The following is a 115,343-nucleotide window of genomic DNA, read 5'->3' on the forward strand; positions in this document are numbered from 1 at the left end:
TTAAAGAAGCTTTTTTGCCCTCATCAGTTGATTCATCATATTTTGCCTTTTGCTCATCTGTATAAGATGCAATTACTCTGTCATATTCTTTTTGAATTTGTTCCTCAGTAATATACTTATCCCCAATTTTTACCATAGCTCCTCTTGGCGCTTTAGCACAAGCAGTAAAAAGCATAGCTGAAAGTACTATTACACTTGCAAATTTTATTAATCTATTTTTCATACTTCTCTCCTTTTTGACTAATATTTTAATCTTTTGATATTATACATCATTTTTTTAATAATGTCAAAGTTTTTTTAACAATTTTGCTTTAAAAATAGCAAATTTTCAACAAAATCAATACTTTCTTCTAATTTTTTCTTATCATAATTATAAATCAATTCAGCATCTTCATTAAAATTAAACTCTATTTTTCTAAATAATGAATCAGAAATTCTGCCGATTAACTCTAAAATACCTCTATCTGTCTGTCCAAACTTAAATACAACTGATTTTTCTCTCTCAATTATTTTAATAAAATTCAACTCTGTAGAAATACTTTTCAAATATGACACATTCATAACATTTAATACTGTTTTTGGAACATCTCCAAATCTGTCAGTTAACTCAGCATAGATTTCATTAAAATCTTCTTTCGATGTTATTCCTGCAATTTTTCTATACATATCGATTTTTTGATTACTGTCTCCTATATAATTTGAAGGAATATATGCATCAACTGAAAGTTCTATTGTTGTTTGATTTTTAATTTGTAATTTTTCTCCCTTAACAGTTTTTATACTTTCTTCAAGCATTCTTACATACATTTCATAACCAATTGTTTCTATATGTCCGGATTGACATTCACCCAAGATATTTCCTGCCCCTCTAAGTTCTAAATCTCTCATAGCTATTTTAAAACCTGAACCAAATTCAGAAAAATCTCTTATAGCCATAAGTCTTTTTTCTGAAATTTCAGTTAAAACTTTATCCTTTTCATAAGTGAAATATGCATAAGCTCTTCTAGTTGATCGTCCTATTCTTCCCTTTAACTGATAAAGTTGAGATAATCCCATTTTATCAGCATCATATATAATCATAGTATTACAATTTTTTATATCCATACCTGTTTCAATAATTGTAGTACATAATAATATATCATATTCTCCTTCTTGAAAATCATACATAATATTTTCTAACTCTTTGTTGGATAATTTACTATGTGCCATTGCAATTCTTGCATCAGGAACAAGCTTTGACAATTCAACATACATCTTATCCATATCTTTAATTCTATTATATACAAAATAGACTTGTCCACCCCTATCTATTTCTTTATAAATAGCTTCACGAATTACAGAATCATTATATTCTAAAACAAATGTAGCGATTGTTACTCTTTCCTCAGGTGCATCATCTAAAATACTCATATCCCTAATTCCAACTAAACTCATTTGCATAGTTCTTGGAATAGGTGTTGCAGATAGTGATAAGACATCAATATTTTCTTTAATTTTTTTTAATGATTCTTTATGTTTAACACCAAATCTTTGTTCTTCATCTATTATTAGAAGTCCTAAATCTTTAAATTCTAAATTCTTTGATAATAATTTATGTGTACCTATTAGTAAATTCACTTTCCCGTTTTTTACATTTTTTAAAATTTCTTTTTGTTTTATAGGACTTCTAAATCTGCTGAGCATTTCTATTTCAACAGGAAAATCTCCAATTCTTTCAATGGCAGTATTATAATGCTGTTGAGCAAGTATTGTAGTAGGAACTAAAAATGCAACCTGTTTATCATCCATCATAGCTTTAAAAGCTGCTCTTAAAGCTACTTCAGTCTTGCCGTAACCTACATCTCCACAAAGCAATCTATCCATAGGTTTAAATTGCTCCATATCTCTCTTGATTTCATTAATTGCCCTAAGCTGTGAATATGTTTCTTCATAAATAAAACTGTCTTCAAATTCTTTTTGCCATGTTGTATCTTCTGAAAATGCAAATCCTCTTATTTTATCCCTTTTCGCATATAGTTGAACTAAATCTATTGCAATTTCATCTAAAACTTTTTTAGCACGAGTTTTTGTTTTAACCCAATCATTAGAGCCCAATCTATTTAATTTTGGTCTATATCCGTCTTTTCCGATATATTTTTGAATTAAATTCATTTGATCTGTCGGAATATATAATTTATCATTTCCTTTATATAAAATTAAGATGTGATCCTTTACAATACCATCAACTTCTATCTGTTGAATTCCTCTATATTCTCCAATTCCATGATTTTCATGAACAACAAAATCTCCGACATTTAAGTCAGTGTAATCTAGTAAGGTATCTTTACTTTTCTTTTTTACTTTTTTAGAAGTCTTTTTTACAGTACCATAAATTTCTTTATGTGTTAAAAAAAGAACTTTTTGAATAGGATATTCAAATCCAGATTCTAAATTTAATGTAGAAATCCCTAAAATAGAGCTTTTTAATTCAAATTCTAATCCTTGAAATATATTTGAATTTATATTCTCAGCAAATAAAATTTCCTTTAGGTTATTCGCTTTTTCAAATGAACCGGCAAAAATTACAATTTTATATCCTCTCTGCAATTTATATTTCAAACTCTGAAATAGCATATCAAATTTTCTATTGAATATTTCAGACTCAATAGTTTTTAAATTTACTATACTTTTAGGATTTATTATTTTTGTTCTTTTCAAAAGTTGTGTAAAATTTATTACGCTAAATTCTTTAATTCTTCTTAAGATATTTTCAAAAGGAATTAAAATATCCTTATGAGAATCTAAAATCTCTGCGTTTTCAATAGAAAAAAGTACATTTTCATGAAATAAATTTTCTATTTCCAAATTTCTGTCATAAATTTTTAAAATATCTTCTGTGCAAACTATAGAATCTTGATCCAAATAATCTAAAAGTGTCGAATAACTACCTTTTCTTATATAAGGTGAAATTAAATCCATATTTGAAATATGATAATTTTCCTTTAAATCATTATAAATTTGATAAAATTTTTCTGTTGCTTTTTCAATATCTTTTCCAAATAATTTTAACTTTTGTAACTTCTCAATATCTTTATTCAAACCGTTTAAAATATTTTCAACATCTGCTTTTGATAATACCATTTCTTTTGCAGGTATTATTTCTACCTTCTGCAACTTTTCAACTGATCTTTGACTGTTTATGTCAAAAACACGTATAGAATCAACATCATCTCCAAATAACTCTATTCTTATTGGATTTTTAAAATTTACAGGAAATATATCAAAAATAGATCCTCTTATTGAAAATTGTCCCTTTGCTTCAACAAAATCAACTCTATCATAATGCATTTTAATTAAATTTTCTGTTAATTCTTTAAGATTTACTTCCGAATTTTCGTTAATGTAAATATAATGTGATTTAAAAAAATTTGGTGTACTTATCTTCTTTGACAAAGCACCTGCAGTTGTAATTATTATGAATTTTTCTTTAGAAATAAGTCTATTCATTATCTCTATTCTAATATTTTCAAGATTTGTTTCTAAACTATTTATATTGTGAAATCTTATCTCAAAATTAGGATAAACTACAACTTTATCCCCTACTAAATTTTTTAATTCATCACAAAGTTCGTTAGCTCTATTATCATTTTCGACCAATAAAACTAAATTTTTATTTGGCAAATCGTTGAAAATAGAATACACTAAATGGAACAAACTCTCTTTTATAAGTCCATTACAATAAATAGGAACATTATTTGATTTTAAATTTGAAATCATATCCAAGTATGATTCATTATTCTTTAAAAAATCAATTAAAAAATTCATAAATAACCCCTTGTTCACAAAAAATATAGAGGAATATTATTCCTCTATACACATTCCATTAAATTTACACATTGCTTTGTCAACATCACTTTTTATTATTTCCTCAACTGCATCTGCGGAAATTTCTAATACTTTTTTCAAAATTTTCTCCTCTGAAGATGAAAATTTACTTAAAACAAAATCTTTTAAATCCATATAATCCGGACATTTTCCAACACTTACCCTTATTCTAGGAAAATTTTCTGTTTCCAAATGATAAATTATTGATCTTAAGCCATTATGTGTCCCAGCACTTCCCTTTTTTTTAATTCTAACAGTACCAAAGGGAATATCTATATCGTCTAATATAACTATAATATTTTCCGGCTTTATTTTGAAATAATTTACTGCATCTATAACTGCTTCTCCGGACAAATTCATATAAGTAAGTGGTTTTAAAAAAATACATTTTTTACCAAACATATTTATTTGACCGAAAAAAGATTTAAATTTTTCTTTATTCATATTGATACTATACTTTTCAGCTAATATATCAACAACTCCATAGCCTACATTATGTCTGGTTCCAACATAATTTTTGCCTGGGTTTCCAAGACCAACTATTAAATATACATTATCTTCCATCAAATAGCATACTCACCGGTCTGTTGTTATTTATTCTATCAATAGCCTTTGCAAAATATTGTGCAACCGATACAACTTCAATTTTTCCGCCTAAATTCTTTTCTTGAGGAATAGTATCTGTTACAACACATTTTTCAACTTTTGAATTAGCAATATTTTCAATTGCTTTCCCCGAAAATACTCCATGACTTGCAGTAATATAAACTTTCTTTGCTCCCTTTGCTATTAATGCATTTGCAGCATTTGTAATAGTTCCTGCAGTATCTATAATATCATCAACTATTATACAAGTTTTTCCTTCAATATCGCCTATAACATTCATTACTTCTGAAACATTTGGACGTGGTCTTCTCTTTTCCAAAATTGCTATAGGTAAATCTAAATAATTAGAGAAATTTCTAGCTCTTGTAACTCCACCTAAATCAGGAGAAACTACAACCATATCATTTTTATCTTCATCTTTTAATTCATCCTTGAAGAAATCTGCTAGTGGTTTAATAGCAGAAAGATGATCTACAGGAATATCAAAATATCCTTGAATTTGTCCCGCATGTAAATCCATAGTTATAACTCTATCAGCACCTGATTTTTCAATCAAATTAGCAACCAACTTTGCAGTTATCGGTTCTCTGGCTTTTGTCTTTCTGTCTTGTCTTGCATATCCATAATAAGGGATAACAACATTAATTCTTCCTGCTGAAGCTCTTTTAAAAGCATCAACCATAATTAACACTTCCATAAGATTGTCATTAGTAGGATTGCAAGTAGGTTGAATAATATAAACATCATAACCTCTTACAGTCTCTTCAACTGAAAGATTAATTTCACCATCACTAAATTTCCCGATATTTATTTCCCCCAATGGCATATCAAGACATTTACAAATATCTTCTGCAAACTTTCTATTTGCAGTTCCTGAAAAAATTTTCATAGGTCCAGTATAAGCTAACATAATTCCTCCTAAAATACTACTTTTTTATTTTTAAATTCTTTTTATAAACCCAATTTTCTTTTTCAAAAGTTTCACTACGTCCGATTATTAATGAGCCTTCATTTTCTATATCTGAAACAACAGTTGTACCGGCAGCAATAAAAGTATCATTTGCAATTTTTACCGGAGAAACTATATTAGAATTACTACCTACAAAACAGCCATCTCCGATTTCAGAAATGTGTTTATTTTTCCCATCGTAATTTACTAAAATAGAACCACAACCCATATTTACATCTTTACCAACAATCGCATCTCCAATATAGGATAAATGACCAGCTTTAGTATTTTCTCCAACTGTTGAATTTTTAACTTCAACAAAATTTCCTATATGAACTTCATTTTTTAAAATACTCTTTGGTCTAAGATGAGCAAAAGGTCCCATAGTTACAGAATCTCCAACAGTACTATCCTCTATGTAAGAACTTCTAATTACAACATCATTTCCTATAACAGAATTTTCTATAAAAGAATCTCCTGTTATATATACATTTTCTCCTATGCTGGTATTTCCAAAAATTCTGGCACCACTTCCAATAAATGTATCTATTCCTATACTTATTCCCTTTTCAATAACAGTATTTTCTGGATTTTCCATTACTACACCATTTTTCATATATTCTGAATTTATCCTATAACGCATGATTTTTTCAGCTTCAAATAGTTGAAGTTTAGAATTTATACCATAAATTTCTTCAATGTCATCAAGTTTATACGTTGAAACAAGCTCTCCATCTTGAACTAAAACTTTAATTGCATCTGTAAGATATAACTCATTTTGAACATTATTTTGATCTATCTTTGTTATTGAATTTTTTAATGCTTTCCCATTAAAAACATAAATTCCTGAATTTATTTCTTTAACTCTCTTTTCTTCAATAGTAGCATCCTTATCTTCGACTATTTTTAAAAATTTACCATTATTGTCCTTTATAATATGACCATATCCTGTAGTATCATTGATAAATGCCGTAAGAACAGTTGCTTTTAAGTTCATAGCAATATGTTCTTCTAACAACTTTTGCAAAGTTTCCCCTTTTATTAAAGGAGTATCTCCACTTAAAATTAAAACACTATCGTCATCACGGATTTCATCTACAGCAAGTTGAACTGCATAACCTGTTCCATAAGGGTATTCTTTACCGATTTTTTGTTCCTTATATAATACCTTATCTCCAAATTTTTCTTCAACTTCAATTTTATTTTTTCCAACAATAATTATAGTTTTATCACTACCTGCATCACAACTAGCATCATAAACATAATCAATCAAAGTTCGATTAACAATTTTATGTAAAACCTTTGATTTCTTACTTTTCATTCTAGTTCCTTCACCTGCGGCTAATATGATTGTAATATTCATACTCTAACTCCTAACTATATAAAATCTATATCACAAATTATAATATGCAATTAAATAAGTATCTTTATTTATAATTAATATATCATATTTCACTTTTTTAGACATTTTCTTATTGTAAAATATGATGAAATTTTATTTTTAATTCTTTTCAGAATTATAAATAAAATTATAGTTTATCACAAGGCATAAAACTTTTAAATTATATCGTAATTCCTTTTTGATTATTTTTTTGGTAATTACGATGAAATTAATATAGTTTTATCACAAGGCATAAAACTTTTAATTATATCGTAATTCTCTTTTGATTATCTTTTTATGGTAATTACGATGAAATTAATATAGTTTTATCACAAGGCATAAAACTTTTAAATTATATCGTAATTCCTTTTTGGTTATTTTTTTTGGTAATTACGATGAAATTAATATAGTTTTATCACAAGGCATAAAACTATATTAATTATAACACATATACTTAAAAAAAACAAAAGAGATATACGCAAAATATATCTCTTAAAATCTTTATTTTTCCAAATTTTTAAATTTTTTTAAAATGTTTTTTCAAAATTTTATTTCCGATTACAACTCCAAGTCCACCCAGTATAAATACAATCAAAAGGTTAATTAATCCATATGTTCCAGTTGAAAATTTTATCATCTCATTTATAGCACTCTCTGTAACTCCATTTTTTCCTACCCAAGTTTTCTTAAACGATTCTAAGAAGAAATTTACCGGTATTATTTGTCCACATTCACTTCCTACTTGAATCAATCCAAAAGCTATAAATTGAGCAATTTTATTTTGATAACCCATATATGAAAGTATAACTTCTCCTATAATAAAGGAAACCGTATATGAAATAATCCACGGAAGGTAAAATCCTGCGCCAGCCATTGCAATCAAATAAACACCTGAAAACAGCAAAAAACTCCCCTTTTTCCCAACTTTATTACACATAAATACAAAAACTGCACCTGCAAATAATCCTGCAATTCCCGGACTTATACAATGAGCATATGGCCCCAATGGGAATAATGCAAATGTTACAATCATTGAAACAACTAAATTTAACGCTCCTAAAATAGCAACTAAAACTAAATCTTTAATTTTCATTTTCTTTTCCTCCTTTTATTTTTTGAAAAATATTAGTTAGTTGATTTTTTTCTTTTAAAATAAAGTCTTCTGTGATTTTTCCATTTTCAAGAAATATCACTCTATCTACAACTCTCGACAACAATTCATAGTCATGAGAAATTAATATTATTGCTTTATCTTTTGCTAATTTTTTTATAATATCAGAAATAATAGTCATATTGTTAAAATCTAAACCGCTAGTCGGCTCATCTAAAATTAAAATATCAGAATCACTTTTTGCACAAATTCCCATAAGCAATCTTTGTTTTTCTCCCCCGGAAAGCGAAAATGGATGACAATTTCTTTTTTCATATAGATTAATAACTTTTAATATTTCCAAAACTTCATCATCAGTCAAGTCTTTCTTTGATAAGAAAAATTCTGAAAACACGCTTTCTGAAAATAATTGGTAATCTACATCCTGCATCAAGACAAATGGTAAACTTTTACTTGAAATTTTTCCTGAAGTTTTGTTATATATTCCAGAAATCAACTTAGAAATTGTAGATTTTCCAACGCCGTTTTTTCCTACAAGTCCAACTATTTCACCTCTATAAACATCAAAAGAAATATCTTTTATAATATCTTTAAATTTAAGATTTCTTATTTCTAATATTTTCTCTTCTCTGCTACATTTATTAATCATCGTTAATTCTCTATCAAATGGATTTAAACTTCTCAGATCTTCTGCACTATAATTTAAAGCATCTTTTCTATCTAAATTTACAATAAGTTTCCCTTTATTTATATGAATTAACCTATCAAAAATTTCTTTTAAATAAAAAATTCTATGTTCAACAACGACAATGGTATATCCATTTTTCTTTAATTTTAGAAAAATTTCTTTCAACAGCTCAATTCCTAAGTAATCCAAATTTGCAGAAGGCTCATCAAATATTAAAGTTTTTGCATCTAATATTGAAACGCATGCAATAGAGATTTTTTGCTTTTCGCCACCAGAAATTTCTAAAACATTTTTATTTAAAATATTTGAAATACAGAAGAAATTCGAAATATTTTCTATTTTTTTTACAATTTCTTTAACTTCATATCCCAAATTTTCCAAAGTAAATGCCAATTCAGAAGTGGTATTATCAGTAAAAAATTGTCCTCTCGGATTTTGAGAAACCGAACCTATTATTTTGCACAGCTCATAATTCTCACAATCCTTCGTATTTTTATCATCAATAAAAATATTTCCTAAAAGTTCACCGTCATAAATATGTGGAATTAGTCCATTTATACATTTGTATATCGTAGATTTACCGGAACCGGAAGCTCCTGTTATTAACACCAACTCTCCTTTATTTATTTCAAAACTTATATCTTCTAAGGCTTTTTTATCAGAATCTTCATAAGTAAAACTTACATTTTCAAATTTTATCAATAAATCCACCTCCCCAAGAAGCAACTAGTAAAATCAACATAACAATAAGAATAAAATCTACCATATCAAACTTTTTATAGTATATTGAATTCATATTATCAGTGCACATCGCACATCTTGTATATGCTGACTCCGTCATTTCATTTGCAATATTCGATGCTCTAAAAAGAGTCGGTACAATATAATATTCAAATCGTTTAATAGGTTTAGTAAATGAAACATCTATTCCTCTAAGTTTTAAAGCATTTTTTATAATTCTTTTTTCTGCAAAATAAATAGGAATAAATTTTAAAGTAATTGTACATGCAAATCTGATTTTTTTACCAAATCCCAATTTTCCTAAAACATAAATCAATTCACTTGTTCTTATATCTAAAACAATAAAACTCGCTATCATGTATGTTGGACACATCTTTACATTTGAATAACTGATAAAACCTATGAAGGAGAAAAATGAATCATCAGGCAACTTTATATAAAAAACTATATACAAACAAATAAGATAAAAAATTAGAAATTTTATAAATCTTTTAGTTTTTCCACTATAAATTAAAATTAAAGAACAAATACAAAAATAAATCATATCTAATTTGAAATTATTCCACACTAAAATCAACGTTCCAAAAATCAAATTCATAAAAATTAAGACAAATAAATTTATTCTACGTTGCTCTATCAAATAAATTCCCCCAATCGATTAAAAATTAATAAGAACCCAACCCTTCCTCGATGCTTTGCATCGGGTGGGTACCCGGGAACCTTGTTGTTTCACAATAACAACCCCACCCTTCCTCGATGCTTTGCATCGGGTGGGTACCCGGAAACCTTGTTGTTTCACAATATAAAGCGCTGTAAAAACAGCGCTCATATATTAATAACTATAATTTTCAGCTAAACTAGAATTTTTAACCATAGTATTATAAACTTTAGATTTTTCTAAAAGTTCATTGTGATTTCCTTGAGATTCTATTTTCCCATTTTCCATTACTATTATTTTATTTGCATTTTCTATAGACTTCATCCTATGTGAAATTACTAATACAGTTTTATTTTTAATAAGTTTATTTAAACTTTCTTGTATTTTCATTTCATTTTCGACATCAAGACTTGCACTAATTTCGTCAAGTAAAATTATTGGAGCATTCTTTAAAAATGCACGTGCAATCGAAATTCTCTGTCTTTCTCCTCCTGATAACTTACTTCCATTTTCTCCGATTAAGGTATTATATTTCTCAGGTAATTTTTCAATAAATTCTTCACAATTAGCAAGTCTTGCAGCTTCTTTAACTTGTTCATCAGTTGCATTTTTATTTCCAAATCTGATATTTTCTAAAATTGAAGTATTAAACAATGTAACTTCTTGAAAAACTATTGAAATATTTTCAAAAAGACTCTCTGTTTCAATACCCTTTATATCATTTCCATCTATAATTATCTTTCCGCTATCATAGTCATACAATCTTGACATCAATCTCAGAACTGTTGTTTTTCCACAACCTGAAGGTCCAACTAATGCGGTAACTTCACCTTGTTTTGCAACAAATGAAATATCATTAATTACTTTATTTTCTCCATATCCGAACTCAACATTTTTGAATTCTATATCAAAATTATGAAGTTCCTTAGCTTCTCCAGTTTGGATTTTGGTGCTTTTTAATTCTCTAATTCTTTGTAAATTTCCATCCAAATACATAAGTTCCGCAAAATTTGAAAGCATTCCATTTACAGCGTCAATAATCTTTGAAGCACACATTATATAACCTATTAGATAAAGAATAGACGCCTCACCCTTTAAATATAAAGCCGTTCCAAATAAAATCGTAGCTCCTAAAGTTAAATTTTGTATATTTGTTGAAATACTCAATGGAAGCACCATTTTCCCTTCAGCCTTTATATGAATTTTTTCTGAATAGTCAATATCATCATATATTTTTTTAGTAATTTTATCTACTTGTCCATAACTTTTTATCTCTTGTTGTAATTCAATAGATTCTTGGAAATCTTCTGAAATACCTCTCATAACATTATAATATTTTTTATTTCCGTTAACTTGTATTTTTTTTGTAATTAATATGAACCCAGTTGCCAAAATAATAGGAATTAAAATACAAAGAGCAAGTTTGAAATTATAAATTAATAACATTATTACTATTAATATTAAATAAAATATAAGTCCTATAGCCTTTGGAATAGCATGACTTATTGCATGTTCAATAACTGAAACATCTTTCATAATTGTTTGAGACAAATCTGAAACATCATGCTTTGAAAAAAATGAAAGCGGTAATTTTCTTAAAATCTCTGCTATTTCTATTCTAATATTTGCACTTTCTTTATATGTTTCGTTATATAAACAGTCATATTCTATTGACATAAGAATATACATCACAACTAGCATAATCAATATTCCTATTACAAAGAAGGTAATACTATTTTCCTTTCCTTCGATAACATTTTGAACAAAAAACATAAGTAAAATCATAGGAATCATTAAACTACAATATGAAAAGAATGATGCTATTGATGCCTTTACGATTCCGGCAGTTCCCTTGTCAGTTAGTTGAAACATTCTTTTAAGCATTTTCATAATTACATCCTCCATTCATTAGCTTGAGAGAATAAATCTTGTAAAAATTTATATCTTCCACCAATTTCCATAAGCTCTTTATCTGTTCCTCTTTCAATAATTTTCCCATTATCAACAACCAATATTTCATCAACATTTCTAATTGAACTCAATCTATGCGCAATCATAATTACAGTCTTATTATTCATTAAATTTGAAAATGCTAATTGTATCTCATGTTCATTTTCCGGATCAGATGCTGCTGAAGCCTCATCTAAAATTATAATCTTAGCATCTTTTAAAATTGCTCTGGCTATTGCAATTCTCTGAATTTCTCCACCTGAAAGATGAACTCCCTTTGATCCTATTACAGTATTTTCTCGAGTTTCAAATTTATCTAAAATATCTCCACATCTTGCTAATTTTAAAGCATTCATAACTTCTTCATAACTAGCATTTTCATTTCCAATCTTTACATTTTCAAAAATTGTCGTCTTAAAAAGTTTTGAATTTTGAAAAACAAACGAGATATTATTCATAAGAGCTTCCCTTGAATAAGTAGAAATATTCTTTCCTCCAATTAAAATTTCTCCTTCATTAATATTATAAAAACCGGAAATTAATTTTGCGATTGTTGACTTACCACCACCTGATGAACCAACCAAAGCATAAGTTTTGTTTTCTTCAAGTCTAAAACTTAAATTTTCCAAAATATTAGCAGTATCATATTTAAAACTAACATTTCTAAATTCTATATCATAACCAGAAAACTCTTTATTATTTCCAAACTTAATATCATTTGCTTCCATTTCCGTAAAAAGATTTTCTAATTTTTCTACTGCTTGCGTTGCCATATATTGATGCATTCCAACATACATAATTCTCATAAGGCAACTAAACAAAGTTCCAATAAAACATGTGAAAAAAATTAATTTAATCATTATTACTACATTATTTTCTGTACCCTTTGAAAACATGATTGCAAATGGAATTACGAAAGCAGCTGCTCCAAGTAAAACAATTTGAAATATAACATAAGGCTGTTTACAGCTTTTACTATACTCATAAGCAGTTTTGGAGTAGTCAACGATAGAATCATAAAATGATTTAAAAGAAAATATTGAAGCTTTAAATATCTTTAAAACTTGCATACCCCTAACATATTCAACTACCTCACTATTAACTCTTTCAAGTGCTTTATTATATTGTTCCATAAACTTAATATCACCATACATAAGTTTAGTAAAAATAGCAGATAAAATAGTTAAAATAACGGTAGCAATTCCCAAATAGACATCTACAGAAAACATTATTACAAATAAAAGTATAGGCGTTACTATAGCAACAGTAATATCAGGAATTAAATGTGCAACTATCATATGAGTATCACTGGCGTTATCATCGATTATTTTTCTGATTCTCCCTGATTCATTGACATCAAAAAAAGAAAATGAAGCCTTCATTAAATGACTTATTCCTGCTTTTCTAAGATTTGTTTCCAATCTAAAAGCAAATAAATGAGTAAATCCTACTGAAATAAAATAAATCAAAGACTGTAAAAGCATTATTACAAAAATTGTAATTGCATAATTTTTAGCTTGAGTAAAATCTTTTTTCAATAAAAATTCATTCAAAAATTTATACAAATACCAATATGGTAAAATTGAAAGTGCTGATGAAATAACACTCATAAAAATTGCAATATAAACTAGATGCTTTTTATCAGGCACATATTTAAATAATTTTTTATAGATATTCATTAAATCCTCCTATTTTTTTTGATTTTCAAGTGATACTTGATAAAATTTTTTAAAACGACGTTTTCGTCGTTAAAAACATTATAGCACTTTTGATATTACTTTTCAATATATTTAATATTGATTTTTATTTTTATTTATAAAAAAAAATTATCTCACAAAAAGATAATCTTTAAACATTATAAGTAAAAAAGACACCTTTCGGTGTCTAAATTTATTAATTATTCTCCTAATTTAGTAGAAGCTAATTTAATTCCAGGTCCCATTGTTGTAGCAACAGAAACTGATCTTAAATATTTTCCTTTAGCTGCAGCCGGTTTAGCTTTTATAATAGCAGAAATTAAAGTTCTTAAATTTTCTTCTATTTTTTCAGCTCCGAAAGAAACTTTTCCTACAGGACAGTGAACGATATTAGCTTTATCAACTCTGTATTCAACCTTACCTGCTTTAATTTCTTTAACAGCATTAGCGATGTCAAATGTAACAGTTCCTGATTTAGGGTTTGGCATTAAACCTTTAGGTCCTAAAACTTTACCAATTCTACCAACAACACCCATCATGTCCGGAGTTGCAACTATTACATCAAAATCAAACCAGTTTTCAGTTTGAATTTTTTGAATGTAATCTTCTGCTCCAACATAATCAGCTCCGGCATCTTTAGCTTCTTGAACTTTGTTTTCTTTACATAAAACTAAAACTCTTAAAGTTTTACCAGTTCCGTGAGGTAATACTACAGTACCTCTAACTTGTTGATCAGCATGTCTTGAGTCAACACCCAACTTAACGTGTAATTCAACTGTTTCATCAAATTTTGCAGTTGAAGTTTTAACAGCTAATTCGCATGCTTCTTTTAAATCATATAAGTTTGTTTTATCAATTAATTTTAAACTTTCTAAATATTTTTTACCTTTTTTCATTTATATCCTCCTTGTGGTGTTCGCTTTTTTGCTCCCACTTAATATTACTCTTCTACAGTTACTCCCATGCTTCTAGCAGTACCTTTAACCATGCTTATAGCAGCTTCAATTGTTGCAGCATTTAAGTCAGGCATTTTTAATTCAGCAATTTCTCTAACTTGTTCTTTAGTTAAATTACCAACTTTTGACTTATTTGGTACTTTTGATCCTGATTCGATACCTAATTTTTTCTTAATTAACACCGGTACCGGTGGAGTCTTAGTAATGAATGTAAATGATCTATCTTGGTAAACAGTCAATACTACCGGAATAATTAAACCAGCTTGATCTGCTGTTCTTGCGTTAAATTCTTTTGTAAATTGCATTATGTTAACACCGTGAGGTCCAAGTGCAGTACCTACTGGTGGAGCAGGTGTTGCCTTTCCTGCTGGAATTTGTAATTTTACTAATGCTTGTACTTTTTTAGCCATTTTATAGTTCCTCCTTAAAAACTAATGTGGTTTTTCGGGTGCTAACCCCCTCCCACTCTCGTATATCTCTGTTTTGAATATTTTTTCAAATTATTTTCAAATTTAATTTTTTATTACGTCACTAAAATCTAATTCAGCAAGCGTATCTCTTCCAAATAAAGAAACGAAAGCTTTTAATTTACCATTTTCTTGAGATACTTCTATTACTTTAGCAGTTAAGTCTTTAAATGCTCCATCTATAATTGTAATAGAATCTCCTTCTTTAATATCCACATCATTATATGGTTTTGTTGAAACACCTAATGCTTCAACTTCTTTTTCTGATAAAGGTACAGGTTTATTTCCTGAGCCTACAAATCCGGTTACTCCTCTAGTATTTCTAACTAAATACCATGAAATATCCGTAATTATCATTTTAACTAAAACATATCCCGGAAATAATTGTTTTTCTTTAATTTTTCCAGTTTCTGTTTCTTCTTTAACCGTTGGAACAACAACTTCAAATATATCAATGTCATTTCCACGATTAACAACTAACTTTTCAATATTAGCCTTAACTTTGTTTTCGTGCCCTGAATATGTATGAACTACATACCATTTAGCTTCTTTTTCTTTAATATCCTTTAATTCTTCTGTTGTCATATAAGCGGACTAAAGTCCTTCCCTCCTTAATAATTAATGGATGATTAAACCTAACAATTTTTTTAATACATTATCCAATCCCCAAATCATAGTTGAACTGATTATAGAAATTGCAACTACTGCAAGGCTGTAATAAAAAACACTTTTTTTAGAAGGCCATATTATTTTTTTAAACTCATGACGTACACCACGCATAAAGCTGTTCTTCTTTTGTTTTTGATCAGTAGTTTTTGCCACCATACTACTCTCCTCCAATCTCTAACTATTTTGTTTCTCTGTGAAGAGTGTGTTTTTTACAAAACTTACAATACTTATTTAATTCAATTCTGTTAGTTGTAACTTTTTTGTTCTTTTTAGTATTGTAATTTCTATTCTTACATTCTGTACATGCCAACACAACTTTATCTCTCATAGAAACACCTCCTTGAAAGCTAAATTTGAACATAATTATACATTATATTACTCATAAAATAATAACATAAAGTAAAATGATTGTCAAGCAATTTAAAACATTTATTATAAACTTTATTATAAAAATATTATAATTTTTTTAATTAAAAATTTATGAATTCTATCTGTTCTCTCTATCTTTTTTAATAAGATTTCTAAGAGCAAGTATTGCTGTTTTTATCGCTCTATCTGTATCTTCTATTACATTATTAGAAAGATTTTGTTTAACTCTTTCTTGATTGTTTACAACCAAAAATATTGAACCTGCTCTAGTATTCAAATAACTTGATACTATAAATAGTGCTGCTGATTCCATTTCACTTGCCTTTGTATGAAGTCTTTTCCAAGCTTCCCATTTATTTAATAATTCATAGCTTACTGGTTTAGTTTCAGGTTGATGTTGCCCATAGAATGCATCTTTACATTGAACAACTCCAACATGATATTTTTGTTTTGTTTCAATACAAGCATTTGTAAGCTCATTTACGATATTAAAATCAGCAACAGCAGGAAATTCTATTGGTGCATATTCTTTTGAAGTTCCTTCCATTCTGATAGCTCCAGTCGCTACTACCAAATCTCCAGCTTCAACATCTAATTCAATTCCACCACAAGTACCAACTCTTATAAATGTATCTGCACCGATTTTATGCAATTCTTCAACAGCTATTGATGTACTTGCTCCACCAATTCCTGTACTTGTTACAGAAACTTTTTCTCCTTCTAAAAATCCTGTGTATGTTACATATTCTCTATTATCTGCAACTAAAACCGCATCATCAAAATATTTTGCGATTAATTTACATCTTTTTGGATCTCCTGGTAAAATTACATATCTTCCAACATCTCCCGCTTTCATATCAATATGATATTGTTTTTCTTTTAATAATTGTTGTGACATCTATTTTTCCTCCTCGTTTTCTAAATTCAATACTAATTCATACGCTTCATTTTTTGAAATATTAAAACTATTTTTTAACATTTTTACAATGTCCTTATTGCTATATCCATCATCTTTTAAATTTAATATCTCTTTTTTAATATCAACATCCTCTTTCTCTTCAGATATTTTTTCTATTATGAGGACTATCTCTCCTTTTACCCCTTTTTCAGAATAATATGAAATAATTTCTTCTAAACATCCTCTTTTATACTCTTCAAATAGCTTTGTTAATTCTCTACATACACAGACATTTATATTCCCAAATAGGGAATATAAAAATTTTAATGTTTTTAAAAGTCTATGTGGACTTTCATAGAATATTCCTGTAACATTCATATTTTTAAAACTTTGAAAATATTTTTTACGTTCTGAATCCGTTTTAGGAACAAATCCCATATATACAAAACTTGTCGCATCAAATCCGCTACCGCAAATTCCATTTATCAACGCACATGCTCCGGGTAAAATTTCATAAGATATATCTCTTTTTATAACTTCTTGTAAAATCACAAAACCGGGATCATTTATTATCGGCATTCCTGCATCTGAAATTACAGAAACTATTTTTCCGTCTTCTATATTATTTATTATTTCTTCAACTCTCTCGCTCTCATTAAATTTATGATATGATACTAATTTAGTATTTATATTATGAAATTTTAATAAGTTTAAGCTGTTTCTAGTATCTTCACAGTAAATTATATCACTTTTCGCTAAAACTTCCAATGCTCTAAGTGTAATATCTTTCATATTACCAATAGGTGTTGGAACAAAATAAATATTAGAAATTCTGTCCATAATATATCTCCTTAATTTTATCAGTATATTCTCCTTTTTTATTATAAATATAAATATTATCTTCAACCAATAAATTACTATTTCCGTTTTTAACTAGCTCAACCATAAACAGATGTGGCTTTTTATCTATATTTGTAGAGATAAATTGTATTCTTTTAGGCTCTAATCTAAATTTTCTCGATTCACTTAAAACATCAACCAAACGTTCCATACTGTAAATCAAAAAAACTTTTCCTGAAGATTTTAGTTTTTTATATGAAAAATCTAAAATATCTTCAAGTTTAAGTGCATATTCATATCTTGAAATCAAAAAATTCTCATCTTCATTTAATATTCCAGTATTCATTTTTTTATATGGAGGATTTGACACAATATAATCAACAGATGAATTTTCAAAATCGTTATAACATTCTTTTAAATCTTTATTTAAAAGTACAACATTATTCAATTTATTTTCAACAATACTATACTCAATAAGCTTTGCATTTTCATTTTGTATTTCTATAAGATATGCAGTTTTTAAATTATTTAGAAAATTAATTCTAAAACCTATTATTCCAGTTCCTGCTCCGATATCAATTAATATCTTATCTTTTTTAACTTTTGAAAAATAGGATAGCAAAATTGAATCAATGCTGAAAGAAAATTTATTCTTATTTGCAAATATAACACCTTTGGTGTTAGGAATATAGTGTTTGTCCATATAATAACCTCCGACCTATATATTTTACCATAAATACGCTTTAAAAGGAATTATTTTTATGATAGAATATACTAAGGTGATTATATGAAATTTACAAGTCAACAAGTTGATGCCATTAAACATTTTGAAGGTCCTGCTTTAATTTTAGCAGTTCCGGGTTCAGGCAAGACAACTGTATTATTAAATAGAATTTTAAATTTAATTAAAAATCATAATATAGATCCAAGTGAAATAATTTCGATAACTTTCAGCAAATCTCAAGGAATTGATATGGAAAAGAGATTTTTAGCTCAAAATCCTGAATTTAGAGGAAAAATTACTTTTAAAACTATTCACGCTTTTTGCTATGAGATAGTTAGAAATTATATGAAATTAAAAAACATCAAAAAAACTTTAATTGAAGGAAATAACGAATTCAATAGAATTTTAATTTTAAAAAGAGTATATTATCAAAAAAATTATAAAAAACTATCTGATGAAGAAATTAATGACTTCTTTTCAATTTATGACTATACAAAAAATAAGATGTATGATTTTGAAGGATATTTAAGAAAAAATCATTTTATTTCAAATCGTTCTTTAATGTTAAAATTGTATAATTTGTATGATGAAATAAAAATTCAAAATAATTTTATGGATTTTAATGATTTACTAATTTTGGCTAATGAATATATTTCAACGGATAAAAAACTTTTAAAAGCTTTAAAAAATAGATATAAGTTTTTCCAAATTGATGAAGGACAAGATACTTCAACTTTACAATTTGAAATAATAAGAAAGATTGTATTTCCAGAAAATAATGTATTCATAGTAGCAGATGATGACCAATCAATCTATAGTTTTAGAGGCGCAAGTCCTGAAAACTTATTAAATTTTAAAAATATTTATCCAAATTCTAAAATATTTTTTATGGATAAAAATTTTCGTTCCACTAAAAATATAATAAAAATAAGTAATAAAATAATTCAAGGAAATAAAATCAGATATGAAAAATCTTCAAAACATACAACCGAAGAAAACTCGCAAATAATGTTATTTAAAGTTAAAAATTCAACTATTCAAGCAAGAGAATTAGTAAATAAAATTTCTGAAATAAATCCTAACGAAACTATTGGAGTTTTGTATCGTAACAATATATCTTCTCTATATATAGCAGAAATGTTGAAAAATAATGATATTGATTTTTTTGTAAAAGAAAATAAATTCGATTTTTATTCTAACAGAATATTAAATGATGTAAAAAATATTCTTTTATTTTCTGAAGATACAACAGACCTAGAAGTTTTTAAAAGAATTTATTTTAAACTTAATGCCTATATAAAAAAGGACTTCATAACTAAATTGGAATACAAGCCCTATAATCAATGTGTACTAGAGAGTTTACTAGATTTGTACGAATTAAATGATTTTTATCTAAACAAATTTACATCCTTAAGAAATGATTTTAAAAGATTAAAAAGGATGAAAATGGAAGATAAAATTGACTGTATTCTCTATGAGCTAGGATATGGAGATTATTTGGATAATTTTAATGACTTTTCCAATTTAAATTATAATCTAATTTTTGACTTGATTAAATATTTATCCAAAGATTTAAAAACTTTCGATGAATTTATTGAAAAATTGGACAATTTAAAAGAATTACTTAAAAATGCTTCAAGTTCAAAATCCAATATATCAATTTCAACAATACATTCTGCAAAAGGTTTAGAATATGATAATGTATTTATAATGGACCTAATTGATGGAGAATTCCCACAAAAAAGCATATTAAATTCTTTTGATGAAAAATTATTAGAAGAAGAGAGAAGATTATTCTATGTTGCAATGACAAGAGCGAGAAAAAGACTATTTTTGTATACAATAAAAGAAAGAAACAACTTACCTGTTGAACCTTCAATTTTCTACAATGAATTAAAAAACAAATGTTAAAAAAGGAGCAAAGCTCCTTTTTTGTGTATAAATTATTTGTTTTTCGCTGCATTTGTTCCTGCAATAATTCCAAAAACTGTTATATCAGTAATTGATACAGAACCAAGTCTGTTATTTCCATGAATACCGCCTGTTGTTTCTCCCGCAGCATATAATCCCTTTATTATTTTTCCATTTTTATCCAATACATTTGCATCTTTATTTATCTTAAGTCCACCCATTGTATGATGAACAGCAGGAACGGCTTTTAAACAGTAGAAAGGTGCTTTCTCTATTTTAAAACCTAATCTTCTAAGATTAAATAATGTATCTTTTCCATTTTCAGAATCTTCATTAAATTTATTGATTGTAGCTTTTAAATTTTCTTTATCTATTCCAAAAAAGTCTGCCAATTCATCAATTGAATTAACCTTACAAAGTTTTTTACCTTCTATCAAATTGTTATATTCAACTTCATGAGTAGGTAAAATATTAGATTTTTTCATAGATTCTTCATCCCATATTTGATATGCAATATTATCTGTTTGAGACTTAATTCCCATTGAAATTTCTCTTCTGGTACCTAATTCCTCAACAAATCTTTTTCCTTCTTTGTTTACGAGTATTGCACCTCCAACAAGTCTTGTATCTCCGGTATATAAAAGTTTACCTGTCTCAACATCACAAACCGGATATAACTGAATTTTATCTAAATCTACGACATCAGCTCCAATGGCTTGAGCCATTTTTATTCCATCGCCTGTAGAACCTGCAGAATTTGTTGAAAGAATTTTATCATCAATTTCTTTATCATTATTGTATAGCATTTTTTTGTTTGCTCCAAAACCTCCTGTTGTTAAAACAACAGATTTTGCATTTACAATCAATTCTCCAGTCTTTATTTTAGCTTTAACCCCTGTAACAGCATTATCTTTTGTAATAAGTTCATAGGCATTAGTCTCTGTTAAGATTTCTATTCCCAATTCTTCGGCTTTTGCGTGTAATTTATTTATCAATTCTTTTCCGGATTGTCCTTTAGGAATTAAAGATCTCTTTACTGAATGACCTCCAAAGAACATAAGTTCATCTGTCCATTCAACTTTGATATCATCTCTTAACCATTTTGCACCGTCAAGTGCATTATTAGCTAAAACATCTATAAGTTCTTTATTTCCTCCAGCTTTTTCAACATCTTTTTTAAATAAGTCAATACTGTCCTTTATATTTTCCTTTTCCTGTAACCAGTTCATAGGAGCGGCATATTCAGAACCTGAAATTAAAGTATTTCCTCCAATCAATGGCAATTTTTCTAAAACTACAACATTAGCTCCTGCTTGTTTAGCTTTAATTGCAGCAATTAATCCTGCTCCGCCCGAACCGACAACAACTACATCTACATTCATTTCTTTAGTTTCAAACTTTTCATTCATTGTAGGATTGTTTTTAAGAATTTTTTTATAATCAAGTCCGGACTTTTTTATAGCATCTGCAAGAGCATTTATAAAAGCTTTTGAAGAATATGTTGCTCCCGTTACTTCATCCAAATTAAAATCTCCTGAATTAACTTTTTCAATCAATTTTTCAATAGCAAGTTTTCCTACATCCTCCGTTTCAACACTTTCTTTTAATGATACTTTTTTTATTTTATTATTTTCGAAACTTACATCAATAACAACATCTCCATTATGTCCTCTAGCTTTCCCCTCGTAAGTTCCATTAACTGCCGATTTACAGGAAGTTAAAAACAATACAAAAACAAGTAAAAATGATAAAACTCTAAATAATTTTTTCATAATATCCTCCAAATCTTACAAAATTAATTATATTGAGATTAAATTTCTCTTTATGTATATTGTAATTTTAATTAAAATTATTTTTATATTCATTTAATACATCAAAAATTTCATCAATATCAGTTAAAGTATTTATAGTATTTTTCACCTTGTTTGAATCTTTAAAACCTTTCAAATACCACAAAATATTTTTTCTCATTTCTCTTATTGCTATTCTTTCCGGTTTAAATTCCAATTCCAGTTTATAATGCCTTTTTATAGTATCAATAACCTCTTCCAAAGTTGGAGAAGAGTATTTTTTTGTTAAATTATAATCTTTAATTTGCTTAAAAATAAATGGATTTCCAAGAGCATGACGTCCGATTGCAACTGCATCAGCTCCGGTTTCTTCTTTCATTCTTACATAATCTTCAACGCTACAAACATCTCCATTTCCAACTACTTTTATAGGAACATGATTTTTCAAAGTTTTTATAGCATTCCAATCAGCCTTTCCTGAGTAAAACATTTCTCTTGTTCTGGCATGTAATGTAATCATATATGCTCCTGCTTCAACAATGGCATCTGCAACTTCCAAAAAGTTTTTATTGTTGTCATCAAAACCAAGTCTGATTTTTACACTTACAGGAACTTTAGAATTTTTTACCATAGCTGAAACTATAGTTTTAACTTTTTTAGAATCTTTCATTAAATAACTGCCTTCGTGATTTTTTACAATTTTTGGAGCAGGGCATCCCAAATTCAAATCAAGTTGATATATATCATCTCTTTTATTGAATCTATTTTGTATTATTTCCGCCATAATATTTTCATCGCTTCCGAAAACTTGTAATCCTACAGGACCTTCCCTCTTATCAATATAAGTTATAATTGAAGTATTTTCATTATCATAATATAGTCCCTTTACAGAAACCATCTCCGTAAAAGTTAAACTTGCACCCATTTCGCTTGCTAAAATTCTAAAAGCAACATCGCTAACTCCTGCAAGTGGAGCTAAAAAAATATCTCCGCCCAGCATATTATAACCCCTTTTTCATCTTATAAATTTCAAGCATTCCATCAAGAGTAAGTTTTTTATCTATAATATTAATTTTGTCTATATCTTTAGAAATTAAACTGGAATATCCACCTGTTGCAACAATTTTCAACTTTGAAACATCAAAATTCATCTCTTTTACTATCTCATCAATCAACTTTTCAATAAGTCCGATATATCCGACAACCATACCAACTCTAATATTATCCATTGTATTTTTAGCAACAATTCTTTCAGGTTTAAAAAGCTCAACTCTTGGAAGTTTTGCAGTTTTTAAGAATAGTGCTTCAGATGAAATTCCAATACCCGGAATGATAGCTCCCCCTTGATAAACCGAACTTTCATCAACTACATCAAAAGTAATAGCAGTGCCAATATCTATAATTATCAAAGGAACTCCATATTTTTTAATTCCAGCAACTGAATTTACAATTCTATCTGCCCCTATAGTTTTAGGATTATCATGATTTATTTTAATTCCCAAAGCACAATTATCGTCAATAATTATTGGTTTTAAATTAAAATATTTTTTTATAGCATTTTCAATTGAATGCATTACATCAGGAACAACAGAAGCTACAATAACATCTTCTATTTCAGATTTTTTAATATCATTAGCATGTAATATCTCTGTAATTGACATTGCATACTCATCACTTGTTTTATTTTTTATCGTATTAAGTCTAAAATCACAAATTAGTGAATATCCTTCATAAACACCTAATACGATATTTGTATTACCAACATCTATAACTAATAACATATTTTTCTCCAAATCATTAATAATTTTTTTCAATTACTTATTTCAATCTAATTTTAACATTTTTTATATTTTATTACAATTATTTTATATATAAATTTTCAATTCCTGGTCTATTTCAACAAAAAAACGATTAAGAAGAAATCTTAATCGTCAAAATCTTATAAAATAAATATTAAATTACAATCCACGTTTGAAGAATTTACGGAATTCAGAAACTTCAGCAACACTTTGTGAAATTGATACTTTATATTTTGCACCGTTTACAAATCCCGGCTCAAAGGTAATAGGTTCAAATTGATAATGTACATTTTCTTTATCAGCAACACAATAACCTACAAATGTTTTTATTGTTGCTCCATTTTCTTTATTAAAGAATTCAGGTTCTCCATATTCTGTTAATGTAGCATTAACATTAATTATAACAACTTCTCCCTCTTTATATCCTACAATAAAATTACTATGTTTTGTAACTTTTACAACAACAGCATTAGTCTCATTTTGCATATGACAGTAAATTAACTTATATTCGTCGCCGTTTTCTACACAAGAATTGAAAATTTCACGCATCCTTGCCTTATTTTTTCTGTTATCCTCATCACTTGCTCCTGTTATAGCTTTTTTAACAATATCAAATAATCCCACTATTATTTCCTCCTATATTAATATCATTATTAAAAATTTTTTCACTAAAATTATATCATTTTACAAAACACATGTCTATATTATCATATAAAAAAGTAAGGAACAAATATAAATCTGTTTCTTACTTAATATTAACTACTTATTTTTATTTTTTATAGATGCCTTTATAAAACCGTCAAATAATGGATGAACTTTATTTGGTCTTGATTTGAATTCAGGGTGGAATTGACAAGCAACAAAATAATCACTTCCTGTAAATTCTATAATTTCTACTAAATCAAGTTCAGGATTTATCCCGGAGAAAATAACACCGGCCTTTTCTAGTTCTTCTCTGTATTTATTATTAAATTCATATCTATGTCTATGTCTTTCTTGAATTATTTCAGAATTGTAAAGTTCTCTTGCTTTAGAATTCTTTAGAAGTTTACAATCATAATTACCAAGTCTTAAAGTTCCACCAATATTTTCAACATCAAATTGATTTTCCATCAAATCTATAACAGGATATTTTGTAGTATCATCTTTTTCGGTTGAATCTGCTCCTTCTAGATTTGCAACATTTCTAGCTATATCTATAATTGCAATTTGCATTCCAAGACAAATACCAAAATAAGGAATATTATTTTCTCTTGCATATTTACTTGTTGCAATCATTCCTTCGATACCTCTGCCTCCAAATCCACCCGGAACAATAATTCCATCAAGCCCTTTAAATACTTCTTTAGCATTTTCTTCATTAACTTCTTCGGAATTTATCCAACGAATATTAATCTTATGAGCATTTTTGTAACCAGCATCTATCAATGCTTGAGAAACAGAAAGATAAGCATCATGAAGTTGAACATATTTTCCAACAAGTCCAATTTCTAATTCTGTTTTTACATTTTTATAAGAATCAATCATTTCTTTCCAATCATTTTTTACAATTGGTTTTCCTTCAAGAGATAGTTTATGTAAAACATACTCATCTAAACCTTGTTCTTGTAATTTAACCGGAACTTCATATATAAAATCTACATTTTCTGATTGTACTATAGCACCCTTTGGAACATCACAGAAAAGACTGATTTTATTTTTTATTTCATCAGAAATTCTTTCAGGACTTCTAACAACTATTATATTTGTCTTTATTCCTTGACTCATAAGCTCTTTAAAAGAATGTTGTGTAGGCTTAGTCTTTAATTCATTAGATCCAGGTATTGTAGGTACTAAAGTAATATGAATAAATAAAACATCCTCTTTTTTGTTTTCCGCATGAATTTGTCTAATAGCTTCAATAAAAGGAAGTGATTCAATATCTCCAACAGTTCCTCCAATTTCAGTTATGATTATGTCAGCTTTACTTTCTTCTGCAGCCTTATAAACATATCCCTTTATTCTATCAGTAATATGAGGAATTACTTGAACAGTCGCTCCATTATAATCTCCTCTACGTTCTTTTTGGATTACTTCACTATAAATTCTTCCTGTAGTAACATTACTTCTTTGAGTAAGCTCTTCATCAATAAATCTTTCATAATGCCCTAAGTCTAAATCAGTTTCTGCTCCATCTTTTGTTACAAAAACTTCACCATGTTGATAAGGACTCATAGTACCAGGATCAACATTTATATAAGGATCAAATTTTTGCATAAATACACTAAATCCTCTATCCTTTAAAAGTCTTCCTAAACTTGCCCCACAGATTCCTTTCCCTATTCCAGAAACAACTCCTCCGGTAATAAAAATAAATTTACTCATCATATCCTCCTAAAAAAAATTGGTCTTTTTTTATCTCTAAATAGAGAAAAAAAAAACCAATTTACCAAAATTTAATTTATTCTATTATACTTTATTTTTCTTATACTAATATGATAAAATATTTTTTAAATTATGTCAAGTACAAAAACAAATTATTTAATAAATTATATTCTTGATCTCAATTTTAATATCTTATAAAGTCTTAGTACTGAATAAATATAAGAAGCTAACCTCATTGTTACACCATATTCATCTTTTATATTCATTATTTCATTATATGCTAATAACATTTTATATTCTACTTTATTTAAAACATCATCTTCTGTCATATCAATACCGGAAATATTTTGAACCCATTCAAAATATGAAGCAATTACTCCACCTGAATTTGCTAAAATATCAGGAATTACTCCAATATCCTTTTGCCTTAAAATTCCATCGGCAATATAATCAACAGGACCATTAGCACCTTCAACAATTAATTTTGCTCTAATTTTTTTGGCTTCTTCTTCTGTAATTGCATTTTCTAAAGCGCAAGGAATAAGCACATCTACATCTAAAGAATAAAATTGATCAATTGAAATATGTTTAGCATTTTCATAGTTAATTAAAGTATTATATTTTGCAAAATGAGAAATCAACTCTGAAATATTAAAACCGTCTTCATTATAAATTGTATAGATGCCGTATTCACTATCATACTCTGAAATTGACAAAATATTACCACCCATTCTTGCTAAATGTTTTGCAGTATTAGATCCTACATTACCAAAACCTTGAATTGCAATCTTTGAATCCTTAATATTAACACCAATTTTCTTTAGTGATTCTCTTGTAATAACAGCAACTCCTACACCTGTAGCCTCTTTTCTACCATAAGAACCACCAAAACCTAATGCCTTACCTGTAAAAGTAGCAAGTGTATTATTACCGGTTAATTTTATATATTCATCTAACATCCAAGCCATAATTTTTTCATTAGTATTTACATCAGGAGCAGGAATATCAAATCTGTCTCCAATATATTTATAAAGTTCTTTTACATAACCTCTTGAAAGTTTTTCAAGTTCATTTTCAGATAATTCATCTACATCTACAATTATTCCACCTTTTCCGCCACCGAAAGGAAGATGAGTAGCTGAACATTTTAAACTCATCCAAATAGAGAGAGCTTTAACTTCATCGCCATTTACAGAAGGATGAAATCTGATACCCCCTTTATATGGCCCCATAACATCACAATGTTGTGAACGATAGCCTTTAAAAATCCTGAATTTTCCATTATCCATTTTAACAGGAATATTTATTTCAATAGTTCTTTCAGGTTCTTTTAAAAGTTCATATAAACTACCATCTAAATTTAAAATTTCACAAGATTTTTTTAAAATCATTTGGACATTTTCTAACGGATTTACACTATGCATACAATTCTCCTATAAATAATTTTCCCATTCTAAATATAAATTTTCCTTTTCTTTTATCAACTTAGATAAATCTTCGCTAATTTTTAAAAATTTATCTTTATTATTAAAAATTTCAGGATTTTGAATATCTTTGTTTAAAAGTTCAATTTTATCTTCAATTTCAAAAATTTTATTTTCAATTTCCTGTAATTTTTGTTTTTTAGCTCTTTCTTGTCTTTCAATTTCTCTTTTTTTCTTCTTCTCTTTTTCAACTTCTGTTTTTGAAATTACCTTTTCTTCTACTTCATTTTTTTCATTTAACTTTTCTAAAAAATAGTCATAATTTCCATAAAATTCAGTTATTCTTTCGTCTTCCAAATACCAAATCTTATTGACTACCTTATTCAAAAAATATCTATCATGTGAAATTGTTAATACAGTTCCTGAATAATCAACAATTGCTTTTTCTAAAATCTCTTTGCTTTCGATATCCAAATGGTTTGTAGGTTCATCTAAAAGCAAAAAATTAGATTTGGATAACATAAGTTTCAAAAGTTCAAGTCTTGCTCTTTCTCCACCACTCAGTTCTCCAACTGACTTAAACAAATCCTCATCATAAAAGTTAAATTTTGCAAGATGACTTCTAACTTCAAAATTATTCATTCTTGGATAAGCATCCCAAAATTCTTCCATAACAGAATTTTGATTATTCAAAGTTTTTTGTTCCTGATCATAGTATCCAAGTGTAACTCTGGCACCTAAATCACAACTACCTTTAATTGGCTTTAAATCTTTACAGATAATTTTAAATAGAGTTGTCTTTCCGACTCCATTTTTACCAACTAAACCAATCTTATCACCTTTATAGACATTCAAATTTATATCATCAAATAAATTTTTATCAACAAATCCCATTGATAAGTCTGAAATTGTCAAAACATCTTTTCCAGACTCAACTTCCGGAACAAGTTTTAATTTCATAGAATTTTTATAAATTTCAGGATTTTCAACTAAATCAATTTTTTCAAGTAATTTACGTCTTGAACTTGCCTGTTTTATAAATCTATTATTTCCATAATTTTCAAATCTTTGGATAATTTCTTTCTGTCTTGAAATCTCTTTTTGCTGCTTTTCATAAAGATGTCTATTTATTTCAAACTCTTTTTCACGTCTTGAAACAAATTCATCATAACCACAATTAAAACTTTTCAATTTCCTATTTTCTATCGAAAAAATCCTATTACAAACAGAATTTAAAAAATATCTATCATGTGAGATTATTAGACAACTTCCCTTGTAATCTCTAAGATAAGATTCTAAAAACTGAATTGACTCTATATCTAAATGGTTAGTAGGTTCATCGAGTAAAATCATATTTGACGGTTTAAGTAAAATTTTAGCTAGATGCAATCTACTCTTTTGTCCACCACTCAAATTATTTACAGATTTTGAAAAATCCGACTCTAAAAAACCAAGTCCGAACAAAACTCCTCTAACCTTTGAGTTATATGAATATCCGCTATTCTCTTCAAAATAATGTCTTTTACTTTCATAAATATCAAAAAGTTTATGAATTTCATCTTCACTTAAATTTTTATTTCCCATTTCAATTTCTAATTCTCTAATTTCTTTTTCAAGTAAAATTATATCTTCAAAAACTTCCAAACATTCATCATAAACTGTTTTATCGCTTGTATATGAAATATTTTGCCTTAAAATAGATAAATTTACATTTTTAGCAAAATTTATATCTCCACTATCAAAAGATAAATCTTTAGTTAAAATATTAAATAAAGTAGTTTTACCACTTCCATTATCTCCAACAATTCCAACCTTATCTTTATCAGAAATTGAAAATGTCAAATCTTCTAGTATATTCTCATTCAAAAACGACTTAGTTAAGCCATTTACACTTAAAATAATCATAAAGCACCCTTTTGGAAAATGAACTTGGATTCAAAAGAACTAACCTTTCCAACCGCAAGTAAAACACTAAAATAAATATATGCAGTTTGATGCCAAAGTATTGTAACATCCAACATACCATGTAAAATAACAACAACTGTTAAAGCAAGTACAAGTCTAAATAAATTTCTTTTTCTTATACTATATACTAACTTAAATATTCCAATAAAAAGTGGAGTAATTACTAAAATACCGACAATTCCGAAATTTATAAGTATATCTAATACAATATTATGAGCATGATTAGCAGGATGAGTTACCCAACTTGTATTTTGATATGCCATAGGACCACTTCCAAACAAATAAGTTTGTTTAAATAATTTTATTGCATTTTCCCAAATCTCTTTTCTTGTTCCTAAAGAATTACCAATAAATTCATATCTAGGAAAAATCCTGTTTGAAAAAATCATTAGGATAACTATAACTACTGTAAATACTCCAAGAAATGCAAATACTTTTTTATTATTTTTTGTTAAAGAAAGTACCAATGTTGCAATCAAAATTGTCGGTAAAGCAGTTCTATTTTCAGTTAAAAAGAGAACAATGAATGCAAGTGTACTTACACACAAAAAATACAATCTATTATTTTTATCCTTATTAGATAAAAAGTAATACATCGCTATTATAATTATAAATTCACATATTGTCGCATAATAATTTGTATTAAAAAACGATGATATAGGTCTATGCAAAGACATATATTCTATAAATTCATACATCTTTAAATCCATACTTAATTTCTTGTATAAAACTGATAAAATAGTTAAAATAAAACAAAATATCGAAACAAGCATATATAAATTTATAATTTTTGAAAATAATTTTCTATTTATAATTGTTCTATAATACATAAAAAACATAGAGAATTCAAATATAATAATTGAAACTCCTATACCATATAAATTTTGTTTTAAAACAGATACAATAAATATAAGACCTGTAAATGCTAAAATATTCTTAACATAAGGAGTTCCTTTTAATACAGGAATAATTTTTCCGGTTACTAATAAATAGAAAAATAGAGCATTAAACGAAAAAACTAAAAAATAAAAAGGTAAAAATACCGTAAATGAAACTATTAAAATTAAAAGTTCATCTATATTAAGCTCATACTTTTCTAATATTTCATTAATATAATTCATATATTTTAAGCCTCTCATAAGCTATCTAACAATATTTTTAAGTTGTAATTATTAACAACTTTTATTAATAATAAAATTTTAATCTAATATAAGTTTTATATATAAATTTTCTCAAAAAACAAATACAATTATTGTACTTTTCATTAAATTGATAATCTTTAAAACACTAAAATTTTTAATAAAACTTATTCCAATTATAGCATAAAAACAAAAAAAATAAAACTCTTTAAAAAGAGTTTTATCCTATAATTATAAAGCATCAAGTTTTATAGAAATAACTTAATAAAAATATTCAACATAACTTATCTTACACCAGGATAATCTTTTAGACTATTCATATAATATGTAAGAGTCAATAGGCTTCCATCTAAATGTACATTTTCCAAAACAACATTTTTTGGTAATTTTAAGTCAATAGGTGCAAAGTTCCAAATTCCCTTTATACCACAAGCAACTAATTTATCTGTAATTTCTTGTGCAGGTCTAGCAGGAATTGCCAAAATAGCAATATCAACTTTTTCTTTAGTAACAACTTCTTCCAACTCTGAAATATCTTTTACAACAACGTCATTTTGTTTGCTTCCGATGATTTCTGGAGAATTATCAAAAATTCCTACAACCTTAAAGCCTTTTTTTCTAAATCCACTATAATTTAACAATGCACTTCCGATATTTCCAAATCCAATAATAACTACATTATAAGGTTTATCAACACCCATAATTTTTTCTAATTCAATTTTTAACTCTTCAACATTGTATCCATAACCTTGTTGTCCAAATGCTCCAAAATGATTCAAATCTTGTCTAATTTGTGAAGCAGTCAAACCTGTAATTTTACTTAATTCTTGGGAAGATACTCTAATTATTCCCTTATCTCCAATAAGTTCAAGGTATCTATAATATTTAGGTAAACGTTTTATAACTGCAACAGAAATTTTCTCATCTAACATAATAGCCTCCTACCATCTTTTTCTTTTTTAATTAATTTTTTTAATATGTAAATTTAAAAACGTACTCCCGTTTTAAGTATTATAACACCTATTCAAATTTATTGCAATATTTTTTACAATGTTTTTTACAATACATAACTAATTTCTTCAATCTTTGTCAGTTTATTCCTACTATAATAAAAATTTTTTAATACTTTTTAAACAAAATATCTTGAAAAATGTAAATAAAAGTTTTAAAATATAGTTAATATATTTTAGGAGGTAAACTTGAATAACTTTGAAATAATAAAAGAATGTCCAATTTTTGAAAATTTTACAATAGATGAAATAATGGAAATATTTTCAGTAGTTTCCTTTTACGAAAAACAATACAAAAAAAATGATATAATTCTAGCTGAAAATACGAAAATAGAATATTTTGGAATAATTACAAATGGAAAAATAGCTGTGTCAAATTTTGACTACTTTGGAAATAGAAACATACTTAATGTTTTTGAAAAAGGAGATTCATTTGCTGAAGCCTTAGTTTCATTAGAAATGCAAATCCCTCATGAAGTGATTTCTCTTACAAATTCATCTGTAATCTGGACTAAATATAAAAGTCTTTGTAAATCTCAAAATTACCAAAAAATTCTAAATAATTTTTTGACTATAATTTCTACAAAAAATTTAATTTTAAATAAAAAATTGCATATTTTATCAAAAAGAACTACAAGAGAAAAAATTTTAGAATATCTTTCTAATCAAAAAAAGCTTCTATCATTAGATAGTAACTTTGAAATAAATCTAAATAGAAATGAAATGGCAGATTACCTAGCACTAGATAGGAGTAATCTTTCAAGAGAGCTTGGAAAATTAAAAAAAGAAGGAATAATAGACTTTGAAAAAAACAAATTTAAACTACTATAAAAACATTGTATATTAATAAATTAAAACTGACTTTAATAAATTTAAAATAATTTTTTGAAGGTCAGTTTTTAAATATAAAAATAATAGAAAAATTATTCTGTGAAAACATATAGGAAATAATGACTGTTATAAGTAAAAATGAATACTATAAAACTATATGTAAATGTGTTATAATGATAAAAACATTCTTTTAATTGTGTTTATTTAATTGATTGAGAATTGCTTATATGGTGGTGTATGATGAATAAAAAAGAAAAAATAATTCAACTATGGTTTGATATGTGGATAAAACAAAAAGATTTAGGAATAGATGAAATTTTTACAGAAGATGTTATTTACACAGAAAGTTGGAGCCCCAAATATGAAAATCGTGAAACAGTAAAATTATGGTTTAATGAATGGAATAATCGTGGAATGGTAATAGATTGGACAATTAAACAATTTTTTCATAAAGGTAATCAAACTATTGTAGAATGGTATTTTAAGAATAAAATGAATAATGGAAGTATCGAAGATTTTGACGGAATTTCTCTTATTGTATGGACTGATGATAATAAAATAAAAGAATTAAAAGAATTCGGCTGTAATCGAAACAACTATAATCCTTATCAAAATGGAAAAATACCAAAATTTAGGGATGAAAAAACAAATTGGTTTTAATCATTTCCGACTCAAATAATTAAGAATAATTTAAAAGGAATGTCTCTTATTAATTATGGATTACATTCCTTTAATAATTTTTGTATTTTTAAATCCAGTTCAATTAAATGACTGTATTTTTTTATTTTAAGTATCAAAAGCATACATACTATAATTCTTTAACTTTTTCAATCCATTTATTAAAGTTTGTTTTAAATATTATTGCCTTACTATATGGAAGACATAGTTCTGCCTTCCCAATATATTCTTTAAGTGTGTTAAGAGTTGTCTTAACATTAGTAGATCCAGATGTTGAAAAAGGAACCACCTTTTTACCATTTAAATTATAATTCTTTAAATAATCTAATACAATCATTGGTGGTTTACTAAACCAAATTGGATATCCCACTAAAACAACATCAATATCAGAAATATCTACAACTGGTGCTACATATTTAGCTGTTATATCCTTCTTTTTTTCATCTCTCGCTCTTCCAATAGCTTTAAAATATGAACCATAAGAAACTTCAGGTTCAATACTTATAATATCACAACCAAGATTTTTTTGGATTTTCATTGCAACATTTTTAGTCTTACCACTATTTGAATAGTAGAAAATAATAGCTTTCATATTTTTCACCCTACTTTCTGTTAAAATCATTTGTTTATAGAAAAATTTTTCATTTTTTTCTTATATATAAATGTAATGAATTTATACCCAAAATAATAATGATATTATTCAATTAGTAATTTAAAAATTAGTTTATTATTTAATAGTTCCTTCTATAACTCTTCTATAATTTTCCGGATCAGTATCTCCTTCTGTATTAATCAAAAGAATAACAGAATTTTCATCTATTTTCATTTTTTTCTTCATCTCTTCCATAGAAGGTTCTGCCAAAACTCCAAGTAATGCACCCATTGTTGAAGCACCTGATTCTCCAGAAATAATTTTTAAATCTTCTCCTTTATTAAAGGCGTAGGCTCTCATTCCATCAACTGCCATTTCATCAGAACCGGAAATGTAAAAATCAGTATAATTCCATATAATTGGCCAAATAAGACTACAAGTTGTTCCACAATTCAATCCTGCCATAATAGTCGTTGGTGCGCCTCCAACAGAATAAGATTTCCCATCGCTTATCTCAGCAGAACGATAAATACAATCGGCAACATTTGACTCCACAATAATAAATATAGGTTTGTTATTTTTATAATGTTCTACAAAATATGCAATCATTCCTCCAGCCATTGAGCCAACTCCTGCCTGTAAAAAAATATGTGTAGGAATGACATTTAAGTTTTCTAACTCTTCAGTAATTTCATAAGCCATTGTGAGATACCCTTGAATAATCCATGTCGGAATTTTCTCATATCCATCCCAAGAAGTATCTTGAATTAATATCCAACCATACTTTTTACTCATTTCTAAAGCATATTTTACTGTATCATCATAACTTAAATCTATAATCTCTACCTCAGCAGGTCCAACTTTACGAATTGCTTCTGCACGAACTTCCGCTGTTCCATAAGGCATATATACATGAGCTTTACATCCAAATAATCCTGATGCCCAAGACACACCTCTTCCATGATTTCCGTCAGTACATGTTACAAATTCAATCTGTTCAAGCCTTTTTTTATACTTTTCAGATAATAAATCATTTAAAGTTGTAGTATCCGGATTAAGATTTAATTCATCACATAAAATTCTAAACATCGCATAACTTCCACCAAGTCCTTTAAATGCATTTAGTGAAAAACGCTTTGACTCATCTTTTACATAGATTGCACCAACATTCCACTTTGAAGCTAAATTATGAAGACAAACGAGTGGAGTTTTTTTATATTCCTCAATTTGTTTATGAAATTTCAATACAGCATTCGCCTGTTCATCACCATATAATTTTATATTCAATTCTTTTTTTGTATTTGAACTCTCAAGAACTTTTATCTTTTCAAATTTACTATCCATTTTAAAATCTCCTTTCAAATTGACTGCAAAACTATAAAACTAAAATTTAATATTCATCATCTATTTCATCTAATTCATCCTCAGTACATTTTCTTAAAATATGTTTTACTTTATTAAGTGGATAAGGAACATATTTTTCCTTATAATATTCTACACTTTTAACTTCCACTATTTCCACTTTGTTTTTATCTCCTGCAGGAACTAAAACATAATCTCCCTCACTGATGGAATCATCTGTAGTTATATAATAATAGTATTTATATGAATTTCTAAATTCAACTTTGCAATAAATTAATTCTCCATACTCACGTCTTGGCTTATCATAAAAATCCTTACTTAAAACTTCAATTTTATAAAAATATATCATAAAACTCTTAATTTCTTCAATTATATCTTTCCATTCATAAGGAAGTCCTTCCTTATCATAAGAGCCTTTAATAACTTTTCTAGGAGATTTTTTAAAATCTACAATCATCTCATAATCTCTTTTTTCGTTAGAAATTTCAACAAAATTATCATTTTGTTCTCTAGTCTCAAGCATATTTGGATTATATAAATCCTCTAATAAATCTTTAAAATGTTTATTTACATTTAATTTCATATAATAATTTACATTATCGCTTATCTGAGTATGTTCAATAGAATTGCTATCCCTATCTAAAATTAGTTCTTCAATATATACTATGTCCTTATTATTTACATTTTTAACTTTTTTATAATTCAACTGAATTCTATTAATTTTATCATATTCATAATTATCAAATAAAAGTAAATTATCGTAATTCAATATTTCTCTAATTTTTTCGGAAAGACTTTCTCCATCAACTCTTATATTATATCTTAAATTACCTTCATATCTATAACTTTCATAATCTGAATCTGTAAGTTCCATTTGCCAATATCCAATTTCTTTTGAATGTTCTAAACTGTAATAAACGTAATTATCTTCTAAAAATTTAGAAATCAGCTTAAAAATTTTCTTTACTTTTTTATCATCAATTTTAAAATTCTTTATACTTGTACTTTCATTTTGCTTTTTCCAATAATAATAATTTGAAACACAGACATCTCCATTAATATTTATAAAAATATTCTGTTCAATCTCTTTAAGCTCTTCATTTGGAAATCTATAACCTACATTATTTGAAGTTATTTTTATTTCATTTATTTTCTTTCCAATTGAAAAAGGATTCATCTTTAAAACATTAAGAATATGAGTAAACATACAATCAATACATAAGCGATATTCCTTTATATCTCTACAATATTTAAAACCTTTAAATTTAATTAGTAAAATTGATGTAAGAGCAGCTAAATCTAAATAATACTCTATAACATATTTTAATTTAATATGAGATTTAATTTTTCTAAAGAAATTCTTTGAAAAACGCAAACCAGAATTTTCAAAAATATCTAACTTTCGATATTCTTCAAACATCCTATTAAAATTTTTCTTAAATTCATAATCACTTACATTAGTAATATAATCTTTCCACTTATTTATAAATTGATAAAGACCTAAATTATCCATAATTACTCCATTAAAATGTTAATTATTCTCTAAATACTTACTATTAATTATTACATAATCTATCAATTACTTTTTCAATAGCTTTAGATGCAGTATGTTGATTTATTAAACCTTCTTTAGCATACGAAAAAATTGAAATGATATCATTGTTCCACAATATAAAGACAATAGCTGAGTTTTTGTTAGCAACACCCGCAGGAACTTTAATCACATAATAATATTTTTTATAATTCTCCTCTAAAATTTTTCCTAATCCTATTAATTTATCTCTCAAATTAAGAAATGAAAGATTATTTACAATTAAACTTATTTCAATAATCTTATTTTCTCTAATTTTTATGTAATCATTAATCTTTGTAATTATCTCTGATTTTTCCATAAAAACTCCTATTCAATATTTATATTATCTATTCTTTCAAAATTATCTGCAATACTCTCTAAGACTTCCCTCAAACAAATAGCTATTTGTTCTTCATTTAAAGATACACATTTTCTATTCTTAGTTTCATTTTTTATAATTTCTGTCAATATTTTCTTTGCAAACTTATTCCTATCATCACTTTCAAACATATCTTTTAGAAGTTTATCATTTAATTTTTCACAAAGCTTATCAACCGACTTTTCAGCTTCTTTTTGATTCAACAAATAATCTTGTGCTAAATTTTCAAACTCAGTTTGCAATATATTTACCATTTCATTTGCATCATCTTCAATAAAATTACTAAGAACAGCATTTGAAACCTTGCTTACAGCACCTCCTGCAGTAACAGAGCCTACTAATCCGCCAATTACAGTTCCAACTCCTGGTAGAACAGTAGAACCTACTGCTGAACCAACGAGCCATCCTCCTATGCTTCCTGTAACTGTAGTAGATGTATTAGTTAAATTTTTAAATAATTGTTTTCTTGATATTCTACCTCTAAATACATTTGCAATATCAAATGATGAAAGTAGAACAACTGTCACTCCTGCAGTTATAGCATTGCCACGTAACAGTTTTGATGCGCTTTTCATTGCAGCTGCTCCATATATATTACTACCATTTCTGAATGCATTTATTAGAGCTACTGATGCTTTAGGTCCCATAATAGAAATAATCATTTCTGAACTCCCTACCAATGCACTATTTAATCCAGCTTTAGCTAGTTGACTTGCAATTATAGTTGTAACAAATACTGTTCCTCCAACCTTTAATCCTGAATATGTTGCTAATTTTAAAGATTTATCAAAGTCTTCTCCATTCCATAAATTAGTAGCTAAAGTAATTAATGCTGTTACTCCGATTGATGAAGATGCAATTACTACACCATTTACTGCATCATATGTTAAAGATTCAACAGTTCCTGCTTTTGCAATATTTTTTGCTTGTTCATAAGTAAAATGACCTTTCCTAATAATATTTTTTGCTTCACTTTGATTATTAATATTTGGAACTTTTCCTTCACGTATTTTTTCTGCCATAGCTTGTACTGCCACATCAAATTTATCTGATGGAACCTCTATCTGCATTGGTTTTCCATCAACAATATATCTATACATACCATCTTTACCAAAACATTCATTAATGCAAGCTTTGCCAGTCTTACAATACTTTGACTGAATCATTACTCCATCAATAATACGATCGGCTCCATTTTTGATATTATCATCGCCAACAATTTTTGTATCTTTTCCTAACAATTTATCATATAAAGAATTTGCTCTTTCAGCTGCAAATCCATGTCCCTGCTTTGCATGAAATTTTTCTTCATCATATAATTTATTTACTTGACCATAAATTCCTGTTGATATACCTCCTGATGTTGCTCCAAAAATATCTACTTTATCTAATTTAATACTTTTAAAACTTGAATCTTCATATTTATTATTATATCTGATAATTTCATTTAGAAACTCACATAAAGGAGTCTTATTTATGAGATTATCATTCAATATTATTTCTGTTCCATCAAATAAATTAATTTTTATCTTATTTAAGTTATCTTTTTCAGAAGTATTAATTATTTCTACAGATTTAATATCATCATACCATATCTTATTCTTTTTAAATACTTGACTAAAATAAATTTTTGTATCAGTAAAAATATATCCTCGTTTACCATTTCCTATTAGACTAGTATCATAAAAACCAATAATAGTATTTTTATCTAATCCTTTAGCAAATTTATTTATTGCATTTCCAATATTCTTAAAAGGTAAATCATCCTTTAAATAATATTTATAATTTGTATTCATTTTAAATAAATATTTTCTCATTATTTCATTTTTTCCATCATTTTTATTCATATTTACCTCTCCTAGTAAAAATATATACATTTTTACAAACCTTAACCTTATATAATACAAATTTTAATTTTTTCTAAATTTATTTTTAGCTTGATAAATTTTCCTTTTACATATTGACTAATCATTATTAATAATTCTATTCATTTTGTTCTTCATTTTATTGCCTCTAATAATAATGCATGCACAAATGTTAACAATATAAGATTCTACTAATTCTTTAGAATTTAATTCGGAAAATTTACCATCATCACAAACTTTTAACGTAACTAAATCTATGATTTTATTATTTTTAATTATACAGTCATCAAAATAGTTTTCATTATACAACAATTCATTATAGTATTTTCCAAAATTGTTGTAATACTCTTTATATTTACTATCATTTATATTAAAACAAGAATCATAAAGATATTTATCAAATCTTTCCCATTGTTGACCTCCAATATAACTTCTATGATAAGAATGAAGAGAATTTGCTGATAATTTTCCTCTACCTTTTTTAGGTACTGGAATAAAATTACCAATTGTATAACATAATCTAGCTAATATTTTTAGATAATCTTTTTTAACACCTATTCTTTCAAATTCATCTAAAAGTTTTTCTTTAGGAAAACTAAATATAACATCTCCACTAACCTTCCCCCAATCTTTTGATGTCCATTCGGCAGTATAATAATTATATTTTGTTTTTCTACTAATCTTTATAGATAACACGTTTTTCCAACAATTCTTATATATTTGAATTAATTCATCTGGAGTATAGTTAGTAGAAAATCCCAATGAGCCGTCTACATCATATTTAAGTGTTTTAACAACATTTATTGGATTTATATTTGCATCTAAACTGTCCAAATAACAGGCTGGAATAAATGAAAATCTTTCACAAATATATTTATAAGCCTCTTCAGTATATTCTTTAATATTATTAGATAAACTAACTATATTATTAGTTTTCCATTTGTTATTCACTTATCATAGCACTTCCTCTCAATTTCAAAAATCTTTATTTTAAATACATTTCTCAATCTCAACTACCACTTCACAATGTGCTGTTTTACTAAACATATCACATAGTTTTACTTTCTTTAATTCAAATCCACCTTCTATAAAAAGTTTTAAATCCCTAGTAAGTGTCGCTCCGTTACAACTTACATATACAACTTTTCTAATATTACTTTTGATAATAGTATCTACAACCTTTTTATCAAGTCCTTTTCGTGGAGGATCTACGGAAATTATATCTATATTATTGTTTTTTAGTATTTCTTCAATTTTTTCTTCACTTTTGCCATATAAAAACTCAACATTTTTAACATCATTTAGTTTTAAATTTTCTTTAGCGTCTTTTACTGCATCTTTTACAACTTCTACACCGATTACCTTTTTAAAATTTTCTGAAAAATATATACTTGTTGTTCCTATTCCAGAATATAAATCCAATAAATTTTTATCTTTGTTTTCTCCTAAAAAATCTTTGGCTATTTTATATAAATTTTCAGTTTGAAATCTATTTACTTGGAAAAAGCTCTTTGGGGAAATATTAAATTCATATTTTCCTATTTTATCAGTAAAATTTTTCTTTAAGAATATTAATTTACTTTCTTGTCCCATAATTATACTTGCTTTTTTAGGGTTTATATTTATATATCCACTTACTAATTTTTCATATTCATTTAAACTTTTTACAAAATTTTGAGCTTCTACTATATTTTCTTTTACAACAACTGTAATCATAATTTCAGAATTGTAATTTGACCTTATGCTGATATTTTTTAAAATTCCATCATCAGTATTTACATCATAGGACTTAACCTTAAATTCTTTTAATTTTTCTTGTAAAAACGGAAGAAATTTATTTATACTATCATAACTTAATGGACAATTTTCAAGTTTTATTTTACTTTCCCCATTATCAACACAGTAACAAAGTTCAAAATTTTCATTTATCTTTAATTCAATTTTATTTCTATAATTTAAGTTATTTTTATTCTCTAAAATTTCAACATCTTCTAATTCTATGCCTGTATTTTTTCTAAGGCTGTCTAAAAACATCTTTTTCTTTAATTCGAGTTCTTTTTCATATTTTAAATTTATAAAATGATAGATATCTGTTAGTTTTTCATCGTATAGATTTTCTCTGTATTCACTATATTTCAAATATTTTTTTACATATCCGTTAGAAAAATTTTTCTTTTTTTGAGTTATTTCAACATTGACAATATCTCCTACAAGTCCACCTTTTACAAAAACTATTCCCTCTTCACTTTTTGCAACTCCAAGTCCCTCATTGGTATTGTCAATTATTTCTAAATTTTTTAATTCCATTATTTTCCTCTTTGTCTTGTAATTTCATATAATCCAAGTTTTGTAAATCCATGAAAATTCCAAATCTTATTATCAAAAATTTGTATTTCCTTAATTTTTTCTTCCAAAATTTCTTTTTCTTTTGTTTTCATATTTATAAAATCTACTATAATTATTCCAGAAATATCTCTAAAAGAAATCTGTCTTATGATTTCTTCAATTGATATTAAATTTACAGATAATGCATTTTTACTTTTATTTATTTCATTTGTTTTTTTCATTGAATTTACATCTATTACTGTAAGTGCTTCCGTTTCCTCTATAACTATATTTATATCCTCAACTTCAACTGTTTTTTTATTTAATCCCTCAAGATATACTCCGATATTATAATCATATTTTGGAGAATATTCTTCATCATACATCAATTCATTTTTCAAAAATTTATTATTTTTAAAACTTTTATAAAGTTCTTTATCATTTAATACACAGGAATATTTTTCATTTTCAAATAAAAAATCCTCTAAAAAATTCTCCTTTTTGTAGATTAATTTCGGAACTGGTAAATTATTTAAAATATCTACTATTTCTTGCATTTTTTCTACATTTTTTCTTATATCATTCAATAAAGTGTCTTCATCACAATCGACACTTTTTGTTCTCAACTTTACTGAAAAATTTGATTTTATATTTTTTATCTTCTCCAAATTAAAATTATGTTCTTTTAATTTTTTTGAAATCAAAATATCTTCTCTGTTTTTGTAAGATATAACTGAAAACATTGAAGAAATTGAGAAATTCATCGAAACATTAGGTGCTTTTTCTCCCGCATTTATTTTGTAAATCTCAACAAATATTACATCTCCAACTTTTACTTCGCCAATGGTATCTTTAAAGTCTAAAAATCCATTTTTTCCATTTTTAAGTTCTACAAAAAAGCATTGTAATGCATCAACTTTTTTTACAACTCTTACTCTGTAAATATCTCCAATTTCAAAATCACTAAATGCTTTTACAAAATAGGAGTTTAATTTTGAATTTAAAACTTTTCCATATTCAATTTTTTCTTCATCTTTGTATATAAATAAATAATCTTTCAAAACTTTCTCCTATTCAACATATTCAAAATTATTCTTTTTATATAGAATTTTTTTCAACAACCCACAAAAATATACACAAAAAATATAATTAAGCTGTGCAAGATTATAATTATACTCTAAAATTAAATTTCTGTCTTCTCTTATATTTTTCTCTTCACTTAATATCTTCAATTTTTTAAAAATCTTATTAAATTGATAATAATAAAAACTTTGATGTATCACTAAAATAGAAATACTAATTAAAAACATAATATTAAAAAATAATTTAATCATAAAAACTCCATAAAAAAAGAACTTGGTTTATCCAAGTTCTATTTTACCATAAATCTAATTATAAGTTAACTACTTTCTACATATAACCCATTCCAGGATTCATTCCGCCAGGCATTTGTCCCATTGGTTCATCTTTAGTTACATCAGCAACAGCAGCTTCTGTTGTTAAAACCATTGATGCAACACTTGATGCATTTTGGAGTGCTGATCTAGTAACTTTTGTAGGATCAACAATTCCATTTTCAAGCATATTTACATATTTTTCACTTAAAGCATCAAAACCAATTCCAACTTCAGCATTCTTAACATTTTCAACGATAACTGAACCTTCTAAACCTGCATTGATTGCAATTTGTCTAACCGGTTCTTCAAGTGCTTTAACAATTATATTAACACCTGTTCTTTCGTCTCCATTAGTTCCTTCAAGAAGTGCTTTAACTTTTGGAATTACATTTAATAATACAGTTCCACCGCCAGGAACAATACCTTCTTCTACTGCTGCTCTTGTAGCTGCAAGTGCATCTTCTATTCTTAACTTTCTTTCTTTAAGTTCTGTTTCAGTAGCTGCACCAACTTGAATTACTGCAACTCCTCCAGCAAGTTTAGCAAGTCTTTCTTGTAATTTATCTCTATCATATTCAGAATCACTTATTTCTATTTGATTTCTAATTAAAGCAACTCTTTCTTCAATAGCTGATTGTTCTCCAGCACCATTTACGATAACAGTAAGTTCTTTTCCAACAGTTACTCTTCTTGCTTTACCTAACATTTCAATAGAAGTTTCTTTTAATTCATATCCTAAATCTTCTGAAATAACTGTACCACCTGTTAAAATTGCAATATCTTGTAGCATATCTTTTCTTCTATCTCCAAATGCAGGTGCTTTTACAGCTACACAGTTAAATGTTCCTCTTAATTTATTAACAACAAGAGTTGCCATTGCTTCGCCTTCTACATCGTCAGCAATAATTAAAAGTGGTTTTCCTTGTTGAACAATTTGTTCTAATACAGGTAAAACTTCTTGAATATTAGTAATCTTTTTATCAGTAATTAAAATATATGGATCTTCAAGTTCAGCTTCCATTTTTTCAGTATTAGTTACCATATAAGGAGAAACATATCCTCTATCAAATTGCATACCTTCAACAACTTCTAAAGTTGTTCCCATACTTCTAGATTCTTCAACAGTGATAACACCGTCTTTTCCAACTTTTTCCATTGCATCAGAAATTAATTTTCCAACTTCTTCATCAGCTGCAGAAATTGATGCTACTTGAGCAATACTTTCTTTTGTTTCAACAGGTTTTGAAAATTCTTTAATTCCTTCAACAGCCTTATCAACTGCTTTTTTAATTCCCTTTTGAATAATCATTGGATTTGCTCCTGCTGCAACATTCTTTAAACCTTCTCTAATAATTGCTTGAGCTAATAGTGTTGCTGTAGTTGTACCATCACCTGCAACATCATTAGTCTTAGTTGCAACTTCTTTAACAAGTTGAGCTCCCATATTTTCATAAGGATCTTCCAATTCAATTTCTCTTGCAATAGTAACACCGTCATTTGTAATAAGTGGTGAACCGAATTTTTTATCTAAAACTACATTTCTTCCCTTTGGTCCAAGAGTAACTTTAACTGTATTTGAAAGTTTATTAATACCAGATTCCATTCCTTTTCTTGCGTCTTCATTAAATTTAATTTCTTTAGCCATTTAAAAACCTCCTAATCTTCAACAACTGCTAAAACATCAGCAATTTTTACAACAATATATTCTTTTTTATCAAGTTTAACTTCAGTTCCTGCATATTTTGAGAAAATTATTTTATCTCCAACTTTAATTAAATCTTTTTTATCTTCATCCTTTAAAATTTCATCACCAATTGCTAAAACTTTTGCTACACTTGGTGCTTCTTTAGCAGAAGTAGGAAGTACTATTCCAGAACTTGTCTTTTCTTCTACCTCAACCATTTCTATAACTAATTTATCTCCTATTGGTTTTAATTTCATAATATCCCTCCTATTAAAGTTATTAGCAGTCTATTAACTTGAGTGCTAATTGATTACAAATATATTATACCACATAAAACATAATTTATAAACATATTTAGAAAAAAGTTTTTTAAAATATTTTATTATCTGATTTTATTTTTTTCTTTAATAACTAATTCAATAATTTTCCTCGCAATCTATGATAATTTTGATAACAACATCTAAAGAAATATCATCAATTTATTCACATATAATATTTAATATAACAGAAATCTTAACCCAATTAGTGTGAGATCTCCAGTACAATTATATCTAAAGATATAATTGTTCCGTCAGACCTACTATTGTTTACAAGTAAACAAAGTTAGGACTAGATTAGCTTCGGTCGAGATGACGTATTGTTGGATTTTCATTTCAAAGAAAAGTGACGTGAAATATTTTTTACATTCTAACTTGTAAACTATAAGTAACTTTTAGTATCAAAAAATCACTCAATTAGATTTTACTCTATTTGAGTGATTTTAAATTTAGAAGATTAATTAAATTGTAATATTATTTCTTCTCATTTTCCTTTTCTTCTGATTTTTTTTGATTTTCAGTTTTTGATTTTTCTTCTACTTTCTTTTCTTCAACTTTTTTATCTAAATTATTAAGCTCTTTATTTTCTACAATATCTTTATTTGAATCTTCCTTTATATTATTTTTTTCTTCTGATTTTAGAGATTTACCCTTATTTGAGTTTTTATCATCTTTATTTTCATCAGCTTTTTTATCCTCAAAATTAGGAATGTAATTATTATCTTCTTCATCTTCATCATCTGAAACAGCTTTTTTTGGTGCTTCAGGTAATTTCTTTTTATATCTAATCTCTCCATTTACTTTTTCAAAATCAGCTAAACTAAATGTTAATGTCTCATCATTTATATAAACATAAGCAATATCTCCAATAATATTTACATCTGTTTCATCTTCAAGATTATAAACTTTCATAAGATATTTCACTACTTCTTGTCTATCAACAGTTATTTTAGACTCAATTTCTGCATTTGGATTTTCAATTATATATTTTAGAGCAGATACTATTTCTTTTGCAGTACAATCTCCATATTGACCTGCTTTAGCATTTTGAATAATTTGCTTTATAGTTATTGCATGATAGTGATTCCCATGTAACCAATAAAAAATTCCTTTAGTTTCCCCGTTTGAGCCGTAAACAGCTAATGTTGTATTTAAATCTCCATAATGTCTCATTGCTCTAAGATTACTGTCAAGATATGGAATTACTTTATCTTTTATTTCCGCTTTTACACTTTCATAAGTAAATAATTCATTTTCATCTACACCAATATCAGAATGGTCACTTCCTTCTTTGATATATTCTGCATCAGGATAATGACTTCTTGGGTTTTCGTGAACAACTCCAACTTCCTTATCTCCAATATATAAATGCCAATGATCTCCATGATCTACAATTTTTGTTACACCTTTCGGCCATTCAAATGGTTTTTTATTTTCATCTCCGTGATTACCTTGATATTCTCCAAATTCAGCTTCAGGATAAAGTGATTTTGGATTAGTATATGTGATTCCTTCATTCCCCTTTGAATCATAAATATGATAATGGTCTCCGTGTTTTAAAATCTTTACTATATCATATCTATCAACAGGATTTTTTCCCAAAACATTTACTATGTTTAGATTCTTTCTAGCTTCAAATAATTTTTCACTAGCACTTGGAACATTTGGTTTTTCATTTTCTGTATTATCTTGGGAATCTGAATGATTTCCTTTATATTCTCCAACTTCTGCATTTGGATATTTTGAAGTAGGATCAGTATAACTAATATACTCTTTACCACTTTCAGTATAAATATGCCAATGATCTCCATGTCTTAAAATTTTTACAACTCTATCTTTTTTCTCTTCAATAATATTTGCATGTGAATAGTTATTTGAATTTCCTCTATTCCTACTAGAACTATGTGAGCCTACATAAGTTCCAACAGTAATATTAGGAAACATACTAGATGGATTTTCATAAGTTAAATATTCTTTTCCATCTGCTGTATAAACATGCCAATGGTCCCCGTGTTTTAAAATTGATGTTACATTTAATCCTCTCAACTTACTCTTTGAAACAACACTAACAAGAGAAAGTGAATTTCCATCACCTAATTTTGAAGGATCTGTATAAGTAATATGTTCTTTACCGTCTTTAGTAAAAACATGCCAATGGTCTCCGTGCTTATATGACCTAACTATATCTTCTTTTTTTATTTCCGCATCAATTAAAACTTCTGTAGTTTCATCTTTTTTATAATTCGTTTCTTTTTCTACAAATTCAAATTTTTTAGTAGAACTTTTTTCCTTTTCTTCCTGTTTTTTTGAACAGCTTGTAAGTAAAATTGCACTACAAACTAAAATCAAATTCATTTTATAAATTTTATTCTTTAAATTTTTACTCATAATTTCTCCCTATTCACTAAAAGATTTAACTAAAGCATTTAAATTTAATTCCATTAATTTTAAATATCCCATTTCAATTTCTTCATCTGTCAAATTTTCCATTGTATATAAAGTATCTGTTTTTGTATTAGTATTTTTAGCAAGAGTTTCTGCTACTTTTGGAGTTGCTTTTCCTTCAAAGAAAATTGTATTTATTTTATATTTCTTAACAAAGTCTGCAATTTTTTGAAGTTGCTTTGCTGATGGTTCATCTTCCGGTGATATACCTGTTACTGCAACTTGCTTTAATCCATAATCATTTGCTAAATAGTTGAAAGCAGCGTGACTTACAACAAAATATTTTTGTTTACTTGTAACTTTTGAAAGCTCTGTTTCAAATTTTTTGTCTAAAGCTCTAAATTCATCTTGTGCTTTTTTTAGATTTTCCTTGTAATAAGCTTCATTTTCAGGATCTATAGAAGAAACTTTTTTATAAATAGTATCAAGTTGAATAATTGCATTTTTTACGCTAAGCCAAGTATGTGGATTTATTTTATCATGTCCATGGCTATCTTCTTTTTCATCGCCATGATTATGTTCTTCTTCCAATCCATCGCCACTTTCAAGCAAAGTCAATCCTTGTGATAGATTTAAAAACTTGTTTTTATCTTTAACAGTATCTTCAATAGCAGAAATAAAAGACTCCATATTCGCACCATTATAGATAATCAAATCTGCTTTTATTATTTCCTGCATATCTCCCGCTTTAAGTTCAAAGGAATGTGGTTCTTGATTTCCTTTTATTATTGTTTTAACTTCCATTTTATCCCCGACAATTCTCTTTGTAAGATCAGTTACAGGGAAAAAAGTAGTATAAATAACTTTTTTGTTTCCTTTTTGTTCAGTGGTTTTTTGTTCTTTAGTTTTTTCGTCTTTATTGGATGAACAAGCAACTAAAAACATACAACTAATCATAATAATTGAAATAATTTTTTTAAATTTTGTATTCATAAAAATCCCCTTTATTTTTTAATGCAAATAATTCTTATTTGTGTTAATATTATACTACTTATTTTTTATTTTTTCAATAGTTAAAATCAAAATTTTTACAAAAAAAAATACTACTTAATTGAAAAATCAATTAAGTAGTTTTTAAATTTTATAAATCGTCTAAATCATCATCTATTACACTTGATTTTGAATAAGCTGAAGGTTTTGCTTCAAAGAAATCTGTCTTTATTACATTTGGATCAGAATATTCACTAACCCACTTCATACTTTCAGGTTCTTCATCATAACCATCATAAAGTTTTCCAAAATTTAAAGCTGTACTTCTTAAATTCCCAAGATATTTTATATAATCTTCAACCATTTGCATTGTAAGACCGGGAATATTTTCTCCCAACACGTATTTTCCCCAAGCTATTTCTTGTTCTACACCTGTTTTAATCATATCTTTATATACAGCAACTTTTTCTTCTGTAAATAATTCAGGTTCTTCGTTTTGTAATTCTAAAAGCATTTTTTTGAATAACCAAAGATGAGTATTTTCATCTCTATTTATATATCTAATTTCTTGTACTGAACCAGGCATTTTTCCATTTCTTCCTAAGTTATAGAAGAACATAAATCCTGAATAGAAGTAAACCCCCTCAAGAATATAATTTGCAACCATTGTCTTTACTAAACTGTATGGATCTTTATTTTCTTGGAACTCATTATATAAATCTCCAATGAATTTATTTCTTGCAAGAAGATGTTCATCATCTCTCCATTGATATAAGATATTTGTTCTTTCTTCAGGAGAACATATACTATCTAACATATATCCATAACTTTGTGAATGGATAGCTTCTTGATAAGCTTGGATAGTAAGACAAAGGTTGATTTCATTTGCTGTTATATACTCTCCAATATATGGAAGATTTGCAGTTTGAATACTGTCTAAAAATATTAGAAAACTTAAAACTTTATCAAAAGCAGTTTTTTCATATTCATCCAATATTTTATAATCTTTTAAATCTTGGAATAAATTGATTTCTTCCGGAATCCAGAAATTATTCATGGCATTACGGTACCATTCAGTAGTCCAAGTATATTTCACATTGTTAAAATCATTTAAATTTGTTGTATTTCCATTTATCATTTTTCTTTTTGATAATTCAATATCTCCATTTTCATTAAATAGAGCTTTTTTATTTAATTCCATAATATCTCCTTCCTATGCAGAACAGCTATCGCATTCTTCAATATCTAAACTCTTACTTCTTATATAATAAATACTCTTTAAACCAACTTCACAAGATAAAATCAAAAGATTTAAAATTTGACTCATCTTATAGTCTGTTGTGATATAAAGATTTAAACTTTGTCCTTGATCAATATGTCTTTGTCTAACTCCACCAGCTTTTATAGACCAAGTTTGATCCACTTCGTGTGCATTTTCATAAAGCCAAAATGTTTCAGGAGTTAAATCAGGAGCAACTCTCGGAATAATTGAACCTTTTTTCTCTTCAAGGAAATATCTCATCATAACAGGATCTACACCCGCTGTAGTTCCTGCAATAATTGAAGTTGAACCTGTTGGAGCTACTGCTAAAAGATAAGCATTTCTAAGTCCGTTTTTAGCAACTTTTTCTTTAAGTTCAATCCATTCTTTAGAATTATATTCTCTTTTTTCAAAATATTTTCCATTTTGCCATTCTGAACCTTCAAAATATTTATAACTTCCTTTTTCTTCAGCAATCTTTGAACTTTCTTTAATAGCAAAATAATTTATTTTTTCATAAACTTTATCCATAAATTCTAAATGTTCTTCTGTTTGCCACATAATTTTATTTTTTACAAGAGCATGATGATACCCACTTGTTCCAAGCCCAATTGCTCTGTATTTTGCATTAGTTATTTTTGCAAAAGGCGTTGGGTAGTAGTTTAAATCAATTACATTATCTAATGCTCTAATCATTGTAGAAACTACAAATTCCATTTCTTCGTCATTTTGTAAATCAATATTTCCAAGAACTAAACTCGCAAGATTACAAACTACAAAATCTCCAGCTTTAACATCAGTTACAACATGATCTTCTCCATCAATTTGTAAAATTTTATCTTCAACATCTAAAATTTCTTTCATATTTTGCATTATTTCAGTACAAAGATTTGAAGAGTAAATCATTCCCTTATGTGAATTTGGATTTGCATTATTTGCATTATCTCTATTAAAAATAAATGGAGTTCCGGTTTCAACTTGACTCTTAAGAATTAATTTAACTAAATCTTTTACAGTTAAAATTCTTTTATCAAGTCTTGGCTCTTTAATACAAAGTCTGTATTTTTCTTCCCACTCTTCTCCATAAAAATCTTCTAAACAAAAGCCCATTACTTCCTTTACTTCGTGCGGACAGAACAAATACCAATTAGAATTGATATTTTCCTTTGCTAAACGCCAGAATAAATTAGGGAAACAAATAGCAGGAAAAACATCGTGAGCTTTCATTCTGTCATCTCCATTATTTGTTCTAAGATTTAAGAACTCCGGAATATCTCTATGCCATACATCTAAATATACAGCACAAGAACCTTGTCTAACTCCTAGTTGATCAACAGCAACAGCTGTGTCATTTGCAAGTTTAATCCATCTGATAACACCACCTGCAACACCCTTAAATCCACGAATATCTGAACCATTGGCACGAACTTTTCCAAAATATAATCCCATTCCGCCACCATGTTTAGAAACTTGAGCAAAATTATCTATACTTCTATAAATTCCTTTTAAAGTATCAGGAACTGTATCTATGAAACAAGAAGAAAGTTGATGGAATGGCTTTCTCGCATTTGACATTGTAGGAGTCGCCACAGTTGCCTTTAAATTACTAAGCACATCATAAACTTTTTTAGCAAAGGAAACTCTATCTTTTTCAGGAATTGCAAGATGCATAGCAATACCCATAAACATTTCCTGCATTGTTTCAATTACTTTTTTATGCGAATCACAAATTAAATATCTCTTATATACTAAATCTAAAGATGAATAAGTAAATAACTCATCTCTACTGTTATCTATATACTTTTCAAGCTCATCAATATCATCATTTGAATAATTTTCTAAAATATACTCCCCATATAAATTAGCTTTTGTTAAAACTTGTATCTTTGATTTAAAATCAACAATATGCCATTCTTTTTCATAATTTGAAATCTCTTTATGAATTTTATAAGCATAAATTCTAGCAGAAATATATTCCCAATTTGGATTTTCCTTTGAAGTTAGTTCTGAAGATGCCTTTATTAAAAGCTCAACTTTTTCGTTCAAAGTTGAACTCGGTTTAACAAAGGATAAGAACTTTCTACATAATCTGTCAAGCTCATAACCCTCTGTTGAAAAATCTTTTTGAATTTTTGCAAGCACTTCAATCAAACTTTCATCTTCAATATATTCTCTAAAAGAATTTAATTCTTTTCTTAGTGAATTTCTCTTTTCTCTATATAAGATATAACTTTTTAAAGTTTCATAATGATTATTTTTAGTTAATGTTTTTTCAACATAATCTTGAATTTCTTCTACAGTTATATTTGAACTTTCATCTTTATCTTTAAGAATAATCTCTAAAACTTCTTCTGCCAATTGTTTTGAAAGTACCTTTTTATCTTCATCACTAACACTAATAAATGCTTTATAAATTGCATTTTCTATTTTAGAAATATCAAATGATACTTCTGATAAATCTCTCTTTATAATCCTCAACAAAATCACCTCCGCAAATTTATACCCATTATAAAACAAAATATATATAGAAATCAAGTTTTATTTTTTACTATATATAGTATGTTTAACGGTATTTATAAAAATATTTTGGTGTATATAAAAATATCACTACAAGTAGTAAAAAATTTTTTAAATTTTTCTTAAACTAAGAATATAATAAAAAAATATGATATAATATTTGTAATGATAAAAATTTTTTATGAAAGGAAAATTATGAGACTTAGAAAAAAATGGTGGGCTGTTCCGGAAATGAAAGAAAATGCCCAAGTAATATTTAATGCAGAGAACTTAAAAGGAAAATGGAATGAAGAATTTAAAAATAACAATCCAATAAATCTTGAACTTGGTTGTGGAAAAGGAAAATTTATAAGTGAAATTGCTGATGTAAACAAAGATATTAATTATTGTATATTGGACTTGGATACAAATGCAATTGTATATGCAACCAGAAAAATTAGAGATTTGGAATTATCAAATGTTCGTGCAATTCCTACAAATATTGAAAAAATTGATGAGTTTTTTAACGAAAATTCTATATCCAGAATTTACATAAATTTCTGTAACCCTTGGCCAAAGAAAAGACATCATAAAAGAAGATTAACCCATCCTAACTTTTTAGCAAAATATAATAAATTACTCATTGAAGAAGGAGAAATCCACTTCAAAACAGATGATGATGATTTGTTCGAAGCAAGTTTGGAATACTTTAACGAAAATGGATTTGAAGTAATACTAATTACATATGACTTAGCAAACTTTGACTATCCACAAAACATAGAAACAGAATACGAAAATAAATTCAAATCATTAGGAATAAAAATAAAATTCTTAATAGCCAAGAAGAAATAATTATAAAAACAAACAAAAAGACAGCAATTCATACAATTGTTGTCTTTTTAATTTATAAACATTCAAATTATAAAGTTTTTAACTTTTCAATTAAATCTTCAAAACTTCCTTTTTCACAATTTACTTTACATTCAGGATAAGTATAAAGATAATCCGTTACTAAATAACAATTCATCCCTGCACTACTCGCAGCAAATATATCTTGTTTTTCATCATTTCCAATCATCAAACAGTCTTTCGGTTCAACATCCAATTTTTCACATAAATCTAAATAATACTTTGGATTTGGCTTTGAAAAAGAACTATTACTATAATGAGTAACATAATCGAAGTCATCAATATCTAGTCCTGTCCATTTCAATCTAACTAATGCATCTATAGGAAAAACCGGATTAGTAGCAAGAACAACTTTTTTTCCATTCTTCTTTGCAAGTTCAACGGCAACTTTTGCCAAACTATTTTCAGTTGAACACTTTTTTAACTTAGTAAAAAACTCATTTGCATAAAACTTTTTCAATACTTCTTTAACATTAGATAAATCAATATTTATATTACTATTAAACTTATCCCAAAAGGCCTCTTCATTAGTTCTCTTTCCATCATTTTTAATTATTTCATGAGTTGCAGTCCAAATAGTTTCAACAAGCTTCTTACTATCAATATTATACTCTGAAAAAACTTTTGACAATTCCGCAAAATAAATATCAACAAATAATTTCTCATCTAAAGGAAGCAAAGTTCCATCCAAATCAAAAAATATAGCTTTCATTTTTCCTCCAAATATATTACTAATTACATCAAAAATTATATAAAAAGTAATATTAATTCAAAATTTAAAGTATTTTAAAGAATAAATATATTATAACCTATTTTTTTACAAATTAGCAAATGAATAAAATAAATATATTAAACATTAAAAATTTTCCCAAAATAATGTATTGTTAATAATTGATTGATATTTTCCTTTTCCTTAACATTAACATTACAGTATGTTTCTATTTAAACATCTTTTTACTACTCGCTTTTATAACTTTCATTTTTATTTACATTACAGTATGTTTCTATTTAAACATGAATAGTTTTGTAAACACTATAAAAACTAGACAATTTACATTACAGTATGTTTCTATTTAAACCAACCTCTTTTTCTTTCATAAAGAAAGATTGTTTTTTATTTACATTACAGTATGTTTCTATTTAAACAAATAATTTCTTATAGTTAAACCTTCTATATTATGAGATTTACATTACAGTATGTTTCTATTTAAACTTTAATCGGCGATACATTTAAAATAACAGCAAGAAAATTTACATTACAGTATGTTTCTATTTAAACATATTCCCAAAGTTTGTATTGTGCAAGTTTATGAAGATTTACATTACAGTATGTTTCTATTTAAACAGCAGCAGAAGTTGACAACGAACTTGAAGTCGAAAATTTACATTACAGTATGTTTCTATTTAAACTTTAAAAACATTGTTTCCTAGATGCAATATTAATTCAATATTTACATTACAGTATGTTTCTATTTAAACTCTATAGATCTTTCTGTTAGAATTGTTCCTAAACTATTTACATTACAGTATGTTTCTATTTAAACTATTATTATCCGTTTTTGTGCTATAATATGTTTTAAATTTACATTACAGTATGTTTCTATTTAAACGTTATTTAAACTTAAATTTATATCATCTTGTGGAAGTGATTTACATTACAGTATGTTTCTATTTAAACATATCTTATAATTGATACTGTTATGACGTATTGTCAATTTACATTACAGTATGTTTCTATTTAAACGACGACGGAACAATGTTTGACGGATATTTCATAGTATTTACATTACATTATGTTTCCATCTATACAAAAAGTTCGGTGTTAATGAAATTTATCAAATATATTTATTTACATTAATGGAATAATTACCGTTAAAATGAATGCTAAAAGAATACTTGCAACACAAAATATAATAAGCTTATTCATTTGACTTTTCGTATTGAATCCAAAGTTGTCATATCCCTTCGCTCCGGCAGTTTCAGGGTAAATCTTTGCAGGCAACTTTAACTTTGTAAGCATAAGATAATCAAAAAATATGATATCAAATAATTTATATCCTTCAGTGATAATGAAAAATCTGATGAATGCACCAAAAAAAGACATATCAGTTTTTACCGTATCAACCATAGCCCATATAAAAACCGCTATTACTCCAACAAATCCGACTATCATAATACATACACCAATTATATTCACCCAAGAAGCTCTGTCCGGTATCTTCTCCATCATTTCCTTTATATCATCAGGTGCACCAAAATGTTTAGAGCCGAACTTCGGAATCACAATAATAAAGTCCATCATCATAAATATAGCTAATAGACACACCAGTCCCAACATAATAAGCGTCTTAATCATCTAAATTATTTCTCCTATAGTTTAATTTTATTCTTACAAAAATATTTTCAGTTTATATGCATATTCTTTCGGATACTCGTGCAAAAATTGTCCGTGTCACATACTTTCAAAAACTTCTGTTGAAATTTTAGGCAGATATCCTTTCAATTTCTTTTCACCCTTAGCTGAAATAGATTCTTCACTTCCACGTCAAAACAAGACCGGGTTAGAAAATTTTCTTAAATTATCTATAGTTTTTTGAATTATGGTAAAAAAATTTTTTCCTATATCCCCTTATCTAATCAATCCTTAAAGTGGAATAATTTAAAAATTCTTTTAGTTTCTTTTTGAACAGTTTATCTTTCAGAAGCACTTCAAGCAATGTCGCAATTTACATTACAGTATGTTTCTATTTAAACTAACTAATGTATTTAAAGAATTATTAAAGAAAGAAATTACATTACATCCTTTTGTAAAATAATGGATTCATAATTTTTCAATTTACATCCAATAATATTTGCGCTTTATATTACTATTATATTTTTTAAAAAACTATCAATAATATTTAATCTTGTTCTAATCATAAAAGTATATCTTTTCTATGATCTTATTGATTCAGTTTAAAACAAACTATTCATTATATACTGCCAAATAATTTAATATATAAGTACAATGATTTTAGCTAAAATTAAAGCCACTAAAAATAAAACAGGAATAAAAATAATTCTCTTTTTAATTACATCTAAAACACTAGGTATATATTCACTATCCTCTATGCCTTTGATTTTTAAATTTTTGCTGTTCTTAGTCCATAAAATATCCATAACCGCTCCATCAAAGATATTCCAAGATTGAAGAAAAATATTTAATTGAATAAATGCCTGTTTAAAATCATTGATTTTATTCCACAATCCAACAATTAGTATCAAACTTCCAAACATTAAAATAATAAATAAAGAATAAAATATAACCTTATTTCTTTTAACTGTTTTATAATCTGTATAACTAAATTCAACAACCTTATCTATAACGGATTTAGGATAAAAATATACAATATTAATCGCATTACCTCTATATGACAAAGCCACTAATAATGTGAATAATAGACAATATAAAACTACTTGTAAAAATAAAATATCCATTTTAATATAGCCCCTCCTATATATGTTAAACTACTTAGTGCAATCAAAAAATATAGTTGCTCCTATAGTACACCCTGCTCTAATTCCAAACTTAATTTATTTAACCTTTAATAAATGACTCTTTTATTTCAGACAACATTTTTAGTTTTTTTTCAAATACTGTTTCATTCATCCCATTTTTAATTGCAATCTCATAATAATCATTGAATTCAGGATGATTATTTTCTTTTACAACTGCTAAAAGTTCTGCAAAATATCCCCAAGCATTATTGAAACTTTTTGTTGAACTATAATCTTCTCTTTTTGGCATCCACTGTAGCTTTACAAAGAATTTATTCAGTATCTTACTCCAAGTCTCTACATCATTATCATAACAAAAAAACTTTATCTCAAACAGACTGCCAAAACGCCTGTCCCAAAATTTTACATTGTCAGGCAAATACCATATATCACGGCATATCAATTCCTTTATTATTCTTTCAAGTATTTCAGCAGGAAAACCACCTACACAATCATAACTTCCAGCAACTGAAGTCTGTGTAGCTTCCTCTTTAAGTTCTTCATAAGCTGTACTGCTATCAAGTAATAATAAAGCAATTTTAGCCCTATGTCCAAATGCTTTTCCCGCACTTAGTATTTTGTACTTATTAAATTCGTTCATAAGACAGACCCCCTAAAACTTTACCATTCCAATGTGTCAAATAATAAATACGAAATAATTTATATAATTAGTTTTGTATATTTTTTTATATTATAGCATAATTGCTAATCAAAATACAGAAATAACTCTATTAGGATTAGCAATATAGTAATGACATTTTCACTACTCACAAACAAGACTTGAATCGCCATCTCAATGTCAAAAATATGACTATCCTACGAAATTACAGTATGTTTCTATTTAAACTCATATCACGCAAACGGGCTAGACTATGTACCACATGAATTTACATTACAGTATGTTTCTATTTAAACAATTCAAACTTTCTAAAAAAGCTCGTTATACGTTTGTATTTACATTACAGTATGTTTCTATTTAAACTGAAATTTAGAAATAAAATTTTAACAATCGCATTAATATTTACATTACAGTATGTTTCTATTTAAACTTAAATCCTTTGACGTTGAAAAACTAAAAAAATTAACATTTACATTACAGTATGTTTCTATTTAAACACAAAGCTCAAGAACTTATGCGAAAAGCGGAATATATTTACATTACAGTATGTTGCTATTTAAACGATAAAATATGCTCAAAAATTTAATAATATGACGATATTTACATTACAGTATGTTTCTATTTAAACTTGTTCAGCTTTCACTATGCGAGTTTATAAAAAAATATTTACATTACAGTATGTTTCTATTTAAACCAAACTTAACCGATGAAAACTTTGCAGGTAACTCTTCATTTACATTACAGTGTGTTTCTATTTAAACAACATCCTTAATATTTTTTAGAGACTTAAGAAGTTTTTATTTACATTACAGTATGTTTCTATTTAAACGATGCTTGATATAGTTGTTACAAAAACTGGAGCCACATTTACATTACAGTATGTTTCTATTTAAACTTTAAGTGAGTATGTATTTTATGTATTTAAAATAATATTTCAATTCCAATAGATTTATATTTAAACTCTTAAATTATTTGCTAACTGTATATATTATATCATATTTGCATTACAGTATGTTTCTATTTAAACGGCGAATGGATTTATAAAGAAACAATAGCACCAGATTTACATTACAGTATGTTTCTATTTAAACTAAACCAGACCCTAAGAAAGAAGTTAACATTGACAATTTACATTACAGTATGTTTCTATTTAAACTAAAAATTTACATATTTTATCTACTTTATCCATTCTATTTACATTACAGTATGTTTCTTTTTAAACTGAAATTGTTGAAGTAGATGAGAAAGCAAAACAATTATTTACATTACAGTATGTTTCTTTTTAAACACGATGAAAACGGGTTAATATATGGAACTACAAAATTTACATTACAGTATGTTTCTATTTAAACAATGGATAAAAAAACAAAGTTATCCATTAACATTTAATTTACATTACAGTATGTTTCTATTTAAACGTATTAATGCTAATTGTAAACATTTTAGCAGGTCTATTTACATTACAGTATGTTTCTATTTAAACGTAAGTATGAAAATTAAGTATGATGTTTTGTGTCATTTACATTACAGTATGTTTCTATTTAAACTTTTTGATAAAGATAAATCGTGTGTATTTATTGATAAATTTGCATTACAGTATGTTTCTATTTAAACAAAGTAAAGAAGATATAGAAAACAATACTTTCTTTAAAATTTACATTACAGTATGTTTCTATTTAAACATACCACACATCACGAAAAAAAACAAGTAAATAGCAAATTTACATTACAGTATGTTTCTATTTAAACGAAATGGTGAATATGTTTTAGTTCAAGACATGATTAATGATTTACATTACAGTATGTTTCTATTTAAACAAAAGCAAAACGCCACAAAAAGAAAGCTCGTGATAAAAATTTACATTACAGTATGTTTCTATTTAAACCTAATAGATTGGAAATCAATTGAAAATGCTTCTTTATTTACATTACAGTATGTTTCTATTTAAACTTGAAAAACAAAACTTGAAGTTACAATAAATAAAAAATTTACATTACAGTATGTTTCTATTTAAACTTGACTCGGAATTAGTAACAGATTTAATTAACAAAGTAAAATTTACATTACAGTATGTTTCTATTTAAACTTTGTTCGGCTCTTTTTCTTTCTTTCTCTAGCTTCATTTACATTACAGTATGTTTCTATTTAAACTTAGTGAGAGAGTAACTCTAAGACCTGATCAGATTTTTAATTTACATTACAGTATGTTTCTATTTAAACAAAAAAGAAAAATAAATCATTAGACACGATGTCTAAATTTACATTACAGTATGTTTCTATTTAAACGAAGATATAGAAGAAAAAGAAAACAATATATTTTTTAGATTTACATTACAGTATGTTTCTATTTAAACATTTAGAGGTTTATCTTCTAAAACCACTGTCAACAAAATTTACATTACAGTATGTTTCTATTTAAACGAAATTTTTCTAAGCCACAAATCATTTACAACTCTATTTACATTACAGTATGTTTCTATTTAAACTTTAGGTTTTGAAGAAGAAGAATATTTGCTTAATACATTTACATTACAGTATGTTTCTATTTAAACAATAATAAAAGAAAAAAGACTTACACCTAAATTATTATTTACATTACAGTATGTTTCTATTTAAACAAGATGTTTAGTTTTCCATTAGACATCGTGTCTAAATTTACATTACAGTATGTTTCTATTTAAACATTAAATAATAGCCTTTATAATTATATAAAATTTCATTTACATTACAGTATGTTTCTATTTAAACAGGTAGTTCTATACATATTGAAAATACTACCATTAATAAGTCAATTCTGTCTATATATAAAATTTTTTTGAAATTTTCCACTAAATTTTTTAATTGAAACAGAATTATTTGAAATTTTAACATTTTTTAATCTGTCGAACCTCCAGTAATTTTTATATACTGAAGGTTGACAAATCATCTTTTTTAATAATTTTATTATTTTTTATAAATATTTTCAATTTCCAATTTTTAGTTTTACAAGTCCATATGGAAGATATTTTTCGCCTCCGATATCACATAAATAAAATCCACTTTTAATATCATCAATATTTATTTCACCATTAAGAGAATTTATTTTCCCTTTAAAGCCCCCTAAAAATAAAATGTATTCATCATCATTTATATTGTTTAATTCAGAATTTATATTATTTATAATCTTCATTAATTCTTTAGATATTTCTAAATTAAATTCATAATTTACATTAGTTTTGTTATCAGTAATCTTTTTTATTACTATTTCTAACTTACTCATATAATTATTTAATTTTTCTTTTGTTTTACTTTTTAGGTCTGTTAAAATGCTCTCAAAAGCTATATTTTCTTTTAAATTAATATAAAAACCATAAGATTTACCATTTTGTAAAGTTTCAATTCCTACATTTTCGAAAAATTTTTCAAATTTAATTTTAGCAGTTTCAGAATCTAAATATTGATATTTAAATAAATTTTCTAATGATATATCTGTTGGATTAATATTTATATCATTAAATAAAAGTGTTCTTTTTATATCATCTTCTTTTATACAGCTTAAAATAGCTCCTTTTAAAGATGAGGCTGGAATATAATATTTAATATTTTCAATATTATTTTCCATTAATAAAGCTCTATTTGTATAGCTATAAAAAGGATATATCATATTAACTTCTTTTGAAATTTCTTTTCCATGATTATAATTTAGAAATGAATAATCTATATCTTTATATAAAGCTCCAGAATCTCTAGGTGATAATATTACTTTTGATATAGTGGTAAGTTTTAAATCTATTTTTTTCATATTATCCCTCCAATGTTTCTAAATATGAATTTCCGAATACGATTGCTTTATCATACATCAAATTATATTCATTAAGAATACACTTGCTCATACAAGTATATTCTGATTTTTCCTTAAGACTCAATACACTTCCTGCATTTAAAAATGAAATAAATGTATTAACTCCATCTGATAATTCAAATGGTTTTCGATGAGATGTAAATAATTCTAAGTATGATTTTTCAATATTAATTTTATCAAGATTAGGAAGTAACATTCCTAAATTTAAAAATTTTTCGTTTTTAGGATATTTTAAGACATCTTTTTGCTTTTTATCTTTCTTTTGCTTACTAAATTCTATATCTTTAATAACATAAGTATTATATCCATAACTAGCCTTATGCCCTAAATGACAATCTATATTTAATAAATTATCTCTGTTATTCAAATAATCAAATAAAATATTTCCTTTTTCAAGTTTTATAAGAAAACTATAATCTGATATAATATTTCCAACATTATCTTGATATTTTACAATTGGGATAGAATATGCAATATTAGGAAATCCTGAAAGTTCTCTAACTTGACTTTCTATTTTAAATTTTTGAATAAAAGTATCTTCTTTTTTTATATAATTATAATTATCTAAATTTATGTTGTCGATATTTGTAGTATTATTTTTAGTTGAGTTTATTAATTTTTTTAAATCTTCCCTTTTTATAAACTCTATATTCTTAATTTTTTCATACAACTTTTTATCATAAATACCAATTTTTAATTTATCTAAAACATAAGATTTCGGCATAGGTCTATAGTCTGTTGGAAATAGATTAGATATCATACATATACATTCATTTCTTTCTACAGATTCAACAAACTCTCCTATTTTCTCTTCTGAATAAAACTCCTTTAATTTTCCCATTAAAAATCCAAATAATTTTTGAGAATCCGGTAATAAGGTAATCTCACCTATTCTTTTTAGTTTAATTTCAAAAATATACATTTTTTGCTCCTTTAGTCATTTTCTATATCAACTTCTATTATTCCATATCCTCTTGATTTAGAATTTCCTATTCTATAGTATCCTTCATTAAATTTTTCTAAATAAGACTTTATTTCATCTTTTATTTTTTCATCACAAGTATCTGTTTTAAGAATAATATTCCCTTCAAATTTTATGCCAGGCTTTACAACTTTATATGTTCTTGGATTAGATATAAGTTCTCCATTAATCTCTTCAATAGATGTTTTGGTATCTATTAAAAAATAATCTTCTGTTTCTAAATCAATAACTCTTAAATCAGAAAAAAACAGACGAGGAGTATCATTTAATCCTTCAATTCCAAAAATATATTCGGCTTTAACATCATTTAACAAATTTGAAATTTTAGTAATTATCTTTTTTATAGATTCTATATTTTTTGAAGATTTTTCATCCATTTGTTTTAATAATTTGGAATATTTATCTTTTTCTTTTTTTAAAAAATCTACAATAAACTTCTCTATGATATCATTTTTTTTACACTCTTTTCTAAAGATATTTCTCAAAGCTCCTTTCATTGCAGAGCCATGAATTATTGGTTTTCCATTTTCGTCAAGAGTTGTGCATTGATCTACTCCTCCTATTGAAAATGCACTTGTTTGATTACCTATTAAACAATTAGATTTAGTTGTTACAGTATATTTAATTTTCATAATTATTTTCCTCACTTTTATTTATCAGTTTTTTCTTTGTTTTTTCATTTTGTCCTGAAATTATCCTATATAGTATTCTTTGTTGGTCATATTTATAAAATAATATTATTCTATCTAACCATTCTGTTCCATTAATATTATAAAACTCTCTATTAAATTTATCTTTATTAAATTTCAATCTATAGTTTATAAAATGTTCTTCTTTTTGTATATCATTATCTTTTTCATCCTCTTTTTCTTTTGTTTCTATTAATTCAGCATAATTTGCAAATAAAGTTTTAACCTTTTCTTTTTTTCCAATTTCTATTAAATTCTTAGCCTTAAAAAGCATAGATAAATGAAATGGAACTTTCTTAAATGTATTAAAACCTTTATCAGTAGTATTTAATATAAAACATTTTTCTATAGAATCTCCAGAATTGCAAATATATTTTAGAGGCTTTATAAACATATTAGAATTCAAAAAATCTCTTGTTTCATCATTCTTTTCAAATACTATATACCTAAACTGATTTAATCTAATATTAGAGATGTATTTTTCATCAGTTAATAATAAAATCAATTTTAATTTTGAAATTACATTTTTAAAATTACTTTTATCATATACTATTTGATTTTCATCTTCATTTTCCTTTTTATTTTTCATAAACATCTTCATAAAGTAATTCTTTAAATATAATTCCTTAGGAATAACTTTTGATTCCACATTCCTTATATCAGGGCACAGAAAATATAAAAAAGTGTTTACGAATTTTTTAATATTATCTTCATTATTTTTATTAGAAATATCAATATTTTCTAAAGCATATAAAAAATTATGAATGAATGTATTTGTATAGATATTTTTATTTTTCAATTGTATTAATTCTAAAATTTCCGTTTTAAATTTGAAAAAACAATCTTTTTCTCTTTTTCTTTGTTCTTCCAAATAACTATAAAACATATTTCCTGCAATAGATGTTCCAAGTATAGCTTTTATTTCTTTTGAATTTTTTTCTTTAGTAAATTTTTTTGCATTATGCAATTCTCTTTCAACTATTTCTCTATAATATCTTATTGGTTGATGATTATTTGTAAATTCTACTCCAACAGATATTACAAGTTTATTCAATTTACTACTTTTATCATTACTCAAGCTATTGATTTTTTTATTAATTTCATCATTAATATCATCTATAAGATTTCTTAAAATCAAAATTGAATCCAAAACTGACTCTATTTTTACAGCAAAAAATATATCATCTCCCGCAATATACAGAGGAAAAATTTTATTAGTTAGATTATTATTTTTTGATATTAGTTTTCCTAGATAATTTACTGTAATTTTATTTTCTAAAATTAAACTTAATTTCATATACGTATCATAATCAGTAATATCAGAGAAAATTTGTCCTATATTATTTATATCTGCTTTTACAATAGCTATTTTACCATTAGTTCCTTCTTTATCATCAGATATTAATTCATCCATATTTTTAATATATACACCTGTATAATCAATAAAATTTTTATCACAATTTATATCACAATTTATATCACAATTTAAAATATTAACTTCTTCTTGAAAAGAAAATAAAATCTCATTATTTTCTACAATAATTCTTCTTTTTGTATCATTAGATTTTAAATAAAAATTTACTTTATCTATAATCTCCTTATTATTAAGATTTAATTTTTCTAAATATACATAATTTATAAGAAGTGTTCCGGAATATTTCAAATAAATATCTTTAAATAAATTTTCCAACTTTTCTTTTATTTTATCTTCTATATACTCAACCTCAAAAATATATTTTCCTGAAATCCATAATATTTTTTTGCTTATATCAAATAATTTTTCAATATCTTTAGAAATTGTACTGGAAACTGTATTTGATGCTTTTATAACTTCTTTTAAAGTGTGTTCATCTTTTTGTATCTCTGACCTATTATCATCTAAAGTTTGATAAATATATTTTTGAATTTTTTCAACAGAAATTCCAACTATAAATGACATATTATTCTCCTTTATTTGTATTTTTATTAAACATATCTACATAAGCCTTATGTGGAAAAAACATAGGATTATTTATCATCATAAGCATTTGATTAAATTGAAAAATAAATGAAAGCAATGAATATTCTTCTTTTCCTTTGTGTATAACATAGTCAGATATTTTTCTGTTTACTAGTGTCTCTGATTTAAGTTTCTTATCTTCTTTTAAATTTCCTAATTCTTTTTTATCAGCCTGATTATAATTTTTTAGGACATCTAATAAATTTTCATCACTAAAATTTATTTTTAAATTACCATTATATTCAGTATTATTTTGAGTTTGCTCTTTACTTGATTTGCTTTTTTGATATGCCTCAATAACAATATCGAAATAATGCCTACCATAAGTATAATCGTTAGATGTCTCATTTGTAGGTATATGACATAATATCTTAATAGGCTTAGTTGCCGTTTGAATGGCATCACATCTGCTTTCTTTACCAACATGAATATATGTAGCTAATCTAACTATTGAATCATTTGAAGTTTGTAAATTATTAATAGAGTTTGTCCAATTTAATAAGTCGTCCCTATCTAATGATCTACTTTTACATTGAACAACTGCTGCTACAGCTTCAATTGGTATAAATTTTATCAACCCATAATTAAAAATATAAGGTGTATATTGTTCATCATATATTGCTATATCTACCTCATTAGAAATATTCTCTTTTGAGTCTATTATAAATACCGAACGTGCAATATTAAATTTTTTAGGTATTATCCTTCTGAAAAAATCTGCCCAAATTTCTTCTCGATATGTCCCTGCAGTTAATTGATGGTTGGTAACATCATAATTTAACTGAGTTACCAATTCCCTTTCCATTTTTAAATAATTTTCTTTAATGTCATTAATGAAATCACACATACAATAAACCTCCTCTAATACAAAATTTTAAAATATATATCGACTAAAAGCTATAACAGATATTTTAAATAAAATTATCTGTAGCTCCGTTGTCAATGCCTAGGATTTCTTTTTCAAGCCATTTTTCGTCTCTACTATTAAATATTATTAGTGAATCCCTATCTTTTCTTATTGTTTTGGCTAATGATTTTTTCAAGGTAAATAATTGGGATTTAGTTAATTCTCCTTCAAATACCGAATTTTGCACATGAGAGAGATATTTTTTACAAGTTTTGAATGTATCTCTCCACACTTTTGCACCTTTTTCATCAAGCACTATATCATAAACTAATATTATATACATTTCTACCACCAAAGTTTAAAGCTTTCATATTCTTTTTCATTCATTAGATGTTTTACAAGTTTATATGCCTCTAATCTAATTAAATATTTGTAACTTACACTTTTTCCTAAAGTTTTATGCTTTATAGTTTTATTTAATCTATCTTCATATTCTTTTAAAACTATCTGAGAACCTTGTTTTGTAAATTGAAGATAATTTAATCCTTCTATGAAGTGCTTTTCTGTAATTTGCTTTTTATTTAAGAGTGAAAAAATCATTCTATCCCCTATAAGAGGTTTAAATATCTCTGCTATATCAAGCGCAAGTGAAAATCTTCTATCTCCGGGAGAATGTAGATAACTAACAGTAGGATTTAATTGTGTTATGTATATTTGTGAAAGTACAGTCGTATAAATTAATGTATTTACAAATGAAATTAAAGTATTTATTAAATTATCCGGTGGACGCTTTACTCTTTTTTCGAAATTTATTTCTTTATCGATAATTGTATTCCATGAGTCATAATAAACTTTATGAATATTTCCTTCTATCCCCATAAGTTCAGAAATATTGGTTTGTAAATCAATATGTCTTTTTAAATTTGAAATAATCTCAATAAATTCTTTTACATTTTTCCCTCTTTCATTATAGTACCTTAAGTTTCTTAAAATTCCCTCTGTTGCTCCCTTAACAAATTCTTTTGCTAGAACAAGTCTTTTATCGTCATTAGAAAAGTATTCTACCTGTTTTACGAGTAATTTACCTGAAATATTTTGTTCTTTTGGATAAAAACTGCCTGTATAAAAATTATAATAGTTAAAAAAATGTACAGATATTCCGTATTTTGAAAGTATATTTATCAAACTCGTATTGAAACCCATTTCAGTCATAACATAAATATCTGAAACAGTTTCTATTGGAATATCTTTTTTATTTCCGTTGTTCATACAAATTTGTAAAGTATTATCTTTTCGTTTTAAATCTGATTCAGAATATATAAAATAGCTTTTTTTCATAACTCCTCCCTATATTAGGCATATATCACAATATGCACAATTTTTACATAATTTTATCTTTTTAAATTCAGGGGGCTTTTCACTTTCAACCAAAGTTCTTATTTCTTCCAGAATTTTTGGTATTTTTTCAAAATCTTCCAATTCCAATTTAATTTTTTTACTCTTTCTTAGAAGAGGATAGTCCAAAACTCCCGTAATGTCTTTAACTCCTTCATTATGTAAAATCCAAAGATAATATTTTATCTGTTCAATAGAGGCTTCCTCCATTACTTTACTCTTTTTTACTTCATGAATTACATTTTCATCTTTTATATAATCTATATTTATAATATTTTTTACATTAATATGCTTTTCTTCTCCACTATAAAACTCTTCATCAATGGATTTCCCTATCGAAACATCTTCATTTGTATGCTCCATTGTAATCCCATTATAAAAATACCAAAGTTTCCTTTTGCAAACAAAATTGTAATAAATCATTATTCCCGTAATTTCTCTATCCATAAAATCACCTATATAAAACTGTCGTATTCATATTCATAGTCTTTTTTATCGACATCAATTATTTTTTTAAATCCTGTACTGTCTAACAACTTTCCTTCTTCAGAAGTCAATCTGATAAATCCTTTTTCGTCATATTTACAATATACTTTGTATAAGTTTATATTTTTTGATATTTCAATTTTTTCTTTTAAATATTTAGTATCATATAAACCGACAGATACAGTATATTTCATAAGTTCATCTAACTTTTTGGTAAATTCTAACTTTAATTCTATTTTTTCATCTTCGGATTTGCTACAAAGTAATTTGCTCTTTATATCTTTAAGTTCATTTAATATTGAATTTATCTCATTTTCATTTAAAAGTCCTCTTTCAATATCTACCGGAAAAACATTAAATGATATTATATCTCTAAATGTCTGTTTGTCTTTATTTTCTATTCCTCGTTCTCTTAATGATATATTAATATAATTATATCTTTCCTTATATTCTTCCAAAAATTTAGAAGACTTCTTTATTTTTTCGAAAGTAAAAAATTCTTTTATTAAATTCTGTTTGTCCTTTTCAGTTAAAATTCCATCACCTTTTTGTTTAATTGCCTCTTTACTTAAATCATAAATTTCTTTATAAATAAATCCTTTTTTTGAATCTTTATTATCTTTTAATAAATTTTTATTTATTTCTGTAAAAACATAGCAGTTGTAATCATTAACTTCTTTTTTCCCTTTCCTGTTAACTCTACCAAGCCTTTGAAATAAACCATTTAAATCTGAAAGTTCGGTAAATAACAAATCAAAATCTATGTCTAAACTGGCCTCTACTATTTGCGTTGATATCCAAATTTCATTTCCTATATTTTCAGTTTTTCCAACTTCTATTATCTTATTTTCTTTTTCATTTCTTTCTTTTTTTATAAATTTACTGTGTAAAATATTTACATTTTCTAATCCCTTTTGTTTTAAGTCTGCAAAAACCTCTTGAGATTTTTTTATTGTATTACAAACAACTAAATATTTTTTGCTTTTTGAATCGTTTTTTACATAATGATTACAAATATATTCCGCATTAAGTTCATCTTCTAATATTTTTAAATTGTGTCTTTTCATATCATTTGTAAATTCTTTAGTAATAAATTTATATTTTTGCTCCTGTTCGTTCAAATAATCTAAATTTTCCGTAAGCAACAAGTCTTTTATGAAAGGTGGAAAAGTTGCTGTAATTATGCAAACTTTCCCACCTATTTCAATTATATCCTGTATTCCACGAATAAGAGTTGCAAGAAGCTCAGGACTATATGCCTGTATTTCATCTATAACAACTTTTGAATAACTCATCATAGCATTTTTAAATTCAAATCCTTTACTTCTAAAAACAAAATCAAAAATCTGATCAGGTGTTGTTATATTTAAAGGAATAGAAAACTTTTTACTATTTTCGTAATAGGATAAAATTTTATCATTATCTTCACCATCAAAATTCTCAAGATACATATTCAAAGTATCGCTATGCAATAATGCTACCTTTTCTTCGATTTCTTCACCATTACAAATATTATTTATAATCCTGTTATAAATAGAATTTATAGCTGTTTTTAAAGGCAACACAAAAAAGCCTTTGGTATCACCAATCCAATGTAATCCCGCTTCGGTCTTTCCCATTCCGGTCTGTGCAATTACTATTAAATTTTCTTTTTTATTTTCCTTACAAAAATTTTGTAATTCATTCCAATTAGCTTTGTCATCTTCTTTTTTCCAAGTATTTAATAAATTATCCAATCCATTTTCCAAAAAATTAGGATAAAATTCAGCAGGAATATGAGCACTTGCAGAATAATCACATTTATTAAGTAATCCTAAAATTTTTATAAAGTCCATTTGATTTTCTTCATATAAATCTTCAATGTTTCCCAAGTTGCTATCTAATTTTTCTATTTGTTTTTTGTCTAAATTCGAATAAATATTTAAAAGTCTCTCTAATATCAACTTTCTATTGTCTTCGCAAGTTATATATTCAAAATTATCTATATAATGATGATGATTAAAAATTGCATAAGATGCCAAATTATTCTCATTAAGAAAACTATTAGAAAAATTATTTAATTCAATATACATCATATAGTATGACAATATATTATGAGGAACCTCTTTAAACTTATCAAATTTAGTATTATTTTTAAGCCTTTCAGTAAATAAAAAATCAGACTTTCCAACGTCATGGTATATAATTGCTCTTTCTAAAATTTTACTATCTTCAGTATCTACATAATTCAAACTTATAAGTAATTCTAAACTTTTTAATAAGTTTTCTGTATGCTCTTCAATAGTTTCATCCGGTTTTGCAAGCGAATCTGCTATAGAGCTATTTTTAAAAATTTCCATTTAATCTCCTAAACTAAACTAACAATATAACCATCTTCATCCAAATAAATATTTTTATCTGTGGACTTATTATATTCTTTTAATTCATCAAAATTTATTTTATATTCAGATAAATAACCAACTCTATACTTTTTAAATATTCTTTTGCCTTTTTCTATTTTATAATTTTTATTAATATAATAATTAGTTCCTTTAGTTTTTATCTTATTAACTTTTTTTCTGATATTTTTAAAAGTTACAATTCCTTTCTCTATTGCTTCAGTATAAACATATCCACTATTATATATAAATTCAATATCATTCGGATTATCTTCATAAATATTTACAAATTTAACTTCTTTTATCTCAACAAAATCTTCGCTTCTTCCTAGTGATGTAAAATTTATTATATTTCTTATAATCTCATCTAATATGCTTTTGTCTGCTCGAATGTGAATTACTAAATCAATATCATATAAAACTTCATAATATTTAATAGAATTAACAAGAATTTTATAGATAGAATCAAAATTATAAGAATCCATCTCTTTATTTGAATTATCTTTTCCCAAATTCAAACCAGAATTATCACTATAATCAAATGGTATATTTACTCGTTTTATTGATTCGTTTTTTTCCAAGTTAAGTTCAGAAATTCTTCCGTTTATAGCTTCTTCAAATTTGTCAAAATCTTTAGTTTTTTTCCCACTTAACTTGTATAACCTAATATATTCTTTAACTTCATCAATATCGAATATATCTATTCTTAGTTTTTTATCAGATTTATTTTTGGATTTATTTTTTGAACTTTCTATTCTAGTTATCATTGTATATACATCATTAAGTATATGTGGGTTTTTTATTTTAACTAAAACATTCCTATCATGTTCAATCTTATTTAAAAATGCTTGATCTCGATACATTTCTTTCCCTAAGGATTGAAACCTACCCTGAATACTTATATCCATATCTTTGTATTCTTTATAGTTACAAGCATTGTGAATTGCACCGATTATGGTTGAATAAGGTGGAAGTGGATAAGTCATTTTATTTTCTGAAGTTTCCTCTTTTTTATAATTAGCTTTATTTTGATGTAACTTTATCCTTAAAAGTTTATCCTTCATAATATTTTTTTACATCCCCTTTTAACTTTTCAAAAAATTCAGTAACACTTATAGGATTTAACTTTTCTTTTATTTCCTTTTCATTTACAAAGTTTCCACCTTCAATAAATGCTATTTTATAATCTTCTTTATTTAGCCTTTCAATCAATTCATCAGTTATTTTTAGTGTGCTTTTTGTAACATTCACGACATTATCAAAATAGTGAGTTTTACAGTTTCCAATTCCTCCAAATATCATTAGAGGTTCTGCATTATCAAGATTCCCTTTAACGACTAATGATAAGTTTTCTATTGTTTCCAATATTAAATTTACTCTTTCAATTTTTTCAGAAACTTCCGCCTCTGCATTAAAATTTTCATCAACACCCACTTTGTCTAAATCAAATGTTATACTGTATTTCTTTAGTGACTTATCAAATTCATATTGATATGGCATAAGTCCTGATTCTCCTGCTTTTTCTTGTAAATTTATTCCATTATCTCTTGCATAAGTTGATGCTAAACATAAATTGTTGTGAAATCTTGTTTCATTAACAAATTCATCACACGCAACTGCATCTGTTAAATAAAATGAACTTTTTCTTATAACTGTTAAATTGTTAGTATTCATATATCCGCCTTCAAGCGCTCTACAATTTGATGCATTCAATTTTTCAGTAACTTCTTTTTGGGTTACTTTTTTATCAACTACAACCTTCAAATCATCATACATTCCACTTTGAGTCATAATTGCATTTTTCATACTTTCTCTACTTCTTGTAGCATAAATTTTACCATTTTTAAAAACTTTTTGTACAGATGATGCATTCCCCAAAGTTTCTCCATAATTTGAAGTAATATTACATACAACAGTAAGTGTTAATCCTAAATTTTTCTTTTCTTTATTTTCCATTTTTTAAACCCTCCTACTTATTTTCATTATTTCCATTTTTATTATTATCTTCTTTAACACATAATGCATTTACAAATGTATATGCTACATTTTTATTTTTTTCAAAATCTTTAAACAAATAATATGCAAAATCAAATGTTACAGAACTATAAGATGAAAGTTGAAGTAACGTTACTGAAAACTTTTCATAATCTTTAAAAGTCAAACAGGAAATTAATTTATTCCTATATGCATCGATTTTTCTAGGCGTATCTTTTAATTTAAAAACGACTTTTTCTGCACTTTCTCTGGCATTAAACAAATTAAAATTCATTTGTTTCTCTTCCTTTTCCAATTGCTCTTTTTCTTTTTTGTTATTCACCATAATATCAACTCCTTCATATATTTTTTGGTTTATTCTAATTAATTGACTAATTAAAAAACTATGGTTATCTATTTTGTTTTCTTTGTTATCTTTATTTTTTGGCTTACTGCCATCTCTAAGGAGCTTATCAATTAGATAATCCAAATACTTAGTATATAGGATACAATCAATGACTTCATCTAAAATCGGTTCATATTCATCCGTCCTTAATTTGCAAGGACTGTTTATTGCTTTAAAAATATTATCATCTTTTATATCTGAAATTTTTCCAAAAATTTTAATAGCAGAATTTCGTAAAAACATTGTTTCAAAATAATCATTTTTTTTCTCTTTAGTTATTATTTCAACTTCATAATCTAAAAACCTTGAAACATTTTTTATGTCAAAAAACAAATTCAACTTAAAGTTTTTAAAAATCCCCACTGAATTTTTTTCATCTAAATCCAAATTTTTATCTGTTAAATAATCATTTGATTTTAATAACATATCGGTTGAAAAATTATTATTAATAAAAAATGAACTATCTCCTTTTGAAAACGCAAAAGGAATATAATCAAACTCACAATAATCCTCATATACATAAGTATTATAGTCCCAATTGAATGATAAAGATTTTGTCTTTCTCCCTTGATCAACATAATATCCCAATAACCTACATATTTTTTGTTTTTCTTTTCCCATACAACTTGGATTACAAAATTTCGAATACATTGATTTTGCCCCTTCAAATGTCTTTTTTATTAATTCAAGCTTATTATCAGATATTTTCAATAAAATATTATCCTTGTTTTTTATAGAAATTTCATCATTTTTAAATGTATTTTTCATTATTGTATTCCAAAAACTTTTTAAATTTTTAACTTTTTCTTCATCAAAATCTTCAGAATTTAAAAGATTTTCCAACCTTTTATGATGCATTTTATCTTTAAAATATTCTTCTGCAAAATCATAATATTTCTCTTCATTTTTTGATATATCTATATCATCAAAATTATATAAAAGCACATCACTTCTTCCATTATATTCTGTTGAATAATTGAGTTTATGATATTTTAGATACCTTATAATTCCAACTGCAGCTGCTGAAAATCTCCAATCAGAAAATTCTAATTTTCTATCATATCCGTTAAAATTACCTTTATCTTCTATCATTAAATCATCTCCCAAGAATCTATAAGCTGTAATAGTCCGAAACCTGATGCATTTTTACTTCCGACAGACGAAATCAGCATTTCGTTTAATAAGCTATTATCGGCATTAATTATAATTACTCCTAAACTAGCATCAATATACAATCCATAAAAAAGTACAACGGCTTTTTTCATTTCAGAAATATCCATCTTCATATCATCAATAGCGTTGGAATAATTTGGAAAATGAATTTTTAAATTTTCTTTAAATTTATCAAAGAAATCCTCATCTTCAACAGTTATATGTCTATCTGTATTATCTTCTCTATTATGTTCACGAATTACAAGAGGAGAACAAAATTTAAATCTTGCACAATTTCCAACAATCTTTTTTTCATTTACAATTTTAGCATCTGTTAAAACTATAAAATTATTTTTAGAAATTTTAAATTCCTTGTCTTTATATTCTAAAAACGAATTGAAAAAGATAGTTCCAACATCAGTTTTTGGAGATTTAAAAGTAATCTCAAAATTATTTTCTCCAACTTCAATTCTGTTGGAAAAAAATTTGGGTTTAAAAAATTTGACCGCCCACGAATATTTTTTTTCATCACTTTTAATATAATCATCCCCAAAAAACTTTTCAAAAAATTCACCATTAGAATAATTTGATACCGCTGTTTTAAAAAATTTAATACAGAAACGATGATAATCTTTAGGGATGAAATTATTATCTGTTTTAAATTTTAAAACGATTTTCATAACAAACACCTCTCTTTATATTAATTTATTATTTATTATCTTATTTTAATTTCAAATTTTAATACTTTAATCAAATTTCTTAGGTTCATAAATTTTATAATATTTTCCTTTGTACTTTATTATATTTTCAATCTTTTCATATTCATTTGTGGCTGAATTTTTGACCTCTGCTTCGTATAAGTCAGATTTTATTAATAGCTTTCCTTTTTGGTCATATAATTCAATTTTTTTGTCTCTCATTTTAGAGATATTTTTTATTTCACTCTTAAAAATTTCTTCAAGAATAGATTTTTCTTTTAGTTCTTTAAAATCACTTAATCCGTTTTCAATCACGATTGTATATGAAATGTTATAAATATTTTTTGTAGTTTCATGAGTATCAAGACTCTTTATTTCAAAAAGTAATATTATTACTATAGAAACTAAACTTATAATATGTTTTATTTTTTCAGATTTCTTTGATATTATGATGAAAAAAATGTCTTCTAACAAAGCCAAAACCCAAACAAATAATGCTATAACTACCAAATCTATAATAAAAAAGAGTATAATTCCTAAAGTAGCAATAATAAAATGAAATAATCCATAAAATTTTAAAATCTTTTCAGGATTTTTCATTTTAAGATTTCTCATTAAAATATTATATGCTTCAGAAACATACTCCTTATTTCTAATCTTATAGAACATAATTCCTATATATACATATCTTGTCAAAATTAAAACCATTAAACCATAAAAAAACAAGTATCTCATTGTTATCCTCCTAGTAATCTTATTAATTTATAACTTAAGATGATTATAACAAATTAAACCAATATATTCAACAATTTAATGAAAATATTTTCATAAAAAAATAGCGAAGTTTTTCTTCGCTATTTTTTACATTTTTTATTAATTAGAATAATTCTTTTTTTATTTTTTCATAAACTGCATCAACTGTAAATCCAAATTTTTCAAATAATAAATTTGCAGGTGCTGATGCTCCAAATGTATCAAGACCTATTGAAATTCCATCTAATCCTACATATTTGCCCCAACCAAATGTTGATAGAGCTTCAATGCTGACTCTCTTTCTGATGTTATTAGGTAATACACTTTCTTTATATTCTTTACTTTGTTTTTCAAACTCTTCCATACATGGCATTGATACAAGTCTTGTGCAAATATTTTCTTCTAAAAGTTTTTCACAAACTTTGTAAGCCAAGCCAACTTCTGAACCTGATGCAATAATAATCATTTCAAAGTCTTTTCCAAAGTCTTTTAGGACATATCCGCCTTTTAGTGCTTCAGATGAAGTTACTTCTAAATTTGTCAACTTTTGTCTTGTAAGAGCTAGACAGCTTGGAGTTTTTCTGTTCTTTAATGCAGATATCCAAGCATAAGCAGTTTCTTTTGCATCACAAGGTCTATACATTGAAACATTTGGTGTAGATCTGAACATTGCCAAATGTTCAATTGGTTCATGTGTAGGTCCGTCTTCTCCAACTCCAATGCTATCGTGAGTTAAAACATAGATAACGCCTTGATTCATAAGTGCAGAAAGTCTTACAGCAGGTTTTAAATAATCACTGAAAACAAAGAATGTTGCACAATATGGTAAAAGTCCTCCATGTAATGAAATCCCGTTACAGATTGCAGCCATTGCATGTTCTCTTACTCCAAAGTGAATATTTTTACCGCTTCTGTTTTCAGGTGAATAGTAGTCAAATTCTTTCATTGTTGATTTGTTTGAAGGTCCTAAATCCGCTGAACCTCCAAAAAGATTTGGTAATAATCTAGAAAATCTGTTTAATACAATTCCACTTGATTCTCTTGATGCCATATCTTTATCAAATTCAGTAATTGATGAATCGTTTAAGATTTCTTCGTCAATTTCTTCTTTCATAAATTTTCTGAATAAATTATATTTTTCAGGATATTTAACTTTGTATTCTTCAAATTGTTTTTCCCATTCATCAACAAAAGTATTCTTTCTTTCAACAACTTCTTTCATATATTTTTTAACTTCTTCCGGAACATAAAAACTTTCTTCATATTCCCAACCAATATTTTTCTTAAATGTTGGAATATTATCTTCTCCTAAAGGTTCTCCATGTGCTGAAGCACTTCCCTCTTTGGTTGAACCGTATCCAATTTTTGTCTTTATTTCGATTAATGAAGGCTTATCAGTTAGCTTTGCTCTTTCTATTGCTTCTTTAATTTCATTGATATTATTACCATCTGCAACAAAATAAGTATCCCAACCTAGAGCTTCATATCTAGCTCTTACATTTTCACTAAAAGCAGTTGAAGTATCACCTTCGATAGTAATATTATTACTATCATATAAAACTATAAGTTTTCCTAATTTTAATGTGCCTGCAAGTGAAGATGCTTCATTGCTGATACCTTCCATAAGACAACCATCTCCAACGATTGAATAAGTATAGTGATCTACTATTTTACAATCGTCAGTATTGAAAATTGAAGCTAAATGACTTTCCGCAAGTGCCATACCAACAGCCATTGAAACACCTTGTCCAAGTGGTCCTGTTGTTGCATCTATTCCAGCAGTATGTCCATATTCAGGATGTCCCGGAGTCAAGCTGTCAATTTGTCTAAAATTCTTTATATCTTCAATACTAACACCATAATCAAATAAATGAAGTAATGAATATAAAAGCATAGAACCATGTCCTGCTGATAAAATAAATCTATCTCTGTCAAACCAATTTGGATTTTTAGGAGAAATCTTCATACAATCATTAAATAAAGTAAATGCCATTGGTGATGCTCCAAGTGGAAGTCCGGGATGTCCTGACTTTGCTTTTTGAATAGCATCAGCACTTAATGTTCTCATAGTATTAATACATAAATTCTTAATTTCCATATCATTCCCTCACTTAAATATATTATTTTTTTAAATAAACTTAACGAACTTATTATATCAATAAATACATTTTTTTTCAATAGAAAAGGTAGTGCATCACACACTACCTTTTAGCATTTTTTATTCTATTTATTTTCGTCTTCATCAACTACTTCATAGTCAGCGTCAACTACATCATCTTTCTTTGGTTCTGCTCCTTGTCCTTGTGGGTTAGCATTTTGATATAATTTTTCTGAAATTTTATAGAATTCTTGAGTTAAAGCGTCATTCTTTGCTTTAATGTCTTCTACATTGTCAGTTGTTATTGCTGATTTTAAATCTTCTAATTTTGCATTAACTGCAGATTTTTCATCTTCTGAGATTTTTCCTTCTAAATCTTTCAAAGTTTTTTCAGTTTGATAGATTAAGGATTCAGCATTATTTTTAGTTTCTACAACTTCTTTTTTCTTCTTATCTTCTTGAGCAAATTGTTCTGCTTCTCTAACTTTCTTATTAATTTCATCTTCAGATAATTTTGTTGATGCAGTAATTGTAATCTTTTGTTCATTTCCTGATCCTAAATCTTTAGCACTAACATTTACAATTCCGTTAGCATCTATATCAAAAGTAACTTCAATTTGTGGAACTCCTCTTGGAGCAGCAGGAATACCTGTTAATTGGAATCTTCCTAATGTTGTATTATCATGAGCAAATTCTCTTTCACCTTGTAAAACATGGATATCTACTGCTGTTTGTCCATCTGCAGCAGTTGAGAAAATTTGACTTTTTTTAGCAGGAATAGTTGTATTTCTTTCGATTAATCTTGTCATTACACCACCCATTGTTTCGATACCTAATGACAATGGAGTTACGTCTAATAATAATAAATCTTTAACTTCTCCTGTTAAAACACCACCTTGAATTGCAGCACCGATAGCAACACATTCATCAGGGTTAATATCTTTTTGTGGTTCTTTTCCAATTAATTTTTTAACAGCTTCTTGTACAGCTGGAATTCTTGTTGAACCACCAACTAGAAGAACTTTATCAATTTCAGATGCAGTAAGTCCAGCATCACTTAATGCTTCTCTAACTGGAACTAATGTTTTATCAATTAAGTCTGAAGATAATTCTTCAAATTTTGCTCTCTTAATATCCATATTCATATGAACAGGAGCTCCATCAATAGCTGTAATAAATGGTAAGTTTACATTTGTAGTCATTGTTGTTGAAAGTTCTTTTTTAGCTTTTTCTGCAGCATCTTTTAATCTTTGCATTGCTGTTACATCTTTACTTAAGTCAATACCATTTTCTTTTTTGAATTCTGAAATCATATATTTCATTAAAACTTCGTCAAAATCATCTCCACCAAGTCTATTGTTACCTCTTGTAGCTAAAACTTCAAATACTCCGTCTCCGATTTCCAAAATAGAAACGTCAAATGTACCACCACCAAGGTCAAATACCATTATCTTATGTTGTTCAGTATCTTTGTCCATTCCATAAGCAAGGGCTGCAGCAGTTGGTTCGTTTATAATTCTCTTAACATCTAAACCTGCAATTTTTCCGGCATCTTTTGTAGCTTGTCTTTGGCTATCTGTAAAGTAAGCAGGAACAGTTATTACAGCTTCTGTAACAGTTTCTCCTAAATAACTTTCAACATCTGATTTAATCTTTTGTAAAATCATTGCAGAAATTTCTTGTGGGCTATATTCTTTATCATCAATCTTTACTTTATAATCTGTACCCATTTCTCTCTTAATAGAAGTTATTGTTCTTGCTGCATTTGTAATTGCTTGTCTTTTAGCAGTTTCTCCTACTAATCTTTCTCCATTTTTTGTAAAAGCAACAACTGAAGGAGTAGTTCTATTTCCTTCTACGTTTGCTATAATTGTTGGTTCTCCACCTTCCATAACAGCTACTGCTGAGTTTGTTGTACCTAAATCAATACCTATAATTTTTGACATAATCTTTTCCTCCTTATTATTCACTAACTTTAACCATACTTGGTCTAATTACTTTATCTTTAATTTTATATCCTTTTTCAAAAGTTTCCAATACGATACCACTTTCTACTCCATCTTTACTTTCAGTCATAACTGCATTATGCAAATTTGGATCAAAAACGGCTCCATCACTCTCTATTTCCTCAACCGTTTCAGACTTTAAAACTGATTCAAATTGATCTTTAATCATAACAAAACCTTTAATTGTATCATCCTCTAAATTAGCATGAGTAAAAGCTCTATTAAAATTATCTAAAACAGGTAATAATTTTAAAATTAAACTTTCATTTGCAAGTATAATAGAATTTGATTTTTCTCTTTCAGTTCTGTTCTTATAATTTATAAAATCAGCTTGAAGCCTTAAAAGTTGATTTTTTAATTCTTCAATTTCTGAATTTAATTTTTTTTCAACTTCATCAGAAGAGTTTTGTTCTAAAGCTTTTTCTTCCACTTTTTCAGTAGTTTCTTCTTTAATCTCATCTTCTAATTCTTTTTTATCTTTTTTCAACTATTTCGCCTCCCGTCATTTTAAAATATCTCTAAATCTATCATTTAAACTTAACATAGTCGATATTATCTTTTCATAATCCATTCTTGTTGGACCAATAACTGCAATTTTCCCTTTACTTCCATCTCCAAGATCATAAGATGTAGCAACTATTGTATTTTCATTTAAAAAGTCTTTATTATTTTCACGACCTATGCTCACATATATTTCATCTCCGCTATAACTCAAGAACAAATTCTCCAATTCACTTTTATCCTCTAAGAAATGTATAAGCTCTTTAGCTTTATTCAAATCCCTGTATTCCGGAAAATTAAATATATTGGAAATTCCTTCTAATTCAATACTGGATTTTTCAGTCTTTGAAATCTCATTACCTATTAAATCTGAAATGTCTGTTATAAAAGGAATCTTTGAAACAAAAGTAAGCTTCAAGTATTCCAGTCTTTCGCTTAAATCAGATACTTTAACATTTATTAAATACTTCTTTAAATAAAATATTAAATCTTGTAAAATTTCTCCACTAAGTTCTGTTTTTGAATCAAAAACTGTATTAATTACTTTTCCATTATCGAAAACTAATACTAAAACATAACAATTTCCGCTAATATTTATAACATCGATACTCTTAACTGAACAATCCATATAATCTGTAATCATTGTTGCCGTTATACATTCCGTTACCTCCGAGATAATTTTTGCGGATTCTTTAAAAATTTTACTTTTTTCATTGATATGTTTTGATAAAATGTCAATTCCATATGTATTTTTAGAAATCTCATCAAAATGCGAAGATAATAAATAATTAACATAATGTCTGTAAGCCTTATCTGATGGAATTCTTCCGGAAGATGAATAAGCCTTATTTAAAAAACCAAGTTCTTCTAAATCGCTCATCTCATTCCTTACCGTTGCTGAACTAACCCCCATATCATATTGTTTAGAAATTGTTCGAGACCCAATAGGCTCAGATGTATTGATATAACTATCTATTATGGCATATAAAATCTTCAATTTTCTATCATCAAGCATTTTATCACCTCTTTTTAGCACTCAATCTATTAGACTGCTAACAATATTATATTACTATTATTCCCCTATGTCAAGTTTTAAAACATTTTTATTAAAAATTTTTTTATTAGCTGTTTATCAAAAATTTTAAAGCTGATATACAGGTTTTTTTGTAAAAAAATTAATTCGTCATATAACATATAATGTAAAAAGTTTTTTGAACAGTTGACAAATTTTGATAATATTGTTATTATTATCTTGTAGAAATTGTTAATTAAATTTAAAATACTTATTTTAGATTTAATTATGATTTAATATTGTATTATATTAATAGTACAATAAAATTTTACTTTATTAGTTAAAATTTAAGGAGGACTTTTAAATGAAAGTAGCAGTTGTATATTGGTCAGGTACAGGTAATACTGAAAAAATGGCTGATTGTATCGCCGAAGGAATTGAAAATGCAGGTTCTGAAGTTGAAGTAATCTTCTGTGACGATTTTGGAGCAGATATGTTAAATGATTATGATTTAGTTGCATTCGGTTGTCCGGCAATGGGAGATGAAGTTCTTGAAGAATCAAGCTTTGAACCAATGTTCGAAGAAGTTGAAGAAGAATTAAATGGAAGAAAAATCGCTTTATTCGGATCTTATGAATGGAATGAAGGACAAAAATGGATGAAAGACTGGAAAGTTAGATGTGAAGGCGTTGGAGCTAAAATCGTAGCTGAACCACTTTGCGTATATGATTGTCCTACACCTGAAGACGAAGATGACTGTGTAGCATTTGGAGAAAAAATCGCTAAGGCATAATTCATTAAAAAACAAAAAGTAGCCGATGAGCTACTTTTTTTTATGTTCTTAATATCAAAAATTTTAAATTATAAAGTTGTTACATCAGCTTTTAACTTATAAATAACATCTTTTCTCTCTACGATTATATTTACTTTTTTTGAAAGTTCTTCATCGTTTTTTATTCTTTGCAATAATTTGTTTGACGGATTAATTGTATAAGCATTACCGAATCTTCTAAGCATTGATAAGTCTCCGGTTGTATCTCCATAGGCATAAGACTTTTCGATGTCTATATTATATTTTTCAATGATTTCATTACAGACTTCATCCTTTCCTTCGCTATGCCACATCGGTACAATTTCTCCTGTGAATTTTCCATCTTCATCAAATAAATATTTTGTTGCTCTAAATTCTGTAACACCATATTTTTCAGCCATTTCCTTAACCAAAAAATCAGGGCTTCCTGAAATAAAAAATATTAAATGCCCATTAGCTTTATGAAATTCTAACTGATTTCTTGAAAATACATAAACTCTTTCAAATACTTTTCTTATAGATTGCTCTGCAATAAATTTATTATATTGGATATCAAAGCCTTTTAAGTCACTTCTATATTTTTCTGAAAGTGCTTCAATATAGGCATCATATGCCCCATATCTATTAACATATTCCATATATAACTGCTTTACATCATCAACCCAAACACTTTCATCTAAGATTTCATATTTTATAAGTCTTTTAAAATGTTCAATCATAAGAGATTCTCTTGCTATAGTTCCGTCAATATCAAAAAATGCGGCTATATTAGACATACAAACACCTACTTTCTCTTAAAATTCATAAGAATTAAAACAAAAAACAGCGAAACCACTCCACTTGTCCCGATAATCATTGAATAATAAAGCGAATTAATTCCTCTTGCAGTCAAAATATTTGTCCATCCGTCTGCTAAAAATACCGTTCCAACAACAATTAAAATAAATGCAGGAATGAATTTAATAAATCTATTTTTCAATAAACTAAGTAAATATGTTAAGAGCATTGCAACAAATATTGCAAGTAAGACGATACCGACTGACAATCTCTTTTTCACTAAAATTTCAAACAATTCTTTCATACTAACTCCTATTTTTTAATTCTTCTTTAAGTTCAGGTAAAGATTTAAGACAAATTTCTCCTTCGCTTATTCCCAACAAATTCAAAACTTCACACAAATCATCATAATTGGAAACTTCAATTTCCATATATGGATAAGGATAAACTTCTTTATCCCATATATCAATGTCAATATGAGCATTTCTTAATTTATATGATGTTCTGAATTTTCTCTCTATATCCAGTTTATCATAGCCTAAAAAATTTAATATTTTTAACATTTCTTCACTATTTTCTAAAGAAACATTATATTCATTAAACTCTTTTAAAATTTCATTTTCTTTATGCTCTTTATATGTTAATTCTGAATTAATTTCCTTTCCATCTCTATCTAAAAGTTTTCTAATTCTTAAAAAGCTTCCATTTGGAATACAATCCAATTTTGAAGATGTAAGTCTAATGTTTTCCTGATTTTCACTTTTTAAAAACTTCGCACCTAAATTTTTCAATTTAGTTTTTATTTCTTCAACATCTATATTTAAAATTTTAACTTCTAATTCTTTTTTCATTTTATCTCCTAATAAGTCTTGGGATAAATTTTAAGTAGTCTGCAGAAATACAATGAAATTCTATTCCATCCACCACTTCATCTACAACATTATTCAAAGAATATGCATGAAGATGTCCATATAAAGCTATCTTTATATTATGTTCCTTAACAAATAGTCCAAAGTCATTTAAAGTTCTATCTTTTTCTACAGGTGGATAATGAAAAAGGCAAATTATTTCTTTTTCTTTATTTTTTACAGAATCATAACTTAATTTTAATCTCATAAGCTCTCTGTTATATATCTTTCTGTCTGTATCTTCTGAGAATTCGGATGATTTTGGAGAAACCCATCCCCTAGTTCCAATAAATACATATCTTTCCGTTTCAAAACTATTATTTTGTAAAAAGAACATATTTTTCAAATTTAAACCATTTACCTTACTTAGACTACTCCACCATAAATCATGATTACCTTTTAAAAAAATTTTCTTTCCGGGAAGACTTTCAATTCTCTTTAAATCATTATATGCTTCTTCAATTTTTAAAGCCCAAGAAATATCTCCGGGAACGACTACATAATCATCCTCTTTTACGATTTCTCTCCAAGACTTAAACATTCTTTCTTCATAATTTTCCCACGCGGAGCCGAAAACCTCCATTGACTTATCTCCAGTATAATCTAAATGCAAATCAGATAAACCGTATATCATTCTAACTCCTAAACAAATTTTTTAACCTTTTCAATACTTTGACTTGCAACCATATATCCTTCCTTATACAAATCAATAACATCTTCCATATTAGTTGTAAAAGATTTGAATTTTAAAGGATTAACCGGTGCAAAAACTAATGCTTTTTCTTCCCTTTCAAGTTTATCTACTAAATCCATAGTTTCATTATATTTATTTTTTTCATTTTCCATTGATTCAATAAATTTAGGATAATCTTTATATGCATACCTTACTATATCACTAATTTCTGAATTTTCTCTTCTATATCCTCTATTTTTTGCAAGCAAAACTACAAATTTATCATAACCTTTTTCAATTGCTCTCTCAAGTGGATTAGTATTGTACATTCCTCCATCAAAATATGGAAATCCATCAATCATTACACATTTTGCCATATCCGGAAGTGATGATGAAGCTATTATTTTATCAACCATATCCGAAGTGTTCTTTGCATCCTTTGATGAAAAGAATTTATAACTACCATCAAGCAATGAAGTTACTCCTGCTTCAAACTCTCCTTCTAAATTCTTATCGAATTCAGGAAAATCATATAAACTATTAACCATTGATACTAAATCAATCGGCTCTGAAGAATTCTTCAACATTTCCATATTTTTTAAAAATTCTTGAAATAATTTATTAACATCAAATTTTATTCCACTAAAAAACTCAAATCCTGTAATAGCTCCGGCAGATACTCCAACAACATAAGGAAACTTTATTCCATTCTCTTTAAAACAATCTAAAACACCTTTTAAAAAAGCTCCCCTCATTGCTCCGCCTTCAATTACCAATGCAACTTTATTTTCCATAAAATACCTCACGTCTTATTAATTATATTTATTATTTTACCATAAATTGCAAAAATATACAAAAAAAGTAAGTCTACGAAATTTAATTAATTTTTCAATTAATCAAAACATTTATATACATTTAAAATTTCTTTTACATAATTTAAAACAGGTAGCTCTCTATTCAAAATAAGCTTCCCCAGTTTTGTATTTGAACATTTTTTATACTCTTTTATAGCATCTTCAAATGTCAATTTAAGTGTTGATAATTTAAAACTCTCAATTTCTTCAATTGTCAAATTTCTGTCTCCAAACGATTCTATTTTACAAAAATAGTAATTATTAATATTATGTCTATGGATAAGATTATAATAGTCACTTACAACACCTATTTTACAAATAATTTCAACTTCTACTCCTAATTCTTCCTTTAGTTCTCTTCTGATAGCAGATTCTAAATTTTCATTTAATTCAACTCCACCACCTGCAGTTTCAATAAGAGTAGCTTTCCCAAAGTCATCATCTCTATGAACTCTAACAAAGTAAAAATAATTTAAGTCATCAACAACAATTGCTCTGACAATTTGTCTATTGTGATCAATATATTCCTTATTCCATTCATCATCTTGAAGTTCTAAATCCAATTCTGGTATATCTATATTTATTTTATACTTCACTTTCAAACCTCCTTGATTAAATAAAATTTTTAAACATATCAATTATATTACATAAATTATAACAAAAAAAGATATGCAATTAAATACATATCTTTCTTTTATTACTATTTAACAACTATATTACAAATTTTTCCCGGAACAAAAATTTCTTTTACAACAGTTTTTCCTTCTATAAATTTTTTAACATTTTCGTTATCATAAAGTGCTTCTTTAAAATCTTCAAATTTTACATCTTTTGGAATCATTAATGTTGTTCTTACTTTTCCATTTATTTGAATAGGCATTTCAACTTCAGAATCAATTGTTTTAGCTTCATCATATTTTGGCCAAGTTTGTTCAAAGATATATCCACCAAAATTCATTTCTTGCCATATTTCTTCAGTAATATGTGGGGAAACCGGATTTAATAAAACCAAGAATATTCTTAAATCCTCTCTTGAAATTTCTTTTGCTGAATAAAATTCATTAATTAAAGTCATAAGAGCAGCTATTGCAGTATTAAATTTAAGACTTTCAAAATCTTCTGATACTTTTTTAATTGTCTTATGAATTGATTTTTCTAATGATTTCGTCATTTCTTCAGATGAATTTGTAATTTCTTGTAATTTCCAAACTCTGTCTAAGAATTTTCTACAACCGTTAATTCCACCATCAGACCAAGACGCACTTCTTTCAAAATCTCCCAAGAACATTTCATAACATCTTAATGCATCTGCTCCGTATTTATCAATCATTTCATCAGGATTTACAACATTTCCTCTTGATTTAGACATTTTTTCCCCATTTTCTCCAAGAATCATTCCATGTGATGTTCTCTTAAAATATGGTTCTTTTGTATTAACAACACCTATATCATAAAGGAATTTATGCCAAAATCTTGAGTACAATAAGTGCAATGTAGTATGTTCCATACCACCATTATACCAGTCAACTTGATTGAAATATTTTAAGGCATCTTTTCCAACAAGATTTTCTTTATTATTAGGATCCATATATCTTAAATAATACCATGAAGAACCAGCCCATTGTGGCATTGTATCAGTTTCTCTCTTTGCCTTTCCTCCACATTTAGGACAAGTACAATTTACAAATTCATCAATCTTGGAAAGTGGAGATTCTCCTGTTTCTGTAGGTTCAAATGATTCAAGTTCAGGAAGTCTTAAAGGTAATTCTTCTTCCGGAATTGCAACCCAACCACATTTTTCACAATTTACTAAAGGAATCGGTTCTCCCCAATATCTTTGTCTTGAGAAAACCCAATCACGAAGTTTAAAGTTTGTCTTTTTATTTCCGATACCAAGTTTTGATAGATATTCAAAAATCTTTTCTTTTGCTTCTTTAACTGAAAGTCCGTTTAGAAAATCTGAATTAACCAAAATTCCGCTATTAGTATCTGTATATGCTTTTTCTTGCACATTTTCCCCGCCACTAACAACTTCAACAATGTCTAAACCAAATTTTTTAGCAAAATCAAAATCTCTCGTATCATGTGCAGGTACTGCCATAATTGCTCCGCTTCCATAAGTCATTAGAACATAGTCAGAAATAAATACAGGAATTTCTTTTTTAGTACAAGGATTAATTGCAGTTATTCCGTCAATTTTAACCCCTGTTTTGTCTTTATTCATTTCAGTTCTTTCAAATTCTGATTTCTTTTGAACTTCTAAAATGTATTTTTCAATTTCTTCTTTATTCTTTATTCTATCTTCATATTTTTTTAGTAATGGATGCTCACAAGATATAACCATATAAGTTGCACCAAAAATTGTATCGGGTCTTGTAGTATATACCAAAATAGTATCATCAATATCTTTAATTTGGAATTTAACTTCCATACCATAACTTCTGCCAATCCAATTGATTTGTTGTGTTTTAACTCTGTCAATAAAGTCAACTTCTTCAAGGTCATCTATAAGTCTGTCTGCATATTCAGTTATTTTTAACATCCATTGATTTTTAACTTTATGAATAACTTCACTACCACATCTTTCACAACAGCCACCGACAACTTCTTCATTTGATAAACCTACTTTACAAGAAGTACAGAAGTTTATCGGCATTTCCATTTTATATGCAAGTCCTTTTTCAAACATCTTCATAAAAATCCATTGAGTCCATTTGTAATACTCAGGATCTGTCGTATTTATTTCTCTATCCCAATCAAAAGAAAATCCGATACTCTTTAGTTGTTTTTTAAAATTTTCAATATTATTTTTTGTTACAACTTCAGGATGAATTTTATTTTTCATCGCATAGTTTTCAGTCGGCAAACCGAAAGCATCCCAACCCATTGTAAATAATACATTTTGTCCTTCAAGTCTTCTTTTTCTACTTACAACATCCATTGCAGTATATGGTCTTGGATGTCCTACATGAAGTCCTTGACCTGATGGATATGGAAATTCTATTAAAGGATAGAATTTTTCTTTATCATTAATTTCACATTTAAAAGGTTTCTTTTCATCCCAAATATCTTGCCATTTTTTTTCGATATTTTTTGGATTATAATTTTTCATAACATTCCTCCATTCGTAATAAAGTAATAAAAAAACTTCCGCCTCATAAAGAGACGAAAGTATAAATTCCGTGGTACCACTCTAATTAGTATTAAACTCACTCTAAGATTATAACGTAATCAACGGCATTTGCATTTTATGAACAAGTTCAATACATCAAAATATTATTTTCCACCAAACAATAACTCTCTAAAAATTTGAATATATTTACTACTTTCAATCAAAAATTTTATAAAATATAACAAAAATATAATACCATATTTTTTATTTTTTTTCAATACATTATAATTTAAAATCAAAGTTTTCCCTTATAAATTTCTTAAAAAAAATATAATTTAATATTCCTTTTAAAAAGGTACAAAAAGAAATTACAGCCCAAATATAAGTTATATCCAATTTTAGATAAAAAACCAAATAAGCTAAAGGAATTCTTAATGCATTTGAAAAAGTGCTTATTATAGTTGGTGTTTTTGTATTCTTAAGCCCGTTAAACATTCCTGAAATTCCAATTTCAAGTGCTAAAAATATCTCTGAAAAGGCTAAAACTTTTAAATAACTAACACCCATTCTAATTGTATTTAAGTCATCTCTTATAAATAATTTGATTATATAATCTGATGAAAAAAACAGAAAGAATGAACAGAAAACTCCAATCCATAAAATTATTTTAAGCCCTTTTTTATATCCATTGACAATATTATCATAATTTTTTGCTCCATAATTTTGTGCTATCAAAGCACAAAGTGCAATGGAAAAGCCTTCAACAGTCATCCAGTTTATAGCTTCAATTTGTACTGCAACATTCTCAGCAGCAACTGCATTTTCACCCCAATTAGCTATTATTCTAAGTAAAATAGTTGAGATAAAAGCAAATATACAGGATTTAAAAGCTGTTGGAACACCTAGTCTTAAAACTTCCTTAAAGGTTGGATTGTTAAAATTTTTAACTAAATTTATTCCTTTAAGGATTCTTCCGTCTAAAATTGAAAATATCATAAAAATACTTGTAACAATAATTTGAGATAGAGTAGTAGCAATTGCAGCTCCACTAACCCCAAACTCAGGTAATCCAAAGAATCCATAAATCAAAATCGGATCTAGAATTATATTTACAATAAGACCGATTGAATTTGCTATAAAAGGAACTTTACTATTTCCTGAACCATTAAAAACTCCTGAAAATAGCGGATTTAAAAAAGTAAAAGGCAGTCCTAATAGAACAATCTTTAAATAGCTATTTGCAAGTGAAATTACTACTTCGCTTTTTATATTGAAAAATTTAATTATATCGAGTCTAAAAATATATAATAATATTCCAAATGTTATAGACATAAATAAATTTATGGCAACGGAAGTGTCGATATATTTTCTAAATTGTTTATCATCCCTAGAACCTACACTATACGCAACCCCTATTTCTATTCCTGTCTTTGAAACTAAAACCAAAGAATTTGCAAACCACATAATAAATGCGACTATTCCAACTCCTGCAATTGCTTCAGTCCCAAGTTTTCCAACCCAAAATGTATCCATTAGAGTGTAAGACATTTGAATAAAGGAAGTTGTCATTATTGGAATAGACAACATTACTAAATTTCTATAAATCCTATTATCTAATAAATTAATTTTTTTCATAAGTAATTCCTACAATTTTTTTAATAAATTTTTAATATGTTCAACACTTTTCTTGTACTTTTTATCACAAAAATTACAAGAAATTTCTATATCTTTTCCATCTTCTACTATATCATTAAGCTCTTTTTTACCTAAACCCAATAACATATTATCTATTTTTTCATCACTACAATTACATTTATAATGAATAATCTTCTCTTCAATAATTCTTATATTAAAGATTTTCAAAATAGAACAAATATAATCATAAAAACTCATATCATCAGTTTTTGAAGCAAGATAATTTTCCAATTCAATCTTAAACATATCTGAATAGATTTTAAATTGTGATAAATCTTTTTCAGTATAATTTGGCAAAAGCTCCATCATAAATCCAAAAGAAATATAACTATCTTCAAGCTTTTTTACTTGTAAATCAATAGAAGTTACAGTTTGATTTGATGCACTAAAATAATTAGTAAAATTTTCACTAATATCTGAAGAAATTATACTTGTTTGTCCAATATAAGGAGCTTTAAGTCCTAAGTCCTTTATCAAAACAAGTATTCCCTTATCTCCTATAAAGTCCTTTGAAGATTTTCCTTTTTCATAAATTTTATCATATTTACTTAAATTTTTATTTTCCAAATATCCTGTTATAAAAGAATTATTATACAATTTTGAAATTATAAGACCACATTCTCCATTTGTCTTTAACTTCAAATCAATTGTATCTGTATCATTTTTTAAATCAGAATAAAGCAACGCATTCATCGTTAAAACTTTTCCCATCTCAATATTTGCACTTACAGAACTCTTTTGTAATTTTTCAAAATCATTTACTATATCATCTGTAAAGGCAAAGAAAAATCTCATTGAATTATGCTCATCAATACATCTTAATATTTTTGCCATAAAAACTCCTTAATATTAATTATATATAAAAATTATATACTAAAATTTTAAAGAAATCAATTAATAAATTAATATATTTTTCCGTATTTTTTCTTCGCAATTTCAGTATATTTTTTAATAAATTCTCCTTTTGATTCTGTATAAGCATCTCGATTATGTTCAAATTTTTTCCACAGAGATAATTTTAGTCTTTCATACTCTTTTGCAATTTCAGAATTTTCAAATAAATAATCTCTAAAATACAATTCATCATTATCTCCTGCTAATCTTATATGCAAATGAAATACTTTTTTAGCAAATCCTTTTTCAGTATAGCCTTTATTCATAGAAATTCTCTTTTCATCTTCACTCATACAAAGCCAATTATTTTTTAATAATATCTCTTTTACAAACTTTAAATCTTCATTATTCTTAATCTCTAAAAGAATATCTACAATGTTTTTTGCCCATATTGTAGGAATATATGTACTTCCTATATGTGAAATTCTGTAAATTTTTTCGCTTGGAATTAAAGATAAAATATTTAGTTTTTCATCTTCATACCAAGTTTTCCATTCATCATTATGTTCAACTAGAAATATTGGAAAAATTTCCCATAATTCCTCTAAACTCATTTCATTTAATTTTTTACTCATAAAATTTCCTTTTGTTTGAATTTAAAAAATCTCCTAAAAAAAGGAGATTTTACTTCTTGATTAATATTAATATCATAACATACAAAAGTATGTAGAAATTGAATTTTCATTTAAGAAAAAACAATCTTATAATTTAACAACACCAGAAGCTTGAGGACCTTTAGCGCCATCAACTATTTCAAATTCAACAGCTTGTCCTTCATCTAAAGTTCTAAATTCACCAGTTTCTTCTAATGCTGAATAATGTACAAATACATCTTCTCCATTTTCAGTAGAAATAAATCCAAATCCTTTAGCTGCATTGAACCACTTTACAGTTCCTTTCATATCCTTTAATCCTCCAATACTATATAGGAAATATGTAGTAATAATACTACCTTCATACTATAACACAATTAATAGAATAAAGCAAGTAATTTTTATTCATCTTCAAGCATACTTAATTGATTTTCCATTTGCTTTCTAATTTTTTCTTTTTCATAATAACATTTTCTGCAAAGAGGCTCATAACTTTCTGAAGCTCCAAGTTTTATTCTTTCATCATCATGTGTCTTTCTATAACTAACCCAAGCATCAACTCCGCAATTCGCACAAACTGCATGATGTTTATATAGATAATCTGCTCTTGGCATTAACTCTTTTACCAACTCAAAAGGCTCTGCTTTAAAGTCCATATCAAGACCTGCAAGAACAACTGTAAATTCATTTTCTAAAAATAAATTTAAAGTTTCAACTATCTTATTTATATCACCCTTAATGAATTGTACTTCATCAATACCTATAATACTTGCGGTACTGGTTTTCATATATTCAATAATTTCGTCAATATCTTCAACAGGGATTGCCCTCATCTTAGTATTATCATGAGTAACTATTTCTTTATCTGCATATCTGTTATCAAACTTCGGTTTAAATACCACAGTTTCATATTTTGCAATTTCAAATCTATTTAAGTCTTTCCATAAACTTGAAGTCTTTCCCGAGAACATACTACCTGTATGTAAAATTAATTTACCTTTATATTGATGCATAATTAACCCTCAAAAACTTTTTCTTCAATTGATAAAATTACAATATCTTCTACCGGCTTGTCGTTTGAACAATAAGTATTTGCGATTTCATCAACTACTTCCATTCCCTTAAATACTTGACCAAAAACAGTATGTTTAAAGTCTAACCAGAATGCTCCTCCAAGTTTCTCATAAGTTTCTACAACTTCATCAGGATACACTTTTTTATCTGAATTTTTTAAATAATTTACATAATCATCAGAAATTTTACTGTTTTGAACTATAAAAAATTGACTTCCATTAGTATTAGGACCGGCATTTGCCATTGACAAAGCTCCTCTAAAGTTTCTAAACTCACCATCAAATTCATCTTCAAAAGATTCTCCCCAGATACTTTCTCCACCCATTCCTGTACCTGTTGGATCTCCACCTTGAATCATAAAATCTCTTATAACTCTATGGAAAATAACTCCATTATAATATCCTCTTTTAGCCAATGTAATAAAATTTTCACAAGTCTTAGGAGCAACTTCATTGAATAATCTTAAAGAAATTTCTCCTACATTTGTCTTCATTATATAAACTTTTTCTCCAATTTTAGGCATTTCCAATTGTTTCATAATCTTACTCTCCTTTAAATAATTTTTTCTTAAAATTGCTCTATATATTAATGTTATATATCGTCCCTTTAAAAATTGTTCATCTTCAAATTCACCCTCAACTTTAAGTCCACATTTTTCCATCACTTTTCCAGAAGCAATGTTTTCTTTAATATGCATTGCACAAACTCTATTAACTTTTAAGGTATTAAAAGCATAGTCAAGCATAAAATTTAAAGTCTCTGTCATATAACCTTTGTTCCAAAAATTCTTATTTAAAACATATCCGAAGGATAAGGAATTATTTTTTATATCCGCTTTGTATTCAAAAGAACCGATACATTTATTAGAAATTTTTTCAACTATTGCAAAACAATATTTATTTTTCATAAAACAATCAGTAATTACTTTTTCAGTTTCCAAAATATTTTTGTGTTTATCCCAAGTAACGAATTTACAAGTTTCATCATCACTTCCAAACTCAAAAACATCATCTATATCATCTAAACTGAATTTTCTAAAAATTAATCTTTCACTTTGCATAATAACTCCTTATTAAATTCCAATCCTGTTTTATTTAAAATGCTAAAAAAATATTCATCAGGTAAAACAGTAAAACTTAAGTTTTCCTTTGTAATTGGATGTAAAAACTCAAGATAATAGGAATGTAACATCTGTCCATTAGCCTTTATCTTTTCATTTTTGTTTCCATAAGTTTCATCTCCTATGATAGGATGATTAAGGCTACTGAAATGAACTCTTATCTGATGAGTTCGTCCCGTATGAAGAGTTACATCAACTAATGAATATTTTAAATTTGAAGTTAAAATATTGTATTCTGTAAGAGCTTCTTTTCCTGACTTGCTTTTTATGCTCATCTTCTTCCTATCTTTTCCATCTCTACCAATAGGTTTATCTATAAGTCCGTTCTCTTTTGAAAAACTTCCATTACAGATTGCTAAATATTTTTTATTAATTTCTCTATTGGCAAACATTTCAACCAATTTTAAATGGGTTTCGTCGTCCTTTGCACAAATTATAAGACCTGTTGTATCTTTATCAAGTCTGTGAACAATTCCAGGTCTTTCGGAATTAATCATTGATAATTTACAATGATTTAAAAGAGCATTAACCAAAGTATGTTCTTCATTTCCCACAGCCGGATGAACAACCATATTTCTAGGTTTATTTATAATTATGATATAATCATCTTCATATACAATATCTAAATCTATATCTTCAGCAACTAATGTAATTTCTTTCTTCTCAGGAATAGAAACTGTAATTTCATCTCCTATTTCTAAAATTACATTCGGCTTTATATTTTTATTATTTACAAAAACTAATTTATCTTTTATCAATTTTTGAATTGAAGTCCTTGATAAATTAGAAATTTTTTCGGATAAAAAAACATCACATCTAATTTTTTTATCACTAATATATTTTAATTCTGTCAAAAATTACACTCTCCAATCTATCGGTTTAACTCCCTTGCTAATCAAAAATTCATTAGCCTTAGAAAATGGCTTGCTTCCAAAAAATCCTCGATGAGCAGAAAAAGGAGAAGGATGTGTACTTGTAATTATAAAATTATTTTCATCTTTTTTTATCAAATTACTCTTTGAAATAGCAAAGCTACCCCAAAGAATAAAAACTTTAGGATAATCAAAATTTGAAATTATTTCAATTACTCTGTCTGTGAAAATTTGCCAACCTATATCTTTATGTGAATTTGGCTTTGCCTTCTCAACAGTTAGTGTAGCATTTAATAAAAATACACCTTGTTCAACCCAAGCAGTTAAATCCCCATGATTTGGAGGAGTTATCCCTAAATCTGAATTTAATTCAAGATATATATTTCGAAGTGAAGGAGGTATTTTCTCTCCTCTATTTACTGAAAAACTCATTCCATTAGCCTGATTTACACCATGATATGGATCTTGTCCTATGATAATAACCTTGATGTCTTTTGGAGATATTTTATCAAAAATAGTAAAAACACATTTATTAGGTGGAAATATAGTTTTATTTTTATATTCCTCATTTAAAAAGTTTTTCATCTTAACAAAATAGTCTTTTTTAAATTCATCCTTTAAATATTCATTCCAAGCTCCATAATTAGACATCATCTTAATTCTCCTTTTTAGTAAATGATAAAACTATAAGTAAGAAACAGGCTACACAAATATAAATATCTGCAAAATTAAAAACCGGAAAATCATATAGCCCACCAAATCTTGTATGAATAAAATCCACAACAAAAGAATATCTAATTCTATCTATACAATTTCCCAATGCTCCACAAGCAATTAAAGCAAATAGGATTTGTTCAACTTTAGACATTTTTTCTTTATTTTTACTTATATAAAATAAAATTCCAAAAAATGCAACCAAAGAAATAAAAACAAAGAAATATTTATATCCTTTAAAACTACCAAAAGCTACTCCTGTATTTTCTACATAAGTAAATTCTAGCCAATTTTTAATTAAAACTACAGAATCAGCACCTTTTAAATTGGCTACTGTAATATATTTTGTAAGTTGGTCTAAAATTAATCCAACAATTATAATTACGTATATCATATAGAATACCTCTTAATATTGACAACAAATTTATTCTTTTTAGTTAAGCCTCCAAAATTATCGACTTTGAATTTTCCTTCTTTTCTTATTGAAATAATATCATTTTCGTTTATCTTCTTGTCAAAGTCTTTACATTCCTCATAATTCAAATTTACATATCCAGCTTTAATGTATTTTTGAGAAATCTCTCTTGAAGTTCTAGCAAGTTCTTTAACAAAACAGTCCAATCTCAAACCGGAAACTATTATTTTTTCATCCTCATATTTTTTAAAATTAGATGGAATAAAATTATTATTCAAAATTTCCAATTTTAAATCTTGCCCCGCAAATTTTAATCCATTAGAAAATAAAAATGTTCCTATCGGTTTCAAACAATAAATATACCAATATCCGTCAACTTTTATTATTTCTCCGACTTTTTCACGATTTATTCCCAAATGGAGAATACTTCCCAAAATATTCCTATGTTCTATTCCTGAAATATCTTTAAATTTCAAAGTTTCTAAATAATCATTTAAGGAATAGTTTTCTCTATAAAAAATTAAAATTTTTCTCTCATAATCTTCTTCACTAAAGATAATATCAAAATTCAAATCTATATTTTTTAAAATTCTCTCTACATATTTAAACTCCAATGGTGTAAAAAAATTAGAGACAAATACATCTTTATAGTTTTTTTCCATAGAAACAAGACCATCTAAAAATTTATTGATGGTCTTTTTTATTTCTAAATTATTAATATTATCTAATATCTTTATTTTATCAAATGATTTCATTTAATTATATTTGATAAAATCCGTTGTTTTCAATTTGATCTTTAACTTTTCCGTCGATATCAATTCCCTTAGGAGCTAAGATAAAAATATCTTTTGTAACTTTTTGGATTTTTCCTGATAGAGAATAAATTCCTCCGCTTACAAAATCAAAAATTTGTCTTTTCTTATCAACTTCCAACATTTCTAAATTTAAAACAACAACTTTTCCTTTTAAAACATCGTCTAAAACTTGTGTTCCATCATCGAAAGTAATTGGTTCTCTAATAGAAATCAAAAATCTGCTAATATTTGGCATTGTAACTATATTAGATTTTTCCTTTTCAAAAGCTAATTTACTACTAGCACTTCTAGCATAACTTTCTCCTACTGATTTAGCTTGTTTTTCTACAACTTCCTCTTCTTCATAATCTTCATATTCGTCATCTAAGTCATCACTTCCAACAAATTTTTTAATTTTGTCCATAAAACCTGCCATAATATTCCTCCTCATTTTTTTATATTTTTTATAACAAATGAAAATTTAAAATTTTCTAATTGTAAGCTTTCTTATTTTTTATTTCGAAGCAACAAGGTTCCCAGGTACCACCCGATGCGAAGCATCGTGGAAGGGTGGAGTCTTATTTGGAAACCACTCCATAATCTCTTTTTCCGAAAATTGAAGTTCCAATCCTAATAAGAGTTGCTCCTTCTTCTATGGCAACAGTATAATCATTACTCATTCCCATAGATAATATCTTCATATCTATATTTTTTAAATTAAGTTTTGAAATTTCATCAAATAATGATTTCATCTTTTTAAAATAAACTCTAGTATATTCCACATTTTCACAATATGGAGCAACTGTCATAAGTCCATTTACAAAAACATTATCTCTTATCGAAACTTCTTTTACAAAATCAAGAACATCTTCTTCAAAAATTCCTGATTTACTTTCCTCTTTTCCAATATTAACTTCAACTAAACAATTTACAACAATTCCTTTATTTTTAGCTTCCGCTTCCAATTTGTCTAAAAGAGAAATTCTATCTAAAGAATGTATTAATTCAACTTTATCAATAATAGATTTAACCTTATTGGTTTGAAGATGTCCAATCATATGAAATTTAATTTTTCCTTCAAAATATTCATATTTTTTTAAAATTTCTTGAACTTTATTTTCTCCAAAAGTATTAAAGCCTAAGTCTATAGCTTCTTCAATTTTTTTAACATCAACTGTCTTTGAAACAGGTAATAAAAATATTTCATTTTCATCTCTATTTGAATTTTTACAAGCTAGAGATATTTTTTCTCGTATATTATTTATATTTGCTTTCATTACTTTAAAATTGCACCTTCTTTAAATTTACTTGCATCTTTCAATATATTAGAAAAAATTCCAACTGAACCATTTTTCGAATCAATATAAACTTTTGAATTTACCTTATCAATAAAATTAACTTTAACCTTTACTCTTGTTATATTATTAAAAGAATCTACAGTCAAAACATAGTACTCATCATCTTGAGATATAAGAGCAGTTATTGGAAGTTCATAAGAACTATAAACTGTCTTTATTACATTTAAGTCAATAAATCTCTTATCTGAAATTTCATTGAAAGCTGATGAAAATTCAGCAACTATTAAATCATATTCTTCGCCTGTCTTTAGCCTTTTAATTATTCCTGTAGCAACCGAATCTCCTATATTGACCTTTATTTTCTTTTCCACATCTATATCTTCCAAAGTCCCTTTTTTAACTCTAATACATAAATAATATTTCAAATTATCTACAATTTTTATTCCATCAATACTTGAAATACTATTAGAACTATCAAAGTTAAAATCTTTTTCATCTATAGATTCTATAACAGAAAAATCATATACATTCTCCAGGCCGTCGATTTTATTTAATACAACTCCGGAATTTTTAGAAACAATTTTTCCTGTATTGATAGTATCATTTATTAATGAATATCTGAAAAGTTTATCTGAGCTATATTTTTTCCCAAAAGCAATTTTACTCTGTTCACTTGAAAGTATTTCAAAGGTCTTTGCAAAATCTTTATCTCTAACAAATTTTAAAATATTTTCTAAATCAATTTTTTCCACTTTAGAATCTTTATTATCCGCTTGGTTTTTTAATGACTGAACTTTTTCGGATAAATAATCTTTAAAATTTTGATCAATTTGTGAAACATCAACTTCGCCTATTTCTTTGTTAACACCAATTTTTGAACTATCAACTTCTATATTGCTTTTCCCAATGTAATATAGGTACTCATCCTTTATAACTAATGCTTTAGATAAAATGTTTAAATCATAAGTCTTAGGATTTTCTAAAACCATTATATCATTATTTAGATTTTTACTAAAAAAAATATTTTTTATTAAAAACAAACTTACAAATATAATTATAATGACAAAACCAAAATGTTCCTTAGCATTAGGTAAAATTCCTTTGCGTTTCTTCATATAATACCCATTAGTTCTAATTTATAATATTATAGATTACTATTCTTATAAATTATATCCTCTCTCTTTGGACCATTAGAAATCATTTTAACAGGAACTTCCAATTCTTTTTCGATAAATTCTATATATTCTCTACATTCAATCGGTAGCTCTTCATAATTTTTAATTCCTCTAATGTCTCTATTCCAACCTTTTAAAACTTTCCATACCGGTTTTGCCTTTTCAAGCTTATCAGTTGTTGGGAAGTCTCTAGTAATTTCACCATCAATTTCATAGCCAATACAAATTGGAATTTCTTCCAAGTATCCCAAAGCGTCAATAACAGTCAATACTGCTTCAGTACTTCCTTGAACTCTACATCCATATCTTGAAGCTACTGCATCAAAATATCCCACACGTCTTGGTCTTCCTGTTGTAGCACCATATTCACCCTTATCTCCGCCACGTTTTCGTAGTTCTTCAGCTTCTTCTCCAAAAATTTCACTAACAAAAGCACCTGCTCCTACAGCACTTGAATATGCTTTAACAACAGTAACAATATCTGTAATTGCATAAGGTGGAATTCCCGCACCGATTGCTCCATATCCTGCTAAAGTAGATGAAGAAGTAACCATTGGATATATTCCATGATCTGTATCTTTTAATGAACCAAGTTGTCCTTCAAGTAAAATCTTCTTTCCTGATTTTATAGCATCATTTAAGAATTTTGATACGTCACATACATAAGGCTTGATTGCATCTCTCCAAACAAGCATAAGTTCATATAACTCTTTTGCATCAATTTTTTCTTTATGATATAAATTTTCTAAAATTACATTCTTGTATTCCACTACCCTTTGAACCTTTTCAAATAAATTATCTCCAAATAATTCATTAACTTGAAAACCGATTTTTGCATATTTATCTGAATAACAAGGTGCAATTCCTGATTTTGTAGAACCGAATGAATTTTTTCCAAGTCTTTCTTCTTCATAAGCATCAAAATCAATATGATAAGGCATTACAAGTTGTGCTCTATCTGAAACTAAAATATTAAGATCAGGAACATTTTTTTCCTTCAAATACTCAATTTCTTTAAGTAAATAAGGTATATTAAGTGCTACACCATTACCTATTACTGATGTCGTATGTTTGTAAAAAACTCCTGAAGGCAATAAATGTAAGGCAAATCTTCCATATTCATTTATGATAGTATGTCCCGCATTGGAACCACCTTGAAATCTAACAATAATATCAGCATTTTCAGCTAACATATCTGTTATTTTTCCCTTTCCTTCATCTCCCCAGTTTGCTCCTACTACTGCTTTAACCATAGTTCCTCCTAATATTAAAATAAAAATTTATAATAAAATCCAATATTATATAAATATATTGTCCAGCTAAAAAACACAAGTCCTACTAAAGAACCAAGAACAACATCCGAAAACCAATGTACTCCTACAATAATTCTACTTATTGCAATACTTAGTCCAAATAAAATACCGACAGCCAACCAAAAAGGTAATGAACTGTGTCCTTTAAATAAAACATACATAACTGAAGGATAAAAACTCAATCCTATGCAAGAATGTCCACTTGGGAAACTATATCCCCAGTATTTTATATCAGAATTTGAAACCGGACGTTCTCTTCTAAATAAAAATTTAAAAGAGTTTAAAAATATCATATTAAAGAGTGACGAATTTAAAATCGCACTGGCTAGTACATAATTTTTTTCAGAAACAGAATAGAAAAAAATCGGAAAAATAATAATAAGTGAAGTTACAACATCACCCATTGATGTTATATGTTTCATTGAAGTTTTTAAAAATCTTAAATTATTATTTTGAAAAAATTCTTTTAATTTTAAATCTATTATAAAATTCTGTTTCTTTAATTTATTTCCAACTACTGATGTAAAAGCAAATACAACAATAGTAAAGATAATCAAATATAACATTAAACCCTCCAAAAATTAAGATATAGAAATTTTGCTAAATTATAACAAAAATATCCTAATATAAGTCCTAAAATAACATCAGTTGGCCAATGAACCCCTAAAATCACTCTACTTATAGCAATCGAAAGTATCAAAATATAAATAAAAATATTTATAATTTTACTTTTAATTTTATCAGCTAATAAGTATCTCAAAGTTAAATAAAAAGCTGATATATTCATAGAATGTCCACTAGGATAACTAAAGCCACCCATATTTATAACAAAAAATTCAACAGGCCTTTTTCTTGATACAATATATTTTATTAACTCATTTAAAGCATATACAACCAATAATGTAATAATTAGAAACAAAAACGCTTTTTTTAAATTATTATAATAAAAATATATTCCAAATGGAACAAACAAGATAATACAAGTTTTTCCATCTCCCAAAGATGTTATAAATTTAGTAAAATTCAGGAGAATAGCATTTTTAATAAAAATATTATTATTTTGAACTGAAGTCATTATTTTATAATCAATACTTTCAGTTAATTCAATACTCTTTAAATAAAAACCAAATAAAATACTACCTAATATAATTACAGAAAATAAAACAACAAATTGTCTTAATTTTATTTTTTCCATTTTTCCTCCTAAATCAGACTAATTATATCATAAATTGACTTATTAATCAAAAATTTTAACATTTTTAATAAAAAAACTACTATAAAATTACAAAAATTTAACAGTAGTTTATTTTAAAATTAATCATTCAAAAAAATTTTTTAAATCTTATAAAAAAAGGTTCAGCTCATATTGAGCTGAACCAATAATTTTTTAATTTAATATTATAATCCTAATACTTTTGATAATTCAGCTTTGTCAAAGCCAACCATTTCTACATCATCAACACAAATTACAGGAACACCCATATGTCCTTTTGCCATTAATTCTTTTCTGGCTTCTAAATCTGTTGAAACATTTTTTTCAACATATTCTACATTATTTGCCTTTAAAAATTCCTTTGCTTGTTTACAATAAGTACAAGAATCACTTGAATATACCACTACTTTTGCCATTTTAATTTCCCCCTAATAGATTTTTTTAATTTATAAAATATTTCCAATATTTTTACAGTAAATTTATACCCTTTGATTTTTTATTTAAACAAAGCATAAATTATTTTTATCTTATAAAAGCATAAATAATTCTAATTTTAGTTTTAATCAGCTATAAGTTTTCATACTCTCTTGCAATGTTTTTAAAATCTTCGAGTGATAATTTTTCTGCTCTTGTCCTAGTATCTATATTTAGATTTTCTAAAACCTTAATAATTTTCTCTTTTTCAATACCGGATTTACAAAAAGAATTTAAAATAGTCTTTCTTCTATTTTCAAATCCATTTTTAATAAGTTTGAACATTGTTTTTTCATACTCAAATCTTTCCTTTTTAAGTTTCATATTTACAACTGCACTATCTACATTAGGTGCAGGAACGAATACATTTCTTGAAACATTAAAAGCTATATTTGCATCAGCATAATATTTTACAAACATACTAATACTTGAATTATCTTTGCTATTTTCATCTGCAACAAGTCTTTGAGCGACTTCTTTTTGAACCATTATAGTTATGGATTCCAAATCTAAATCACTTTCTAAAAGTTTTGTTATTATTGGCGTAGTTACATAATATGGTAAGTTTGCAACCACAACTATTTTCTTTTGGGTGAATTTTTCTTCAATAAGCTTTTTCAAATCTATTTTTAGAGCATCGGATTGAACGAATTCAAAATTATCATATTCACTAAGTGTATAGTCTAAAACTTCTTTCAATCTTGTATCAATCTCTATTGAAACAACTTTTCCTGCTTTTTCAAGTAAAAATTTTGTAAGAACTCCAAAACCCGGACCTATTTCTATTACTCCATATTCTTTATCCACAGCAGAAACTTCAACTATCTTTTCCAAAATATTTCTATCCATTAAAAAATTCTGTCCAAAATTTTTAGAAAAGGAAAAACCAAATTTATCACAGATTTCCTTTATTACCGATAATTTATATAAATCCATTTTAAACTTCCTTTCCAAAAATTTTTTCAACAGCTGTAATTAATTCACTTTCAGTTATTCCAAAACTATTTAGTCTATTAATAAATTGCTTTGAATTGCAATATCCAATTTTAAAATAATCACAAAGTTTTTCTCTAAGCTCTTTACTATTTCCCATACCACTAATGCCTAGAGAAGTTAAAAGGCTTAAATCTATTTCATCTTTTCTTTCAAAAACAGTTACTTTTACATTTTCAATTGCTTCAATAATATCTTCAACCTTTGCATTTTCAACCCCGACATTGTCACCTTTAAGTGCAAGGTTTCGACTTAAAAATGCATTTTTACAGTTTGGTATTACTCTATTTATATTTTTTCTAATCTTTTCTCCTGCATAGTCGGGATCGGTAAAAACTATTATTCCACACTTTTCATTTGCTTCTTTTAATTTTTTAAGCAAATTTTTAGAAAAATGAGTTCCATTTGTTGCAATAACATCACAATCAAAGGCGGATTTTACTTTTGAAATATCATCTTTTCCCTCAACTACTATTATTTCTTTAATTTTTTTCATTTTAATCCTCTATTGAAAAAAGATTTCTAACATTGCTATTAGTATTATAAATTAAATCATTTAATTCCATTTCTTTAAGTTCAGCAACTTTTTCAGCAGTGAATCTTACAAATTTCGGCTCATTTCTCTTTCCACGATTTGGTTCAGGAGTTAAATATGGACTGTCAGTTTCCACAAGTAAATTATCAAGTGGAATAGTTTTTACCATATCTCTAACATTAACTGCATTTTTAAAAGTTACAGCCCCTGAAATTGAAATATAATAACCGAGCTCCATAAATCTTTTTGCCATCTCGCTTGAACCTGTATAGCAATGCATTACACCTATGACTTTGCCTTTAAATTCAGATAGAATGTCATAAGTATCTCCCATTGCATCCCTTGTATGAATTATAACAGGAAGATTTCTTTTCTCAGCAATTTCTAGCTGTTTTCTAAAGATTTCTTTTTGTTTTTCTCTTGGGGAATTGTCATAATAGTAATCAAGACCAATCTCTCCAATAGCAACTATTTTATCATTAAAAGACATTTCATAAACTTTTTCCAAATCTTCATCAGTTACATCTTCAACTTCATGAGGATGAATTCCTACTGCTCCATATACTTTATCATATTTTTTTACAATTTCAATGATTTTTTCACTTGATGCAATATCAGAAGCAGGATCGACTATAAAGTCGATTCCATCCTCTTCAAAATTAGAAATAATAGTATCTCTATCAAAATCAAATTTTTCGTCATCAATATGACAATGACTATCTACTATTCTCATTATGATACCTTTGATCCTTCTTTAACATCATTTAAAACAGTTAATACGCTTAAATTTTCATCATCAGAAGCAGCAAGTATCATTCCATTACTTTCAACTCCTCTTAAATTAACCGGTTTTAAATTTGTAACAACAATAACTTTTTTCCCTATAAGATCTTTTTCGTTGTAGAACTTTCTTATTCCAGAAACAATAGTTCTTACCTCATCACCAATATCTATCTTAGAAACTAAAAGTCTATCAGCCTTTGGATGAGGCTCGCATTCTAAAATTTTTCCTACTTTAAGTTCAACTTTTGCAAAGTCATCAATTGTTATAAGTTCATTTTCTTCAACAGTTTCTTTCACTTCATCAGCTCCTGAATTTTTCTTTTTTCTAAATTCAATTAATTCAGAATTCTTTTGAATAATTATATCTAATTCTTTATCAACATCAAGTCTGTCAAATAAATTTTTACCTTTACAAACTTTTGTTCCAACCTTAAGTAATCCAAATTTAGTTAAGTCTTCATAAGAATAATTAGAATAACCTATTTGTTCATTTATTTTAGATGAAGTTTCTTTCATAAAAGGCTTAATTAATCCTGAAATAATTCTAATACTTTCAAGTAAATTATAAATTACAGTTTTAAGTCTTTCTTCTTTTTGTTCTTTAATCAAAGTCCAAGGAGTTGTTTCATCAATATATTTATTTGTTCTTCTTACTAATTTCCATATTTCTTCAAGAGCCATTGAGAAATTAAGTTTATCCATCAACTCTGCAACTCTATCTCTTGTAGTTATAGCAATTTCGATTAAATCATTATCAAGTTCTGTTAATTCTGTCTGAGAAGGAACAATACCACCAAAATATTTTTCACACATTGCTACAGATCTTGAAACTAAATTACCTAAATCATTTACAAGGTCTGAATTAATTCTATTTAACATTTTTGTATAAGTAAAATTACCGTCTTGTCCAAAAGTAAATTCTCTTAGCATAAAATATCTTAATGCGTCCATTCCATATCTTTCTATAATCGGTTCAGCATAAACAATATTCCCTTTACTTTTACTCATCTTATCATCGTCAAATAAAATCCAACCATGTCCAAAAATTTTCTTTGGAAGAGGTAAATCTAATGCCATTAAAATTGCAGGCCAAATAATTGCATGGAAACGCATGATTTCCTTACCAATTAAATGAACATCACAAGGCCAAAATTTATTGAACTTTTCTTCATCTGTTCCATAACCAATACCAGTTAAATAACAACTTAAGGCATCTATCCAAACGTAAACAACATGCTTTTCATCAAAGGGAACTTTAACACCCCAATCAAAACTTGAACGTGTAACGGATAAATCAGTTAACCCTTCATTAATGAAACTTATCATCTCATTTTTTCTTGATTCCGGTTGAATGAAATCAGGATTTTCTTCATATAATTTTAAAAGTCTATCTTGATATTTAGAAAGTCTAAAGAAATATGTTTCTTCTTCACTTGGAGAAACTTCTCTACCACAGTCAGGGCATTTATTTCCTTCAACAAGTTGGCTTTCAGTCCAAAAGGCTTCACAAGGAACACAGTACATTCCCTTATAACTTCCTTTATAAATTTCTCCTTTTTCATAAAGTTTTGTAAAAATTTCACTAACATTTTTTTCGTGAATTTTATCTGTACTTCTAACAAAAGCATCAAAATCAATATCTAAAGTTTTCCAAAGTTCCTTTGCACTTTCAACTATCGGATCAATATACTCTAAAGGTTTTTTTCCTGCCTTAATAGCAGATTCTTGTAATTTTTGACCATGTTCATCAGTTCCTGTTGTAAAAAATACATCAAAACCTTGAGCTTGTTTATATTTCTTTAAAACATCTGCAACAATTGTTGTATAAGTATGACCCAAATGTAAATTACTATTTGGATAATAAATCGGTGTTGTCAAATAAAAGTTTTTCTTTTCCAAAATAAGCCTCCTAAATTTTAAATCTTTATTTTACTTGCTAATCCGAAAATTTCTTCTCCTTCAATAGAAATGCCATTGCAATAAACAACTTTATTTTTCATGTTTTCGTTAAATGGAGCAGAAAATCTTATATAATTTCTTGTATAACCTACAAGTTTATTTCCATTAATATTTTCTTCAAATAAAACTTCATGTTTTTCTGAAAGTTCTTTTTTCAAAAATTCTGTCGTCATTTCCTTTGATAATAGGATTAATTCATTACTTCTAAATTTCTTCACATTTCCATCAACCTGATCTTTAAAATCATAAGCAGGAGTTCCTTTTCTCTTTGAATATTTAAAAACATGAATTTTAGAAAATCCTATTTCTTTTACAAAATTTAATGTCTCTTGAAAATCATCATCATTTTCTCCGGGAAATCCTACAATTATATCAGTTGTTAATGCAACATTCGGAAAAATTTCCTTAATCATTAAAACTTTTTTTCTATACATATCAGTTGTATATCTTCTATTCATAAGTTTTAAAATTTTATCACAACCGCTTTGTAAAGACAGATGAAAATGCTCACAAACTTTTTTACAATTCTTTAATCTAATTAAAAAATCTTTAGAAATAATTCCTGCTTCTATGGAGCTAAGTCTTATTCTGTCAAGATTTTCTATTGTAGATAATTTTTCTATAACATCAATAAGTCTAGTATCATTTCCTAAATCAAGTCCGTAAGAACCGACGTGAATTCCTGTAATAATAACTTCCTTATATCCATTATTTGCAAGCTTCACAGCTTCTTCATATATATCATCAATTAGTCTTGACTTGATAGGTCCTCTTGCATAAGGAATTATACAGTATGTACAAAACATATTACAACCCTCTTGAATTTTTATATATGCTCTTGTTTTGCTCTCTTGATTTTCTATTGACAATACATCAAAACCACAGTCCTTTGTAAGTTCTGAAACGATATTAAACTTTAAATTTGACTTCTTTGATTCTTCACATAAATCGACTATTTTAGCTCTATTTTTAGTTCCGATTATTACATCTACATCCTCAATCCCAGAAATTTCATCAGGAGCAACCTGTGAATAACAACCTACAACGGCTAAAATAGCATTTTTATTTAATTTTTTTGCTCTGGAAATAAATTGTCTTGATTTCCTATCACTCAAATTTGTAACGGTACAGGTATTTATAACATAGACATCGGATATATCATCCTCATTACAAATCTCATACCCTCGTTTCTTAAATAACTCCTGCATAGCCTCAGTTTCATACTGATTAACTTTGCAACCTAGAGTTAAAAAACTAACTTTATTCATAAACCTCCTACATAAATTCATATTGTAAAATTGAAAGTAAATTTATGCCTGCAGTTTCCGTTCTTAAAATCCTAGCTCCAAGTCCAATACTGAAAGCTCCATTATTTGTTAAAAATTCAATTTCTTCTCTTTCAAAACCGCCCTCTGAGCCAATTAAAATAAATATATCTTTACCGGAATTTTCTGATTTTATTTTCATAATTACATCCCTTAAAGAAATATTTTTATCCTCTTCATAAGCTACAAGTAAGTAATTATCTCCTACAAAATTTATAATATTCTTAAATTGAATTAATTCATTAATTTTAGGAACAATTAATCTCTTTGATTGCTTTGATGCCTCATAAGAAATTTTTTGCAATCTTTCAATTTTTTTATTCTCTTTTTTCTCATCAATTTTTACGATACATCTTTTAGAATTTACCAAAGTTATATCATAAACTCCAAGTTCAACCGCTTTTTGAACTATTAAATCCATTTTTTCACTCTTTGCTAAACATTGCAATAGATGAATTTTAACTTTTGATTCAGTATTTTCTGAAATTTTTTCCAAATTATATACAGAAATATACTTATCACAAATCTCTATATTCCCAATATAAAGCTCTCCTAAAACTACTACCTCAATTTTTTCATCCTCTGTAATTCTAAGAACTTTCTTTATATGATTATAGTCATCTCCATATATTTTAACTTTACCATCCAATATAGGCTCATCAGTAAAAAATCTATGCATTTTTTCTCCTTGCAATAACACAAACCCAATCTTTGTTTTTGTTTACTTCCAAAATTTCAAAATTATTTTTTAACAAGGCATTTTCAACATCGGAATACTTTTCTTCAATTATTCCTGAACCAATGAAAATTCCTTCAGTTTTTATAAATTTACTTATATCATCTAATAATTTTACTAAAATATGTGCAAGAATATTAGCAACTATTACATCCGCTTTTGAATTTAATTTTTCACACAAATCTCCATGATGAACTACAATTCTATCCTCAACTTTATTTAGTTTAGCATTTTCTAAAGTTGCCTCAACACCTAAAATATCAATGTCAACAGCTTCTACCTTTTTTGCTCCAAGTTTCAAAGCTCCAACAGATAAAATTCCACTTCCGGAGCCTATATCAAAAACTATTTTATCTTTTAAATCTATCTTTTCAAGAGCTTCTAAACATAAAGCTGTAGTTTCATGAGTTCCAGTTCCAAAAGCCATTCCCGGATCTAATTCAATCATAGCTTCATTTTCAGATAAATTATAATCTTCCCAAGTTGGCTTTATAATGAAATTCTTGCCAACTTTTGTAGGTTTATAGTACTTTTTCCACTCATTTGCCCAATCTTCAGTTTTTATTTTAGAGTCTATTTTCAAAATGACTTTTTCGTTGTATTCTCTTTCAAATTCTGAAATTCTCTCTTGTAAAATCTTTAGATTTTCTTCAATTTCATCATCATTTTTTAAATAAGTCTTAACAGTGATAAAATCACTTTTTTCAAAATCTTCCTCATCTAAAACTACCCAATAAGGCTTTTCTTTTGCAAACTCTTCATAATCTCTTGAATCTTTTATATTTATTCCATCAATATCAAATAAATAAAGTATTCCAACTATATTGTCTTCAAATTTATTTTTTACTACAACCTCAATTTCAGTCCAATCCATTATTCAAATAGCTCCTTTACCTTTTCAAAAAAGTTTTTCTTATGCTCTGTCAAATGTTCTTCTCTCTCATTAGAAAATTCTCTTAAAATTTCCTTTTGTCTATCTGTTAAATTTTTCGGTGTAATGATTTTAACTCTAAAAGTTAAATTTCCCTTTCCATATCCATTTACATCAGAAATTCCCCTATCTTTCAAAGTAAATTCAGTGCCGGTCTCTGTTCCCTCCGGAATAGTATATTTTTCTTTTCCCTCTAGAGTTGGTATTTCTACTTCTGCCCCTAAAGTTGCCTCTGTAAAAGAAATCGGTAATTCATAGAAAACATTATTTCCATTTCTAACAAATAATTCGTGAGATTTTACCTTAAAAATAACATAAACATCTCCATTAGGACCACCATTTTCGCCACAATTACCTTGTCCTTTTAAAGTCATTATATTATTTGTATTTACACCCTTTGGAGCTTTAACAGTAAATTTCTTTCTGACTAAAACATACTTTTTACCCTTACATTTTTCGCATTTTTCTTCAACAATTTCTCCTGTACCATTACATTCATTACATAATTCTTCAGAAACTACTGTTCCAAAAAAACTTTGCCTTTGAACTCTAATACTTCCACGTCCATTACATTTTTTACAAGTAACTTTTTTAGTTCCAGGTTTAGCTCCACTACCTGAACAGCTATTACAAACAGTTTTTACATTTACAAAAAATTCTTTTTCTACACCATTTACTGCTTCAAAGAAATCTAAATCCAAATAAAATTCAATATCTTCTCCTTTTCTTGGTCGATTTGAATTTCTTGCAGAAGATCCGAAGCCTCCAAATCCACCGAAGCCTCCAAAATTTCCAAAAATACTTTCAAAAATATCTTCCATATCAGAGAAGCCTCCAAAGCCTCCACCTCCTGCTGCATTTGCATTAAAGCTTGCTTCGCCATAAGTATCATATTTTTGTCTTCTATTATCATCACTTAAAATTTCATAAGCGAAATTTACTTCTTTAAAATTTTCTTCTGCTTCTTTATTACCAGGATTAACATCCGGATGATATTTTTTTGCAAGTTTTCTATATGCAGATTTTAACTCTGCTTTACTACAATTTTTTTCAACCCCTAAAATTTCATATAAATCTCTCATACTCTCTCCTAAAATAATTAATTTATAATAACTCAATATATTATTTTACCATAAAATGAACTTTCTTTCCAGTATTTTAATTGAAATTTAAACAATTTAACTAAAATAAAAACAAAAAAAGATTGGGAAAAACCCAATCTAAAATTAATGAATTTTAAATATTATAAATTAAATTATTATTAAAAATTTTCTAAAATTAATCTTGCAAGTTTATCTTCATTATGTCTTGAGTATCCTGAAGATTTACTAATTAAACTATCCTCTAAAACTCTTATTTTTAATCTTTTTAAATATTCTCTCTCTTCATCACTTAATAACAGTTGACTTGCACTTTTTCTTTTATATTTTATATCTACATCTTCTGGAATTATTTCATTATTTACAACAATTGTATCAATTTTAATTCCTTCACAATGCTTATAAATTGCGTTTAAATGATCAGTAACCTTATAATCGAAGGTTTCTGTTGATTGATTAACAACATTTAAAATAAAGCAAATTTTTGCCTTTGTATTAGTTAATGCTTCACTTATTTCAGAAATTAACAAATTAGGAATTACAGAAGTGTATAAACTTCCGGGACCTATTAAAATTACATCTGAATTATAAATTTCGTGTACAACTTCATTAAGTGGTTTAGCATATTTTGGAGAAATGAAAACTCTATTTATTCTGCTGCTATTTTCATCTTCCAAATTTAAAGCTGTTATATTACTTTCACCCTCAATTATTTCTCCGTTTTCAAGTTCTGCAAATAATTTTATATTATCCAAAGTAACAGGTAAAACTTTACCGGTTATTGCTAAAATATTTGAAGTTTCTTGTATTCCAAGAATAAAATCCTTATATATATCAGCCATTGCAACTAAGAATAAATTACCAAAACTTTGTCCCTTTAGCTTTCCCTCTTTAAATCTATATTTCATCAATCTTTCCATTGATTTTTCAGTATTTGCAAGAGAAATCAAACAAGCTCTGATATCTCCCGGTGGAATAACACCTAAATCATCTCTAAGCATTCCGGAACTTCCACCGTCATCAGCGACGGTTACAATTGCAGTAATATCTTTAAAATACTTTTTCAAACCTTTAAGAATAGTAGAACTTCCAGTTCCTCCTCCTATGGTTACAATTCTAGTATCATCTACCATAGTCTTTCATCCCTGTGAGAAATATTAACATTAGAATGTTCTTTTTTAAGTTCTGAATAAATTTTTTCAGCCAAACAAACAGAACGATGCTTTCCACCGGTACAGCCAACTCCGATAGTCAACATATTTTTTCCTTCAGCTCTATATTTAGGTATTAAGAACTCCAATAAATCAACAACCTTATTTAAAAATATCTTTGAGTCATCAAAATCCATAACATAATTTTGGATTTCATCATCTTTTCCGTTAAGTTCTTTTAGTTCTTCAATATAGTATGGATTAGGTAAAAATCTAACATCAAAAACCAAATCAGCTTCAACTAAAATACCATTTTTAAATCCGAAGGACTCTATATTTATAACCAAATCTTTTTTATTCCCATTAAAAAATAATGTATTTAATTTATTTTTAAAGCTACTTGCAGAAAGTCTTGTAGTGTCGATGATAATATCAGAATTATCCTTTATCTCACTGAGCATTTCTCTTTCCAATTCTATAGAATCTGACAAGGCTCCATTTGGATTTACCGGATGAGGACGTCTTAATTCCTTATATCTATTTATTAAAGTTCTATTACTTGCATCTAAAAATAAAACTTTTAATTCACAATCCATTTTTTTCAAATTTTGAATTGTTTCTGATAAGTCTTCAAAAAATCTTGCTCTAACATCAATAACTATCGCTAACTTTTCTATAGACTTTGTAGAATTATTAATTAATTCAACAAAATCTACAATAAATTTTGGAGGAAGATTTTCCATACAATAATAACCCATATCTTCAAAATGGTTTAATGCCAATGTCTTTCCTGCTCCACTCATTCCTGTAATTATAACTGCTTCCATAACCTAATCCTTTAAAATTCTTACTTCCATTTCCAATTTAACACCGAATTTTTCAAAAACAACTTTTTGAACATACTCTATAAGTTCCATGACCTCTTTAAAACTCGCATTTCCTTTATTAACTATAAAACCTGAATGTTTTTCTGAAACCCAAGCATCATTTATATGATAGCCTTTAAGACCGGCATCTTCAATTAGTTTAGATGCAAAATGTCCTTCAGGCCTTTTGAATGTACTTCCCGCAGAACCAAAATTCAAAGGTTGTTTTGAATTTCGTCTATCTCTTAAATCTTCATAGACAGCATTTATTTCTTCTTTATTTCCCTTTTTTAATTTTAATTTTATGCTTGTAACGATATAATTTTTTCTTTGAATTATACTTTTTCTGTAAGAAAAATCTAAATCTTCGTTCTTTAATTCTTTCAATTCAAAATTATCTAAATCCAAAACTTCAACAGATTTAACGATATCTTTCATTTCACCGCCATAGGCTCCTGCATTCATATAGATTGCTCCACCTATTGTTCCCGGAATTCCTGAAGCAAATTCAAAACCTGTTAAAGAATTTTCATAAGCCACCGGATAAACTTCGGATAATTTTGCTCCCGATTTAACTATTAAAGATTCCCCTTCAACTTTAATCATTGAAAATTCACTCTTTAATTTTATTATAACTCCATTATAACCTTCGTCCGGAACAAGTAAATTTGATCCATTTCCAATTACAAAGAATTTAATATTATTTTCTCTACATATTTTTATAGCTTCAATAATATCGGAAACTTCTCTAGGCTCAATTAAAGCTATACAATTACCGCCTATTTTAAATGTTGTATGATTTTTTAAAGGTTCTTCATATCTTACAACACAATTTAATTTACTAAATAACATTTTTACCACCTATTTTGATTTATTTTTTATCTCTTCCATTATTCGTCTATTCAATTCCTCTGCAGCATTATATCCATACATCTTTTGACGCATATTTCTTGCTGCAACCTCAACAATTAAAGCTATATTTCTACCCGGTTTTACCGGAATTACAATATATGGAAGTTCAATTCCCAATATATTTTTAAAATTATCATCAAGACCTAATCTGTCATATTCCTTATCTTCTACCCAATTCTCAAGTTCAATTACAAAATCAATTTCAGTAGATCTCTTTATTGCTCCAGAACCATATAATCTTTCAATATCTAAAATTCCAAGCCCTCTTATCTCCAGGAAATGTCGAATGTTTTCAGGAGATTCTCCATAGAGCTTATTGTCTATTTTTATTATATCGACAGCATCATCCGCGACCAATCTATGTCCATTAGAAATAAGTTCCAAAGCTGTTTCACTCTTTCCTATACTGCTCTTTCCAATTATTAAAATTCCCATACCGAATACTTCAAGTAATCCGCCGTGAATTCTAATTTCCTCACTTAAAGCAAATTCCAAAAAAACATTCATATTAGAGATCAACTTTGTAGTTCCATAATCTACTCTTAAAAGCGTTCTATTATGTTTTTTTGCCAAAGAATAAACTTCATAAGGTATGCTAATTCCATAACTGTAAATCAAAGCAGGAATTGAATAAGAAAAAATTTTATCAAAAATATTTCTTCTTTCGTCAAATGGTAAATATTTATTATAATATTCATGCTCCGGCTGACCGATTATTTGAATTCTTTTATATGCGAAATTATCAAAAAAGCCACATAACTGAAGACCGGGTCTGTTAACTTCATTAAAATCAATTTCTATCTTATCGTAATCATCACTCTTATAAACAATCTCTATCCCAAGTTTTTCAACCAGATCTTTTAATAGAACACTTTTTTTCATATTATCCCTCATTATTAAAAAATTCAAAAATATTTTTAGCAGTTTTATTATCCATTTTATCAACCATAAGAAGCTCTTCTATACTTGCCTTTTTTATTGCAGAAATGCTTCCAAAATGGGATAATAGTTTAATCTTTTTCACTTCTCCGACTCCCTTTATCTCATCAAGAACAGAATTTTGTAATTTTTTATTCTGTAAACTTCTATGATAGTTTATAGCAAATCTATGAACCTCTTCTTGAATGTCAAATAAAAACCTATATATATTAGTATTTATATCCAACTCGATATAATTATCTTCAAAAATTATTCCTTTAGTCCTATGTTTGTCATTTTTAACAAGTCCTATAACCGGAACATCTAAATTTTTCTCCAAAAGAACTTCCTTTGCTACATTTACATGTCCCTTTCCACCGTCCATTAAAATTAAATCAGGCATTTCAGAAAAACTGATTCCAACGGAATTTATTTTTTCATCTAAAAATCTGTTAAATCTTCTTGTTAGCATTTCTCTATGACTTGAGTAGTCATCTTGCCCTATAACTGTCTTTATCTTAAATTTTCTATAATCTTTAGAACTCTTAAAACCATTTTTATAGACTACCATACTTCCGACATTAAAATCTCCAGAAATATTTGAAATATCATAACATTCAATTCTATTTAAATTGTCAATTTCTAAAATATTTTTAAGATAATTAATAGCTTCTAAATATTTTATATTGATATTTTTACTGTCAAAAATATGTTTTATTAAAATTTCATTTGCATTTTTTTGCAAAATCTTCATTTGATCAAATTTTACACCTTTTTTTGGATTTTTTACAGAAATTGTATTTTCAGAGAAAATATTTGATAAAAATAATGAAATTTCATTTAGAAATTTTTCCTCTGAATAGTCAATATAAATTTCCTTAACCTTATTATGATGAATTATGTAAAATTGTCTTATAACATTTGAAAACAGCTCATCAAACTCCAAGTCCAAAATATTTTCAACTATAAAATGTTTTCTATCAACTACAAGTCCATCATTTACAATAAAAATTGCAACAACCAAAATATTCTCAGCATAAGCATAAGAAATCAAATGATATTCCTTAAATTTCTTGATATTAAAAATCTGCTTAGTAAATAAATAATCAATTTCATTTAAGAAATCTCTATATTTCATCGCAAGTTCATATTCTTCTTTAGCTGATGACTGTTTCATTCTATTTAGTAAAATTTCTTTTATCTCAGTTGTATCTCCTGAAAGAAACTTAATAACTCTTTTAACATCATTATTATAATTTTCTCTATCTATATTTTGAGTACATGGTGCTGAGCATCTTCCCAAATAATAACTCATACAAGGTCTTTGTAAAAACTTTCCTTTATCAAAGTTCAACTTACAATCTCTTATATTGTAAATCAATATTGATAATTCCATCAATTTTTCTAAGTCTGAAATTGTAGGAAAAGGCCCAAAATATTGAGCCTTATCTTCCTTAACATCTCTAACTTTTAAAATTTTAGGAAATTTTTCATTTGTAATTTTTATATAAGGATACTGTTTGTCGTCCTTTAAATTTATATTATACTTAGGTCTATTTTTCTTAATCAGATTTGCTTCTAAAACTAAACTTTCAGTTTCATTATTTACAATAATATATTCAAATCTGTGAATATGTTCTACCATAGATTGAACTTTTTTGTATTTGTGATTTGTAGTAAAATATGACCTAACTCTATTCTTTAAAGAAACGGACTTTCCAACATAGATAACATTATCATCCTTATCATACATTATATAAACTCCCGGTAAATCGGGTAGTTTTTTTAATTCATAATTTATATCAAATTCTCTTAAATTTCCTTGCATTGTTCTCTTAAGTATTCTAAATCATGTCCACTTAAATATGGAGATAATTTTTCATAACACATCTTATTATAATCATTTAACCAAGTAATTTCTTCTTCACTCATTAATGATTTATCAACAGGTCTTGTATCAATAGGTA

General features: G+C 26.7%; 107 protein-coding genes, 2 pseudogenes, 3 CRISPR repeat arrays and 1 other annotated feature (2 of these 113 only partly in view). Of the genes and pseudogenes, 5 read left to right on the plus strand and 104 right to left on the minus strand.

Going from position 1 to position 115,343, the window contains the following annotated elements; all coding sequences use genetic code 11:
- The 18 genes from ACMX2D_RS02805 to ACMX2D_RS02890 all read right to left on the minus strand — a co-directional run.
- On the minus strand, positions 1-223 hold the 5' portion of the coding sequence (locus tag ACMX2D_RS02805) for a peptidylprolyl isomerase (protein ID WP_414972620.1). Its footprint begins 764 nt before the window's first position; the window shows 223 of its 987 coding nt (coding positions 1-223); its start codon is at positions 221-223; its stop codon lies off the left edge, out of view.
- A gap of 74 nt (positions 224-297) precedes the next feature.
- Positions 298-3,804, minus strand: a complete 3,507-nt coding sequence (mfd, locus tag ACMX2D_RS02810) for a transcription-repair coupling factor (RefSeq protein ID WP_414972621.1) — start codon at positions 3,802-3,804, stop codon at positions 298-300.
- A gap of 36 nt (positions 3,805-3,840) precedes the next feature.
- Positions 3,841-4,428, minus strand: coding sequence for an aminoacyl-tRNA hydrolase (gene pth, locus ACMX2D_RS02815; protein WP_414970648.1), 588 nt, complete (start codon positions 4,426-4,428; stop codon positions 3,841-3,843).
- The gene (locus ACMX2D_RS02820; RefSeq protein WP_009448643.1) at positions 4,418-5,380 is read right to left on the minus strand and encodes a ribose-phosphate diphosphokinase; all 963 of its coding nucleotides are present in this window, start codon (positions 5,378-5,380) and stop codon (positions 4,418-4,420) included. Before ACMX2D_RS02820 ends, pth begins: the two co-directional genes overlap by 11 nt.
- Before the next feature lie 16 nt (positions 5,381-5,396).
- On the minus strand, positions 5,397-6,782 hold the full coding sequence (gene glmU / locus ACMX2D_RS02825) for a bifunctional UDP-N-acetylglucosamine diphosphorylase/glucosamine-1-phosphate N-acetyltransferase GlmU (protein ID WP_414972622.1): 1,386 nt from the start codon (positions 6,780-6,782) through the stop codon (positions 5,397-5,399).
- 535 nt (positions 6,783-7,317) lie between these two features.
- Positions 7,318-7,893, minus strand: coding sequence for an MptD family putative ECF transporter S component (locus ACMX2D_RS02830; RefSeq protein ID WP_414972623.1), 576 nt, complete (start codon positions 7,891-7,893; stop codon positions 7,318-7,320).
- The gene (locus tag ACMX2D_RS02835; RefSeq protein ID WP_052400376.1) at positions 7,883-9,310 is read right to left on the minus strand and encodes an ABC transporter ATP-binding protein; all 1,428 of its coding nucleotides are present in this window, start codon (positions 9,308-9,310) and stop codon (positions 7,883-7,885) included. The genes ACMX2D_RS02830 and ACMX2D_RS02835 overlap by 11 nt, the downstream gene beginning before the upstream one ends.
- Positions 9,288-9,980, minus strand: coding sequence for an energy-coupling factor transporter transmembrane component T (locus ACMX2D_RS02840; RefSeq protein WP_029949149.1), 693 nt, complete (start codon positions 9,978-9,980; stop codon positions 9,288-9,290). The genes ACMX2D_RS02835 and ACMX2D_RS02840 overlap by 23 nt, the downstream gene beginning before the upstream one ends.
- Positions 9,981-10,172: 192 nt before the next feature.
- A complete protein-coding gene (locus tag ACMX2D_RS02845; protein ID WP_205420692.1) occupies positions 10,173-11,891 on the minus strand; it encodes an ABC transporter ATP-binding protein in 1,719 nt (572 codons plus the stop codon).
- A complete protein-coding gene (locus tag ACMX2D_RS02850) occupies positions 11,891-13,627 on the minus strand; it encodes an ABC transporter ATP-binding protein (RefSeq protein WP_414972624.1) in 1,737 nt (578 codons plus the stop codon). The genes ACMX2D_RS02845 and ACMX2D_RS02850 overlap by 1 nt, the downstream gene beginning before the upstream one ends.
- A 218-nt stretch (positions 13,628-13,845) precedes the next feature.
- Positions 13,846-14,541: a 50S ribosomal protein L1 gene (gene rplA / locus ACMX2D_RS02855; protein WP_414970643.1), complete on the minus strand. Its 696-nt coding sequence runs from the start codon at positions 14,539-14,541 to the stop codon at positions 13,846-13,848.
- A 44-nt stretch (positions 14,542-14,585) separates the two neighbouring features.
- On the minus strand, positions 14,586-15,011 hold the full coding sequence (gene rplK / locus ACMX2D_RS02860; protein WP_414970642.1) for a 50S ribosomal protein L11: 426 nt from the start codon (positions 15,009-15,011) through the stop codon (positions 14,586-14,588).
- Positions 15,012-15,113: 102 nt separating this feature from the next.
- On the minus strand, positions 15,114-15,653 hold the full coding sequence (gene nusG / locus ACMX2D_RS02865; protein WP_009448700.1) for a transcription termination/antitermination protein NusG: 540 nt from the start codon (positions 15,651-15,653) through the stop codon (positions 15,114-15,116).
- Positions 15,654-15,686: 33 nt separating this feature from the next.
- Complete coding sequence (gene secE / locus ACMX2D_RS02870) at positions 15,687-15,893, minus strand: preprotein translocase subunit SecE (protein ID WP_009449147.1); 207 nt, start codon at positions 15,891-15,893, stop codon at positions 15,687-15,689.
- Between the two features lie 22 nt (positions 15,894-15,915).
- Positions 15,916-16,065, minus strand: a complete 150-nt coding sequence (rpmG, locus tag ACMX2D_RS02875) for a 50S ribosomal protein L33 (RefSeq protein ID WP_009372623.1) — start codon at positions 16,063-16,065, stop codon at positions 15,916-15,918.
- 159 nt (positions 16,066-16,224) lie between these two features.
- The gene (gene udp / locus ACMX2D_RS02880; RefSeq protein ID WP_009448994.1) at positions 16,225-17,004 is read right to left on the minus strand and encodes a uridine phosphorylase; all 780 of its coding nucleotides are present in this window, start codon (positions 17,002-17,004) and stop codon (positions 16,225-16,227) included.
- Positions 17,005-17,844, minus strand: a complete 840-nt coding sequence (gene rsmI / locus ACMX2D_RS02885) for a 16S rRNA (cytidine(1402)-2'-O)-methyltransferase (RefSeq protein WP_414972626.1) — start codon at positions 17,842-17,844, stop codon at positions 17,005-17,007. It lies immediately after the preceding gene.
- Positions 17,828-18,547, minus strand: coding sequence for a tRNA1(Val) (adenine(37)-N6)-methyltransferase (locus tag ACMX2D_RS02890; protein ID WP_414972627.1), 720 nt, complete (start codon positions 18,545-18,547; stop codon positions 17,828-17,830). Before ACMX2D_RS02890 ends, rsmI begins: the two co-directional genes overlap by 17 nt.
- An 84-nt stretch (positions 18,548-18,631) precedes the next feature.
- Between ACMX2D_RS02890 and ACMX2D_RS02895 the strand changes: the two genes are divergently transcribed.
- Positions 18,632-20,479 (plus strand): ATP-dependent helicase, encoded by a 1,848-nt coding sequence (locus tag ACMX2D_RS02895; RefSeq protein WP_414972628.1) that lies wholly within the window; start codon positions 18,632-18,634, stop codon positions 20,477-20,479.
- A gap of 32 nt (positions 20,480-20,511) precedes the next feature.
- Here ACMX2D_RS02895 and ACMX2D_RS02900 read toward each other — a convergent pair whose 3' ends face one another.
- The 9 genes from ACMX2D_RS02900 to ACMX2D_RS02940 all read right to left on the minus strand — a co-directional run bounded on the left by ACMX2D_RS02900 (position 20,512) and on the right by ACMX2D_RS02940 (position 31,892).
- Complete coding sequence (locus ACMX2D_RS02900; RefSeq protein ID WP_414972629.1) at positions 20,512-22,251, minus strand: flavocytochrome c; 1,740 nt, start codon at positions 22,249-22,251, stop codon at positions 20,512-20,514.
- 67 nt (positions 22,252-22,318) lie between these two features.
- Positions 22,319-23,269, minus strand: a complete 951-nt coding sequence (dusB, locus tag ACMX2D_RS02905) for a tRNA dihydrouridine synthase DusB (RefSeq protein WP_414972630.1) — start codon at positions 23,267-23,269, stop codon at positions 22,319-22,321.
- Between the two features lies 1 nt (position 23,270).
- The gene (locus ACMX2D_RS02910) at positions 23,271-24,050 is read right to left on the minus strand and encodes a type III pantothenate kinase (protein WP_414970634.1); all 780 of its coding nucleotides are present in this window, start codon (positions 24,048-24,050) and stop codon (positions 23,271-23,273) included.
- A gap of 177 nt (positions 24,051-24,227) precedes the next feature.
- Positions 24,228-24,692: a hypothetical protein gene (locus ACMX2D_RS02915; protein ID WP_414970633.1), complete on the minus strand. Its 465-nt coding sequence runs from the start codon at positions 24,690-24,692 to the stop codon at positions 24,228-24,230.
- Positions 24,693-24,827: 135 nt separating this feature from the next.
- Complete coding sequence (pyrG, locus tag ACMX2D_RS02920) at positions 24,828-26,432, minus strand: CTP synthase (RefSeq protein ID WP_414972632.1); 1,605 nt, start codon at positions 26,430-26,432, stop codon at positions 24,828-24,830.
- A gap of 164 nt (positions 26,433-26,596) precedes the next feature.
- On the minus strand, positions 26,597-27,856 hold the full coding sequence (locus tag ACMX2D_RS02925) for a Glu/Leu/Phe/Val family dehydrogenase (protein WP_414970631.1): 1,260 nt from the start codon (positions 27,854-27,856) through the stop codon (positions 26,597-26,599).
- A gap of 9 nt (positions 27,857-27,865) precedes the next feature.
- Positions 27,866-29,761 carry an ABC-F family ATP-binding cassette domain-containing protein gene (locus ACMX2D_RS02930; protein WP_414972634.1) on the minus strand — a complete coding sequence of 632 codons (1,896 nt, stop codon included), beginning with the start codon at positions 29,759-29,761 and terminating at the stop codon, positions 27,866-27,868.
- The gene (locus tag ACMX2D_RS02935) at positions 29,758-30,942 is read right to left on the minus strand and encodes an O-antigen ligase family protein (protein WP_414972636.1); all 1,185 of its coding nucleotides are present in this window, start codon (positions 30,940-30,942) and stop codon (positions 29,758-29,760) included. The genes ACMX2D_RS02930 and ACMX2D_RS02935 overlap by 4 nt, the downstream gene beginning before the upstream one ends.
- 302 nt (positions 30,943-31,244) lie before the next feature.
- Complete coding sequence (locus ACMX2D_RS02940) at positions 31,245-31,892, minus strand: redox-sensing transcriptional repressor Rex (protein WP_009448526.1); 648 nt, start codon at positions 31,890-31,892, stop codon at positions 31,245-31,247.
- A gap of 267 nt (positions 31,893-32,159) precedes the next feature.
- On the opposite strand from ACMX2D_RS02940, the gene ACMX2D_RS02945 reads away from it, so the two are divergent.
- Both ACMX2D_RS02945 and ACMX2D_RS02950 read left to right on the plus strand, forming a co-directional pair.
- On the plus strand, positions 32,160-32,801 hold the full coding sequence (locus tag ACMX2D_RS02945) for a Crp/Fnr family transcriptional regulator (protein WP_414972637.1): 642 nt from the start codon (positions 32,160-32,162) through the stop codon (positions 32,799-32,801).
- 240 nt (positions 32,802-33,041) lie between these two features.
- Positions 33,042-33,461 (plus strand): nuclear transport factor 2 family protein, encoded by a 420-nt coding sequence (locus tag ACMX2D_RS02950; RefSeq protein ID WP_029950574.1) that lies wholly within the window; start codon positions 33,042-33,044, stop codon positions 33,459-33,461.
- 148 nt (positions 33,462-33,609) lie between these two features.
- Here the strand turns inward: ACMX2D_RS02950 and ACMX2D_RS02955 are convergent, their stop codons facing one another.
- The 15 genes from ACMX2D_RS02955 to ACMX2D_RS03025 form a co-directional block, all read right to left on the minus strand.
- On the minus strand, positions 33,610-34,071 hold the full coding sequence (locus ACMX2D_RS02955; RefSeq protein WP_004833201.1) for a flavodoxin: 462 nt from the start codon (positions 34,069-34,071) through the stop codon (positions 33,610-33,612).
- A gap of 135 nt (positions 34,072-34,206) precedes the next feature.
- Complete coding sequence (locus tag ACMX2D_RS02960) at positions 34,207-35,415, minus strand: diaminopropionate ammonia-lyase (RefSeq protein WP_414972639.1); 1,209 nt, start codon at positions 35,413-35,415, stop codon at positions 34,207-34,209.
- A gap of 46 nt (positions 35,416-35,461) precedes the next feature.
- Positions 35,462-36,946 carry a hypothetical protein gene (locus tag ACMX2D_RS02965; protein WP_414972640.1) on the minus strand — a complete coding sequence of 495 codons (1,485 nt, stop codon included), beginning with the start codon at positions 36,944-36,946 and terminating at the stop codon, positions 35,462-35,464.
- Positions 36,947-36,989: 43 nt separating this feature from the next.
- Positions 36,990-37,325 carry a hypothetical protein gene (locus ACMX2D_RS02970; RefSeq protein WP_414972641.1) on the minus strand — a complete coding sequence of 112 codons (336 nt, stop codon included), beginning with the start codon at positions 37,323-37,325 and terminating at the stop codon, positions 36,990-36,992.
- A gap of 8 nt (positions 37,326-37,333) precedes the next feature.
- Positions 37,334-39,232, minus strand: coding sequence for a hypothetical protein (locus tag ACMX2D_RS02975; protein ID WP_414972642.1), 1,899 nt, complete (start codon positions 39,230-39,232; stop codon positions 37,334-37,336).
- A gap of 117 nt (positions 39,233-39,349) precedes the next feature.
- On the minus strand, positions 39,350-40,201 hold the full coding sequence (locus ACMX2D_RS02980) for a hypothetical protein (protein ID WP_414972643.1): 852 nt from the start codon (positions 40,199-40,201) through the stop codon (positions 39,350-39,352).
- A gap of 39 nt (positions 40,202-40,240) precedes the next feature.
- Positions 40,241-41,557, minus strand: coding sequence for a 23S rRNA (uracil(1939)-C(5))-methyltransferase RlmD (rlmD, locus tag ACMX2D_RS02985; RefSeq protein ID WP_414972644.1), 1,317 nt, complete (start codon positions 41,555-41,557; stop codon positions 40,241-40,243).
- Complete coding sequence (locus tag ACMX2D_RS02990) at positions 41,557-42,636, minus strand: ribonuclease E/G (RefSeq protein ID WP_414972645.1); 1,080 nt, start codon at positions 42,634-42,636, stop codon at positions 41,557-41,559. The genes rlmD and ACMX2D_RS02990 overlap by 1 nt, the downstream gene beginning before the upstream one ends.
- A gap of 9 nt (positions 42,637-42,645) precedes the next feature.
- Positions 42,646-42,909 carry a hypothetical protein gene (locus ACMX2D_RS02995; protein ID WP_414972646.1) on the minus strand — a complete coding sequence of 88 codons (264 nt, stop codon included), beginning with the start codon at positions 42,907-42,909 and terminating at the stop codon, positions 42,646-42,648.
- A 76-nt stretch (positions 42,910-42,985) separates the two neighbouring features.
- Complete coding sequence (gene groL / locus ACMX2D_RS03000) at positions 42,986-44,617, minus strand: chaperonin GroEL (protein WP_414972647.1); 1,632 nt, start codon at positions 44,615-44,617, stop codon at positions 42,986-42,988.
- A gap of 11 nt (positions 44,618-44,628) precedes the next feature.
- Positions 44,629-44,913, minus strand: a complete 285-nt coding sequence (locus ACMX2D_RS03005; RefSeq protein ID WP_004833192.1) for a co-chaperone GroES — start codon at positions 44,911-44,913, stop codon at positions 44,629-44,631.
- Positions 44,914-45,447: 534 nt separating this feature from the next.
- The gene (locus tag ACMX2D_RS03010; protein WP_414972648.1) at positions 45,448-47,361 is read right to left on the minus strand and encodes a hypothetical protein; all 1,914 of its coding nucleotides are present in this window, start codon (positions 47,359-47,361) and stop codon (positions 45,448-45,450) included.
- 9 nt (positions 47,362-47,370) lie between these two features.
- The gene (locus ACMX2D_RS03015; RefSeq protein WP_414972649.1) at positions 47,371-48,351 is read right to left on the minus strand and encodes a metal ABC transporter solute-binding protein, Zn/Mn family; all 981 of its coding nucleotides are present in this window, start codon (positions 48,349-48,351) and stop codon (positions 47,371-47,373) included.
- A 148-nt stretch (positions 48,352-48,499) separates the two neighbouring features.
- Positions 48,500-49,549: a ribonucleotide-diphosphate reductase subunit beta gene (locus ACMX2D_RS03020; protein WP_414972650.1), complete on the minus strand. Its 1,050-nt coding sequence runs from the start codon at positions 49,547-49,549 to the stop codon at positions 48,500-48,502.
- Positions 49,550-49,561: 12 nt separating this feature from the next.
- Positions 49,562-52,087: a ribonucleoside-diphosphate reductase subunit alpha gene (locus tag ACMX2D_RS03025; protein ID WP_414972706.1), complete on the minus strand. Its 2,526-nt coding sequence runs from the start codon at positions 52,085-52,087 to the stop codon at positions 49,562-49,564.
- Positions 52,088-52,321: 234 nt separating this feature from the next.
- Here ACMX2D_RS03025 and trmB point away from each other — a divergent pair, with 234 nt between their 5' ends.
- A complete protein-coding gene (gene trmB / locus ACMX2D_RS03030) occupies positions 52,322-52,957 on the plus strand; it encodes a tRNA (guanosine(46)-N7)-methyltransferase TrmB (RefSeq protein ID WP_414972651.1) in 636 nt (211 codons plus the stop codon).
- Positions 52,958-53,024: 67 nt separating this feature from the next.
- On the opposite strand, the gene ACMX2D_RS03035 is transcribed toward trmB, so the two are convergent.
- The 23 genes and pseudogenes from ACMX2D_RS03035 to hrcA all read right to left on the minus strand — a co-directional run bounded on the left by ACMX2D_RS03035 (position 53,025) and on the right by hrcA (position 80,391).
- Positions 53,025-53,726: an HAD family hydrolase gene (locus ACMX2D_RS03035; RefSeq protein ID WP_414972652.1), complete on the minus strand. Its 702-nt coding sequence runs from the start codon at positions 53,724-53,726 to the stop codon at positions 53,025-53,027.
- Between the two features lie 206 nt (positions 53,727-53,932).
- Positions 53,933-54,823: a CRISPR direct-repeat array (repeat unit 30 nt; unit sequence ATTTACATTACAGTATGTTTCTATTTAAAC).
- A gap of 40 nt (positions 54,824-54,863) precedes the next feature.
- Positions 54,864-55,370 (minus strand): hypothetical protein, encoded by a 507-nt coding sequence (locus ACMX2D_RS03040; protein WP_004833183.1) that lies wholly within the window; start codon positions 55,368-55,370, stop codon positions 54,864-54,866.
- Positions 55,371-55,403: 33 nt separating this feature from the next.
- Positions 55,404-55,607 (minus strand): annotated as a pseudogene (locus tag ACMX2D_RS03045) (alpha/beta fold hydrolase); the annotation flags it as partial.
- 398 nt (positions 55,608-56,005) lie between these two features.
- Positions 56,006-56,491, minus strand: a complete 486-nt coding sequence (locus ACMX2D_RS03050) for a hypothetical protein (RefSeq protein ID WP_414970615.1) — start codon at positions 56,489-56,491, stop codon at positions 56,006-56,008.
- Positions 56,492-56,591: 100 nt separating this feature from the next.
- Positions 56,592-57,152: a hypothetical protein gene (locus ACMX2D_RS03055; RefSeq protein WP_414972653.1), complete on the minus strand. Its 561-nt coding sequence runs from the start codon at positions 57,150-57,152 to the stop codon at positions 56,592-56,594.
- Between the two features lie 216 nt (positions 57,153-57,368).
- A CRISPR array of direct repeats spans positions 57,369-58,066; the repeat unit is 30 nt; unit sequence ATTTACATTACAGTATGTTTCTATTTAAAC.
- A 101-nt stretch (positions 58,067-58,167) separates the two neighbouring features.
- Positions 58,168-59,919: a CRISPR direct-repeat array (repeat unit 30 nt; unit sequence ATTTACATTACAGTATGTTTCTATTTAAAC).
- 214 nt (positions 59,920-60,133) lie between these two features.
- Positions 60,134-60,952: a hypothetical protein gene (locus ACMX2D_RS03060; protein WP_414972654.1), complete on the minus strand. Its 819-nt coding sequence runs from the start codon at positions 60,950-60,952 to the stop codon at positions 60,134-60,136.
- 1 nt (position 60,953) lies between these two features.
- On the minus strand, positions 60,954-61,934 hold the full coding sequence (locus tag ACMX2D_RS03065) for a CRISPR-associated protein Csm4 (RefSeq protein WP_414972655.1): 981 nt from the start codon (positions 61,932-61,934) through the stop codon (positions 60,954-60,956).
- A gap of 11 nt (positions 61,935-61,945) precedes the next feature.
- The gene (locus ACMX2D_RS03070) at positions 61,946-62,626 is read right to left on the minus strand and encodes an RAMP superfamily CRISPR-associated protein (RefSeq protein ID WP_414972656.1); all 681 of its coding nucleotides are present in this window, start codon (positions 62,624-62,626) and stop codon (positions 61,946-61,948) included.
- On the minus strand, positions 62,616-64,622 hold the full coding sequence (locus ACMX2D_RS03075; RefSeq protein ID WP_414972657.1) for a Cas10/Cmr2 second palm domain-containing protein: 2,007 nt from the start codon (positions 64,620-64,622) through the stop codon (positions 62,616-62,618). Before ACMX2D_RS03075 ends, ACMX2D_RS03070 begins: the two co-directional genes overlap by 11 nt.
- A gap of 1 nt (position 64,623) precedes the next feature.
- Positions 64,624-65,529 carry a DUF6602 domain-containing protein gene (locus ACMX2D_RS03080; RefSeq protein ID WP_414972658.1) on the minus strand — a complete coding sequence of 302 codons (906 nt, stop codon included), beginning with the start codon at positions 65,527-65,529 and terminating at the stop codon, positions 64,624-64,626.
- A 64-nt stretch (positions 65,530-65,593) separates the two neighbouring features.
- Positions 65,594-65,872 carry a CRISPR-associated endonuclease Cas2 gene (gene cas2, locus ACMX2D_RS03085; protein WP_029948750.1) on the minus strand — a complete coding sequence of 93 codons (279 nt, stop codon included), beginning with the start codon at positions 65,870-65,872 and terminating at the stop codon, positions 65,594-65,596.
- 2 nt (positions 65,873-65,874) lie between these two features.
- The gene (cas1b, locus tag ACMX2D_RS03090; protein WP_414972659.1) at positions 65,875-66,867 is read right to left on the minus strand and encodes a type I-B CRISPR-associated endonuclease Cas1b; all 993 of its coding nucleotides are present in this window, start codon (positions 66,865-66,867) and stop codon (positions 65,875-65,877) included.
- 9 nt (positions 66,868-66,876) lie between these two features.
- Complete coding sequence (gene cas4 / locus ACMX2D_RS03095; RefSeq protein WP_414972660.1) at positions 66,877-67,371, minus strand: CRISPR-associated protein Cas4; 495 nt, start codon at positions 67,369-67,371, stop codon at positions 66,877-66,879.
- 8 nt (positions 67,372-67,379) lie between these two features.
- Entirely contained in the window at positions 67,380-69,749 is a 2,370-nt protein-coding gene (gene cas3 / locus ACMX2D_RS03100) for a CRISPR-associated helicase Cas3' (RefSeq protein WP_414972661.1), read from the minus strand.
- 8 nt (positions 69,750-69,757) lie between these two features.
- Positions 69,758-70,852, minus strand: coding sequence for a CRISPR-associated protein Cas5 (cas5, locus tag ACMX2D_RS03105; RefSeq protein ID WP_414972662.1), 1,095 nt, complete (start codon positions 70,850-70,852; stop codon positions 69,758-69,760).
- On the minus strand, positions 70,842-71,744 hold the full coding sequence (gene cas7i / locus ACMX2D_RS03110; protein WP_414972663.1) for a type I-B CRISPR-associated protein Cas7/Cst2/DevR: 903 nt from the start codon (positions 71,742-71,744) through the stop codon (positions 70,842-70,844). Before cas7i ends, cas5 begins: the two co-directional genes overlap by 11 nt.
- A 13-nt stretch (positions 71,745-71,757) precedes the next feature.
- Positions 71,758-73,260 carry a type I CRISPR-associated protein Cas8a1/Csx8 gene (gene cas8a1, locus ACMX2D_RS03115; protein WP_414972664.1) on the minus strand — a complete coding sequence of 501 codons (1,503 nt, stop codon included), beginning with the start codon at positions 73,258-73,260 and terminating at the stop codon, positions 71,758-71,760.
- Positions 73,260-74,000 carry a CRISPR-associated endoribonuclease Cas6 gene (gene cas6 / locus ACMX2D_RS03120; protein ID WP_414972665.1) on the minus strand — a complete coding sequence of 247 codons (741 nt, stop codon included), beginning with the start codon at positions 73,998-74,000 and terminating at the stop codon, positions 73,260-73,262. The genes cas8a1 and cas6 overlap by 1 nt, the downstream gene beginning before the upstream one ends.
- Before the next feature lie 66 nt (positions 74,001-74,066).
- A complete protein-coding gene (locus ACMX2D_RS03125) occupies positions 74,067-74,753 on the minus strand; it encodes a hypothetical protein (RefSeq protein WP_414972666.1) in 687 nt (228 codons plus the stop codon).
- A 142-nt stretch (positions 74,754-74,895) separates the two neighbouring features.
- Positions 74,896-76,869, minus strand: a complete 1,974-nt coding sequence (gene tkt, locus ACMX2D_RS03130) for a transketolase (protein WP_414972667.1) — start codon at positions 76,867-76,869, stop codon at positions 74,896-74,898.
- A 125-nt stretch (positions 76,870-76,994) separates the two neighbouring features.
- A complete protein-coding gene (gene dnaK / locus ACMX2D_RS03135; RefSeq protein ID WP_414970599.1) occupies positions 76,995-78,815 on the minus strand; it encodes a molecular chaperone DnaK in 1,821 nt (606 codons plus the stop codon).
- Positions 78,816-78,831: 16 nt separating this feature from the next.
- Positions 78,832-79,362, minus strand: a complete 531-nt coding sequence (grpE, locus tag ACMX2D_RS03140) for a nucleotide exchange factor GrpE (RefSeq protein WP_414970597.1) — start codon at positions 79,360-79,362, stop codon at positions 78,832-78,834.
- Positions 79,363-79,377: 15 nt separating this feature from the next.
- Positions 79,378-80,391, minus strand: coding sequence for a heat-inducible transcriptional repressor HrcA (gene hrcA, locus ACMX2D_RS03145; protein ID WP_414972668.1), 1,014 nt, complete (start codon positions 80,389-80,391; stop codon positions 79,378-79,380).
- Positions 80,392-80,752: 361 nt separating this feature from the next.
- On the opposite strand from hrcA, the gene ACMX2D_RS03150 reads away from it, so the two are divergent.
- Positions 80,753-81,181, plus strand: coding sequence for a flavodoxin (locus ACMX2D_RS03150; RefSeq protein ID WP_004833660.1), 429 nt, complete (start codon positions 80,753-80,755; stop codon positions 81,179-81,181).
- Between the two features lie 68 nt (positions 81,182-81,249).
- Here the strand turns inward: ACMX2D_RS03150 and ACMX2D_RS03155 are convergent, their stop codons facing one another.
- The 39 genes and pseudogenes from ACMX2D_RS03155 to ACMX2D_RS03345 form a co-directional block, all read right to left on the minus strand.
- Entirely contained in the window at positions 81,250-81,975 is a 726-nt protein-coding gene (locus tag ACMX2D_RS03155) for an HAD family hydrolase (RefSeq protein ID WP_414972669.1), read from the minus strand.
- An 8-nt stretch (positions 81,976-81,983) separates the two neighbouring features.
- On the minus strand, positions 81,984-82,280 hold the full coding sequence (locus tag ACMX2D_RS03160) for a hypothetical protein (protein WP_414972670.1): 297 nt from the start codon (positions 82,278-82,280) through the stop codon (positions 81,984-81,986).
- Position 82,281: 1 nt separating this feature from the next.
- Positions 82,282-82,827, minus strand: coding sequence for a class IV adenylate cyclase (locus tag ACMX2D_RS03165; protein ID WP_414972671.1), 546 nt, complete (start codon positions 82,825-82,827; stop codon positions 82,282-82,284).
- 1 nt (position 82,828) lies between these two features.
- Complete coding sequence (locus ACMX2D_RS03170; protein ID WP_414972672.1) at positions 82,829-83,518, minus strand: metallophosphoesterase; 690 nt, start codon at positions 83,516-83,518, stop codon at positions 82,829-82,831.
- An 8-nt stretch (positions 83,519-83,526) separates the two neighbouring features.
- Positions 83,527-84,351, minus strand: a complete 825-nt coding sequence (locus ACMX2D_RS03175; protein WP_414972673.1) for a patatin family protein — start codon at positions 84,349-84,351, stop codon at positions 83,527-83,529.
- Between the two features lie 98 nt (positions 84,352-84,449).
- Complete coding sequence (locus ACMX2D_RS03180; RefSeq protein ID WP_414972674.1) at positions 84,450-85,007, minus strand: NUDIX domain-containing protein; 558 nt, start codon at positions 85,005-85,007, stop codon at positions 84,450-84,452.
- A gap of 104 nt (positions 85,008-85,111) precedes the next feature.
- The gene (leuS, locus tag ACMX2D_RS03185) at positions 85,112-87,523 is read right to left on the minus strand and encodes a leucine--tRNA ligase (RefSeq protein WP_414972675.1); all 2,412 of its coding nucleotides are present in this window, start codon (positions 87,521-87,523) and stop codon (positions 85,112-85,114) included.
- A 46-nt stretch (positions 87,524-87,569) separates the two neighbouring features.
- Positions 87,570-87,756 (minus strand) — a binding site (T-box leader).
- Between the two features lie 49 nt (positions 87,757-87,805).
- The gene (locus ACMX2D_RS03190) at positions 87,806-89,158 is read right to left on the minus strand and encodes an MATE family efflux transporter (RefSeq protein ID WP_414972676.1); all 1,353 of its coding nucleotides are present in this window, start codon (positions 89,156-89,158) and stop codon (positions 87,806-87,808) included.
- Positions 89,159-89,167: 9 nt separating this feature from the next.
- A complete protein-coding gene (locus tag ACMX2D_RS03195) occupies positions 89,168-90,052 on the minus strand; it encodes an Hsp33 family molecular chaperone HslO (RefSeq protein ID WP_414972677.1) in 885 nt (294 codons plus the stop codon).
- A gap of 68 nt (positions 90,053-90,120) precedes the next feature.
- Complete coding sequence (locus tag ACMX2D_RS03200) at positions 90,121-90,687, minus strand: GrpB family protein (RefSeq protein WP_414972678.1); 567 nt, start codon at positions 90,685-90,687, stop codon at positions 90,121-90,123.
- A gap of 126 nt (positions 90,688-90,813) precedes the next feature.
- Positions 90,814-91,014 carry a cold-shock protein gene (locus ACMX2D_RS03205; protein WP_009448979.1) on the minus strand — a complete coding sequence of 67 codons (201 nt, stop codon included), beginning with the start codon at positions 91,012-91,014 and terminating at the stop codon, positions 90,814-90,816.
- A 92-nt stretch (positions 91,015-91,106) separates the two neighbouring features.
- Positions 91,107-91,718 carry a thymidine kinase gene (locus tag ACMX2D_RS03210; protein ID WP_009448715.1) on the minus strand — a complete coding sequence of 204 codons (612 nt, stop codon included), beginning with the start codon at positions 91,716-91,718 and terminating at the stop codon, positions 91,107-91,109.
- A 2-nt stretch (positions 91,719-91,720) separates the two neighbouring features.
- Positions 91,721-92,317, minus strand: a complete 597-nt coding sequence (locus tag ACMX2D_RS03215) for a peptidylprolyl isomerase (RefSeq protein ID WP_414972707.1) — start codon at positions 92,315-92,317, stop codon at positions 91,721-91,723.
- A 66-nt stretch (positions 92,318-92,383) separates the two neighbouring features.
- Positions 92,384-92,839: pseudogene (locus ACMX2D_RS03220) on the minus strand (GNAT family N-acetyltransferase); the annotation flags it as partial.
- Positions 92,821-93,753: an RluA family pseudouridine synthase gene (locus tag ACMX2D_RS03225; protein WP_414972679.1), complete on the minus strand. Its 933-nt coding sequence runs from the start codon at positions 93,751-93,753 to the stop codon at positions 92,821-92,823. The pseudogene ACMX2D_RS03220 and the gene ACMX2D_RS03225, both read right to left, overlap by 19 nt.
- Before the next feature lie 3 nt (positions 93,754-93,756).
- Entirely contained in the window at positions 93,757-94,425 is a 669-nt protein-coding gene (locus tag ACMX2D_RS03230; RefSeq protein WP_009448949.1) for a uracil-DNA glycosylase, read from the minus strand.
- Position 94,426: 1 nt separating this feature from the next.
- Positions 94,427-94,879, minus strand: a complete 453-nt coding sequence (gene lspA, locus ACMX2D_RS03235; protein WP_009449030.1) for a signal peptidase II — start codon at positions 94,877-94,879, stop codon at positions 94,427-94,429.
- Positions 94,876-95,562, minus strand: coding sequence for a YlmH/Sll1252 family protein (locus ACMX2D_RS03240; protein ID WP_414972680.1), 687 nt, complete (start codon positions 95,560-95,562; stop codon positions 94,876-94,878). The genes lspA and ACMX2D_RS03240 overlap by 4 nt, the downstream gene beginning before the upstream one ends.
- 97 nt (positions 95,563-95,659) lie before the next feature.
- Positions 95,660-96,130 (minus strand): cell division protein SepF, encoded by a 471-nt coding sequence (locus tag ACMX2D_RS03245; RefSeq protein WP_009448687.1) that lies wholly within the window; start codon positions 96,128-96,130, stop codon positions 95,660-95,662.
- Positions 96,131-96,272: 142 nt separating this feature from the next.
- Positions 96,273-96,971 (minus strand): YggS family pyridoxal phosphate-dependent enzyme, encoded by a 699-nt coding sequence (locus tag ACMX2D_RS03250; protein ID WP_414972681.1) that lies wholly within the window; start codon positions 96,969-96,971, stop codon positions 96,273-96,275.
- Complete coding sequence (locus ACMX2D_RS03255; RefSeq protein ID WP_414972682.1) at positions 96,971-98,107, minus strand: biotin/lipoyl attachment domain-containing protein; 1,137 nt, start codon at positions 98,105-98,107, stop codon at positions 96,971-96,973. Before ACMX2D_RS03255 ends, ACMX2D_RS03250 begins: the two co-directional genes overlap by 1 nt.
- Before the next feature lie 29 nt (positions 98,108-98,136).
- Positions 98,137-99,420: an adenylosuccinate synthase gene (locus ACMX2D_RS03260; protein ID WP_414970578.1), complete on the minus strand. Its 1,284-nt coding sequence runs from the start codon at positions 99,418-99,420 to the stop codon at positions 98,137-98,139.
- A 14-nt stretch (positions 99,421-99,434) separates the two neighbouring features.
- Positions 99,435-100,046, minus strand: a complete 612-nt coding sequence (locus ACMX2D_RS03265) for a phosphatase PAP2 family protein (RefSeq protein ID WP_414970577.1) — start codon at positions 100,044-100,046, stop codon at positions 99,435-99,437.
- Positions 100,046-100,675 carry a phosphatase PAP2 family protein gene (locus ACMX2D_RS03270; RefSeq protein ID WP_414972683.1) on the minus strand — a complete coding sequence of 210 codons (630 nt, stop codon included), beginning with the start codon at positions 100,673-100,675 and terminating at the stop codon, positions 100,046-100,048. The genes ACMX2D_RS03265 and ACMX2D_RS03270 overlap by 1 nt, the downstream gene beginning before the upstream one ends.
- A gap of 203 nt (positions 100,676-100,878) precedes the next feature.
- A complete protein-coding gene (locus ACMX2D_RS03275) occupies positions 100,879-101,109 on the minus strand; it encodes a glutaredoxin family protein (protein WP_009448586.1) in 231 nt (76 codons plus the stop codon).
- 151 nt (positions 101,110-101,260) lie between these two features.
- Entirely contained in the window at positions 101,261-102,103 is an 843-nt protein-coding gene (gene rsmA, locus ACMX2D_RS03280; protein ID WP_414972684.1) for a 16S rRNA (adenine(1518)-N(6)/adenine(1519)-N(6))-dimethyltransferase RsmA, read from the minus strand.
- Between the two features lies 1 nt (position 102,104).
- On the minus strand, positions 102,105-102,656 hold the full coding sequence (gene rnmV / locus ACMX2D_RS03285; RefSeq protein WP_414972685.1) for a ribonuclease M5: 552 nt from the start codon (positions 102,654-102,656) through the stop codon (positions 102,105-102,107).
- Between the two features lies 1 nt (position 102,657).
- Positions 102,658-103,428: a TatD family hydrolase gene (locus ACMX2D_RS03290; RefSeq protein WP_414972686.1), complete on the minus strand. Its 771-nt coding sequence runs from the start codon at positions 103,426-103,428 to the stop codon at positions 102,658-102,660.
- Positions 103,428-105,377, minus strand: coding sequence for a methionine--tRNA ligase (metG, locus tag ACMX2D_RS03295; protein WP_414972687.1), 1,950 nt, complete (start codon positions 105,375-105,377; stop codon positions 103,428-103,430). Before metG ends, ACMX2D_RS03290 begins: the two co-directional genes overlap by 1 nt.
- A 17-nt stretch (positions 105,378-105,394) precedes the next feature.
- On the minus strand, positions 105,395-106,705 hold the full coding sequence (mtaB, locus tag ACMX2D_RS03300; RefSeq protein ID WP_414972689.1) for a tRNA (N(6)-L-threonylcarbamoyladenosine(37)-C(2))-methylthiotransferase MtaB: 1,311 nt from the start codon (positions 106,703-106,705) through the stop codon (positions 105,395-105,397).
- 7 nt (positions 106,706-106,712) lie between these two features.
- Positions 106,713-107,441: an RsmE family RNA methyltransferase gene (locus ACMX2D_RS03305; protein WP_414972690.1), complete on the minus strand. Its 729-nt coding sequence runs from the start codon at positions 107,439-107,441 to the stop codon at positions 106,713-106,715.
- The gene (gene prmA, locus ACMX2D_RS03310; RefSeq protein WP_414972691.1) at positions 107,434-108,372 is read right to left on the minus strand and encodes a 50S ribosomal protein L11 methyltransferase; all 939 of its coding nucleotides are present in this window, start codon (positions 108,370-108,372) and stop codon (positions 107,434-107,436) included. Before prmA ends, ACMX2D_RS03305 begins: the two co-directional genes overlap by 8 nt.
- Positions 108,372-109,511 carry a molecular chaperone DnaJ gene (gene dnaJ, locus ACMX2D_RS03315; protein WP_414972692.1) on the minus strand — a complete coding sequence of 380 codons (1,140 nt, stop codon included), beginning with the start codon at positions 109,509-109,511 and terminating at the stop codon, positions 108,372-108,374. The genes prmA and dnaJ overlap by 1 nt, the downstream gene beginning before the upstream one ends.
- Positions 109,512-109,690: 179 nt before the next feature.
- On the minus strand, positions 109,691-110,662 hold the full coding sequence (locus tag ACMX2D_RS03320; protein ID WP_414972693.1) for a gluconeogenesis factor YvcK family protein: 972 nt from the start codon (positions 110,660-110,662) through the stop codon (positions 109,691-109,693).
- Entirely contained in the window at positions 110,656-111,507 is an 852-nt protein-coding gene (gene rapZ / locus ACMX2D_RS03325; RefSeq protein ID WP_414972694.1) for an RNase adapter RapZ, read from the minus strand. Before rapZ ends, ACMX2D_RS03320 begins: the two co-directional genes overlap by 7 nt.
- 3 nt (positions 111,508-111,510) lie before the next feature.
- Entirely contained in the window at positions 111,511-112,398 is an 888-nt protein-coding gene (gene murB / locus ACMX2D_RS03330) for a UDP-N-acetylmuramate dehydrogenase (protein WP_414972695.1), read from the minus strand.
- Between the two features lie 9 nt (positions 112,399-112,407).
- Positions 112,408-113,340: an HPr(Ser) kinase/phosphatase gene (hprK, locus tag ACMX2D_RS03335; RefSeq protein ID WP_009448658.1), complete on the minus strand. Its 933-nt coding sequence runs from the start codon at positions 113,338-113,340 to the stop codon at positions 112,408-112,410.
- Position 113,341: 1 nt separating this feature from the next.
- The gene (gene uvrC / locus ACMX2D_RS03340) at positions 113,342-115,204 is read right to left on the minus strand and encodes an excinuclease ABC subunit UvrC (RefSeq protein WP_414972696.1); all 1,863 of its coding nucleotides are present in this window, start codon (positions 115,202-115,204) and stop codon (positions 113,342-113,344) included.
- A protein-coding gene (locus ACMX2D_RS03345) for an aminopeptidase P family protein (RefSeq protein ID WP_414972697.1) crosses the window boundary here: on the minus strand, positions 115,189-115,343 show its final stretch. It continues 1,621 nt past the right edge of the window; 155 of the gene's 1,776 nt are visible here — the last part of the coding sequence; its start codon lies beyond the right edge, outside the window; it ends in the stop codon at positions 115,189-115,191. The genes uvrC and ACMX2D_RS03345 overlap by 16 nt, the downstream gene beginning before the upstream one ends.

It is taken from the genome of Parvimonas oralis (assembly GCF_047608425.1).
In the GTDB taxonomy this organism is placed as follows: Bacteria; Bacillota; Clostridia; order Tissierellales; family Peptoniphilaceae; genus Parvimonas.

Coding starts and splice junctions, on each gene's coding strand:
- ACMX2D_RS03230 (WP_009448949.1), bottom strand. CDS start 94,425: ATGATGTCTAATTATGGAGCTTGGAATGAATATTTAAAGGATGAATTT.
- rapZ (WP_414972694.1), bottom strand. CDS start 111,507: ATGGAAGCAGTTATAATTACAGGAATGAGTGGAGCAGGAAAGACATTG.
- cas1b (WP_414972659.1), bottom strand. CDS start 66,867: ATGAAAAAAAGCTATTTTATATATTCTGAATCAGATTTAAAACGAAAA.
- ACMX2D_RS03060 (WP_414972654.1), bottom strand. CDS start 60,952: ATGAAAAAAATAGATTTAAAACTTACCACTATATCAAAAGTAATATTA.
- cas5 (WP_414972662.1), bottom strand. CDS start 70,852: ATGAAGGATAAACTTTTAAGGATAAAGTTACATCAAAATAAAGCTAAT.
- leuS (WP_414972675.1), bottom strand. CDS start 87,523: ATGAAAAATTATAATCCAAAAAATATCGAAAAAAAATGGCAAGATATT.
- ACMX2D_RS03270 (WP_414972683.1), bottom strand. CDS start 100,675: ATGGAAAAAATAAAATTAAGACAATTTGTTGTTTTATTTTCTGTAATT.
- ACMX2D_RS03260 (WP_414970578.1), bottom strand. CDS start 99,420: ATGGTTAAAGCAGTAGTAGGAGCAAACTGGGGAGATGAAGGAAAGGGA.
- ACMX2D_RS03010 (WP_414972648.1), bottom strand. CDS start 47,361: ATGAGTAAAAATTTAAAGAATAAAATTTATAAAATGAATTTGATTTTA.
- ACMX2D_RS03005 (WP_004833192.1), bottom strand. CDS start 44,913: ATGAAATTAAAACCAATAGGAGATAAATTAGTTATAGAAATGGTTGAG.
- lspA (WP_009449030.1), bottom strand. CDS start 94,879: ATGATATACGTAATTATAATTGTTGGATTAATTTTAGACCAACTTACA.
- secE (WP_009449147.1), bottom strand. CDS start 15,893: ATGGTGGCAAAAACTACTGATCAAAAACAAAAGAAGAACAGCTTTATG.
- hprK (WP_009448658.1), bottom strand. CDS start 113,340: ATGAAAAAAAGTGTTCTATTAAAAGATCTGGTTGAAAAACTTGGGATA.
- cas6 (WP_414972665.1), bottom strand. CDS start 74,000: ATGAAAATCGTTTTAAAATTTAAAACAGATAATAATTTCATCCCTAAA.
- ACMX2D_RS02820 (WP_009448643.1), bottom strand. CDS start 5,380: ATGTTAGCTTATACTGGACCTATGAAAATTTTTTCAGGAACTGCAAAT.
- tkt (WP_414972667.1), bottom strand. CDS start 76,869: ATGGAAATTAAGAATTTATGTATTAATACTATGAGAACATTAAGTGCT.
- ACMX2D_RS03250 (WP_414972681.1), bottom strand. CDS start 96,971: ATGAAAGCAAATATAAATAATATACGAGAAAAAATATCTCTAGCTTGT.
- ACMX2D_RS02930 (WP_414972634.1), bottom strand. CDS start 29,761: ATGATTATTTTAAGTGTAAATGGCTTAACTAAGTCGTTTTTGAATGAG.
- ACMX2D_RS02895 (WP_414972628.1), top strand. CDS start 18,632: ATGAAATTTACAAGTCAACAAGTTGATGCCATTAAACATTTTGAAGGT.
- ACMX2D_RS03150 (WP_004833660.1), top strand. CDS start 80,753: ATGAAAGTAGCAGTTGTATATTGGTCAGGTACAGGTAATACTGAAAAA.
- ACMX2D_RS02850 (WP_414972624.1), bottom strand. CDS start 13,627: ATGAATATCTATAAAAAATTATTTAAATATGTGCCTGATAAAAAGCAT.
- rplA (WP_414970643.1), bottom strand. CDS start 14,541: ATGAAAAAAGGTAAAAAATATTTAGAAAGTTTAAAATTAATTGATAAA.
- ACMX2D_RS03275 (WP_009448586.1), bottom strand. CDS start 101,109: ATGGCAAAAGTAGTGGTATATTCAAGTGATTCTTGTACTTATTGTAAA.
- ACMX2D_RS02970 (WP_414972641.1), bottom strand. CDS start 37,325: ATGGAAAAATCAGAGATAATTACAAAGATTAATGATTACATAAAAATT.
- ACMX2D_RS02925 (WP_414970631.1), bottom strand. CDS start 27,856: ATGCATAGTGTAAATCCGTTAGAAAATGTCCAAATGATTTTAAAAAAA.
- rnmV (WP_414972685.1), bottom strand. CDS start 102,656: ATGAAAAAAATTAAAGAAATAATAGTAGTTGAGGGAAAAGATGATATT.
- ACMX2D_RS03240 (WP_414972680.1), bottom strand. CDS start 95,562: ATGGAAAAAAACTATAAAGATGTATTTGTCTCTAATTTTTTTACACCA.
- cas7i (WP_414972663.1), bottom strand. CDS start 71,744: ATGGAAAATAAAGAAAAGAAAAATTTAGGATTAACACTTACTGTTGTA.
- uvrC (WP_414972696.1), bottom strand. CDS start 115,204: ATGCAAGGAAATTTAAGAGAATTTGATATAAATTATGAATTAAAAAAA.
- cas2 (WP_029948750.1), bottom strand. CDS start 65,872: ATGTATATAATATTAGTTTATGATATAGTGCTTGATGAAAAAGGTGCA.
- ACMX2D_RS03165 (WP_414972671.1), bottom strand. CDS start 82,827: ATGAAAAAAGAATTAGAAGTTAAAATTTTAAATATAGATGTTGAAGAA.
- ACMX2D_RS03050 (WP_414970615.1), bottom strand. CDS start 56,491: ATGGATATTTTATTTTTACAAGTAGTTTTATATTGTCTATTATTCACA.
- ACMX2D_RS03265 (WP_414970577.1), bottom strand. CDS start 100,046: ATGTTATATTTGATTATCTTTACTATTGTTGTATTTGCTTTTACATCA.
- ACMX2D_RS02965 (WP_414972640.1), bottom strand. CDS start 36,946: ATGGATAATTTAGGTCTTTATCAATTTATAAATAAGTGGAAAGATTAT.
- ACMX2D_RS02950 (WP_029950574.1), top strand. CDS start 33,042: ATGAATAAAAAAGAAAAAATAATTCAACTATGGTTTGATATGTGGATA.
- ACMX2D_RS02900 (WP_414972629.1), bottom strand. CDS start 22,251: ATGAAAAAATTATTTAGAGTTTTATCATTTTTACTTGTTTTTGTATTG.
- ACMX2D_RS02975 (WP_414972642.1), bottom strand. CDS start 39,232: ATGAATAAAAATGATGGAAAAAATGAAATAATGAGAAAATATTTATTT.
- rpmG (WP_009372623.1), bottom strand. CDS start 16,065: ATGAGAGATAAAGTTGTGTTGGCATGTACAGAATGTAAGAATAGAAAT.
- cas3 (WP_414972661.1), bottom strand. CDS start 69,749: ATGGAAATTTTTAAAAATAGCTCTATAGCAGATTCGCTTGCAAAACCG.
- ACMX2D_RS03035 (WP_414972652.1), bottom strand. CDS start 53,726: ATGAAAGCTATATTTTTTGATTTGGATGGAACTTTGCTTCCTTTAGAT.
- ACMX2D_RS03170 (WP_414972672.1), bottom strand. CDS start 83,518: ATGATATACGGTTTATCTGATTTGCATTTAGATTATACTGGAGATAAG.
- ACMX2D_RS02995 (WP_414972646.1), bottom strand. CDS start 42,909: ATGATTAAATTATTTTTTAATATTATGTTTTTAATTAGTATTTCTATT.
- groL (WP_414972647.1), bottom strand. CDS start 44,617: ATGGCTAAAGAAATTAAATTTAATGAAGACGCAAGAAAAGGAATGGAA.
- udp (WP_009448994.1), bottom strand. CDS start 17,004: ATGTCACAACAATTATTAAAAGAAAAACAATATCATATTGATATGAAA.
- dnaK (WP_414970599.1), bottom strand. CDS start 78,815: ATGTCAAAAATTATAGGTATTGATTTAGGTACAACAAACTCAGCAGTA.
- ACMX2D_RS03305 (WP_414972690.1), bottom strand. CDS start 107,441: ATGCATAGATTTTTTACTGATGAGCCTATATTGGATGGTAAAGTTAAA.
- dnaJ (WP_414972692.1), bottom strand. CDS start 109,511: ATGAGAGATTTATATGAAATTTTAGGGGTTGAAAAAAATTGTAGTAAA.
- ACMX2D_RS02960 (WP_414972639.1), bottom strand. CDS start 35,415: ATGGATAGTAAATTTGAAAAGATAAAAGTTCTTGAGAGTTCAAATACA.
- cas8a1 (WP_414972664.1), bottom strand. CDS start 73,260: ATGATAGAAGATAAAGGTAATTTTAACGGATATGATAGAAAATTAGAA.
- ACMX2D_RS03215 (WP_414972707.1), bottom strand. CDS start 92,317: ATGAAACAATTGGAAATGCCTAAAATTGGAGAAAAAGTTTATATAATG.
- ACMX2D_RS03040 (WP_004833183.1), bottom strand. CDS start 55,370: ATGATTAAGACGCTTATTATGTTGGGACTGGTGTGTCTATTAGCTATA.
- ACMX2D_RS03195 (WP_414972677.1), bottom strand. CDS start 90,052: ATGGCAAAAATATTAAGATGTATTGATGAGCATAATTCAATGAGATTT.
- ACMX2D_RS03125 (WP_414972666.1), bottom strand. CDS start 74,753: ATGAGATACTTGTTTTTTTATGGTTTAATGGTTTTAATTTTGACAAGA.
- rsmI (WP_414972626.1), bottom strand. CDS start 17,844: ATGGACAGAATTTCTAATATTTATTTTGTTCCAACACCTATTGGTAAT.
- glmU (WP_414972622.1), bottom strand. CDS start 6,782: ATGAATATTACAATCATATTAGCCGCAGGTGAAGGAACTAGAATGAAA.
- ACMX2D_RS03200 (WP_414972678.1), bottom strand. CDS start 90,687: ATGAGTAAAAAATTAAATGAAATGAGTTTAGAGGAATTATGGGAAATT.
- ACMX2D_RS02935 (WP_414972636.1), bottom strand. CDS start 30,942: ATGAATTATATTAATGAAATATTAGAAAAGTATGAGCTTAATATAGAT.
- ACMX2D_RS03245 (WP_009448687.1), bottom strand. CDS start 96,130: ATGGCAGGTTTTATGGACAAAATTAAAAAATTTGTTGGAAGTGATGAC.
- pth (WP_414970648.1), bottom strand. CDS start 4,428: ATGGAAGATAATGTATATTTAATAGTTGGTCTTGGAAACCCAGGCAAA.
- rlmD (WP_414972644.1), bottom strand. CDS start 41,557: ATGGAATTAAAAAATTTAGAAATAATTGACAATACCAATGAGGGACTT.
- trmB (WP_414972651.1), top strand. CDS start 52,322: ATGAGACTTAGAAAAAAATGGTGGGCTGTTCCGGAAATGAAAGAAAAT.
- ACMX2D_RS02890 (WP_414972627.1), bottom strand. CDS start 18,547: ATGGACAAACACTATATTCCTAACACCAAAGGTGTTATATTTGCAAAT.
- ACMX2D_RS02940 (WP_009448526.1), bottom strand. CDS start 31,892: ATGTTAGATGAGAAAATTTCTGTTGCAGTTATAAAACGTTTACCTAAA.
- cas4 (WP_414972660.1), bottom strand. CDS start 67,371: ATGGATAGAGAAATTACGGGAATAATGATTTATTACAATTTTGTTTGC.
- ACMX2D_RS03080 (WP_414972658.1), bottom strand. CDS start 65,529: ATGTGTGATTTCATTAATGACATTAAAGAAAATTATTTAAAAATGGAA.
- ACMX2D_RS02910 (WP_414970634.1), bottom strand. CDS start 24,050: ATGTTATTAGTTATAGATGTTGGTAATACAAATATCGTATTAGGTGTT.
- rplK (WP_414970642.1), bottom strand. CDS start 15,011: ATGGCTAAAAAAGTACAAGCATTAGTAAAATTACAAATTCCAGCAGGA.
- pyrG (WP_414972632.1), bottom strand. CDS start 26,432: ATGAGTAAATTTATTTTTATTACCGGAGGAGTTGTTTCTGGAATAGGG.
- ACMX2D_RS03320 (WP_414972693.1), bottom strand. CDS start 110,662: ATGGTAGATGATACTAGAATTGTAACCATAGGAGGAGGAACTGGAAGT.
- ACMX2D_RS03255 (WP_414972682.1), bottom strand. CDS start 98,107: ATGAAGAAACGCAAAGGAATTTTACCTAATGCTAAGGAACATTTTGGT.
- ACMX2D_RS03055 (WP_414972653.1), bottom strand. CDS start 57,152: ATGAACGAATTTAATAAGTACAAAATACTAAGTGCGGGAAAAGCATTT.
- ACMX2D_RS03065 (WP_414972655.1), bottom strand. CDS start 61,934: ATGTATATTTTTGAAATTAAACTAAAAAGAATAGGTGAGATTACCTTA.
- ACMX2D_RS03175 (WP_414972673.1), bottom strand. CDS start 84,351: ATGGAAAATAAAGTTGCATTGGTAATTGAAGGCGGAGCAATGAGGGGA.
- mfd (WP_414972621.1), bottom strand. CDS start 3,804: ATGAATTTTTTAATTGATTTTTTAAAGAATAATGAATCATACTTGGAT.
- ACMX2D_RS03290 (WP_414972686.1), bottom strand. CDS start 103,428: ATGAGAATAGTAGATAGTCATTGTCATATTGATGACGAAAAATTTGAT.
- ACMX2D_RS03205 (WP_009448979.1), bottom strand. CDS start 91,014: ATGAAAGGAACTGTAAAGTGGTTCAATGCAGCTAAAGGATTTGGATTT.
- ACMX2D_RS03190 (WP_414972676.1), bottom strand. CDS start 89,158: ATGAAAAAAATTAATTTATTAGATAATAGGATTTATAGAAATTTAGTA.
- ACMX2D_RS03160 (WP_414972670.1), bottom strand. CDS start 82,280: ATGAAAGAATTGTTTGAAATTTTAGTGAAAAAGAGATTGTCAGTCGGT.
- ACMX2D_RS03020 (WP_414972650.1), bottom strand. CDS start 49,549: ATGGAATTAAATAAAAAAGCTCTATTTAATGAAAATGGAGATATTGAA.
- ACMX2D_RS03155 (WP_414972669.1), bottom strand. CDS start 81,975: ATGTCTAATATAGCCGCATTTTTTGATATTGACGGAACTATAGCAAGA.
- mtaB (WP_414972689.1), bottom strand. CDS start 106,705: ATGAATAAAGTTAGTTTTTTAACTCTAGGTTGCAAAGTTAATCAGTAT.
- ACMX2D_RS02830 (WP_414972623.1), bottom strand. CDS start 7,893: ATGAAAATTAAAGATTTAGTTTTAGTTGCTATTTTAGGAGCGTTAAAT.
- murB (WP_414972695.1), bottom strand. CDS start 112,398: ATGTTATTTAGTAAATTAAATTGTGTTGTAAGATATGAAGAACCTTTA.
- ACMX2D_RS02955 (WP_004833201.1), bottom strand. CDS start 34,071: ATGAAAGCTATTATTTTCTACTATTCAAATAGTGGTAAGACTAAAAAT.
- prmA (WP_414972691.1), bottom strand. CDS start 108,372: ATGGATTGGACTGAAATTGAGGTTGTAGTAAAAAATAAATTTGAAGAC.
- ACMX2D_RS03070 (WP_414972656.1), bottom strand. CDS start 62,626: ATGAAAATTAAATATACTGTAACAACTAAATCTAATTGTTTAATAGGT.
- ACMX2D_RS03015 (WP_414972649.1), bottom strand. CDS start 48,351: ATGAATACAAAATTTAAAAAAATTATTTCAATTATTATGATTAGTTGT.
- ACMX2D_RS03075 (WP_414972657.1), bottom strand. CDS start 64,622: ATGTCATTTATAGTTGGAATTTCTGTTGAAAAAATTCAAAAATATATT.
- ACMX2D_RS03210 (WP_009448715.1), bottom strand. CDS start 91,718: ATGCATCAATATAAAGGTAAATTAATTTTACATACAGGTAGTATGTTC.
- hrcA (WP_414972668.1), bottom strand. CDS start 80,391: ATGCTTGATGATAGAAAATTGAAGATTTTATATGCCATAATAGATAGT.
- nusG (WP_009448700.1), bottom strand. CDS start 15,653: ATGACAACAGAAGAATTAAAGGATATTAAAGAAAAAGAAGCTAAATGG.
- dusB (WP_414972630.1), bottom strand. CDS start 23,269: ATGCTGGGCGGAGATATTTTTTTAGCTCCACTTGCAGGAGTTAGCGAT.
- rsmA (WP_414972684.1), bottom strand. CDS start 102,103: ATGGATTTATATAAATTATCGGTAATAAAGGAAATCTGTGATAAATTT.